Here is a 112,572-nt window from a genome sequence, read left to right as displayed (position 1 = left end):
TTGTGGCCGGCTGGTGGGGCTGGCGCGGGCTGCAGCGCGATGCCGATGCAGCCCTCGCTGCCTCGGCGCCTGCCGCTGCTGCATCGCAGGGACTGGCCGCCGCATGGCTGACGCCTGCGACTGACGACCGCGCAGCGCTCTCGGTTGGCGCGTCGTCCGCTGTGCGCGCAGCAAACGGCGAGCCGCGTGCCGAGGAGGATGAGCCGATGGAGGTCTGCGGTCTGGGGCGCGTGACCCAGCGGGAGATGAAACGCTGGAACCCCATCGAGATGCTGAAGGCCAAGGCGCAGATGGATGCGCTGGAACGACGCAAGGACGCCGTATTGAGCCAGTTGTCGGCGCGGATGGCGGTCGGTTCGGATGGCGAGCGCGTGGCGGCGCGCTTGTTGATGGCCGATGTCGAGGGCGCGGCGCTGATTGCCGCGCGCACCCAAGATGCCACGGCCTACCGGCTGGCGCTGCTGAGCTGCCGAGGGCGCGAGACTTCGGCGTCGGAACCCAGCTGCCGCGGGCTCACGGCGCAGGCCTGGTCGCGATTGGACCCGCAGGATGCTGCACCGTGGCTGTGGCTGATGGGTGATGCCGTGAACCGAGGTGACGACGTGGCCGCCCACGAAGCGATGGAACAGGTGCTGCAGCGCCAGCGACGCAGCTCATCCCGCCCGTTGTTGACGGCCGTCAGGCGGGCATCTGCCAGCGCTGCAGACGCAGATGCGGTCGGCCTGGGCATGGCGATGGTCGAGGTGGTCGGCCGCGACTACGCGTTGTTCGACGTCAGTTCCTTGGGCGTGAGCCGCTATTGCAAGGCCCAGGCGGTCAGGAACGATTCCCGACGCGCACACTGCGAGCGTCTCGTTCGCTGGCAGTTCAAGCAGGCCCAAGACCTGATGGACGCCGGCGTTGCGCTCGCCATCGCCGACCGCGTCGGTTTGCCGGCCGATCAACGACCTTACACGCGCGAGCAATTGAATCAGGCGCAGCAGAAGATGACCGATGAATCGGTGCACTTGCTAGGCCTTGACTGCGGCAGCCTGGCGCGCGCCGCCGACTTGCCGGCTCGACTGCTGGATGTGTCGGAGTTGGAGCGGGCGCTGCAGCTCTTGCCCGGCCGCTGAAGAGCGCGACCGGTGGTGGCTCAGGCACCTGCCGAGCTCAATTCGTAGTCAAGCCGCATTCAAGCCGCGCCGCATGCCGTCCAGCAGCAGCGGATTCACCCGGGCCGGGTCGCCGATGGGGGCCAGGTGGGCCGCGCCTTCAACCACCGCCAGCTGCACCCGTGGCAGTTTGACGCTCAACGCTTGCGAAACCGCCCGCGCACTGGCGCGCGTGGCGCCGCCGCACACCAGCTGCACCGGCATCTGCAGCGTGGCCAGTTGCGCATCGGTCCAGCGTGCCGCATTCAAGGCCTCGAAGTGGCGGCGCACGGTGGGCATGGGCTCGGCCAGGCGCTGGCGCTGCGCATCGTCAAGCTCGGGCCAGATGTCGCGGTCCTGCCAGTAGCCGACGAAGCCGCGCGCCGCGTCCTGCAGATCGCCGCGGTCCAGTGCTTCCACGACGGCCTGCGCGACCTGGCGTGCCTCCCGGGCTCCCGGCACGTCGTCGCCCAGCACGCCGAACGCCACCGGCTCGTAAAGCGTCAACGACTGCACGCGTTGCGGCTGTAGCAGCGCGACCTGCAGTGCGGTGGCCGCGCCGTAGCTGTGCGCCACCAGGTGGAACGGTTCATCGGTGAGCAGCGGCAGCCCGGCCAGCACGCCGTCGGCTTCCACGTCCAGCCGGTTGGGGCGGCCAGCCGGCCAGGCGGCGGCGCTGCCGTGACCGTAGAGGTCGGGCGCATGCCATTGCCAGGTCTCGCCGGCCTCGGTCGCGTCGGCGATCAGGCGGCGCCACTGCTTGCCGCTGGCGGCGCTGGAGTGCAGGCAGACGAAGGTGGTGGAGGGCGAGGTTTCGGCCATGCGGGCACTGTAGCCGTGCGCGTAGGCGGCCACCTACCGCCGCGCAGGCGGTGGGCCGATATCGGCGGGGGTGCGCGAACCCCTAGTCTGAGGCCTGTCAAATCCAGGAGTTGCCCATGAAGCACCCGATGAAATTCTCGGCCGCGGCGCTGGCCTGCGCGCTGGCGGTGGGCTCGCCGTTCGTGGCCGAGCCCGCGCAGGCGCAGACCCGCGCCACTGCGACTTCTACACTGCGCGTGACCGGCTTCGACGTGGAGCAGGTGGACCGGGTGGAGCCAGGCGCGGAGCTGAACTTCACGCTGTGGGGCACGCCGGGCGCGGCCGTGGTGCTGCAGATCGACGGCGGCCGTCGCACCGTGCGGCTGGACGAGACGACGGCCGGCCGCTACCAGGGCAGCTACGTGGTGAGCCGCGGCGACCGCATCGTGCCGGAGTCGCGGGTGCACGCCAACCTGCGCCGCGACAACCGCGTGGCCACGGCCACGCTGGGTGAGGCGCTGCAGTCAGGCTGGCCCTCTCCGGTCGCCGCCTCGTCGGGCATCCCCGAGATCCAGTCCGTCAAGGTCACCCGCGAAGCCGGCCGCCCGCGCGTGGATGCGCTGCGTTACACGGTCTACGGCACGCCAGGCGGCCAGGCGTCGGTGAGGTTGCAGGGCAGTCAGCCGCGCAACATCGTGCTCGACGAGGTGCGCCCGGGCGAATATCAAGGCACGTATGTGCTGCCGCAGGGCGCCTGGGTCGACACGAACCAGCCGCTGGTGGCCCAGCTGCGCCTGGGCAACCGCACGGCCAGCAACACCGTGGCGGACGCGTACGCGGGTCTGCGCCTGATGGCGCGCGCTGACCGCGACAGCTGCCGCGATTGCGCGACCGTGCAGGCCGTCAACGAAGTCGTCGTGGACGGCGACGGCAGGGTGCTGGGCACCGTGGCTGGCGGCGTGCTGGGCGCGGTAGTGGGCAGCCAGTTCGGCAAGGGCGATGGCCGTACCGCGGCCGGTGTGGCCGGTGCCGTGGGTGGTGCGCTGCTGGGCCGCGAGATCCAGAAGCGTCACAACCAGCGCACGCAGTATGAAGTCGTCGTCCGCATGGACGACGGGACCCAGCGCACGGTGGTCTACGCCGAGCCGCCGAACCTGCGCGTGGGCGACCCCGTACGCCTGTCCGGCGAGACGCTGGAGCGCCGCTGATGAGGGCCGGCGCGCGTCGGACAATGCGCGCATGAGCAAGGCGTTCACGAAGGAATCCGACGGGCCGGACGACGATGACGACGGTCCGTCGCTGCCTGCGCTGCCGGCAGGGGCACGCAACTACATGACGCCGGCCGGCCATGCGCGGTTGCGTGCCGAGTTCATGCAGCTCATCGACGTGGAACGGCCCAAGATGGTGGAGACCGTGTCATGGGCGGCAAAGAACGGCGACCGCTCGGAGAACGGCGACTACCTGTACGGCAAGAAGCGGCTGCGCGAAATCGATCGGCGGCTGCGCTTTTTGACCAAGCGGCTGGACATCGCCGAGGTGGTGGACGCCAGCGTGCATTTCGGCTCGGACCAGGTCTTCTTCGGCGCGACGGTCACGTATGCCAACGCGCGTGGGGATGAGAAGACGGTGACCATCATTGGCATCGACGAGGCCGACAGCCTGGCCGGCGAGGTCAGCTGGGTGTCGCCCGTGGCCCGCACGCTGCTGAAGGCGCGGGTGGGCGACGAACTCAACTTGGTCACGCCGGTGGGCGTGGAGAAAATTGAGGTAGTAGAGGTGCGTTACCCGGCGCGTGCCGCCGGGTAACGGTCGTGAATCCCGGCGACTGCCGCCGGGCGCAATCAGGACTTCTTCGGTGCAGGCTTGAGCATCGCGTCGGCGCGGGCCTTGTCGTCAGGGCTGAGCTTGACCGCAATGGCGGGGAGGGCGACGGCAGCCTGCTCGTGGCCCTGGCTCTTGGCCAGCGCGCACCACGCGTACGCCGCCGCCATGTCCTTCTCACCACCTTGGCCCTGGGCCAGCATGACGGCGAGGTTGAACATCGCATCCGGCTGCCTGCCGCGGGCGGCAGCCTGGAAAAGCTGACGCGCGGTCGTGTAGTTCTGCGGCACCACATCGCCCTGGTAGAAGAACGTGGCCAACGCGTTTTGCGCTTCGGCATGGCCCTTGACTGCAGCTTCCTTGTAGAGCGCCAGTGCCTGTTCCGGCGCCCTCGCGGTGCCTTCGCCAAGGTCTAGCATGCGTGCGGCCGCATAGGTGGCCTCGACGTTGCCCGCTCGCGCGGCGGCGCCGTAGTAGGCGCCGGCTTTCTCCAGATCCAGCGGAATGCCAGGCGGCTGCTTGGGGACGCGCTGCTGATAGAGCTGACCCAGCAGAAGCATCGCTGGCACGTGGCCGGCGGCAGCGGATGCAGTGAGCGCCTCGATGGCCTTGCGGCCGTCTGCGGCCGTCCCCACACCGCTCACGTAGGCCTGGCCAATGAGCGTGTTGGCGGGCTCGAAGCCGAAGTCGAGCGCCTTGCGCCACAGGCGCAGCGCTTCCTGGGGGTTGCGCTGGGTGCCTTCACCGCTCAGGTAGACGCGGGCCAGCAGCAATGTGGCCTCGATGCGGGTGTTGATCTGGTCGGGCGTCTTGGGGTCGTAGCGCAGCCGGTCATTGACCGGGTTGTAGCGTGCCTCGATGACCTCGTTGAGCCACTCGACAGCCTTGGGCGTGCTGGCCGGCGTGCCCAGCCCGAGCAGGTGCAGGCGGCCCAGCATCATGGCGGCCTCTTCATAGCCAAGCTTCTTCCACCCTTCCTCGAAACGGGTGCGAGCCTCGACGTAGTTGCCGGCCGCATAGGCATCAAAGGCCTGTTGCAGTGACTTGTCCTTTCGGGCAATCCAGTTGCGGCCCGCCGCAAAACGAATGTCCGAGCCCGCGCAGGCCACCGAGGGCGACGTCGGTATCCCGGGCGCAATGTCTGTCGACTCAGCGCTTGACGGGGTTTTGGCACTGCCGTCGGGCGACAGGTCGTCGAGATCCGTGTCCAAAGAACCGAAGTGGCGCAGGTAGGCCAGCGTGGCTTCGTCTTCTTCCGGCACATAGCCGCTCATGAACCCGCATGAGGAGGCGTAGTTGCGGGACAGCACCTTGCTCTTGGCCGCGATGATGGCGCTGGGATCGGCGGTGCGGTCGCGCTTGCCAGTGACTTTGACGGCTTCCAGCAGATTGGCCTGGGCTGCGGGTGTGGGGGCGGGGGCGCCGGCGGCAGTCTGCTGCGCATGCGAAGGCAGCGCCAGCAGCGTTGTACACACAGCCAGGACGGAAAAAGCCGTCCGGCTCAGCTTGAAGTTGGGACGGACGGCTTGTGACATGGCGTCTGGCTGATCAGCGTGGGCTGCGATAGGTCGCGGTGACCTGGTAGATGCGACCGTAGTAGCCGTCGTCGTTGATGCTCGGCCCACTTGTGTAGTTCTGGTAGCCGCCCGTGTAGGACTGGTTGCGCTCGCCGGTGAGGTTGCGCGCTTCAGCAGCCAGCTCCAGCCCGTTCTTGAAGCGGTAGGACACCTTGGCATCGATGAACGCCGTGCGCCTGGAAAAGACTGGCGCACCGGGGTTGTAGGGCAGGCGCCAGTTCGCAATCCCCACACCCGGGAAGTTATTGACGCCGATGGAGTTGCTGTTGGCCCCTGGCGTGAAATTGAACAAGCGCTTGGCCACCACCTGTTGAGCGATGCGGAACTGCAGGGCTCCGTCGTCGTACCACAGCGAGGTGTTGAACGAGTACTTGGGCTGGTTGATCAAGGGCAGGGTCTCGCCGCTGATCTGGTCGATCATCGGCGTGCCGCCTGCGTTGCGCAGCTGGGTGTAGTTGGCATCCATGCCGGTGTAGCGCAGCACGGAGGGCAGGAAGGTGAAGGCCGTCTTGCCGCTGAACTCCAGGCCACGTCGTTTACCGGTCAGCGGATTGTTGGTCCACATGCCGATGTTGAACTCCTTGTTGGCCAGCGACTCACCCGTCAGCGGATCCACAAGATTGCTGTTGGCGAAAACGCGAACATCGCCGAGTGCAGCGCGGAAGTTGGGAGCGCCCACGACGTCGCGTTGCTGGAAGACCCCAATCGACACCAGGGTTTCGCGGTTGACGTACCACTCCAGCGACAGATTCTTGTTGATCGTGGTCTGCGGCTTCAAAGCCGGGTTGCCGAAAGTCCGGTTGCAGCCCTGGTCGGCTGGCGTGCCGTCCTCCTCTGCGTCAAGATCATCAACGATCTCGCTGTTGGTGCAGGTGACGGCGACGCCACCGTCGCCCGTCGTCGAGACCCGGCTCAGCGGCAACGTGCCAATATTCTTGGACCAGGAGAAACGGGTTACCAGCTTGTCGGCCACGGGCCACAGCGCCAGGTTCACGCTCGGGCTGATATCAGTCCGGGTGCCCTTGAAGTCGACGTTCTGGGAAACCTGGGCAACTTGGACGTTCTGGGTGTCGCCATTGCCCGGCACCCAGTTGGCAGTCTTCTGGATGGACCGGAAAACGAGGAAGCCGGTAGAGCTCATGGTGGTGCGCACGACGCGCGCACCGACGTTGCCCGCAAGCTCCATGCCGAACGGCAGTGGTCTGTCAGTGAACGGCAACCTGTCGACCTCGAAGTTGGTCATCAGGTAAGCATGCACCTTCTTGTCCTGGAAGGAGCTCTTGGGCGCGTCGTAGTAGTTGCCGTCACTGGCGATGCAGCCCTTGTAGCAGTCCGGCACATTGAAGCCTGCGATGTCAAACAGGTTGTAGACATCGATGGTGTTGAAGCCATTGAACAGGTTGGCCGGGCGATCCTTGGAGCCGCCGTAGTACTGGCCTGACGGCGGGACGACCATGGTCTGCGTCACGATCTGCTTGAGCTGGTCTGGCGTCACCGTGGTCGTGCCGGCCACCCCGTTGCCGGGATAGGCGTTGATCATCGTGCCCTGTTTGACGCCGTAGTCGCACTTCTGGCCGCCTGCTGCCAGCGATCCGGCCGTGTCTTGGCAACCCACCAGGTTCCACCGAGTATTCACCGCCGGCAGGTACACGCCAGGCACAAACCCTGCCTGCCCGAAGGTGCCGACGGGCGCCTTGATCTCCGGGCCATTGCCGCTGTAGCGGATCGCATCGTTCTGGATGCCCTGCAAGCCTGTGCTCAGTTTCGTCAAGAACGGAACTTTGTCCGTCAGGTCGTAGTTCACGTCGACCTTGAGGTTGGTCTCGCGGTTCTCATTCAAGAACGCGCGGGCTACCTGGAGCACCGAGGCGCTGGTGTATTGGGCGCGCTGGGCTGCTGTGTATGCCGGCGTGGCCACGGGGTTCAAGGCGTTGGCGGCCACGGCGGTGCTGGCGGTCGGTGCGCCCAGCACTGCGTAACCGTCCATGTTGCTGAACTGATCCAGCGCGCCGCCGTCAGGGCGGCTCACGCTCCACAGGCCATTGCCTCCCAGTTCGGCGTAGGCGAGTCCGTAGTAAGAAGCAAACCCGGCTCGGCGATCCTGGCGCTGTCCGGTGGAGTCGTTGCGCGCCGCCATGAACTTCACTTGCAGTCGGCCATCACGGTACTCGCCACCAAACTGCAGGGTTTTGCTCGTGGTGTCGATCTTCGAGGCGATGGTGTCGGTGCCCAGGGAGTTGCCATCCGTCGTGTAGCTCGTCACGTGGTGGCTGCTGTCCACCGTGTAGCCCGGCAGGATGGTGGTGGTCGTGCCCTGGATCAGCGGCGCGTTGTTGGCGCGCCACGTGTAAGTACCGGGCAGCGTGGAGCCCGAGGCGCCGGGCGTCAACGTGCGGGTGTTGGTGGTCAGGTTGTCCGTGAAGGTGCCGTTGAACGTCGGGGATGCGCCTGGTGCGATGAAGGCGACCAGATCCTCCACGTGGCGTGAGCTCTTGGCCCACTTGCCGTAGACGGACAGCTTGTCGTTCACCTTCCAGTCCAGGCGGAGGTCGCCGCCGTTACGCTTGTCGTCATTGCGCCGCAGGTTGTAGCGCAGCCCGTTCGCGTTGACCGGCGTGTAGTCGTTCCACTGGTTCAGACAGCTCAGCTGCTCATTGAGCCGGGCTCCCTGGGCGGCCGTGCGATTGGCATTGGTCGTGATGCTGGCGACGTCGGCACTGGAGAGCGTTGGGAACGCGGTGAAGCAATCGGCCTTGGATTGCGCCGCACCCGACTTGTCAAGGATCTGGCGTGGTGTGGCCGACATCCACGTGCCGGTGGTGGTGGCCCACTGGCCGACCGGGACGTCCGCCACGCTGGGATCCAGCGCGCGCGCGCTGTTGACGAAACTGAAGGTCTTCTCGGGCGAATTGTCGAAGTCCGCGTACCGGGCCAGGCCTTGCGTGGCGTTGCTGCCGCCCTGGTTGATGGAATGGTTCTCGCGGAAATTGCGCGTGTAGTTGAGATTGGCCAGCACGCCCAGGTTGCCACCGAGGAACTTGTCCGCGAAGGTCAGGTGGGCGTTGGGCTTGGTCTTCTTGGCCAGATCGCTCTGGCTGGCGCTCAGCTTGAGCAGGTAGAAGGGCTTCTTGAAGTCCAGGCCGGTGCGGGTCTCGATGAGGACGCTGGCGCCCAGGGAGCCCGTGGTCATGGCTGCCGTGGCGCCTTTGACGATATCCACGCTCTTGATCAGCTCGGCGGGCAACTCGCGGAACTCCGTGCCGCGGCCATCGCCGCCGCCCAGCAGGTCGGTCCCGGCGCCCGAGGACACACCCAGGCCGTCCATTTCGACGCGTGTGCTTTCCGGGCCGTTGCCGCGGATGGTGACGCTGGTGCCTTCGCCGTACAGACCGCGTTCGATGGCCACGCCGGCGATGCGCGAGATGGCCTCGCCGATGTTGTTGTCCGGGAAAGCGCCCACGTCTTCAGCGACGATGGAGTCCTGGTGCGTGTCGGCGTGCTTCTTGCGGTTGATGGCCGAGCGCTGCGACTGGCGCGTACCGACGACCAGCACGGTTTCCAGTTCGTTTACGGGCGTCTTGGCCTTGGCGGCGGGCGTGGAGGCGGCGGCGGCCGGCGCGGAGGCAGCAGCAGCAGGCGCGGCGGCCGTCTGGGCCAGGGCGGCCTCATGGGCCATCAGGGCCAGGGCCAGGGAAACGGCGGCGCCGACACGGTCGCGGCGCGGTGCGAAGGGGCTGGATTGGGTCACGGGGGTCTCCGCTGCCGGTCGGATGCCGGCAATGTTGTAGTCAAGGGTGGCCTTGTCAGGCAGCCTGACCCCGCTGTGGCGGGACGGCTTGCCTGTGCGGCGGAGAGCGTTTTGAGTCACTTCACCGCTGGCGTGGAGCGCACGTTACGCAGCCGGTTACAACGCGAGAAATACGTTTTTTCCGTTTCTCTATGCCACGCCGGAATACCGGGCTCAGAAACAATGGTTAACCCGCGAAGGCAAACAGAAACACTCACGGCCGTGATTGAGCCTTTGCGTGAGAGCAACAGTTACGCGCAGGTTCAGTGCGTTTCTGGGGCTTGACTCAGCGCGCCGCGCCTAAGGGCAATCCCCGAGCCGGCGGGTCTTCAGGGCTTGGCGCGGGCCACTCGCTGCACGGCCGGCGTGCGGCGCAGCACGCGCAGCACGTCGGCCAGGTGCAGCCGGTCGCGCACGGCGATGAGCAGGTTCATCTCGGCCGTCTCGGTCGTGTCCGATAACGGCGCGTCGTCGCCCATCGCAATGTGGGTGATGTCCGCGCCGCCCTGGGCCACGGCCTGGGCCACCTGGGCCAGCACGCCCTTGCCGTTGGCGAGCAGCAGCGTGATGCCCGCCTCGAAGCTGCGGGTCGGTTCCTCGGACCATTCGACGCGGATCCAGTGCTCGCTGTCGCGCTGGAACAGTCGCTTGCCGACCTGGCAGTCGCAGGTGTGCACGACGAGGCCTTCGCCGCGGCCGAGATAGCCGCGCACCTCGTCGCCCGGGATCGGCCGACAGCAGGTGGCCAGTTGCACCGAGGCACCCTCGCTGCCGTCGATGGTGATGCTGGACTCGTTGATGGGCGCCTCGGTGAAGCGGCCCAGCGTCAGCGCCAACGCGTCGGGTTTCTGGCCCTGCTCGGCCATCAACCGCGCCAGCCTCTTGGCGATGATGGCCGCGATCTTGCGGCCCGCGCCGATGTCCATCAGCAGCTGTTCTGTGCCGGCGCTGCCGGCCCAGGTGGCCAGTTCGTGCCAGATCGGCGCCGCCGGGTCGTCCAGCTCCAGGCTGGGCAGGCCGAGACCTTCCACTCGCATGGCCTGGGCCAGCATCTTCTCGCCCAGCTCGCGCGACTCCTCCTGCTCCAGGTCCTTCAGGAAATGGCGGATCTTGGAGCGCGCGCGGCCGGTGCGCACGAAGCTCAGCCACGCCGGATTGGGGCTGGCGCCTGGGGCGGTGATGATCTCGACGATATCGCCGCTTTTCAGCTCGGCGCGCAGCGGCACGGCCTCGCCGTTGACCTGCGCGGCCACGCAGTGGTCGCCGACGTCGGAGTGGATCGCATACGCGAAGTCCACCGGCGTCGCGCCCTTGGGCAGCGCCATGATGCGTGACTTGGGCGTGAAGACGTAGATCGAGTCCGGGAACAGGTCGATCTTGACGTGCTCCAGGAACTCGTTGGCATCGCGCGTCTCGTCCTGGATGTCGATCAGGCTCTGCAGCCAGCGCGCGTTGGCCTGCTGCGCGATCAGCGATGACGCCTGCTTGCTGCGGCTCTTGTAGATCCAGTGCGCCGCCACACCTTGCTCGGCGATCTGGTGCATGCCCTCGGTGCGCAGCTGGAACTCCAGCGGCGTGCTCAGCGGCCCCATCAGCGTGGTGTGCAGCGACTGGTAGCCGTTGTCCTTGGGATTGGCGATGTAGTCCTTGAAGCGCCCGGCCTGGGGCTTGTAGAGCTGGTGCAGCACGCCCAGGGCGGTGTAGCACTGCAGCGGTTCCTCGGTGAGGATACGAAAGCCGAAGATGTCGCTGACCTGCGCGAAGCTCATCAGGTCCTTCTCGCGCATCTTGCGGTAGATGGAGTAGACCGTCTTCTCGCGCCCCTGCACCTCCACGCGCAGGCCCGCCTTTGCGAAGGCGGCGCGGATCTCCCCCTCGATGCGCGACACCAGGTCGCGCCGGTTGCCGCGCGCCTTGGCCACCGCCTTGGTCAGTGCCGCGTAGCGCCAGGGGTGGAAGTACTGGAACGACAGGTCCTGCAGCTCGCGGAAGGTCTGGTTCAGGCCCAGGCGGTGCGCGATGGGGGCGTAGATGTCGAACGTCTCGCGCGCGATGCGGCGTGCCTTGTGCGGCGCCATCGCGCCCATCGTGCGCATGTTGTGCAGGCGGTCGGCCAGCTTGATGAGGATGACGCGCAGGTCGCGTGCCATCGCCAGCAGCATCTTGCGGAAGGACTCGGCCTGCGACTCCTCCTTGGTGGAGAACTGCAGCTTGTCCAGCTTGGTCAGGCCGTCCACCAGATCGGCGGTCGTCGCGTCGAACTTCTCGATCAGCTCGGCCTTGGACACGCCGCAGTCTTCCACCACGTCGTGCATCAGCGCCGCCATCAGCGCCTGCGCGTCCAGCCGCCATTCGGCGCAGATGCCGGCCACGGCGATGGGGTGGGTGATGTAGGGCTCGCCCGTGGCGCGCTTCTGGCCCAGGTGGGCCTCGTCGGCGAACTTGTAGGCCTCGCGCACGCGCTTGACTTCGGCCTTGCTGAGATAACCGAGCTTGGGGGCGAGGGCGTCGAAGGAAGCAGCCTCCGCCGGCGTCGGCGGAGCCTTCTCGCGCAGCCCGGGCAGCGTGAACCAGGCAGTGAGGGAGCGTTGGGCCATAGGGAGCCGAATTTAGCCCAAGCCGCAAAGGCAACGGGCGCCCGAGGGCGCCCGTTTCGGGTTCAGCGGGTGGCGGCTTAGACCGGCACCTTGCGCAGCATCTCGATACCGACTTCGCCGGCGGCGATCTCGCGCAGCGCGGTCACGCCGGGCTTGTTCTTGCTCTCGATGCGCGGGCTGTGGCCCTGGCTCAGCATGCGGGCGCGGTAGGTGGCCGCCAGCACCAGCTGGAAGCGGTTGGGGATCTTGGACAGGCAGTCTTCGACGGTGATGCGGGCCATGGTGTTCCTTGAGAAAAGCGTGTCGGGAGCGCGATCAGGGCAGATCGAGCGCCTGAAAGACCGCTGAGCGGTTGCGACGCTGAGCCGCGTATTTTAGCCGCTGCGCGTGGACGATGGATTTCAGGTCGAACACGGCCGTGTCGAACACCGCATTGACGACGACGAAATCGAACTGCCGCGCCTGCGCCACTTCGACCCGCGCGTTGTTCATGCGCTTGGCAATGACCTCGGGCGCCGTGTCGCCGCGGCGGCTCAGGCGCAGCCGCAATTCGTCCCAGCTGGGCGGCAGGATGAAGATCAGCACCGCGAACGGGAACAGCTGCTTGATCTGCAGGGCACCCTGGAAGTCGATCTCCAGCACCACGTCCTCGCCGCCCTGCAGCCGGCTCTCGATGCCGGCGCGCGACGTGCCGTACAGGTTGCCGTGCACCTCGGCCCACTCGAAGAACTCGCCGCGGTCGACCATGGCGCGGAACTCGCCGGGGTCGACGAACCAGTACTCGCGGCCGTGCTGTTCCTGCCCGCGCGGCGCGCGCGACGTGTGCGAGATCGAGACCGCCAGCTTGGCGTCAAGCTCCAGCAAGGCCTTGACCAGGCTGGATTTGCCGGCGCCGCTGGGCGCGGCGACGACGAAGAGATTGCCGGGATATTCCATGGCCCGGATTCTAGGGACGGGGTTGCAGACGCTCCCGGGCTGCGGGTCGTGGCTTCAGCCGCTGCGCGTGAAAAACAGCGGCTTCAGCAGCGCCACGACGCGACACGGAAGCGACACGCACGAGCCCCAACGCATTGCCCGTGGGCGCCATGGCCAGGTCATCGGTGCGGCGCAGGGCAGGCCGCTGCGGCGGTCGTCTGGGGGCCCGGAGTTCATTGCCGCGCCGGGGGCTCCCACAGTTCGACCTTGTTGCCTTCGGGGTCCACCACCCAGCCGAACTTGCCCTGTTCGGAATCGTCCACCTTGTCCTGCACGTCGCAGCCTTCGGCGCGCAACGCGGCTAGCAGTGCGCGCAGGTCAGCCACGCGGAAATTGATCATGAAGGGTGCTGTGCTGGGCGCGAAGTACGTCGTGCTCTCCTTGAACGGGCTCCACAGCGTCGTGCCGGTGGCGCTGTCGTCCGCCCACTGGAAGACGACGCCGCCCCATTCGCTGACATCCATCCCCAGGTGCTTGCGATACCACTCGCCCAGGGCTTGAGGGTCTTTGGCTTTGAAGAAGATGCCGCCGAGGCCGGTCACACGTTTCATGGGAGGTGCTCCAGAGTTCGTGGCTGCAGCGTAGGGCCTGTCGGAGCAGGGCGGCGGTTATTTCGGTGCGTCGGCGTAGGCGATGCCGCAGACGGCGGCGGCCCCGGTCGGGGCGCTCGCGGCGCTCGGGGGCACGGCATCGCAGCGGCAGGGGATCATGTTTTGCAGCCGAGCGCCCGCCTGCTGCAACGCAGTGATGAGCATCTCCTGCGGTTGAACGCCGGCACACCAGGCCTGGCCTTCGGCGGCGCTGCCGAAGAAGGCATGCACGGTCTTGGTCACCGGTGTGCTTTGCAGCGCCGCCAGCATGCGCAGCAGCTCCGGGTCGTCGGGGCGGCGTGCCAGTTCGTCCTGGTAGCTGGCGGCGACGGACTTGGACGCGGTCACCAGCAGTTCGCCGCCGGTCCGCGCATTCAGTGAGCCACCTGCCGAGCCGGCCTGCTTCACGACCTGATAGGCGATGGACCCCAGCATGCGCAGGTTCTCCATCGCCTGGCGGCGCCGTTCGGCGTCGCGGTAGGCGGCGAGCGCGCGCTCGTTGGCCGCCATGTCGCGCCAGGCGGCGCTGACCTGGGCGCCGGCGGTCTTCAGCGTGGTGGTGACCTCGGTCTCCCGGCCTTGCAGCGACGGCAACTGATAGGCCAGTTGCAGCGGATTGGTCACCCAGCCGAAATGGATGCAGGGTGCGTTCACGTCCGCGCCGAGCTGGATCAGCGCCTTGACGGCCTTCGCGCGCCCGCCATGGGCAGCGGCGCACAGCGCAGTGAAGCGCTGGTCGATGCGGCGAGGGAGGTGCAGCTGGTCTTCCTCGGTGAACATGACGAAGCGCGTCTCGATGGGCACGCGGCCCGCGCGGATGCCGTCGATCAGCTCGTCCGACACCCCGGCGTTCAGGTTCAGGATGGGCGAGGGCTTGATGTCGTTGACGCCGGCGCGGGCAGCGGGCAGGGCGAACGACAGGGCGGCCAGCAGAGCGGCCGTTGCAGGCGTGAGGCGCATGGCTTCTCCGGGACAGGTCCCGAGATCATCCGCGACGGCCCGGACGCGCCGCCCGCGCGCTGGCGGCGGCCGTGACGTTTCACACGGCTGCCGGGCGCGGCGTCAGCGCGGGGCCCCGAAGTTCTGCGTCCAGTACGTCCGGTAGGTCGTGTTGGCGTTGCCGGCCACGCAGGCGACGCCGATGTGGCGGTAGTTCGCGTTCATCAGGTTGGCGCAGTGGCCGTCGCTCTTCATCCAGCCGTCCACCACGATGGCGATGGTGGACTGGCCGGCGGCGATGTTCTCGCCCACGCTGCGCCACGTGTAGCCGGCGGCGGTGACGCGGTCGCCCACGCTGCTGCCGTTGCTGCCGGTGTGACTGAAGAAGTTGCGCGCCACCATGTCGTCGCTGTGCCCGGCCGCGGACTGGGTCAGCGTGTCATTCCAGGTCAGTTCGGTCACGGCAGGGAAGCTGCCTTGCGCGCCGCAGGTGGCGCCAGCGCGCCGCCGCGCGTTGACGGCCTCCAGCATCTCGGCCTGGAAGTTGGGCAGGTTGCAGGTGAGGCGCGTGCCTACGGTCGTTGATGCCGGCGGCGGCGGGCTGGGCGACGGAGGCGTGGGCGTCGGGGCGGGGGTGCCCGCCACCGGGGGCGGCGCGGGCTCGGCGCCGCTACCGCCGCCGCCCCCACCGCAGCCCGTCAAGGCGAGTGTGCCAGCGAGCAGGGCGATCGACAGCGGCGCGGGGCAGGGGGCAAGGGCGGGGAGACTCATGGCCGCCAGGGTGGCACGCGGCGACCTGCGACCAGTTACAGGTTGCTGCGGCGGCAGCGGGTCAGCAACGTCCCGATACACCTGCCGGAAACGAACGGCGGGCGGCGCGACATTTGTCTCACGGCGCTCAGACCTGCCACCATACCGGCAGCAGCGCGCGGACCTCGGGGCGGCGGTAGCGTTGGTCCAGCAGCCAGACCCAGCCCTTGTCATCCACAGAGCGAAGGACCCGGCCGGCCGCCTGCACGACCTTCTGCAGGCCCGGCACGAGGTCGGCATAGCCGTGATCGACGCCGAACATCGCGTCCAGCCGCTCCCGCACCTGGTCCTGCACCGGCGACACGGGCGGCAGGCCTAGCGAGGCGATGAAGGCGCCGATGAGTCGCGTGCCGGGCAGGTCCACGCCTTCCGCGAACGCGCCGCCCAGCACCGCGAAGCCGATGCCGCGGCCGCCTTCGACGAAGCGTTCCAGGAAGGCGCGGCGCGCAGCGTCGCCCATGCTTCGCGACTGGCTCCATTGCGGCAGCTCCGGGTGGCGCAGCGCCAGCCGCGCGGCGGCCTTGTCGAGGTAGTCGAAGCTGCTGAAGAACGCGAGGTAGTTGCCGGGGTGCTGGGCGTATTGCGTGGCAAGCACGGCTACCAGCGCGTCCAGCGACGCATCGCGGTGCTCGTAGCGCGTGGACAGGTTGGCCACCCGTACGGTCAGATGCTCGGGCGGGAAGGGGGCGGGCACGTCGATCCAGGCGGTGTCGTCGGGCAGCCCCAGCAGGTCGCGTGGGTAGTCGGGCGGGCCCAGGGTGGCCGAGAACAGCGTGACGCTGCTGAACCCCTCGAAGCGCTCCTTCAGGAAGTGGCCCGGCACGATGTTGCGCACCGACAGCAGCACGTCGCGCACGTCGCCGGTGTCGATGGGTTCGCTGTCCTCATCCGGTTCCAGCAGCGACAGGTTCAGCGGCGCGTCCTGCACGGCGACGCGACCGGCGGTGCGCTGCAGGTCGCACAGCGAATGCAAGTCCAGGCGGTGCAGCAGCTTCTGCAGCCCCAGCACCTCGAAGTAGAACTCCAGCATTGCGCCCACTTCCAGCGGGTGGTTCTGCACATGCTCGCCGAGCACGACGTTGACGCGCTGCAGCGCCTCGGCCAGCGGCTCGGGCACCTCGGTCAGCGGCTGGTAGTCCTCCACCTGCTCGCGGCCGAGGCGAGCCAGCTCGCCGGCCAGGCGGCGCAGCGGTGGCTGCAGCACCTTGGGCGCGGCGGCGACCGCCTCGCGCACGCGGGCCAGGCTCAGCGCGGCGCTATACATGTCGCGCGCCCGGTCGATGAGGTTGTGCGCCTCGTCCACCAGTAGCGCGAGCTTCCATCCCTGCGACTGCGCCAAGCCGTACAGCTGGCCGTAGGGATCGAAGGCATGGTGCACGTCGCCCACGACGACATCGGCCCAGCGCAGCAGCTCCTGGCCCAGGTAGTACGGGCAGATGCCGTGCGTCAGCGCGATGCGGCGCTGCGACGGTGCGTCCAGCCACTGCGCCTGCACGGCTTCGGCGCGGGCTTGGGCCAGGCGGTCGTAGAAGCCGTGTGCCAGCGGGCAGGCTTCGCCGTGGCAGGCCTTGTCCGGGTGCTCGCAGGCCTGCTCCTTCGCCACCAGCGTCAGCACGCGCAGGTGCTTCCCCGGCACGGCCTCGCGCAGCGCTTGCAAGGCCTCCATCGCCATGAAGCGGCCGGTGCCCTTGCAGGTCATGTAGCCGATCTTGTCCAGTTGCTGCAGCGGCATCGCGCGCAGCAGCGGGTACAGCGTGCCCAGCGTCTTGCCGATGCCAGTGGGCGCCTGCGCCAGCAGGTGGCGGCCGTGGGCGGCCACTTTGTAGACGGCCTCGGCGAGCAGGCGCTGGCCGGGGCGCAGCTCGCCCTTAGGGAACGGCAGGGCGGCCAAGCTCGTATTGCGCGCCTGGCGGTGTGCAGCCTCCTGCGCGGCCCAGGCCTCGAAGGCACGGCAGCGCGCCTCGAAAGCCGCCCGCAGCGCGGCGGCGGTGAGCTTGTCGCGCAGCACGGTCTCATGCTGGGTGTCGGCGTCCACGTAGACGAGCGCCAGCTCCAGCTCGTCCAGGCCGCGGTCGGCGGCGATCAGTGCGCCATAAGTTTCCAGCTGCGCCCAGTGCAGCGCGCGGCGGTTCTCGGGGATCAGGTCCACCGGGCCGCGGATGGTCTTGATCTCCTCCAGCCGGTTGACATCGGCCTCGTAGCCATCGGCGCGTCCGCGCACGCGCAGGTTGCCGTGCTGGCCCTCCAGCGGCAGCTCGATCTCGTAGCCCGGCGAGCGGCGCGCCAGCACGGCCAGCTGCATGGCCTGGCCTTCCAGCGCGGTGGCGGACGGCGTGAAGCGGCGGTCCAGGCTGCCCTGCTTGGCCGTGAACTCGCACAGGCTGCGGACGGAGACGGTGTAAGTCCAGTCGGCCATCAGAACAACGACAGGTTCTCGCGTGCGGGCTCGCTGGTGCGCTCCCGGGCGGGCGCCGCCGGCTGCACCTCGCTGGCATGGACCAGGTTGCCGATGCGCACGCCCATCAGCCGCAGCCGCTTGTCGAACTTGACGCGCTTCAGGCACAGGCCCACCGCGTGGCGGATGTCGGCGGCGCTGCTGATGGCAGCCTTGACGGTCTGGTCGCGCGTGACGGTCACGAAACCTTCGAAGCGCAGCTTGATGCCCACGGTCTTGCCCGCGTAGCGTTTGCGCGCCAGATCGTCGGCCAGCCGCTGGCAGAGGTCGTCCATGATCTGGCCCAGCAGCGCGCGGTCGTGCCGGGCGCTCAGGTCGCGCTCGAAGGTGGTCTCGCGGCTGATGGACACCGGCTCGCTGAAGGTGACGACGGGGCGGTTGTCGCGGCCGTGCGAGGCGTTGTACAGCCAGTGGCCATAGCTGTCTCCGAACTGCTCGATGAGCCAGCGCGGGTCGGCCGCGGCGATGTCGCCCACGGTTTCAAGCCCCAGCTTCACGAGCTTGTCGCCGGCCTTGGGCCCGATGCCGTTGATCTTGCGCACGGCCAGTGGCCACACGCGGGTGGGAATATCGTCCAGCGTCAGCACACTGATGCCATCGGGCTTGTCCAGCTCGCTGGCGATCTTGCTGAGCAGCTTGTTGGGCGTGACGCCGATGGAGCAGGTCAGCCCCGTCGCGCGGCCCACCGAGTTCTTGATCTCGCGCGCCACGGCCTTCACGCCACCGAGCGGGTCGTGGCCCACCGCGTCGCGCACGCCGGGCACGTCGGTGAGGTCGATGTAGATCTCGTCAATGCCGCGGTCCTCGATGACGGGCGCCACCTCGGCCACCGCGGCCTTGAACAGCCGGGAGTATTTGCGGTAGCTGTCGAAGTCGGCCGGCAACAGGATGGCGTCGGGCGCACGCAGCGCGGCCTTCATCAACCCCATGGCCGAGAACACGCCGAGATCGCGGGCAGCGTAGGTGCTGGTCGTGACGACGCCCCGGCCGGTGTAGTCGCGCAGCCGGGCGTACGTCCAGCTGCCGTCCGCGAGCTGCTGTGGCGCGTCGGCCCGTCGCCCGCCGATGACGACCGCCTGGCCCTTGAGCTGCGGATAGCGCAACAGCTCGACGGACGCGTAGAAGGCGTCCATGTCGAGGTGGGCGATCCAGCGGGGAGGCTGCAGCATGGTGAGCGGCATTGTCTGGCGGCGGTGCTGACAGGGGCAGGCAGCAGAAGCGCGCAGCTCAGGTGTCACTTCTGACGATGGAGATGGGCCGGCTGGGAGGCGGATGCTGCACGCGCCATGGGTAGGCAGGGTTTCCGTGGTGTCGTGGTTTCTTGCACCTGCGAACGTGGGGTGCGTGTCGCGGGTATCAGGGATGGTTGTCCTGCTGGGGCTGACCACGGCCTGGCCTGGCTCGTGCTCACAAGGCTGGCACTGTTCAAAGCGCCCACGCCGAAAGCCGCGCAGTCAGACAACACTGGAGACACAAGTGATCAGGAAGTTGCTGGCCTTGGTGGCCATTGCGGGTGCGTTGATGACGCCGATGGCCTCTCAGGCAGGCTTGACGGTGCTGACCACGGCCGACGGCTGGCCGCCGCTGGGCAGCAAGGGGCTGGAAGGCGTGCAGTTCACGACGGACTCCGCAGGCGGGGTGAAGGTGGCGATGGGCGCTCACCCTTATATCTCCGGTGTGACCATGCCCAACGACGGCGTGCGGACGTACTACGGCGAGTCGGGCCTGTCGAATCCCACGCGGGCGAACTGGAGCTTCGACCTCGTCTACGACATCAGCGTCTGCAATGGCTGCAAGGTCTTCCTGGGCGTCGACATCGATCCCACGGCCAGCGTGCAGTACGTCGATCTCGACCTGCTGGCCGGCGGCGCACCTGCCACGCGCTACGCCGAGTCGTTGAACATGGAGATGGCGTTCCTGAACACGATGCTGGGCTACGACGTCAATCCCTTCGTGACCACGGCCACGGACTTCCGTCTGCACGTGCGGGACGCGACCGGCGCGCGCCTGGCGTCCACCGACATCATCGTCGCCGTCAACGTGCCGGAGCCGGCCTCGCTGGCGCTGGTGGGCGTGGCCATCGCGGGCCTGGCTGCCGCCGGTCGCCGCCGCAAAGCCTGATCGCCCCGAGGCATCGCCGACAAGCGGACTTCGGGCCGCTTTTTCGTGGGCGCTCTGCGGCGTTTGCGTGCGGCGTGCTGGACGAGACGGGGCGGCGAAAGGCGGCGTCGTGACGCGGTTTTCACCGCCGCACAGCGCGGCGATTGACGCTCACCAGAGCGCGTGAACCTGCGGCGCGATGCGGCGCTGATACACGTCGGCCAGCGCGTTCATCAGCGGTGAGGGCAGGGCGGCCAGGTCGGCGGCGCTGACGTTCTCGTCCACCTGCGCGGGCGCGCGGCCGCCCGGGATGGCCGTCGTGACAGCCTCGTTCATCAAGATCCAGCGCAGCGCCAGCTTGGCCATGCTCACGCCCTCCGGCAGCAGCGCCCGCAGTTCTTCCACGGCGGCCAGGCCCTGCTCGTAGTCGACGCCCGAGAAGGTCTCGCCCTTGTCGAACGCGGCGCCCTGGCGGTTGAAGCCGCGGTGGTCGTCGGCAGCGAATTTGCTGTCACGCGTGAACTTGCCGCTGAGCATGCCGCTGGACAGCGGCAACCGGGCCAGCACGCCTACCTGCGCCGCCTGCGCGGCGGGCAGGAACACCTCGGACGGCCGCTGCCGGAACAGGTTGAAGATGATCTGCACGGACTGAACGCCAGGGAACTTGATCGCGGCCAGGGCCTCGTCGATGCGCTCGACGCTGACGCCGTAATGGCGCAGCTTGCCGGCCTTCACCAGGTCGTCCAGCGCGCCGAACACCTCGGGCATCGTGTAAACGGCGCTGGGCGGGCAGTGCAGCTGCAGCAGCTCGATGGCGTCGGTGTCGAGGTTCTGCAGGCTGCGCTCGATGAAGGGGCGCAGGTCGCGGTAGCCGTCGGCGACGTGCGGGTTCAGGCGGCGGCCGGCCTTGGTGGCGACGTGGAACTTGTCGCCCGGTCGCTCCTTGCGCAGCCGCGCCAGCAGGCGTTCGCTGTGGCCGTCGCCGTAGACGTCGGCCGTGTCGAAGAAGTTCACGCCGCGGTCCAGCGCGCGGTGCAGCGCGGCCATGGCGGCCGCGTCGTCGGTGTCACCCCAGGTGCCGCCAATGGCCCAGGCGCCGAAGCCGATTGCAGAGACGTTCCAGCCGGTGCGGCCGAGGGGGCGGTAGATCATGTGCGGTCCCAAAAGAAAACCACGCGCCGGCAGGGCGCGCGGTCATCAAATGGTAGCGAGAACAAGAAGCCCCTTCGGGCGGTGCGTCAGAGCACCTCGGACGCGAAATCGGCCAGCCGCGAGCGCTCGCCGCGCGCCAGTGTCACGTGGCCGCTGTGGGCCCAGCCTTTGAAGCGATCCACCGCGAACGTGAGGCCCGAGCTGCCTTCGGTCAGGTAGGGCGTGTCGATCTGCGCGAGGTTGCCCAGGCAGACAATCTTGGTGCCGGGACCGGCGCGCGTGATCAGCGTCTTCATCTGCTTGGGCGTCAGGTTCTGAGCCTCGTCGATGATGACGAACTTGTTCAGGAAGGTGCGCCCGCGCATGAAGTTCAGGCTCTTGATCTTGATCTTGCTGCGCACCAGGTCATTGGTGGCCGCGCGGCCCCATTCGCCGGCGGTGGAGCCGCCCTTGGCCAGCACTTCGAGGTTGTCGTCCAGCGCGCCCATCCACGGGCCCATCTTTTCTTCCTCGGTGCCGGGCAGGAAGCCGATGTCCTCGCCCACGGGTACGGTGACGCGGGTCACGATGATCTCGCTGTAGCGGCGATCGTCGAACACCTGCGCCAGTGCGGCGGCCAGCGTCATCAGCGTCTTGCCGGTGCCGGCTGTGCCGGTCAGCGTGATGAAGTCGCACTCCGGATCCATCAGCAGGTTCAGCGCGAAGTTCTGTTCGCGGTTGCGCGACGTGACGCCCCACACGGAATGCTTTTGGTTGCCGTAGTCCTTCAGCGTGCGCAGCACGGCGGTCTTGCCGGTGATCTCGGTGACCTTGGCATACAGCGGCGTCGCGCCCGGCGCTTCCAGGTAGACCAACTCGTTGATCAGCAGCGTGGGCACCAACGGGCCGCTGATGCGATAGAAGGTGGTGTTGCCCTGCTGCCAGCTCTCCATGGTCTTGCCGTGGCGCTCCCAGAAGTCCGCAGGCAGGGCCTGGACGCCGGTGTAAAGCAGGTCCGAGTCCTCCAGCGTCTTGTCGTTGCGGTAGTCCTCGGCAGGCAGGCCCAAGGCGCGGGCCTTGATGCGCATGTTGATGTCCTTGGACACCAGCACCACGTCACGGCCCGGGTGGCGGTTCTTCAGCGCCTGCACGACGCCCAGGATCTGGTTGTCGGCCTTGCCTTGCGGCAGGCCCTGCGGCAGCGGGGCGTCGATCAGTTCGGTCTGGAAGAACAGCTTGCCCTCAGCCTCGCGGTGCCCGGTGCCGGCGAGCGGCAGACCCTTGCCCATCTCTTCGAGGCTGCTGGTCTTCAAGCCGGCTGCGAGCTGGTCCAGCTCGCGGCTGACCTGGCGCACGTTGCGGGCGACTTCCGTCATGCCCTTCTTGTGCCCGTCCAGCTCTTCCAGCGTGATCATCGGCAGGTAGACGTCGTGCTCCTCGAAGCGGAACAACGACATCGGGTCGTGCATCAGCACGTTGGTGTCGAGCACGAAGAGCTTGGGCTCGCTGGCAGGCTTGCGTGTGCGCTTGGGCGCGGTGGCGGTCTTTGCCCGCGCCTTGCTGGCGGCCTTGACGGGCAGGCCCGGCTTGGTGGCCGCGGCGGGGGCGGTAGGCGTGGGGAGCCGCAACACTTCCGCCGTGGGCGGCGCGGCCGGGGTTGCCGCGGCGGCTGCGGGAAGGAGGGCGGGCGCGACCGTCGGCGGTGTCGCGCGTGGCTTGCTGGGGGTCAGGTTGGCCGAGTAGGCGGTGGCTTCGAGGCGGCTGGCGCGTTGTGCAGGAGGCTTGGGCAGTGGCATGTACGGCTAGAGCGGCGGAAGTGAACCCCACGCAATCCAGGTGCCAGAAAGCAAAAAGCCGCACAGGATGAGTGCGGCTTCTTCAGTCTGAGACAAGGTTTGGACCCGGGGCATGCGTCGATTATGCACATGCTGCGGGTGCCCCCGATGTCAGAGAACAACGCGTGCGGACGCTTTCAGGCGGCTTCCTTCTTCAGCTCTTTGACGGCCTTCAACACCTCGTCGACATGGCCGGCGACCTTGATGCCGCGCCATTCGCCGACCAGGATGCCATTCGGGGCGATCAGGAAGGTGGAGCGCTCGATGCCCTTGACCTTCTTGCCATACATGATCTTGTTCTTGACCACGCCAAACATGTGGCAAAGCTTCTCTTCCGTGTCGGCGATCAGCTCGAACGGCAGCTCCAGCGCCTGCTTGAACTTGTCATGCGAGGCCATGTTGTCGCGGGAAACACCGAACACGACCGCGCCAGCTTTCACGAAGTCCTTGTGGCGGTCGCGGAATTGCATCGCCTCAGTGGTACAACCGGGCGTGTTGTCCTTCGGGTAGAAGTACAGCACGACCGACTTGCCCAGAAAGGCATTGCCGGTGAACTTCACGCCGCCGGTGGCTTGAGCCTCAATTTCCGGCAGGGGTTTGTTGAGCGCAGGCGTCATTGGGGGGTGCGGCAAGTTGTGCTCGCGGGGTCTCCGGTTCGTGATCGCTGTTTGTGCAGCAATTCACGCGGGCGCCCGCAGGCAATAGCCAGTGATTATAAAGCCTCGCAACGCCGGGACCGATCTCCCGGCACGGGAAGACTCACCGTTCGATGAGCAAGGCCGCCAGAACGTTGCGGCCTTCGCTGGCCAGCACGTTGTAGGTGCGGCACGCAGCGGCGATGTCCATCACCTCGAAGCCAATGCGCGCTTCTACCAGCCCGCGCCACAGCGCCGGATTCGGAAAACGCAGTTTTGCCCCGCTGCCGAAGACGACCAACTCCGGCTTCAGCAGCTTAATTGCTTCGAAATGCGCGGGCTCAAGTTCCTCGAAGCGCGAAGGACGCCAGGCGACCACTTCGCCCTTCCACGGCACCAGCAGGCTGGCCGTGTGAGGCTCTCCATTGACCCAGACGCCCTGGGTGTCATGGCGGGAGATGCTGTTGCCGCCTTGCGGCTCGTCGAGCTGGAACTTCATCGGAAAACAGGGGCGGAAAGGCCGGGCGCGAGTGTCGCCCAGAACGGCAGGCCGCGTGCCCGCCCCTTTAAACTTCGAACCCCTTCTTTTGCACTGCAGCAGACGCTGCGCCGGAGCCCCATTTGAAGCCCATTGCCAAGTCCAGCAAGCTCGCCAGCGTCAGCTACGACATCCGTGGCCCGGTGCTGGACAAGGCCCGGCAGATGGAGGAGGAGGGCCAGAAGATCATCAAGCTGAACATCGGCAACACGGCGGTGTTCGGCCTGACGCCGCCTGACGAGATCGTGCAGGACATGATCCGCAACCTCGGCGACGCCGGCGGCTACACCGACAGCAAGGGCCTGTTCGCGCCGCGCAAGGCGGTCGTGCACTACATGCAGCAAAAGGGCGTCAAGGGCGTCACGGTGGACGATGTTTACCTGGGCAACGGCGCCTCCGAGCTGATCCAGATGTCGATCAACGCGCTGGTCAACGATGGCGACGAGATCCTGATCCCGGCGCCGGACTTTCCGCTGTACACAGCGGTCGTGGGCCTGTCCGGGGGGCGCCCGGTGCATTACCGCTGCGACGAGGGCGCCGGCTGGCTGCCCGACCTGGCCGACATCGAGAGCAAGATCACCGATCGCACCCGCGGCATCATGGTCTGCAACCCGAACAACCCGACCGGCGCGCTGTACCCGAACGACCTGCTGCTGGGCATCATCGAGCTGGCCCGGCGCCACCAGCTCGTCATCTTTGCCGACGAGATCTACGACAAGACGCTGTACGACGGCAACGTGCACACGGCGATGGCGTCGCTGGCCGACGATGTGCTGTTCATCACTTTCAACGGCCTGTCCAAGAACTACCGCAGCTGTGGTTACCGCGCCGGCTGGATGGTCGTCAGTGGCGAGAAGCGCCACGCCCGCGACTACATCGAGGGCCTGAACATGCTGGCCTCGCTGCGGCTGTGTTCCAACACGCCCGGTCAGCTGGCCATCCAGACGGCGCTGGGCGGCTACCAGAGCATCGACGACCTTGTCGCGCCCACTGGCCGCCTGTGCCGCCAGCGTGATCTGGCCTACGAGCTGCTGACGCAGATCCCGGGCGTCAGTGTCGTCAAGCCGAAGGCCGCGCTCTACATGTTCCCGCGGCTGGACCCGCAGATGTATCCCATCGCCGACGATCAGCAGTTCGCCTACGAGCTGCTGGCCGACGAGAAGGTGCTGATCGTCCAGGGCACCGGCTTCAACTGGCCCGAGCATGACCACTTCCGCTTGGTCTTCCTGCCCAACGTGGACGACCTGCGCGAGGCCATCGGCCGCATCGAACGTTTCTTGGGTGGCTATCGCCGCCGTCACTCTTCCTGATTTCCGAAGTTGTTTGATTTGTGGGACAGACCGATCGAGCTAAGCGAGTAGCCCTGTCCCAAACTGATTAAGGTTCCTGCGATGAAAGCGATCCAAGTTGGCCTGATCGGCCTCGGCACCGTCGGTGCCGGCACCTTCAACGTTCTGCAGCGCAACCAGACCGAGATTCGCGGCCGCGCCGGCCGGGGCATCGAGATCGCGATGGTCGCAGCCCGCAATGCCGAGCGCGCCAAGGCCTACCAGGCCGTCGTCGGCGACGGTGTGCCCTGCACGGGCGACGCTCAGCAGCTCGTCAACGATCCGGCCATCGACATCGTCGTCGAGCTGATCGGCGGCATCGAGCCGGCACGCACGCTGGTGCTGCAGGCGATTGCCAATGGCAAGCATGTCGTCACGGCCAACAAGGCGCTGCTGGCGCTGCATGGCACGGAAATCTTCGAGGCCGCGCGCGAAAAGGGTGTCGTTGTCGCGTTCGAGGCCGCGGTGGCAGGTGGCATTCCCATCATCAAGGCGCTGCGCGAAGGCCTGACGGCCAACCGCATCGAGTGGATCGCCGGCATCATCAACGGCACGACGAACTTCATCCTGTCGGAGATGCGCGGCAAGGGCCTGGACTTCGCCACCGTGCTGAAGGAAGCCCAGCGTCTGGGCTACGCCGAGAGCGACCCCACCTTCGACATCGAAGGCGTGGACGCGGCCCACAAGCTGACCATCATGAGCGCCATCGCCTTCGGCGTGCCGGTGCAGTTCGACAAGGCGCACGTGGAAGGCATCTCCGCGCTGCAAGCCACCGACATCAAGTACGCCGAGCAGCTGGGCTACCGCATCAAGCTGCTGGGCATCACTCGCCGTCGTGATAACGGCTTCGAGCTGCGGGTGCACCCGACGCTGATCCCGTCGACCCGTCTGATCGCCAACGTCGAAGGCGCGATGAACGCGGTCGTGGTGCAGGCCGACGCCGTCGGCACGACGCTGTACTACGGCAAGGGCGCCGGCGCTGAGCCCACCGCGTCGGCCGTCGTGGCCGACCTGGTGGACGTGACGCGCCTGGCCACGGCCGACCCCGACCACCGCGTGCCCCACCTGGCCTTCCAGCCCGATGCGATGAGCGACACGCCGGTGCTGCCTATGGCCGACGTGAACACCGCGTTCTACCTGCGTCTGGTCGTCGCCGACCAGGCCGGGGTGCTGTCGCGCATCACCACCATCCTGGCCGAGCATGACATCTCCATCGACGCCGTGCTGCAGCGCGAGTCGGCCGACGGCGAGCGCCAGACCGACCTCATCATCCTGACGCACGACACCGTCGAAGGCCGCATGAACGAGGCGCTGGCCAAGATGCAGGGGCTGCCCACGGTCCTTGCCCCCATTGTGAAGCTGCGCAAGGAAGAACTGGCCTGAGCCAGGAACCGACATGAAGTACATCAGCACCCGCGGTGACCAGACCGAACGCGGCTTCTCCGACATTCTGCTCGAAGGCCTGGCGCCCGATGGCGGCCTGTATCTGCCCAAGACCTATCCGCAGGTCGATGCCGCCACGTTGACGCGTTGGCGCGGCCTGGCCTATGCGGACCTGGCGTTCGAGATCCTGTCGCTGTACATCGACGACATTCCCGCCGACGACCTGCACGGGATCACGCGTCGCGTCTACACGGCTGAAGTCTTCGGCACGCAAGCCATCACGCCGCTGACATGGCTGGGCGAGAGCATCGCGCTGCAAGGCCTGTCCAACGGACCGACGCTGGCCTTCAAGGACATGGCCATGCAGCTGCTGGGCGCCTTGTTCGAGTACGAACTCGGCCGCCGGGGCGAGACGCTGAACATCCTGGGCGCGACGTCCGGCGACACGGGCAGCGCGGCCGAATACGCGATGCGCGGCAAGAAAGGTGTCAACGTCTTCATGCTGAGCCCCAATGGCCGCATGAGCCCGTTCCAGCAGGCGCAGATGTTCAGCCTGCAGGATGCCAACATCCACAACATCGCGATTGACGGTGTGTTCGACGACGCGCAGGACATCGTCAAGGCCGTGTCCAACGACCTCGCCTTCAAGCGCGAGCACCGCATTGGCACGGTGAACAGCATCAACTGGGCGCGCCTGCTGGCGCAGGTCGTCTATTATTTCGCCGGCTACTTCCAGGCGACGAAGACCAACGACCAGAAGGTCAGCTTCACCGTGCCGTCGGGCAACTTCGGCAACGTCTGCGCCGGCCATGTGGCGCGCCAGATGGGCCTGCCCATTGCGAAGCTCGTCGTCGCGACCAACGAGAACGACGTGCTCGACGAGTTCTTTCGCACCGGCAACTACCGCCCGCGCGGCACGGCCGACACGCACGAAACGTCGAGCCCGTCCATGGACATCTCCAAGGCCAGCAACTTCGAGCGTTTCGTGTTCGACCTGCTGGGCCGCGACGGCGCACGTGTGAAGGCGCATTTCACGGCGCCGCAGTTCGAGTTGGCCGCCAGCGAGCATGCGGACATCGCGGGCTTCGGCTTCACGTCGGGCCGCAGCACGCATGCCGACCGCGTTGCCACCATCCGCCGCTGCCACGCCGAGCATGGCATCGTCATCGATCCGCACACGGCCGATGGCCTCAAGGTGGCGCTGGAGAAGCACGAGCCGGGCACGACCATGCTGGTGCTTGAGACAGCACTGCCGGCCAAGTTCGCCGGCACCATCGTGGAGGCGCTGGGCACCGAGCCGCCGCGACCGGCCGCGCTGGAAGGCATCGAGAACCTGCCCAAGCGGGTCCAGGTCATGTCCGTCGACGTGGCCCAGGTGAAGGCTTACATCCGCGCCCATGTCTGACGCGCCCCGCAAGCCGCTGATTCCGCTGGACGACGCGCTGGCGGCGCTGCTTGCGCAGATCACGCCGTTGGCGGGCACCGAGACGCTGGCGACTGCCGACGCGCGTGGCCGCGTGCTTGCGGCGGACCTGGTCTCGCCCGTCGACGTGCCGCCCGCCGACAACTCGGCGATGGACGGCTACGCGCTGCACTTTGCCGATGCCGCGTTGACGCTGCCCGTGACGCAGCGCATCCCGGCCGGCAGCGTGCCCACGCCGCTCCGCGCCGGCGAGGCCGCACGCATCTTCACCGGCGCGCAAGTGCCGCCCGGCGCGGACACCGTCGTCATGCAGGAACACACCGAACTGGTGGACGGCCAGTTGCGCGTGACGCAGCCCCTCAGCGCCGGCGCCAACGTGCGGCTGCGCGGCGAGGATGTTCGCGCCGGCGCCGTCGTGCTGCCCGCCGGTGCGCGGCTGGACGCGGTCGCGCTGGGCCTCGCGGCGACCGCCGGTGCCGCGCAGCTGACCGTCTCGCGCCGCCCGCGTGTCGCTCTATTCTCGACCGGCGATGAGCTGGTCATGCCTGGTGAGCCGCTGCCGCCCGGCGCTATCTACAACTCCAACCGCTTCACGCTGCGCGCCTTGCTCGAAGGCCTGGGCTGCGAGGTGGTGGACCTCGGCATCGTGCCCGACAGGCTCGACTCGACCCGTGCCGCGCTGCGCGAGGCGGCCGCGAAGGCCGACGTCATCCTGACCTCGGGCGGCGTGTCCGTCGGCGAGGAAGACCACCTGCGCCCGGCCGTGCAGGCCGAAGGCAGGCTGGACTTGTGGGCCATCGCCATCAAGCCGGGCAAGCCATTCGCGTATGGCAGGGTCGGCGATGCCCACTTTATCGGCCTGCCCGGCAACCCGGTGTCCAGCCTCGTCACCTTCCAGGTGCTGGTGCGGCCTGCGCTGTTGAAGCTGCAGGGCGCAGGGAGGCTGGCGCCGCGCGCCTGCCGCATCGCGGCAGGCTTCGACTGGCCCAAACCCGACAAGCGCCGCGAGTTCCTGCGCGTGCGGCTGGACGACGACGGCGGCCTGGCCTTGTTCGGCAACCAGAGCAGTGGCGTGCTGACTTCGGCCTTCTGGGCCGACGGCCTTCTGGACAACCCGCCAGGCCAGTCTTTCAGGGCGGGCGATATCGTGCGCTTCATCCCGTTCGCGGAGCTGCTGTCATGACGATCACGGTCCGCCTGAAGTTCTTCGCTTCTTTGCGCGAGAAGCTCGGTGAAGGCGAGTCGCTGGACTTGTCCGCAGGCAGCACCGTGGCGGCGGCGCGAGAGGCGCTGCGCTCGCGCGGCGGCGTGCATGCCGAGTCGCTCGCGCCGGGCCGTGCGGTGCGCTCGGCGTTGAACCAGAAGATGTGCGCCGAGTCTGCCGTGTTGGCAGACGGTGACGAACTGGCTTTCTTCCCGCCCGTCACCGGCGGATGAACGGCCTGCACTTCACGGCCGACCTGAGCGGCGTCGAGCCGACGTTGGCGCTGATGCGCGATTCCGATGCGCTTGCGACGTTGTGTCGCGACGCCGTCGTCGCCTCGGGCCTCAGCGGTGTCGCCGAACTCTTCCACCGCTTCGGCCCCGCCGACGAGCAGAACGGCATTACCGGCGTCGTGTTGCTGGCCGAGTCGCATCTGGCCATCCACACCTGGCCCGAACTGGGCGGCGTGACGCTGGACGTCTATGTCTGCAACTACGGCGCCGACAACAGTGCCAAGGCCGAATCGCTGATGGCCACGCTGATCGCCGCGTTTGCCCCGACCTCGGTCAACCGTCAGAGCCTGAGCCGAGCCGCCGCCTCGACGCCGGCCGTGTAGGCTTCCTCGAACACCGAGTAGCCCGCCAGGTCGCTGTGCGCGAAGACGACACGGCCGCGCGCTTCATTCAGCGCGGTCAGCGCCGCCGAGCCGCGCAGGCCCTGCACCGGGATGCTCATCGCATGACCGAAGCGGCACAGGTCGGCGCGTTCGACCTTGCCCGGCAGGTCCGGGTGCGTTTGCGCCAGCTCGTCGGTGACGACGCGGGCCCAGTGTTGCCAGGGCTGCGTCAGCAGCTCGCTGCGCTGCGACGTTGGCAAGGCCAGATAGGCCGTCAGCAGCGGCGGCCTGGGCGTCGGGTCGATGGACTGGTGGCGTGCATCCACATAGCCCAGCGCCGCCGTGCCGTAGCGCACGCTGTCCCAGGCGGCGGGCAGCCCGGGGCGGATCAGCAGCGGCTCGCGCAGCAGGACGTTGGCGGTCAGCCAGGGCGCGTAGCGGATCTGGCCCGCGGCCTGCCGCAGCGCATCGGGCGGCGCGGCCAGCACGCGGGCGGCGATGAACAGCGGTGTGGCCATCACGACGGACTGTGCCTGCCATCGCTCGGCGGCACTGGCGGCCTCGTTCCAGGCCAGCAGCTCGACGCCGTGCTTGTGCTCGGTCACGCGCAGCACGCTGCGGCCCAGGTGCGTGCGGTCGCGCAGCGGCGCGGCCAGGCGTTCGCTGAGCCAGGCGTTGCCCTCGGGCCAAGTCAACACCGGCTCGCGCTCGGCCGTCTCGTCACCCGGTGCGTGGAAGCCGTGGCGGCTGGCGAAGTAGTGCAGGCCGGCCCAGGCGGACACGCCCGCGGCGTCCGCGCCGAAATCGTCGCGACAGCAGTAGTCGAGATACCAGCGCAGCCGGTTGTTGGTGAGTCCCGATCGGTCCAGCCATACGGCGAAGGTCTGCGCGTCGAGTGCGGCATGCACGGCGCTCCAGCGCGCGCGCCGCGTCGGCATCGCAAAGCCGGCCTCTCGCTGGGCCCGGGCCACCAGCGCGGCGAAGCGGCGGTACTGCTCGCGCGTGGCGTCGTCCTCGGCGGGGGGTAGCAGGCCTTCATGCCATTCGCCGTCAATGAACAGCCGCTCCTGCGGGCTGTGGCACAGGTGCCGCTCGTCCCACTCGGTGCGGCCCAGGTGCGAGCGGGCCAGGCCCAGCCCGTGCAGCAGCTCATTGACCTCGCGCGCTGCAGTGCCGGGAATGGGCAGGTAGTGCGCGCCCAGCGGACAGCGCGAGCCGGCGACGACATGGCTGCGGCTGTTGCCGCCGGCCTGGTCTTCCAGGTCCAGCAGCGCGACGTCAGTCACGCCGCGCTTGGCAAGTTCACGAGCGCAGGCCAGCCCGGCGATGCCGGCGCCCACGATGAGCACATCGGCCTTGCGCAGCGGGCCGTCGGCCTGCGGCAGTTCGCCCCGCAGCCGGTGGCCGCGCTCGGGATGCGCGCCGGCCCAGCCGCCCTGCAGCGGTGGCGCATCGGCCGTGCAGCCAGCGGTGGCCAGGCCGGCAAGCAGCACCTCGCGCCGCCTCGGCATCAATGCACCTTGCCCCACTCCGCCTCAAACTCCTGCACCAGCACCTGGTTGCTTAGCCGGTTCACCTCGGTGGGCACGCGTGCCATGTCCGGCGGAAAGTTCAGCAGCGTCGGCAGCGTCTGCGCCGTCATGAAGCGCAGCCCGGGCGGGAACTGCGTCGGCAGGCGCAACGGCCGGCGTGAGGCCAGCACGAAGCCCCATTCGCCGAAGCTCGGCACATGGGCGTGGTAGGGCGTGGCCGTCAGCCCGACCGACTCGATGGTGGTCACCACGGTCCAGAAGCTGCGCCGCGCGATCAGCGGCGAGGTGGTCTGCACGACCGCGTAGCCGCCTGCGCTCAAGTGCTTGTCCACGAACTCGTAGAAGCTGGCCGTGTAGAGCTTGCCGATGGCGAAGTTGGAGGGGTCGGGAAAGTCGATGACGATGACGTCGAAGGTCTCTGATTGCTGCTCCAGCCAGCCGAACGCGTCGGCGTTGATGGTGCGCAGCTTCGGTGACGAGAGTGCGTGACCGTTCAGCGCGGCGAGCTTCTCGTTGTTGCGGAACAGCGTGGTCATCAGCGGGTCCAATTCCACCAGCGTGACCTGCTCGACGCCCGGGTACTTCAGGATCTCACGCACGGCCATGCCGTCGCCGCCGCCCAGCACCAGCACGCGCTTCGGCGCCCCGTGCGCCGCCATCGCGGGCTGTACCAGCGCCTCGTGATAGCGGTATTCGTCCTTGGAGTGGAACTGCAGGTTGCCGTTCAGGAACAACCGGGTGCCGGCGCGGCCGTCGGTGACGACGATGCGCTGGTAGGCGCTGCTTTGCTTGAAGACGATGCTCTCGCCGTAGAAGCGGTCCTCGGCCCACGTGGTCAGCCGATCGGCGCCCAGCAGTGCGGCCAGCAGCAGGCCGGCGGACAGCGCGCAGGCACTCACCATCGCGGCCCGGGCGCGCACCTCGGCGCGGAACAGCCACAGCGCCCAGATGGCCACGGCCACGTTCAGCAGCCCGAATACCACACCCGTGCGCACCAGGCCGAGGTGCGGCACCAGCACCAGCGGGAAGGCCAGCGCCACCAACAGCGCGCCGAGGTAGTCGAAGGTCAGCACCTGCGACACCAGGTCCTTCAGCCCGTAGCGTGCGCTGAAGTGGCGTTTCAGGATACGCATGACCAGCGGGATCTCCAGCCCCACCAGCGTGCCCACCAGCAGTACCAGCCCGTACAGCAGCACGCGAAATGGCGTGGCAGCGCCTGGTGGCAGCAGGCTGTGCACGGTGAACAGCGCGGCCGGCATCAGCCCGCCGATGACGCCCACCAGCAGCTCCACCTGCAGGAACACGCCCACCAGCTGGCGCTCGACGAAGCGCGACAGCCACGAGCCCAGCCCCATCGCGAACAGGTAGACGCCGATGACGGTGGAGAACTGCAGCACCGAGTCGCCCAGCAGGTAGCTGGCGAGTGCGCCGGCCGCCAGCTCGTAGACCAGGCCGCAGGCGGCGATGAAGAAGACGCTGGCGAGCAGCAGCGCTTCGGCAGCAGAGACGCGGGAGATGGGGGCGGCCTGGGGCTCGGTGGTCATCAGGGCCGGGGCGGGTTCAGCGTGACTGAGAACGCCAGCCGCTTGCCGTCGGCGCTGGCCGCGATGTTGCGCACGGCGCCATTCAGTTCGGGCAGATCGGCGAAGGATTGGAAGTCGCTGCCGACCTTGCCGTTCCAGCGCAAGAACAGGTGGCCGCGTGCCATCAGCACGGAGCCGTCGGGCAGCGCGACGAAGTACTGCGGGCGGTTGGCAGGCCCGTCGCCCTTGAGCAGCGGCGGAGTCTCGACCAGCGCCTGCGGCTTGGCGTCGCTGGGGCCCTGGGCCGCGATGACCCAGCGGTTGGCGTCAGACTGCTCCACGAACATCGCGCGCCTGGCGTCCGCCGTGCGGGCCAGCGAGCGGCCCGGCTTGTCGGTCAGCAGCGTCTGCTGGCCCGTCTTGCGGTCGATGAGCACGGCGCGGTGCGCGTTGCGCTGCGGCACATCGTCGACGATGAAGGCGGCGATCAGGTCCGGATCGACCCACGCGTGATAGCCGATGCGCTTGGTGGTCACTACCGGCGCGACGGGCTTGCCGTCCCAGCCGAAGCGCCACAGCGAGGGCTCGTTCATTTCGATGCCGTAGGCCGGGTCGGCGGTGATGACGCGGATGGCCGAGAAGCCGCTGCCGTCGGCAAGCGGCGTGGGCGAGTAGAGGTTCTCGGTGGTTGCCGTGACGGCCGTGGTGGCGCCGGTGGCGAGGTCGTGGCGGTAGATGTTGTTCGAGCCCGTGCGACCCGAGGTGTAGACCACCGCCGCGCCGTCCGGCGTGAATGCCGGCTGGAAGTTGCTGCCCTTGCCGGGCGTGATGTTGGTGGCGGCCGTGATCTTGCCGGCCATGAGGTCCAGCGAGGCAACGAACACGGCGACGTCGGGCGGCGCGTCGGCGGCCGAGGCCGGCAGGGCGGCGGCGAGGAGCAGGGCCGGGATGAGGCCGCGGAGGGAAAAGCTCATGGCTTGCCTTGGCAGTCGTTCAGCGGACCGCGAGTGTCGGGCAGAACGACGCCGGGCCCGAGCCACTGCTTGTCAATAGGCGTCACCCGCGCCGGGCCGGCGTTCAGCCATGGATGGCTGCGGCCACGATGTTGCCGATGGAGATGCACATCGCCCCGACGACGATGGCCAGCGCCAGATTTTTGTGCTCGACCAGTTCCTCCCACAGCTTGTAGGGGGTGATCTTGTCCACGATGATGAAACAGACCCAGAAGATGACGACGCCGATGACGGCGTACATCGTCGTGCCGAGGATGACTTCGGGCTTGAGCCAGTCGAGGGTCATGGTGCGAACTCCTTGGGAATCGTCTTATTTGTGGCTGCCGCCACCGCTGCTGTAGCCGCCGTAGCTGCCGCCACTGGGGATGTAGACGCCGCTGCCGCTGGAACGCGTGCGGCATTGGCGGTATTCGTTGCTGTTCTCGCCGAAGCTGTTCTTGTACTGCTGGCAGTCGTCGCTGGCGCAGGCGCGCATCAGCGTGCCCAGGATCACCATCAGGAACAGGCCCACGACGATGTAGACCAGCAGCTTGCCGCCGGTGTTCTTGAAGGCCGAGGCGTCGCGCGTGAAGGTCGCCGCTGGCGCGCTCAGGCCGAAAGCCTTCTGCACGTCCGCCGCAGTCAGCGTGCGCCCGGCGCTCCAGGTGACTTCCTGGCCTTGCTGTTCGCGGCTCAGCAGGAACTGTCCGTCGCGGCTGGCGTAGTCGGTCACGCGAACGCGGTCGTCCAGACGCACGGGCCAGTAGAACTCGCCCAGCACGTAGGTGGTCTTGGCCTGGTAGGTCCAGCGTTCGCCGTGGGCGCGGCCCTGCCAGGTCGCGCTGCCGCGCTGGGTGGTGGGCGCCCCGGTCAGCGTGCGCACCAAGCTCCAGCCTTCCTGCGTGTCGACGAGGAAGGCGAAGCCGGCCAGGCGGTTGAACAGCAGGTATTCGCGCCAGAAGCTCTGCTCGTCCTCGGCGTCCTCCGGGATGTCGCAGCGTTCCTGGTAGCCGACGACCTGCCAGGGCTGCGGCTTGTCACCATCGACCGCCAGCGTGCCGGTGCGGCCCAGCGGGATCAGCGGCGGGTTCCCTGGCGACTGGGCGGTGAAGCCCAGCGCAGTGGCGTCGCCTTCGGGCAGATCGACCACCGCATGGCATTGCCCGCAGACCATGCTCTGGGTCTGCGCCAATTTGGGTGCCAGCGGCGAGCCGCAGCTGGGGCAGGCGATGGACCGGCCCTTGAACCTAGCTTCGGCGACCGAATCGCCCTCGGCCGTGCTGCGCAGGCCTTGCAGCGCCAGCTCGGCCAGCTGCACGCCGCGGCCAATGGACCAGACCGGCGGGCCGTCCTCGCGGACCTCCAGCGAACCGACCTCGTCGCGCTCGTTTCGCAGTTCCACGACGCGACCCGTGCGCGGCACGCGCGGCAGCTCGCCCTCGGCGGCGCGCACGGTGGCTTCGACAATGGCAGCGACCTGCCAGCGCTGGCCCGCCAGCGTCAGCGGCAGGCCGACCTGCGGGTCGCTGGGGGGTGTGTCGGTGAGTGGCGCTTCCAGGCTGAGGACGAACTGGCCGTTGTCCTCGCTGAGCCAGGCGACGCGGGGCGTGTCACCGCTTGCGTCGAACAGCAGATGCCACTCGTTCCAGTTGCCCAGCTCCGAGCCGCGCTGAACCCGCCCCACGACGGCAAAGCCCTGGCCCATCCAGCGGCCGGTGCTGCCCAGCTGCAGGGGCGAGTAGTCGTCGAAGATCTCGGCGCTCTGGCCGATGCGGGCGAGCGTGTCACCGTCGCGCAGCAGCGTGCTGCGGCAGAAGGCGCAGACCGCCGTGGACGATGCCGCACTGGCGAACTCGACCGGCGCGCCGCAGTTGGGGCAGGCCGCACGCCAGCGCCGCTGAGCGGCGGGCGTCTGGTCAGCCAAGCTTCTTCAGGAGGTCCGCTTTTTTGGCGGCGAATTCCTCGTCGGTCAGGATGCCCTTGGCCTTGAGGTCACCGAGCTTTTCCAGCAGCGAGACAATGTCCTCGGGCTTGCTGGCCGCCGGCGCCGGGGCGGCTGCGCCTACGCCGGCCAGGCCCTGGCCCAGCGTCTGCGCCAGCGTCTGGCCCAGTGCCACGCCGGCACCCAGGCCGATGGCCTCGCCAGCAATGCCGCTGCCGCCGTTGGCCGCGCCCTTGGCCATCTCCGGCAGCGCCTGAGCCGCCTGGTACTGCATGAACTGGCCCATGTTCTGACCAATGATGCCCATGCCGATGCGCTGGTCCAGGATCTTCTGCAGCTCCTCGGGCAGCGACACGTTCTGCATCGTCACCGAGATCAGCTCCAGCCCCAGTGCGGCGAACGAGGGTGCCGTGGCTTCCTTCAGCGCGCCGGCGAACTCGACCTGGTTGGCGGCCAGATCCAGGAAGGGCGTGCCGCTGCCGGCCACCGCGTCGCTGATGTGCTGCAGCATCAGGCCGCGCAGCTGGCCTTCCAGATCGGCCACCGTGTAGCGCTCGCGCGTGCCGGAGATCTGGCTGTGGAAGACCTTGGGATCGGCCACGCGGTAGGCGTAGTTGCCGAACGCGCGCAGGCGCACCGCGCCGAAGTCCTTGTCGCGGATGGCCACCGGCTGGCTGGTGCCCCAGCGCTGGTCGATCTGCTGGCGCGTGCTGAAGAAATAGACATCGCTCTTGAAGGGCGACTCGAACAGCTTGTCCCAGTTCTTCAGGTAGGTCAGCACCGGCAGCGTCTGCGTGGTGAGGCGGTGCGTGCCGGGGCCGAACACGTCGGCCACCTGGCCTTCATTGACGAAGACGGCGAGCTGGGATTCGCGCACGACGAGCTGGCCGCCGTTCTGGATTTCCATGCCGGCCATGGGAAAACGCCACGACAGCGTGCCATCGCCGTCTTCCGTCCACTGGATGACGTCGATGAACTGTTTCTTGATGAAATCCATCAGAGCCATGTCTGGGTCTCGCTTTGGTTCTTGAACAGAAATGGCGGCCAGTATGCGGCCCGCACGCCGCGGTCCGCCCCCCAAACAGGTGAATCTCACCGCCGGTCGGGGCGAGAATCCGTGCCATGGCAAGAGTTTGCATCCAGACGCAGGACTTCGACCTGGGTGTCGAAGCCGCCGCCCTGAGGTCAGGGGATGGGGGCGTGGGCGCCGTGGTGGCGTTCGTGGGGACTGTGCGCGAGCTGGGCAGTAGCGCTGCCGTGTCATGCATGGAGCTGGAGCACTACCCGGGCATGACTGAGGCCGCCATCGAGGCGATGATGGACGCGGCGTTGGCACGTTTTGACATTCGGGCTGCCAAGGTCATCCACCGCGTGGGTGTGCTGCAGGCGCAGGAGCAGATCGTCGCCGTGCTCGTCAGCAGCGCCCACCGCGGCGCCGCCTTTCAGGCCTGCGAGTTCCTGATGGATTACCTGAAGACGCAGGCACCGTTCTGGAAGAAAGAACACACGGCCGGCGGCGCGCAGTGGGTGGACGCTCGGGTGTCGGACGACGCGGCGCTGGCCCGCTGGGGCATTGCCGGGAGCAACGCGTCTTGAATGCCTTGGCGGTCTCGATAGGCGCGGCGCTGGGTGCGCTGACACGCTGGCAGGCGGGCGTGCTGTTCAACACGCGCTGGGCCGGGTTTCCTCTGGGCACGCTCTTGGTCAACCTGGTGGGCGGATTTCTGATCGGTATGGCGTTGGAGTGGTTCGGCCGACAACCCAACGACTTGCTGAAGCTGCTGCTGGTGACCGGCTTTCTCGGCGGGCTGACAACGTTCTCGGCCTTTTCCGGCGAGTCGCTGGCGCTGCTGAAGCACGGCGAGCTGGGCATGGCGCTGGCCCACACGCTGGCGCATGTGCTGGGTTCGCTGCTGGCCGCCTGGCTGGGCATGAAGTTGGTGCAAGCCTTGATTTAGCGCAACTTGAAAAGCGCCGCCTGGCGCCCACTTGGCTTCGCAACCGGAGGATTTATCTCATGCGTGCCGACAAGTTCACCACTCGTTTCCAGGAAGCCCTCGGCGAGGCCCAGAGCCTGGCCATTGCCCGCGACAACCCTTACATCGAGCCCGTCCATGTTCTCGCCGCCATGCTGGCGCAGGACGACGGCCCGCGTGCGCTGCTGGAGCGCGCCGGCGTCAAGGTGGCCGGGCTGAAGACGGCGCTGGACGGCCTCGTCGCCGGCCTGCCGCAGGTCAGCGGCTCGGGCCAGACCGTGCAGGCGGGGCGCGACCTGGTGTCGCTGCTGCAGGCTGCCGAGAAGGAGGCCGGTAAACGCGGCGACCAGTTCATCGCCAGCGAGATGTTCCTGCTGGCGCTCAGCGATGCCAAGACCGACCTGGCGGGTGTCGTGCGCGGCCACGGGCTTACGCGCAAGTCGCTGGAAGCTGCCATCGAGGCCGTGCGCGGCGGCCAGAAGGTCGACTCGGCCGAGGCGGAAGGCCAGCGCGAGGCGCTCAAGAAATACACGCTGGACCTGACCGAGCGTGCCAGACTCGGCAAGTTGGATCCGGTCATCGGCCGCGATGAGGAGATCCGCCGGACCATCCAGGTGCTGCAGCGCCGCAGCAAGAACAACCCGGTGCTGATCGGCGAGCCGGGCGTGGGCAAGACGGCCATCGTCGAAGGCCTGGCGCAGCGCATCGTCAATGGCGAGGTGCCCGACTCGCTGAAGAACAAGCGCGTGCTGGTGCTGGACATGGCCTTGCTGCTGGCCGGTGCCAAGTACCGCGGCGACTTCGAGGAACGGCTGAAGGGCGTGCTGAAGGAAGTGGCCCAGGACGAAGGCCAGACGATCCTGTTCATCGACGAGATCCACACGATGGTGGGCGCCGGCAAGTCCGAGGGCTCCATCGACGCCGGCAACATGCTCAAGCCGGCGCTGGCGCGCGGCGAGCTGCACTGCATCGGCGCGACGACGCTGGACGAGTACCGCAAGTACGTCGAGAAGGACGCCGCGCTGGAGCGCCGCTTCCAGAAGGTACTGGTCGACGAGCCCAGCGTTGAGGCCACCATCGCCATTCTGCGCGGGCTGCAGGAGAAGTACGAGGTGCACCACGGCGTGGAGATCACCGACCCGGCCATCATCGCCGCGGCTGAACTGAGCCACCGCTACATCACCGACCGCTTCCTGCCCGACAAGGCCATCGACCTTATCGACGAGGCGGCAGCCAAGATCAAGATCGAGATCGACTCCAAGCCCGAGGCCATGGACCGGCTGGACCGCCGCATGATCCAGCTGAAGATCGAGCGCGAGGCCGTGCGCAAGGAAAAGGACGAAGGCTCGCAGAAGCGCTTTGCGCTCATCGAGGAGGAGCTGCTGAAGCTGCAGCGCGAGTACGAGGATCTGGAAGAGATCTGGACTGCCGAGAAGGCGCAGGCCCAGGGTTCGGCCCACGTCAAGGAAGAGATCGACCGCATCAAGCAGCAGATCGAGGAACTTAAGCGCAAGGGCGACTTCAACAAGCTCGCCGAGCTGCAGTACGACCGCCTGCCCAAGCTGGAGAAGCAGCTGAAGGAGGCACAGGACAAGGAGGCCAGTGCCGGCGCCTCCAGCAAGCCGCGCCTGCTGCGCACGCTGGTGGGCGCCGAGGAGATCGCCGAGGTCGTGGCGCGTGCCACGGGCATTCCGGTGTCCAAGCTGATGCAGGGCGAGCGCGAGAAGTTGCTGCAGATGGAAGGCAAGCTGCACGAGCGCGTGGTGGGCCAGGAGGAGGCCATCCAGGCCGTCTCCGACGCCATCCGCCGCTCGCGCGCCGGCCTGTCCGACCCGAACCGGCCGCTGGGTAGCTTCCTGTTCCTCGGCCCCACGGGCGTGGGCAAGACCGAGCTGTGCAAGGCGCTCGCCGGCTTCCTGTTCGACAGCGAAGACCACATGGTGCGCATCGATATGAGCGAGTTCATGGAGAAGCACTCGGTGAGCCGCCTGATCGGCGCGCCTCCGGGCTACGTCGGCTACGAGGAAGGCGGTACGCTGACCGAGGCCGTGCGGCGCAAGCCGTACTCCGTGCTGTTGCTCGACGAGGTGGAGAAAGCCCACCCGGACGTGTTCAACGTGCTGCTGCAGGTGCTGGATGATGGCCGGCTGACCGACGGCCAGGGCCGCACGGTGGACTTCAAGAACACCGTCATCGTGATGACGTCCAACCTCGGCTCGCAGCACATCATGGCGCTGGCGGGGCAGGGCGACGACGTCATCCGCGAGGCGGTGTGGGGCGAGGTCAAGGGCCACTTCCGGCCCGAGTTCCTGAACCGCATCGATGAGACTGTCATCTTCCATGCGCTGGGCGCCGAGCACATCAAGTCCATCGCGAAGATTCAGCTGCGCCAACTGGAGGCGCGCCTGGACAAGCTGGAGATGAAGCTGGACGTGTCCGAGGCCGCGCTGGACGAGCTGGCCAAGGTCGGCTTCGACCCGGTGTTTGGTGCGCGGCCGCTGAAGCGGGCCATCCAGCAGCGTGTGGAGAATCCGCTGTCCCGGCTGATACTTGAAGGCAAGTTCGGCCCCAAGGATGTCATCCCGCTCGACGTCGAGGGTAGCGAGTTCAGCTTCGGGCGCGTCGTGCACTGAGCCCTGGGGCGGGCGTTGGCTTCAGCGGGTCGTCGCCGCGTCCTGCCCCGCAATGCTCAGTTCCACGCGGTCCCTCCCACCGGCCTTGGCGCGGTAGAGCGCTGCGTCGGCGCGCCGGAATGCGCGCCGTGTCGGCGTGCCGGGCGGCACCAGCGTCACTCCGAAGCTGGCAGTGACGCCGAAGCGGCCCTTGGCATCCACGTCGGCGGCCACGATGGCAACGCGCAGCTTCTCGGCCAGCGCCGCCGCCTCGTCGATGTGGCGGCAGCGGCAGACGATGACGAACTCCTCGCCGCCCCAGCGACCGATGACGTCGGCGCTGCGCAGGCTGGCCGCGACGATGGCCGCCACGCGGCGCAGCACCTCGTCGCCAGCCGCATGGCCCCAGTGGTCGTTGACGGCCTTGAAGTGGTCGATGTCCAGCAGCACTAGGCCCAGCGGTTCGGCCTGGGCCTCAAGGTCGTCGATTGCGGCTTCGAGGCCGCGGCGGTTCAGCACGCCGGTCAGCTCGTCGATGGTGGCTAGGCGGCGCAGCCCCTCCTGCTCCAGGCGCAGTTGGCGGGTGCGGGTGGTCAGCGCGTCTATCTCCCGCTGCTGCTGCCGTGCGCGCTGGCGGAGCTCGCGCCAGCGCCGCGTTGCCAGTGCGCTGGCCCCCAGCAGCCACGCGCTCAGGATGGCCAGGTAGAGCTGATCGCGGCTGATCCATTCGCCCTGCAGCACCAGGCTGCGCAACTCCAGGTCTTGCGGCTGGCCGCTGATGTCGCCGGGGATGTCGACCGTGAACGCCGTGACGTTCTCGCGACTGGGCTGGTTGTACTCGCGCGGCAGGTCGAATTGCTGCACCCACCATTCGGGCACGGTCAGCTCGCTCAGGTTCAGTTGCACCGGCCGAGCGACGTCGCGCGGGCGCAGCTGCACCGACTGCATGCGCGCGCTGTTGCCATCCTCCAGCTTCGAGAACCGCGGGTCGAAGTTGCGCATGGCCACGCGCACCAGCGGCGCACCGCCGTTCAGCACGAGGTCCATGCGCAGCGTCGAGTAGCTGCGCAGGTCGATGCCGCGGCCCTGCTCGGTGTCGCCCAGCATGAAGGTCAGGCCGCAGCCTTGGCGGCCTTCAATGCTGCGGTAGTCGCAGTGCCAGTGGTGGCGTTCGGCATTCACCCAGCGCACCGGAGGGGTCGCGCCGTCGGCGGCCTGCTGCTCGCCGATCAGGAACGCATTGCTGGCCACGCCCGGGTGCGTCAGGTCCAGTTCCTGCAGTGGCAGCCAGGTATGGCCGGCCACCGCCAGCAGCGTCAGGGCGATGCCGGCGGCGAGGAGTCCGGGGTTGCTGGGAGCGTGTTGCATCGGGCGGGGGGCGCGCTGCGAAGCACTGTAAAGCCGTTCACCAGCGTGAGCGATGGTCCTCCGTGACGCCCGCCAGCGCCACCACGGCCCGGGGCGGCGCATCGGCCGCCGCCCTTACCTGGCCCGTGAAGCTGCCAATGGGCTGCACGTAGTGGCTGGCGGCGAAGCCCAGGTCGCGGTCCTGCGTGCGGGCGCCCTCGGGTGTGAACACCAGGTCCAGCAGCCCATCGTCGGTGCTGACGCGCCAGGGCTGCAGCGGCTGCGCAGCGTCGAACACGAAGCGCGCGGCGCCCAAGGCCACGGGCCGGCCATCCAGCCACAACACGTTTTCCTGCTCGCCGAAGTAGCCCTGCTGCAGGTTGAAGCCCACGCCGGGTCCGTGGGCGCTGGCCCAGAGCCAGGCGGTGTCGCGGGCCAGCAGGCCATTGGACGCGTCAACCGCTGCCCACCCGCCGTCCAGCGCGAAGCGGCGCCCCTGCGCCTCAGCCCAGCCGTGCACGGGCAGCGCGCTGGTCTTCTGCGTGGCGTGTGCCAGGCCGCCGTCCACGCGGCCGATGGCCAGCAGCGGCGGCGCCATCGCCCCCAGCGCCAGATTGGCCTCCAGGCGCAGTGCGCGGGAGTGCACCGTCAGCGCCAGCGTGTCGCCGGCCTGGTGCTGCAGCCTCAGCCGCGCACCCGGGCCGTGGAACCAGGTATGCGCGCCGGCCAGCGGCTCATCCGACACGCCCGCCTGCAGGCTCGGCAGGCCGTCCTGGCTCCAGTCCGCCAGCAGCCGGCGCTCGCGGCGATCGAACAGGTAGGCGAAGGCGGTGGCGGTCCAACCGACGTCCACGATGGCCACCCCGATGAACACCTGCTCATGCGCCAGGCCCACGTAATGCCAGCGCTTGTGATGCAGCCGCCGCCACAGCCAGCCGGCGCGCGGGCGCAGCGGTGCCCAATCGATGCGGGCGATGCGCCCGGCATGGCGACCCTCCGCCGGGCGACCGTCGGCGACGACGTGCGGCGGTGCGGGCGTCATCGCGGGTGCTGCCGGCGCCACTGCAGCGGCGCTTGGCCCGTCCACTGCCGGAAGGCGCGCGTGAAAGCGCTTTGCTCGGAGTAGCCCAGCAGCAGCGCCACCTCGGCCAGCTCGACGTGCGGATCGCGCAGGTAGGCCTCGGCGAGCTGGCGGCGCGTGTCGGACAGCAGGGCCTGGAAGCCGTGCCCCTGTGCGGCCAGGCGGCGCTGCAGGCTGCGTGGGCTCATCTGCAGGCTTGCGGCCAGCTCGGGTAGCGACGTGCGACCGCTGCGGATCAGCCCCACCAGCGCCTGCCGCCAGGCGGCCAGCGGGCCATCCACCCCGGCCACCTGCTGCAGCAACTGCTCGGCCTGCGCGTCCAGCAGCGCCAGCAGGTCGGCGTCGGCACCGCGCAGCGGCAGGGCCAGATCTTGCAACGCCAGAAGCAGCCGCGTGCCGGGCTGCCCGAAGCGCACCGGCGCGCCGAAGAAGTCTTCGTAGGGCCGTGTGTCCGCCGGACATGCGTTGACGAAGTCCACCGCCAGCGGTCGCAGCGGCCGGCCGGTCATGTCGCGCGTCAGCTGCACGAGGCTGGCGATGGCGGTCTCGTCGACCAGCGCGCCGGGCCGGCCGCGCTCCACGCCCCATTCGATGCTCAGGCCCTGCTCGTACATCCGCATGTGCGCGGGGTTCACGTCGTAGACCGCGCGGTGGTGGCGCTCCAGCCGCTGCAAGGCCTCGCCCAGCGTGCCGCAGGCCAGCGCTGCAAAGCCCACGACGCCGAAGTGGCGCGGCGCGATGCCGCGCGCCAGGCGCAGCGGGAAGGTCGCGGGGGGGCCGGAGTCCAAATCGCGGGCCTGTGCCAGCAGCGCCTGCCAGCGCTTCAGCGCGACGAAGTCCTCGCCCGCGGCCGGCGACGTGCCCAACGCGCCGGCGCGGCCCACGGCGGCCATGTGCTCAAAGAGCAGGCGCACATAGCTGGCGGCAACACGGGTGTCGTCCATGGTCGCGGGATCATCCCGCAGCTCCTGGGGCGCTCCCGTGCGGGATCACCCCAGCCGTGGCACGATCCGTCAAAAACGCGGGGTTTGCCGTCAAGAAATCCGTGGCGTTCCGTATCAACATCGCGACCATGGACGCGCTGCTCGACCTTTACCAACGCCATTTTGACTGGCGCGATCTGACGCTGGTGATGCTGTCGCCGCTGTTCGGCGTGTTCATCGCGATGGAGGCCTGGCGGTTCCGCCGCGCCGGCGTGTTCGACTTCCGCGATACCTTCGACAGCATGAACAGCGGCGGCAGCTATCTGGTCGCCGACCTGCTCGCGCTCGCGCTGTTCGTGCTGCCGGCGATGGGGTGGGTCCACGACCACCGCCTGTTCACGCTCGACATGACGGTGTGGCGCTTCGTCGGCCTGTTCCTGTTCGTGGAATTGCTCTACTACGGGTTCCACCGCGCGAGCCACCGCATCCGCTGGTTCTGGTGTGCGCACGTGGTGCACCACGGCTCCGAGAAGATGAACTTCGGTACCGCGCTGCGGCAGAGTTGGTTCTATCCGCTGGCCGGCAACTGGCTGTTCTACCTGCCGGCCGTGTGGCTGGGCTTCGAGCCGCGCTGGGTGTTGTTCGCGCTGTCGCTGAACCTGGGCTACCAGTTCTTCGTGCACACCACGTGGGTGGGGCGCTTGCCGGCGTGGTTCGAGTTCGTCTTCAACACGCCTTCGCACCACCGAGCGCACCATGGCCGCAACCCGCAGTACATCGACAAGAACTTCGGTGGCACGCTGATCGTGTTCGACCGGCTGTTCGGCAGCTTCGAGCCCGAGCGCGAGCCCGTGGACTACGGGCTGGAGCACCCGTTTCCGACGCACAACCTATTCTGGCTGAACGCGCACGAGTGGCGTGCGATGTTCCGCGACATGGCCGCCGAGAAGACGTGGGGCCTGCGCCTGGCCCATTTGTGGAAGCCACCGGCGTGGCGGCGGCATTGCAACGGATTCCGGGAGTAGGCGTTATTTCAGATGCTGAGCCAGGAAGGCTTCCAGTCGCTGCGCGAAGTCCACCCGGTTCCTCAACGCCGCGAAGCCGTGGCCTTCGCTCCGGTAGGTCACCCAGGTGGGTTCCTGGCCGGCTTCGCGCATAGCCTTCTGCAGGCGTTCGCCGTGCACCAGCGGCACGCGGCGATCGGCCTCGCCGTAAGCCAGCAGCAGCGGCGCCTGGATGCGGGCGGCCTGCTTTACCGGTGAGTTGGCGACGATCATGGCCGCGTCCTTGTCCAGGTCGCCGATCATCTCGGGCATGCGGAACTTGCGCATCTTGCGGCCGGTGTCGTCGTTCACCCAGCGCGGCCCCTTCAGCAGCAGTTCCAGATCTGTCACTGCCAGCCAGGCCGCTCCGCAGCGGTAGAGGCCGGGGTCGTTCACCAGGCCCATCAGCGCGCTGTAGCCGCCGTAGCTGGCGCCGGCGATGCAGGCCTTGTCGCTGGCGATGCCCTCCGCCTGCGCCCACTTCAGCGCGTCGGCCACGTCGTTCTGCATGGCCTGGCCCCATTGCTTGAAGCCGGCGCGGTAGTGGGCTTCTCCAAAGCCCAGGCTGCCACGAAACTCCGGCTCGATGACGACGTAGCCGCGCGATGCCAGGAACTGTGCTTCGGCCCGCCAGCTCCACACGCCGCCGCGCACCCAGGGCCCCCCGTGCACCAGCACCACAGCAGGCAGCGGGCCGTCGGCGTCGGCGCGCCGGGTCACCCAGACCGGAAGGTCGGCGCCGTCTCGGGCGGTGATGCGCTCGAAGTACATCGCGGCCATGTCCGCCGGCCGCACGTCGTTGCGCACGCGGCCGGCCTGACTCCAGCGGCTGCCGCCCTGCGGCTGCGCACGGTAGAGCCAGAGCTGGCCGGGGTCGTGATCGCTGTAAGACAGCACCAGGGCGACCATGTCGGGCTGGCCGCACCGACGGCACTGGATGCGGTTGACGCGCTCGGGCAGGGGGGTATCCGCTTCCTTCTGCAGCGCCTTCAGCGCGGGGTGGAACCAGTGGGTGCTTTCGGCGTCGGTGACGAACTGCACGCCCAGCGCCGCGCCGTGGCTGTCGACGACTACATCGCCCTCGAAGTCGAATCCGGGCGTGACCAGCAGCGGCTTGGGCTCGGGCGCGCGGCGCTCGAAGTCGTAGCGGCTCAGCACCGCGGCGGCGCCATCGCCTGGGTGGTGGCTGACGAACAGCTGGCCCTGGTCGTCGAATCCCTCGATCTGGAAGGGCGGCCGATCGAACTCGCCGATCTCGTACAGGCGCTGCCAGTCGCCGCGCCCGGGTGCTCGCCACAGTGCGGCGAGGCGGCCGCCACGCAGTGTGAGGGCCGCGCGCAACTCGCCCCTCGAGTCAGGCATCAGGCGCACGGCGTTCTCCGGCACGTCACCGGGAACCGGCCGGGTGTCGCCGGTGCGTGTGTTCAGCCACAGCGGCGTCAACGCGCCATCGTTGCGCACCATCAGCACCTCGTCGGCAGCCTCGCCGTCTCGTTGCGCCGGCACGCGCAGCAGGCCGTGGTTGGGGTGCAGGGCTTTCAGCTTGCGCCAACCCAGTTCGCCACCCCGAGAGCCGTCGCGCTGCACCAGCGGCAGCATGTCGGTGCCGTCGGCATCGATGGCGAAAAGGCCAGGATAGCCGTCGGCGCTGGCGCTGCCTGCCGACACGTCGAGCACGCTGTAGACCAGGCGCTGCTCGTTGACCCACTGCACCTGGATCACATCGGCCGCCGAGTACTGGGCCGCCCGCGTCGCCTTGCCGCTGTCCAGGTCCAGCACGACCAGGCCGACCCGCCCGGCGTCGCGCGCCGTCGTGAAGGCCAGCTGGCGGCCGGACGGCGACAACACGGCCTCAGCAATGTCGGGGGCGCGGAAGAACAGTGCGGCCGGCGGGGGCGCCGCCTGGGCGCTGGCGCCGAGCAGGCTCAACGCCAGCGTGGCGTAACACATCAGTCTTGTCATGTCGTGATTTCAGGGTTGCAGGTGCTTGGCCAGGAAGGCCGCCATGCGGTCTGCGAAATCCACGCGATTCTTCAGGCTGCCGAAGCCGTGGCCCTCGTCGGGGTAGGTCACCCACTGCGGTTCGTTGCCGGCCTCGCGCAGCGCGTCGCGCATGCGCTTGCCGTGGGCCAGCGGCACGCGGCGGTCGTCCTCGCCGAAGGCCAGCAGCACCGGGGCCTTGATGTGCGCGGCCTGCTTCACGGGTGAGTTGGCGGCGATCATCGCAAAGTCCTTCACCGTGTCGCCGATGGTCTCGGGCAGGCGGTGCCGGCGCGATTCGCCGCTGGTGTCGTCGTCCACCAACCAAGAACCGCTCAACAGCAGTTCCAGGTCGGTCACGGCGACCCAGGCCACGCCGCAGCGGTACAGCTCGGGGTGCTTCACCAGACCCATCAGCGTGCTGTAGCCGCCGTAGCTGGCGCCGGCGATGCAGGCCTTGCCGCTGGCAATGCCTTGCGCCTGCGCCCACTTCAGCGCGTCGGCCACGTCGTCCTGCATGGCCTGGCCCCACTGCTTGAAGCCGGCGCGGTAGTGTGCGCTGCCGTAACCTGTGCTGCCGCGGAACTCGGGCTCGATGACCACGTAGCCGCGCGATGCGAGGAACTGGGCCTGGCCGTTCCAGCGCCATTGCGTGCCGCGCACCCACGGGCCGCCGTGCACCAGCACCACGGCCGGCAGCGGGCCGGTCGTGCCGGTGGGGCGTGTGACCCAGACCGGCAGGTCACGGCCATCGCGAGCGGTAATGCGATGGAAGTCCAGCCCCGCCATCTCGGAGGGTTTCACGTCGTCGCGCACGCGGCCGACCGGGCGCCACGTCTTCTCTCCCGCAACGGGTTGCGCCTGATAGAGCCACAGCTGGCCCGGGTCGCGGTCGCTGTAGCTGCGCACCAGCGCCACCATGTCCGGTGCGCCGCAGCGGCGGCAGTGGATGCGGTTGATGCGGCTTGGGAACCGCGCGTCCACGTCGTCTTGCAGGACCTTCATGACCGGGTCCTGCCAGACGGTGGTCTCGCCGTCGGTGATCACGCGCACGCCCAGCGCGCGGCCGATGCCGTCGTTGAGCACTTCGCCGCTGAAGTCGAAGCCCGGTGTGACGACCAGCGGCTTGGGCTCGGGCGCCCGCCGGTCGAAGTCGTAGCGGGTCAGCACCTGCTGGCCGTCCTTGCCGCTGCTGCGCGTGACATAGAGCTGGCCGGCGTTGTCCACGGCCCGGGGCGCGAAGGGCGCATTGAAAGGGCCGGTTTCGAACAGCGACTGCCAGTCGTTCTGCTCGGGGCCGCGCCACAGCGCCCCCACGCGGCCGTCCCGCCGGGTCAGCGCCACGCGCAGCTCGCCGCGGCCGTCGGTCAGCCACCCCACGGTGCCCGGCGGCACCTCGATCTCCACCGCGCGTGTACGGCCGGTGCGCGTGTTCAGCCACAGCGGCGTCTGCAGGCGCCGCTCGTCCAGCGTGATGTGGGCAATCAGGACCTCTTCGTTGGTCGAGCCGGCGGCCGGCATCGGCACGCGCAACAGCGTATGGTTCCAGTCCAGCAGGCGAGCGTCGCGCCTGCTGCCGTCGGAGACGACTGGCCTGTTCATGCGGCGCACCAGCTGGCGCATCTCGCCGCCATCGGCGTTGACCGCAAACAGCCCCGGCGCGCCGCTGGGGCGGCCGCTACCTTCGGAGAAGTCGACAACGCTGAACACCAGGCGCTTGTCGTTGACCCATTGCACCTTGGACACGTCCCCGTCCGTGAACTGCACCGTGCGCGCGATCTTGCCGGTGTCCAGGTCGAACATGGCCAGCGCGATGCGATCGGCGCCGCGCGCAGTGACGAGGGCCAACTGGCGGCCCGTGGGCGACAGCACGGCATCGACCAGATCGGGGTCGCGGAAAAACACGCTGGCGGGCGGCGGCGTGGCCATGGCGTGCGGTGCGATCAACAACAGGCCGGCCAGTGCGGCGGCCCAGCGACGGAATCGGGTCATGTGTCTCTCCCTGACCGCTGCTTTGGCGGCGCGCGCAGCATAGGGCCGCTTCGGCGCGGTCAGGCTGCGCGTGTCGGCAATCCTCACCTGCGGCGCGGAGCGTTGGGGCTGCGGGAGAATCGCTGCCATGACTGTTGCCCCCAACGACGACGCGCCTGTCGTCATCATCGGTGCCGGCCTCGCCGGACTGACCGTGGCCCTGCACCTGGCCGACACCATCCCCGTCGTCGTGCTCGCCAAGCGCGAACTCACCGAAGCCGCCACCGCATGGGCGCAGGGCGGCATCGTCGGCGTGCTGGGCAGAGACGACTCCATCGACAGCCACGTGCGCGACACGCAGGATGCCGGCGCGGGCCTGGTGGACGAGGAGGCGGCCCGCTTCATCGCCGAACGCAGCGCCGCCGCGGTGGGCTGGCTGGTGCAGCAGGGCGTGCCGTTCACGCCCGACGACGACGGCCCGATGGGCCTGCATCTGACGCGCGAGGGCGGCCATGCGGTGCGCCGCATCGCGCACGCGGCCGACGCGACCGGCAAGGCCATCCATGACCAGTTGCTGGGCGCCGCGCGCCGCCATCCCAACATCCGGCTGCTGGAGCGCTGGATGGCGCTGGACTTGATCACGTCGCGCCACGTGCAGCGCGACGAACCGCCGCGCGTGTACGGCGTCTACGCGCTGGACATCGATACGCAGCGCGTGGAGACGCTGGCCGCCCGCGCCGTGGTGCTGGCCACCGGCGGTGCCGGCAAGGTCTATCGCTACACGACCAACCCCGACACCTCGACCGGCGACGGCATCGCGATGGCGTGGCGTGCGGGCTGCCGCGTGGCGAACATGGAGTTCATCCAGTTCCACCCGACCTGCCTTTACATGCCGAACGCGCATCCGCAGGACCGCGGCTTCCTCATCACCGAGGCGTTGCGCGGCGAAGGCGGCCACCTCAAGTTGCCGGACGGAACCCGCTTCATGGCCGCGCATGACCCGCGCATGGAGCTGGCCCCACGCGACATCGTCGCCCGCGCCATCGACTTTGAGATGAAGAAGCATGGCCTGGACCATGTGTGGCTGGATGCCACGCACCTGGGCGAAGCCTTCCTCGTCGAGCACTTCCCGACCATCCATGCGCGCTGCCTGAAACTGGGCATCGACATTGCGCGCCAGCCCATTCCTGTTGTGCCGGCCGTGCACTTCACCTGCGGCGGCGCGGTGACGGACTTGTCCGGCCGCTGCGACCTGCCCGGCCTGTACGCGGTGGGCGAGACCGGCTACACCGGCCTGCACGGCGCCAACCGGCTGGCCAGCAACTCGCTGCTGGAATGCGTGGTGCTGGGCCAGACCTGCGCGGACGACATCCTGTCGCACCCGGCCGAGGCACCCGCGCCGCTGCCGGCCTGGGACGAGAGCCAGGTCGAGAACGCCGACGAGCAGGTCGTTATCGCCCACAACTGGGACGAGCTGCGCCTGCTGATGTGGAACTACGTCGGCATCGTGCGCACCACCAAGCGGCTGGAGCGCGCGCTGCACCGCATCAAGCTGCTGCGCGGGGAGATCGACGACTACTACGGGTCCTTCCGGGTCACGCGCGACCTGCTGGAACTGCGCAACCTCGTCGAGTGCGCCGAACTGATCGTGCGCTCGGCGCTCAGCCGCCACGAGAGCCGCGGCCTGCACTACAGCCGCGACTACCCGCGCACGCTGCCGGCCAGCTTCCCGACCGTGATGATCAGCAAACGAAGGAGACGTTGACCCCTCGCCCAGTCCGCCCTGCTGAACGCAGGCGGCGCTGGTCGGTCCCCGAGGGGACGGCGATGCTCGCGGCATTGAGCCGCTCGCACATCGCCAGCCGGTACGGCTTGGGAGCGGGCCGGCGCTCGGCCCGATCAATGCACGACGGCCGCATTGAGTTTGAGTGATTGGCGCGCGCTGGTCTACTCAGTACCGTCAGCAGATTCGCTGGCCGGCCGCCCGCGCTTGGGCGCGGGGCTGCTGGCCGGCTTGATGCCGCGCCGCGCCAGCGCGTCGCGCAGCAGGTATTCGATTTGCGCGTTGGCCGAGCGCAGCTCCTGTGCGGCCAGGCGCTCGATCTGTGCCCACAGCGCCGGGTCCAGCCGCAGCGCGAAGCTTTTCTTGTCGGGGCTCGCCATCCGTGTCTGCCTCAGTCGCCTGCGATGCGGCTCTTCAGCAGCTGCAGCAGCTCGCGCGGCTCCCCGGTGCCCAGGCGCAGGCGCCGGCCATCGCGCAGCGTCAGCCGCACGGCCTGTGTGCCGCTGGCGTTGTAGAGCCTGCCGTCGCTGGTGACGTGGATGCCCCAGCCTTCGATCCAGCGCGACCGAGCGGGCTCGGCCGTGACGATTTCGTCCAGGTCCACCTGCCAGCGCGGCCAGGGCAGCCAGCCGAAGCGCCACGTCAGGCGGTCGCCATGCACCTCGGTCACCATGCGACCCAGGGCCGCGGTCAGCAGCAAGGGCAATGCGGTCAGCAGCCAGGCTTCATGGTCGTCTGCCTTGCGAAAGAAGAGCCCCAGGCCTACACCCACGCCTATCGGGAGCAGCACGACCAGCAGAGGCCACACCGGCTGCACCTCGCGCCAGACCAGGTCGCGGCTGCGCGAACTGCGCCGCACCGGCCGCGGCGTCGTGACGGGTGCCAACCGGCCGAAGCGGCGCATCAGCGCCAGCAGCCACAGGGCAAAGATCAGCCCCAGCGCGACGCCGCCGGCCGTCCAGGCGATGTCTGGCACCTGCGGCCAGCTCGGCTGTGCAGCCTGCAACGCCCGGTAGTGCAGGCCAGCGAACAGCAGCACCAGCCCCAGTCCCAGCACAGCCAGGCGGTCGCCCAGGTCGGCCAGGGTCTGCTCACGGCGCTCGGGGGCCAGCCAGTGGTCGCGGCACGGCAGGTTGACGAGGCCAGGCGCAAGCCGCGCGACCAACAGCGCGCCGCGCGTGGTCAGCCACACGCCGAACACCGCCACGGCCAGCATCACGGCCATGTGCTGGTCGCGCGGCATCGCCTGTTGCGGCGCGCCGACGAGGTCGGGCATGAACTGCCAGGTGGCCGCCATGAAGACCAGCAGCGCCAGCCAGGCGAGATCGAGCACTCGGCGCATGCCCACCTCAGCTGTACAGCGTGCCGGCGTTGACGATGGGCTGCGTGTCCTTGTCGGAGCACAGCACCACCAGCAAGTTGGACACCATGGCCGCCTTGCGCTCGTCGTCCAGCTCGACAATGCGGCGCTCAGACAGCCCGTGCAGCGCCTCCTCCACCATGCTAACCGCCCCCTGCACGATCTTCTTGCGCGCACTGATGATGGCCTCGGCCTGCTGGCGGCGCAGCATCACCTGCGCGATCTCGGGAGCGTAGGCCAGGTGGGTGATCTTGGCGTCCAGCACATGCACGCCGGCCTGGCCGAAACGGGCCTGAAGTTCCTGCACCAGCGCCGCGCCGACTTCGTCCTGCCCCGCGCGCAGCGTGGTCTCCTTGACGTCCAAGTCCTCGCCGTCGTCATAGGCGTACTGCGAGGCCAGGTGGCGCATCGCGGCCTCGGCCTGAATGCCGACGTAGGCTTCGAAGTCGTCCACCTCGAACACGGCGCGGGCGCTGTCCTGCACACGCCAGACGACGGCCGCGCTGATCTCGATGGGATTGCCGCGCTTGTCGTTGACCTTGATGGTGGGCGCGTTCAGGTTGCGCGCGCGCAGCGAGAGGCGGCGCTTGACGGCGAACGGGTTGGCCCAGCGCAGGCCCTCGGTGCGGTCGGTGCCGGTGTACTTGCCGAACAGCGTCAGGATGCGCGCCTCGTTGGGCTGCAGCATGTACAGGCCCGAGAAGGTCAGGATGGCGGCGCCGACGAGCAGCAGCGCCAGCGCCATCAGCAACGGCTGGCTACGACCCGCCCACAGCATCAGCGGGCCTGCCACCAGCAGCGCGATGGCGCCGACGATGGCCAGGTAGCCGTTGGCCGTGCTGGCCCGGATCTCGCGGTGTTGTCCGTCTTGGTTGTGCATCGTCACCTCCTGTAAAAGTGATATCACTTTAATTGCATTTGGTGCGGCTGCCAAGCGAATCGGGATGAAAAAAAGCCCGCAGGCGCGGGCGTTTCGGAGGAGGGCGGACAGGCCGTCGGGCTACTTGCGCGAGCGCAACGCCGTGCGGGCCTGCACGAAGTTGAAGGCGTAGCCCACCGCCTCGCTGATGGCGTTGTCGATCTCCAGCCGCTCGTGCTCGGTCAGGTAGAAGCTGAAGTCCACCTCGTGGCGGATGTAGCGCGGCGGCAGGCGATTCAGGGCCACGCAAGCCACGTCGCACAGCAGGTCGTTGCTGGCGGCGATGTCGGGGTAGTCCTTGGACGCATCCATCACGGCGCCGAAGACTTCGCGCTCGTGGTGGTTGTAGAGGGAGCTGAAGTCGGCGTTCATGGCGGGCCTCGTGTTGGCGGGTCGGTGGTGGCCGGATTTATAGCGCCATCAGGCGGCGCCGATGCCGGGTGTCATGCCGGCGGCGGCCTTCTTGCGCGCGGCCGTGAAATCGAGCATGCGGTTGATGCAGCGCTGCGCCAGCACGCGCGTCGTTTCTTCCACATGGATCTGCGGCTGGCCGCTCTCCAGGCAGTCGACCAGGTTGGCCAGGCCGTTCATGGCCATCCATGGGCAGTGCGCGCAGCTCTTGCACGTGGCGCTGTTGCCGGCGGTGGGCGCCTCGATGAGCGTCTTGCCCGGCGCCAGCTGGCGCATGCGGTGCAGGATGCCGTTGTCGGTGGCGACGATGTACTCCTGCGCCGTGCCCTCCACGACTGCCTTGATCAGCGCCGACGTGGAGCCCACCACGTGCGCCATGTCGACGACGCTCTTGGGCGACTCGGGGTGCACGAGGATCTGCGCGTGCGGGTGCTGCTCGCGTAGCAGCTCCAGCTCCAGCCCTTTGAACTCGTCGTGCACGATGCAGGCGCCGTTCCACATCAGCATGTCGGCGCCGGTCTGCTCCTGGATGTAGCGGCCCAGGTGGCGGTCGGGCGCCCACAGGATCTTCTGGCCCTTGGCGTGCAGGTCGGCCACGATGTCCAGCGCGCAGGAGCTGGTCACCATCCAGTCAGCGCGCGCCTTCACGGCGGCGCTGGTGTTGGCGTAGACGACGACCTGGCGATCCGGGTGGGCGTCGCAGAAGGCGGCGAAGTCGTCGGCCGGGCAGCCCAGGTCCAGCGAGCAGGTGGCGTCGAGGTCCGGCATCAGCACACGCTTCTCGGGGCTGAGGATCTTGGCCGTCTCGCCCATGAAGCGCACGCCGGCGACGACGAGCGTCTGCGCGGCGTGGTCGCGGCCGAAGCGGGCCATCTCCAGCGAGTCCGACACGATGCCGCCGGTCTCCAGCGCCAGGTCTTGCAACAGGCCGTCCACGTAATAGTGCGCCACCAGCACGGCATTGTGCTGCTTCAGCAGCGCGCGGGCGCGGTCGGCCAGCGCGTTGCGCTGCGAAGGCGTGAGCAGCGCGGGGGTCTTGGCCCAGGCCAGCGCGGTGGAGCAGGTGCCGCTAGCGTCCTGCTTGGTGTAGTCGAACAGCTGGGTGTCCATGAGAAATCAGTCTCTTGATTGATGCCGGATCGCCCGGCCGCGAGGCGCCGCGGCCGCTGGCGCTCCCTACACTGAGGGGATGGCGAGATGTGCGGATTGTCCGCCCGCGAGGGCACCGGTGCGCGGCGTGGCCGCAAAGCCCGGGTTGCGCGGGGTGGCCGGACTTCTGGGCCTGGCTTGCTGGCTGGCTCCGGCCTGGGCCGCGCCGGCTGCCGCGCCGGCAACGTCGAAGCCCGCGCTGCGCTTCATCGTCGGCGAGGATTGGGCCTGGCCCTACCTGGCGCTGCGCAACGGCCGCCCCGTCGGCGGGCTGGCATTCGACTTGATGGAGCAGGTCGCCCGCGCGGCCGATGCCCGCCCGGTGTACGTGATGTTGCCGCCCAAGCGCACGCAGCCGGCGCTGCACGCCGGCGAGGCCGAGCTGATGTGCATGATGGCGCCGAAGTGGGTGGCCGGGCCGCTGCCTGCCGCACGCATCGGTCCGCCCATGGTGGTGCTGGAAGACGTGCTGGCGGTGACACCTGGTTCGGTGCACGGCGCGCCGCTCGACCTGGCCGCGCAGCGCGGCCTGCGCGTGGGCACGGTGCTGGGCTACCACTACCAGGAGCTGGGCCCGCTGTTCGAGGCCGGACAACTGGTGCGCGACGACGCCGCCACGCAGCAGGGCGTGCTGGAGAAGCTGGCGCGTGGACGCATGCCCACCGCCGTCGTGGACCGGCTGGTGCTGGCCCAGTACAACCGGGGCCGCACCCAGGAGCAGCGGCTGCACGCGCTGCAGGTCGTCAGCCAGACGGTGACGCACTGCCTGCTGGGCGGCGCCACGCAGTGGCCCGCCGAGCGGCTGCAGCAGGCACTGCGCGCCGTGGCGGATCGCGCCGCGATGGCGCGGCTTCTGCAGCGCTACCGCTAACGGTGTGTCGCGCCGTGACGGCAGACGGAGTGCGCCGTCAGGCTTCCGCGAAGAAGCGGCTGGGCGGCATGCCGACCGTGCGCTTGACCATGGCGGTGAACGCGCTGGCGCTGGCGTAGCCCAGCTCGGCAGCGATGTGGCTCATGGGCCGCCCGCGCGCGGCCAGCGTCAGCGCATGGGCCAGCAGCAGCTGCGAGCGCCACTGCGCGAAGCTGGTGCCCAACTGCTCGCGGAACAGTCGGTTCAGCGTGCGCGGGCTGGCGCCGGCCTCGGTCGCCCATTCGTCCAGCCCGGCATGACGGCCCGGCTCCCGCAGCATGGCCTCGCACAGCCGGCGCAGCCGCGCGTCCTGCGGCAGCGCGACGCCCAGCGCCAGCGGCCGTGCGCGCTTCAGCTCCGCCAGCACGAGGTGCTCGATGCCGGCGCGACGCTCCGCGTCGTCGGCGGACTCGGGCGGCAGCGGGTCCGGCAGGCCGGGCAGGGCGGCGACCAGCTCGCGCAGCAGCGGCGACACCTCCAGCACGCGCCCGGCGGCCCAGGCGTCGCCGGGCAGCAGCCTGGGGGCAAGGTACAGCGTGCGCAGGTCGCACCGCTCGATGGCCGTGACGGCATGTTCCAGCCCCGCCGGAATCCAAACGGCGCGCGACGGCGGCACGATGTAGGTCGCGGAGGCGGCCGGCCAGGCTGCCGCTGAAATGCCTTCCGTGTTGACCCGCACGGCGCCTGTCATCGAGAACACCAGCTGCGCCCAGTCGTGGCGGTGGGGCTGGATATCGGCCAGGTGTTCCAGCACGCGCGCCTTGGCCCGTACCGGACGTGCGGGCGTGGGTGCAAAGCGCTCGGGCAGGTAGGCGGGGAAGCTCCGGCGAGTGGGGCGCGTGGCCATGGCTGGAATTCGATAGAAGTTGACGAACCATCGTAACTGCGCCTGTTGGCGCCTGCCTAGAGTGGCGCCATGCACACCCTCGCCTCCGACCTGGACGCCCGCCAGCAGCGCCAGCGCGACATCAGGACGATTTCCACCATCGGCGTCGTCCACGGCACCTCGCATTTCTTCCACATGCTGCTGCCGCCGCTGTTCCCGGCCTTCATCAACGAGTTTGGCCTGAGCTATTCGGAACTCGGGCTGCTGGTGACGGTCTTCTTCGTCATCTCCGGCACCGGACAGGCGTTGTCGGGTTTCCTGGTCGACCGCATCGGTGCGCGACCCGTGCTGTTCGCGGCGATGGTCTGCTTCTTCCTCGCCTCGGTGGCCGGCGCGGTGGCCAGCGGCTTTGGCGGCTTGTTGCTGGCGGCGGCGCTGGCGGGCGTCGGCAACGCCCCGTTCCATCCCGCGGACTTCACCATCCTCAACAAGCGCGTGTCGCAGCCGCGCCTGGGCCATGCGTTCTCGGTGCATGGCATCAGCGGCAACCTGGGCTGGGCGCTGGCGCCGGTGTTCAGCATCGGCATCGCGCAGGCTACCGGGCACTGGCGCTCTGCCTACATCGGCACGGCGCTTGTGGCGCTGGCGGTCATGGCGCTGCTGTGCTGGCAGCGCGACGCCATCGACGACCGCCAGGGCGCCTGGAACCATGCCAAGCCGGTGGCGGGCGCCCCTGTCGAGCATCCGATGGCCTTCCTGAAGCTGCCGTCCGTGTGGCTGTGCTTCTCCTTCTTCTTCTGGACGACGGCTGCGCTGTCGGCCATCCAGAGCTTCTCTAGCCCCGCGCTGCAGAAGATGTACGGCCTGCCGTCCACGCTGACAGCCTACGTCGTCACTGGCTACATGCTGGCGGGTGCCGCCGGCATGATCTGTGGCGGCTTCCTGGTGGCACGCGCCGAACGGCTGGAGCGCACCATCGCGCTGGCGATGACGTTCGCCGCGGCGCTGCTGCTGCTGACGGCCAGCGGCTGGCTGCCCGGCCTCATGGCCGCGGCATGCGCGGCGCTGGCCGGTTTCGGCACCGGCCTGGCCGGCCCGTCGCGCGACATGCTGATCAAGCGCGCCGCGCCGCCGGGTGCGACCGGCCGCGTGTATGGCACCGTGTACTCGGGGCTGGACATCGGCTTCGCGGTGGCAGCACCGGTGTTCGGCTGGGTGCTGGACCACGGGCACCCGAACGGCGTGTTCGCCGGCTCGGCGCTGGCGCTGCTGATGGGCATCGGGTCGGCCGGCCTGGTCGGTCTGGGACTCTCGCGCCGCGCGGCATTGCCAGCGGCCGCCTGACAGCGCCTGGCGCCGCCGCGCTTACCATGCGGGCCGATGCCGGCCCGTGGGGCGGGCCAATCTGTCCCGCCGCATGAATTTCAAGAGTTTCGTGACTTCGCCGCGCTTCGAGAACAACGCCTTCCTGGCGCTGCTGATCGTCGTCAGCCTGGCCTTCGTCTGGATCCTGCTGCCGTTCAGCGGCGCGGTGTTCTGGGGCGCGGTCATTGCTATCGTGTTCATGCCGGTCTACACCGCGCTGCTGCGCCGCTGGAAGCAGCGGCGCACGCTGGCTGCACTGGCGACGCTGAGCATCATCGTGCTGATGGTGGTGTTGCCGCTGACGCTGCTGACCGGCACGCTCGTGAAGGAGACCGCTGCGCTCGTCCAGCGCATCCAATCGGGCGAGACGGACTTCCCGCGCTTTTTCGAGAAGGTGGTGGCGGTGCTGCCCGGCTGGGCCCACGACCTGATGCAGCATTTCGGGTTGACCGATTTCAATGAATTGCAGGCCCGCGTCACCGATGCCGTCACGCGCGGCAGCCAGGCCATCGCCACCTACGTCTACAGCCTGGGCCAGAACGCGCTGGACTTCATCGTCGGCTTCTTCGTGATGCTGTATCTGGCGTTCTTCCTGCTGCGTGACGGCCTGAGCCTGAGCAAGCGCATCCGCGCCGCCGTGCCGCTGGCGCCGTCGCATCGCAAGCACCTGGCGCAGAAGTTCATCACCGTCATCCGCGCGACCGTGAAGGGCAACATCCTGGTCGCTGCCACGCAGGGCGCTTTGGGCGGGCTGGCGTTCTGGTTCTTCGGCATCAAGGGCGCGCTGCTGTGGGCGGTGTTGATGGGCTTCCTGTCGCTGCTGCCCGCCATCGGCGCGGGGCTGGTCTGGGGACCGGTGGCCATCTACTTCCTGGTGACCGGCGCGATCTGGCAGGGTGTGGCGCTGATCGCCTACGGCGTGCTGGTCATCGGCCTGGTGGACAACGTGCTGCGCCCCATCCTGGTCGGCAAGGACACGCAAATGCCCGACTACCTGGTGCTGATCTCCACCATCGGCGGTATGGCCGTGTTCGGCATCAACGGCTTCGTCATCGGCCCGGTCATCGCGGCGATGTTCATGGTCGTGTGGGACCTGTTCGCCACGGCGCGCGAAGAGGCTGCCGCAGAGGCGGCGGCGGAAGCGCCGCCGCAGAGTTGACGCGCGGCAGACCCCACGGTGGGTTATGGCCGACACGCTTGTCTCAATGCCCTGGGCGGCAGCGGCGGGCTACAGTGCCCACATGACTAGACAAGCAGACACTCCCCGCCTGGCCGGCCACAAGCTGGTCGAGGCGCTGATTGCGCAGGGCGTCGATACCGCCTTCGGCGTGCCCGGCGAAAGCTACCTCGCGGTGCTGGACGGCTTTCACGAACACGCCGACAAGATCCGCTTCATCGCCTGCCGCCAGGAGGGCGGCGCGGCCTTCATGGCCGAGGCGCAAGGCAAGCTGACCGGCCGTCCGGGCATCTGCTTCGTCACGCGCGGGCCAGGCGCTACCAACGCCAGCATCGGCCTGCACACCGCCTTCCAGGACAGCACGCCAATGATCCTGTTCATTGGGCAGGTCGCCAGCGACCAGCGCGACCGCGAGGCCTTCCAGGAGGTCGACTACCGCCAGATGTTCGGCCCCGGCACACTGGGCATGGCCAAGTGGGTGGGCGAGGTGCACGACGCCGAGCGCCTACCGGAATACGTCGCCCGCGCCTTCCACACCGCCCTGCAGGGCCGCCCCGGCCCGGTGGTGCTGGTGCTGCCGGAGGACATGCTGACCCAGCCCATCACCGCGCCGGTGGTGGCACCGGCTCGCCCGGCCGAGGCGGCACCGACCCCCGCCGCGCTGGCCGAATTGCGCGAGCGGCTGGTGGCGGCCAAGCGACCGCTGGTCATCGCCGGCGGCGGCGGCTGGACGCCCGCGGCGACCATCGCGCTGCAGGCCTTCGCCGAAGCCTGGCAGCTGCCGGTCGGCTGCGCCTTCCGTTTCCAGGACTTGTTCGACAACGCGCACCCCAACTACGCGGGCGACGTGGGCATCGGCATCAACCCGAAGCTGGCCGCACGCGTGAAGGACGCCGACCTCATCCTCGCCATCGGTCCGCGCCTGGGCGAGATGACGACCGGCGGCTACACGCTGCTGCAGGCGCCACGCCCGGCGCAAGCGCTCATCCACATCCACGCGGGTGCCGAGGAACTGGGCCGCGTCTACACGGGCGAGTTGCTCATCAACGCCAGCATGAGCCAGGCAGCGCCGGCACTGGCGCTGCTGCCGCCGCCGGCCGACGTCGCCTGGCGCGACTGGACCGTGGCGGCGAACGCCGACTACCGTGCCAACCTGCAGCCCACACCGGTCGCGCCGCTGGACATGGCCGAGGTCATCCGCCTCATCGACGCCAAGCTGCCCGAGGGCACGATCTTCACCAACGGCGCCGGCAATTACAGCGGCTGGCTGCACCGCTTCCACCGCTACACGGGGCTGCACCGCTTCGGCAAGACGCAGCTCGCGCCGACGTCGGGCGCGATGGGCTACGGCGTTCCCGCCGCGGTCGCTGCTGCGCTGCTTCAACACGACCGCTGGGCTGTCAACATCGCCGGTGACGGTGATTTCCTGATGACCGGCCACGAGCTGGCCACCGCCACCGGTTACGGTGCAAGGAAGCTTCTCGTCGTCGTCGTCGACAACGGCACCTACGGCACCATCCGCATGCACCAGGAGCGCGAGTACCCGGGCCGCGTGTCGGGCAGCGACCTGTTCAACCCCGACTTCGCGAAGCTCGCCGAGGCCTTCGGGTTTGCAGCTTTCAGTGCCGAGACAACGGACGAAGCCGGCGCCGCGCTGGACGCCGCCATCACGGTGGGCAAACCGGCGCTGCTGCACCTGCGGCTGTCCAGCGACGTGTCCACGTCGCGCTCGACGCTGACCGCGATCCGCGAGGCGGCCAGCCAGCGCCTAAGGCAGGGCGGCTGAAGCGCATGGGGCACAATGTGGCCCGTGATGAAGAACCTCGCCCGCCAGCAACGCAGCGCGCCGACCGCCGACACGGTGGCAGGCCTGCGTGCGGCCGTGGCCTTCCAGCGCCCGGCCGCAGATTCCTGAGCCCGGCGATCCCCTTCCTCTCCCCCAAGTAGCGCAACCTTGATCGCCGGGCCCACAGCCCGCGCGATGCCGTGCCGCCGTTGCCGAGCTATGTCCGGCGGCCTGGCCCTGATCGAGGTGCAGCCATGTCTTTCCCCTCCCCGCAACCGGGCGCCGAGCGCCTGCTGAGCGAACTGGACCACCGCCGCCTGAGCCTGCTGGTGGGTGCCGCGTCGACGGCGTACAAGCCCTTGCAGGACTTGCTCGACACCGCCGAGCTTCTGCCGTCGCCGCAGCTTCCGGCCGACGTGGTGTCCATGAACTCCGAGGTCGACGTCCTGGGCCCGCAGCCCGGCCAGCGGCAACGCCTGACCCTGTGCTATCCGGCCGAGGCCCGCCCCGAGCAGGGGCGCATCTCGGTGCTGTCGCCGGTGGGCCTGAGCCTGCTGGGCCGCACCGTCGGCGAAGCGGTCAGCTGGCAGGCCGGCCACGGCGCGCTCGGCAGCCTGTGCATCCAGGCGCTCCCTTACCAGCCCGAGGCCAACGGCGACTTCAGCCGCTGAGCCTGCCCCGCCACGCCCTTCCGTCCGGCCTGCCGCAGCAGGCCGCGAGCCGCCCCTGCGCGGCGCAGCCCTAGATCCGTCCCATGCCAAGCTCCATCCTGATCGTCACCGACTTCTCCCAAGCCGCGGAATTCGCCGCGCAGCGCGCCGTGTTGCTGGCCCGTCAGCATGGCCGCGAACTGCTCGTGGCCCACCTGGCCGGCAGCGGCCCGCCCGATGTGGCCGAGCGCCTGCCGCGCTATGCAGCGATGCTCGCGCGCCGCCACCGCCTGTCCGTCCGCGTGCTGGGTTCGCTGGCCCCCCCATACCTGCGCCAGGCCGCCGCGGCCCAGGCCGGCCTGCTGGTGATGGGCTGGCCCCCGCCGGCGGCCGGGCGCTTTCCGTGGTCTGCCAGCCTGCTGGCACTGCGCCTGCTGTGGCGGCAGCCCTGTCCGCTGCTGGTGGTGCGCCACCCGGCCAGCCGGCCCTACGCTAGGTTGCTGGTGGCGCTGGGTACCTCACCAGCGCCGGCCACGGCGCTGCTGCGCGCAGCGACCGCGCTGGCGCCTCGCGCCGCGCTGGAGCTTTTTCATGTCATCGATTCCCGCCACGAAGGCCAGCTGCGTGCCGCGCAGGCGACGACGCAGGCGCTGCGGGCGTACCGCAGGATGCTGGACGAACAGGGTCGCCGCCACCTGCAGCGGCTCAGCGACGTGCTGGATGCGCGCCGCAACCGGCTGATGTACACGCTGGGGCGCGGCGACCCGGCGCGGCAGATCCTGGTGCAGCAGGAGCATGGCGACGCCGAACTGGTGATCGCCGGCCGCAGCCGGCGCCCGGCCTGGCTGGAGCTGCTGCTGGGCAGCACGGCGGGACGGCTGCTGCGGCACATGCGCTGCGACCTGCTGATCTGGCCCTGGCCGGAGCGTGCCGCGCCGCTGCCCTGCCAGAATCCGGTGCATGCAAGAAATCGCCTTGGAACTTCGCGGTGAGTACATCGAACTGGACAAGCTGCTGAAGGCCACCGGTCTGGCCGACAGCGGCGGCCGGGCGCGGACGCTGATCGCCGCCGGCGAGGTGCGTGTGGACGGCCAGGTCGAGCTGCGCAAGACCGCCAAGATGCGCGCCGGCCAGGTTGTCGATTTCGCCGGCCAGCGCGTGCGCGTGGCGGCTGCCGGCTGAAAGCCCGCGTCGACGAAGCTCAGGGCTGACCCGCTCCCGCGTTCGCGGGAGTCCAGGGAAAGCCCGGCGTTGACCTAGGGATTCAAAAACGAAACACTGTTCCATCTGCTCGACGAGCCGAGATCAGTGACCGCCACCGCCGGGTGGCTGTCGGTCTCGACGGCCGATGCAGTGCGGTGCACCTGCCGTGCCCGCTCACGCGCTGACGTCCGGCGAGCCGGTGCCGCCCGGACGTCACAACCCTCGCGGCCTGCTGCCGATCTCGCCGTTTTCGACCGCTGATGCGCTCTGCGCCTGGCACATGACGGGCCGGGTGCGGGGCGGGCTCGTGCCTGCGCACGGGCGGCGCGGGAGCGGCATGCACAACAAACAAACGCGCGCCGACGTTGCGCGCCCAGGAGACAAGCCATGACCTCACGCAAGCCCACGCGCGGCCTGCTGGCCTCATCCATCTCGCTCGGCCTGCTGGCCGCGTGCGGTGGCGGTCAGGACGCCACCGCCCCGCTCGCCACCACGCAACAGGCCAGCACCGCGGCTACCGCGGGCCGGCTGGATACTGCCGCCGGCGACAGCGCCACGGCGAAGGCGCAGGCCGCCCGCACGCCGCGTCCGGTGACGCCGCCACCGGTACCGGTCATCGACGCCGTCAGCCTGACCGACCCGACCGCGCCGCTGCTGTTCGACGTCGGCACGCGCAGCTACGCCGCGCCCACCACCATCAGCGGGCTGCACAACCCGAACAACTACCGCGCCGCACCGCGCCTGCCGGCCTGGCAGTTCGCCACAGTCGACCCCACCAACGGCGTGCTGACCTTCGAGCGCGAGACGGCGCCCGACATCGGCTGGCATGGCCAGTCGCGCAAGGGCAAGGTGCTGGTCACCGGCGGCTCGTCAGCCGCCGCCAACCGCGTCTACACAGTGTTCAACAAGGAGCAGCTGCTGGCGGCGCTGCGCGAGGCGAAGAACGAGCCCAAGATCATTCGCATCGTGGGCCACATCGACTTCCGCTGGCGCGACAACAACACGGTGTTCGAGGAGTACACGGGCTTTCTGGACCAGAAGAACGGCGGCAGCTTCTCCATCCCGTCCAACACGACGCTGGTGGGCATCAACGATAGCAACGGACGCCCGGCGCGCATCACCGGCACTCAGATCCTGATCGGCATCGAGGCCGCCACGACGTCGGCCGGCGCCGAGGCCGACTTCAAGAGGTGGGTGGCAGATGGCAAGGACCCGGAACTCTTTCCGACCTGGACTCGCAACATCATCCTGCGCAACCTACAGCTGGACACGCCCTGGGACGTGAACCCCGAGGACAGCGACAACGCCTACATGGACGGCATTGCCATCACGCGCGGCCAGCAGATCTGGATCGACCACGTGACGATCAGCGACGGCGACACGCCCGAATCGCTGTCCAGCGACACGCGGCATGACGGCGCGCTGGACATCATCCGCGGCAGCGACTACGTGACGGTGTCCAACAGCGTGTTCAGCAAGCACCACAAGACCACGCTGGTGGGCAACGGCGACTCCGGCCGCGCCTGGAGCGACGCCGGCCGCCTGCACGTGACCATGACCGGCAACTGGTGGGACCACCCCTACAGCCGCCTGCCGCTGGTGCGCTTCGGCCAGCTGCACATGTACAACAACCTCGTCACTGGCAGCACGACGACCGAGGATGCCGACAAGAAGTTCGGCTCCGGGCTGGACGTGCGCTACCAGTCCGACGTCATCGCCGAGAACAACTTCTACGAGTTCACCGGGCTCAAGCCCAAGGAGGTCTGTGGCAAGTTGGCCGGTGGCAAGCAGGCCATCAGCTTCCGCAGCGCGGGCCACCGCTTCATCAGCGACAAGGGCGACGATGGCAAGCCCATGGCCGGCGTCATCGACGTGCAGCTGCAGGGTTGCGAAGGCCTGCCGGTGGCGCAGAACTGGGTGCCGCCGTATGCCTACACGCTGCGCAGCGCGGACGCCGCACGCGGCGCCATCCAGGCCTCGTCGGGGGCGGGGCGCCTGGGCCTGTATGCGGTGAGCGGCCCGGTGCCGGCGCCGCTGCCCAGTTCGCCCGCGCCTTCGCCGGCGCCCACCCCGACCCCGCCCCCTGCACCCGCGCCGACACCAACACCGCCGGCGCCACCGCCCGCTCCGGCACCCGGGGTCCCCGGCGCGGCCTGCACCACCACGCTGCCTTGCACGGCCGGCAGTGGCGAGAGCTTGATGAGCAGCGTGGTCACGGCCCCGGTGCCGGCCGCCAGCTACGACGCGGCCACGGGCCGCTACACGCTGGCCGGTGCCGGCGTCGTCAACACCGGCAGCCCCTACGCCTTCAACTTCAAGTACACGGTGCTGACGGGCGACTTCACGTTCACCGCGCGCATCGTCAGCCAGGGCGGCAGCGCTGACTCGGCCCGTGCCGGCATCGTGGCATCGGAAGGCGTGAGCGGCACGCCGGCCTATGCGTGGACTGCGCGCTATGCCTCCAGCGGCGACATCCGTGCCGCCATCAACGCCAACAACAAGGCCAGCATCAGCGGCTTCTCGACGTCCACCGTGCCGGTCTGGGTGCGCGTGCGCCGTGCAGGCAACGCGGTGTTCCAGGCCGCGTCCATCGACGGCGTCACCTGGACCGAGCGAACACCGGCCAACCTGAGCAGCAGCGCCGCGGCGCTGTACGTCGGCCTGGCGCTCTCGTCGGGCAACAACGGCACGGTCGTCACGGCCGACTTCGACAACGTCACCATCGTCGGCGGCGGCCGCTGAGCGGCGCAGCCAAGGAACAACGCCCATGAAATCACGCATCACACATCTCGTCGCCGCACTGGCGCTGGCCTGTGCCGGCGCCCACGCCGCGCCCACCGCCGAGGTCGGCTACGGCGCGCTCTGGGGCACGACGGTGAACTTCAACTCGCTGGCCCCCGGTGCCTTCGACAGCGTCGTCATCGACGGCCTGCTGAGCAGCGGTGGTGTGCAGTTCGGCGAGCGCTTTGCCGGCCAGGAGCTGGCCATTGCCAAGGTGCCGCGGGCCGGTTTCGCCGCGCAGGACTGGTTCGACGACCTCAGCTTCGGCGGCCCCACCGCAGGCCTGACGCTGCTGGCTGGCGAGGCGGGTGCCAACTTGGGTGCCTACCACTACGGCGACGCCGACGGGGCCGCGCTGTTCGGCATCGGCCCGCAGAACAGCGACGGCAGCGACCCCACCGGTTCGGGTGCGATATCGGCCCGCTTTGCCACGCCGGTCTATGCGCTCGGCCTGCAACTGCGCGACGCCGATGCCGGCGCCATGCTGCTCAACCTGTACCGGCTGGACGGCAGCCTCATCGAGGCGGTGGACCTTGGCGGGCGCAACGACGGCTTCTATGCCTTTGCCCGCACCGGTGGCGTGGCCGACATCGCCGGCTTCACGCTGACCAACCGCGACGCCTACTACGGCGTGTCCATCGACAACCTGCTGTTGGCACCGTCCGCTGCGGTGGCCGCTGTGCCGGAGCCCGCCAGCCTCGCGCTGCTGCTGACTGGCCTGGGCGCGATGTGGGCCGCGGCACGCCGCCGCCCTGCACGCCGCTGAGCGGCTGCCGGAGACGCTGCAGAGACGCCCGCCCCGCATGCTGCGGGCGTCTCAACGGTATCCCGGAGCCTCGCCATGACATCGCTGCTGCTTTCGATGGTTCGCGCTTGACCGCCCAGGCCGCCACGGCACACTGCGCGCCATGCTGAAGCTGCTGGGCGTTCCCGCCTGGCAGGCCGAAGGGCAGGGTGACGTCCACCTGCCCGTCAGCCTGCCGGCCTGTCTGCTGATCCACCTGGCCTGCCTGGGCCGCTGGGTGGACCGCGAGCAGCTGGCCGCGCTGTTCTGGCCCGACGCCGAACCCGCGCAGGCCCGCCACCACCTGCGCATCAACCTGCACCGCGCGCGCCAGTTGCTGGACAAGCTAGGCGCGCCGGACGCGCTGGAGGCCGAGCGCAGCCGCGTGCGGCTGCTGGTGGCCACCGACGTGGCGCTGTTGAAGTCCGGCCAGGCTGATGGTCTGCAGCCGCACGACTGGCTGCAGGGCTTCCGCATGGCCGGCTTCGCGGCTTTCTGGGACTGGGCCGACGCCTTCATCGAACCGCTGCGCGACAGCCGCGACACGTCGACTGTGCCTGCTGCGTTGCCCGGCCGCGGCGACCTGTTGGCCCGCCTGCGCATCGATGCGTCGCCCGCCGTCGTGCTGCTAGGCGAGGCAGGCATGGGCAAGAGCAGCGTGCTGAACGCCGCGTTTGCCGGCGCGCCTCTGCTGCAGGGCCGCGAGGGCCTGGCGCAGATGCCGTACCGCCCGGTCGTCGAGCTGCTGCTGGCGCGGCTGGACCTGTTGCGCGCCTTGCTGCGCCAGCCCGAGCGCGGCCTGGCCGCCTACCGGCTGGACCTGGCCCGGCTGCTGCCCGACCTGGCCCCCGACGAGCCCCTGCCGCCGCTGGATGCGCTCAGCGCTCGTTCGCGGCTGCAGGAGGGCCTGGCCCGCGTGTTGGAGGCGCTGGGGCCGGTGCTGCTGGTGGACGACCTGCAATGGGTGGACACCGCGACGCTGGAACTGCTGGCGCTGGTGGGACACCGCGGCCGCCTGCGCTGGCGCGGCGCGGCGCGCGGCGAGGAGCTGCCGCCCGACCACCAGCGCTGGCTGACCCGGGAGCAGGAGGGCCAGCGCCTGCGCTGCCTGCCACTGCCGGGTCTGGCGCTGGACACCATCGCCCAGCTGCTGCGCGCGGCCGGCCAGGCGGCGGCAGATGCGCCCGCGCTGCTGCAGGCCAGCCACGGCAATGCGTTCATGCTGGGTGAGCTGCTTCGCGCGCGGGCCGACGGCGTGGCGCTTTCGCCGCGCGTGCGCGAGCTGCTGCTGCGCCGCTGGCGCAGCCTGGGCGCGGCGGCGGCCGGCCTGGTGGGCGCCGCCGCCGTGCTGGCCCGGCCCGTGCCGCTGGTCGTGCTGGGCCATGTGGCCGCCGTGGGCGATGCCGAGCTGCTGCCGGCTGCCCGCGAGGCGCTGGACGCCGCGCTGCTGCGCGATGACGCGCAGGGCGGCCTGCAATGCCGGCATGACCTGGTGCGCGATGCCGTGCTGGCCCAGCTGCCCGCCTTCGAGGCCCAGGCGCTGCGCCGCCGTGCCGCACTGGCCCTCGGCGCGCGCCCCGAAGGCGCGGCCGAGCCGCTGGCCGTGGCTGCGTTGTGGGAGGCCGCTGGCGAAGCGCAGACTGCGCTGGCGTGGTTGCACCGCGGCGCGGCCCAGCAAAAGCTGCGTGGCCGCTATGGTGACGCCGAGGCGCTGTGGCAGCGCATCGCCGCTGAGTCGCGCGAGCCGGCGCTGGCGCTGCAGGCGCGTCTCAGCCTGGCCGAGTGCGCGCTGCTGCACGACCTGCCGGCCGGCCGTCAGGCGCTGCAGCAGGTGCTGGACCTGGCCGGCGCCGTGGCCGACCCGACGCAGCGCGAGCACATCGAGGGCCAGGCGCTGGCCGGCCTCATCGACAACGCGGTGTTCTCGGGCGACCTGGCCCACGCCGCCGCGCTGGCCGAGCGCCTGCGCCCGCTGCTGCCGCGCCTGCCGCTGGCCGAGCGCTGCGGTGCCTGCGAGGTGCTCATCGAGCTGGCGATGCGCGAGCCCGACATCCCGGCCGCGTGGGCGCTGCTGGCGCAGATTCGTCAACTGGCGCCGCAGCGGCCCTCGCTGCTGAGCTTTGAAGGCCAGATTCACTGGTTCGGCGGCCAAGTCGGCGCGGCGCGCGATGCCTTCGAGCTGTTGTTGCAACGCCACCCCGACTACTGCCGCGGCCTGACCATCGAGAACGACCTGGGCGTCATGCTGCAGGCGCTGGGCGACCTGCCGCGCGCCGAGCTGATGGCGCGGCGCAGCCTGGATAGCTGGCGTGGCGTGGCGCACACCGAGACGCTGTCGCTGCTGGTGCTGGGGCTCACGCTGACCAGCGCCGGCCGCTACGGTGAGGCGCGCGGCGTGCTGGACCGCGCGCTGGAACTGGGGCGCGCGCAGGGTTCGGCGCTGTTCGAGGCCGAGGCGTTGACGCGCCGTGCTCGGCTGTACTGGCAGAGCGGCTGTCTGGATCTGGCCGAGGCCGACCTCGCAGTGGCCGAGCCGCTGCTGGCCGACAGCTGCGATCCGCTGCGCGTGTCGCAGCTGTGCTGGGTGCGCGGTGTGGTGCGCGAGGCGCGGGGCCTGGCCGCCGATCGGGCGCTGCTGGCGCGTGTGGCGGCGCTGGCGCTGCGCAGCCAGCATCCGCTGCTGCGGGTGCGCTTGGCGAGGCTGGAACTGCTGGCGGGGGATGCCGGCGCGGCCGCGCGTCAGGTGGGCATCGCGCGCGACGCTGGCCTGCTGGAGCCGCTGTGCGAGGGCCTGCTCCTGCAGGCGCGCGGGCTGCCCACGCGCGAGGCGGGGCAGCTGCTGCTGGAAGCGGCGGAGCTGGCGCAGCGGCAGGGCTTTGCCGAGCTGCTGGACCAGGCCGATCGCGCGCTCGGTGACATCAGCGCAGCAGCGTCAGCAACTGCTCCAGCCCGCCCGCGTTGATCGCCACGCGCGCCTGCTCGCGCACCTTGGGTTTGGCGTGATAAGCCACCGACAGGCCGGCCGCGCCCATCATGGGCAGGTCGTTGGCGCCGTCGCCCACGGCGATCGCTTGGTCAAGGCGGCAGCCGATGGCTTCACAGCAGGCCAGCAGCATCAGCCGCTTCTGCTCGCCGTCGCAGATGTCGCCCCAGTCCTGCGTGACGACGTGGCCGGTGAGGACGCCATCGGCAATCTCCAGCTCGTTGCTGCGCACGAAGTCCATGCCCAGCTCGGCCGCCACGTAGCGCGTGAAGAACGTGAAGCCGCCGGACACCAGCACCAGCTTCAGCCCGGCCGCCTTCAGCGCTGCGCACAGCTCGCGCGCGCCGGGGTTGAAGGTCAGGCGCTCGGCCAGCACGCGGTCGAGCACCGTGGCGGGCACGCCGGCCAGGATGGCCAGGCGCCGCTGCAGGCTGTCGCGAAAGTCCGTGATCTCGCCGCGCATCGCAGCTTCGGTGATGGCGGCCACCTCTTGCCCCAAGCCAGCGAGCGCGGCAATTTCGTCGATGCACTCGATGCTGATCAGCGTCGAGTCCATGTCGAAGGCGGCGAGCTTGAAATGGCTCAGCGGGGGCAGGGCAGGGCCGTCGCGCAGGACGAGTGAAGTGGGTTGGGACATCACGGCTGGGGTTGGTGGTCTCGCGCCCGTTGGAACAGGCAGTGGTTCATTCTGCGGCGTGCCAGTTCACCAGTTGCAGGCCGGCGACGCGGCCGAATTTGCGCACGTTGCGGGTGACCAGCGTGGCTTGGTGGCGCAGCGCGGTTGCGGCGATGAGGGTGTCGTGGGGGCCGATGGGGGTGCCCTGTACTTCGAGCTGGGCACACAACTGGGCGGCGCGTGCCGCGCACTCGCTGTCGAAGGGCAGGATCTGCAGCGGGCCGAGAAACTGCGCCAGGGCGGCCAGGCGCGGCGTCGCCGATTGTTCTGGCAGACGATGCAGGCCGTAGCGCAACTCGTATTCCACGACGGCCGGCACGCCCAGATCGGCCGGGCGCAGCGCCTGCAGCCGCGCCACGACCTGCGGATCGCCCCGAAAGTAGTAGCTGATGGTGTTGCTGTCGAGCACCAACATGGTGGCGTCAGAACCCCAGCCGCGGGGTGTCGGCGGGTTGTTCGGTGCGGGTCTCGGTCAGCGGAAAGTCCGAAAACTGCCCAGCCAGCGCCAGGCAGGTCGCCGGCCACTCATGGGCGGCGTGCTTGCGGATGAGGTCGGCCACCCAGCGGCTCTTGGACACGCCATTGGCCTGGGCGGCCTGATCGACCAGCGCCTGCGTGGCGTCATCCAGATAGAGCGTGATTTGCGACATTGGGGCCTCCTGCTCAAGCAGTGGCAAGTATATGTCCACGTATATTCATCGTGCGTTGGTGGGTTGCCCCAGCAACCTCAACACCTCACGCACCGCCTGCGCCCGGTCCTGCGGGCTGCTCAGCGCCTTTTCTACGCGCAGCTTTTCGTTGCCCACCAGCTTGATGTTGCGGTTCTTCTGCACCAGCTCGATGACGCGCATCGGGTCGATGGGCGGGTTGGGACGGAAGTTGATGTTGATGATGCTGGGTGCCGCGTCCACCTTGATGACGCCGAAGGGTCGGGCCAGCACGCGCAGGCGGTGCAGGTCGAACAGGTTCTGGCCTTGGCTTGGCAGCTTGCCGAAGCGGTCGGTGATCTCTTCCAGCATCGCGTCGATCTGCTCGGGCTTGTCGGCCGTGGCCAGGCGCTTGTAGAGGCTCAGGCGCACTTGCACGTCGCCGCAATAGGCGTCGGGCAGCAGCGCGGGCGCGTGCAGGTTGATCTCGGTGTTGGTGGAGAAGGCGCCTGTGGGCGACAGCAGGTCGGGCTCGCGGCCCGACTTCAGCGCGCTGACCGCCTCGCTGAGCATGTCGTTGTAGAGCTGGAAACCGATCTCCATCATGTTGCCGCTCTGGTTGTCGCCCAGCACCTCGCCAGCGCCGCGGATCTCCAGGTCGTGCATGGCGAGGTAGAAGCCCGAGCCCAGTTCCTCCATCGCCTGGATGGCGTCCAGCCGCTGCGTGGCCTGCTTGGTCAGACCTTGCAGGTCCGGCACCATCAGGTAGGCATAGGCCTGGTGGTGGCTGCGGCCGACGCGGCCGCGCAGCTGGTGCAGCTGCGCCAGGCCGAACTTGTCGGCTCGCGCAATGATGATGGTGTTGGCACTCGGCACGTCGATGCCGGTCTCGATGATGGTGGAGCACAGCAGCAGGTTGTGCTTGCCGGCGACGAACTCGCGCATGACGCGTTCCAGCTCGCGCTCGGGCATCTGGCCGTGGGCGATGACGATGCGCGCCTCAGGCACCAGTTCTTCGAGCTTCTGGCGCCGGTTTTCGATGGTCTCGACCTCGTTGTGCAGGAAGTAGACCTGGCCGCCGCGCTTGAGCTCGCGCAGTACCGCCTCGCGGATGGTGCCGCTGCTCTCGGCGCGGACGAACGTCTTGATGGCGAGACGCCGCTGCGGCGCGGTGGCGATGACGCTCAAGTCGCGCAGGCCTTCCAGCGCCATGCCCAGCGTGCGCGGGATGGGCGTTGCCGTCAGCGTCAGCACGTCCACCTCGGCGCGCATGGCCTTCATTGCCTCCTTGTGGCGCACGCCGAAGCGGTGTTCCTCGTCGATAACGAGCAGGCCCAGGCGGTTGAACTTGACCTCGGGCGACAGCAGCTTGTGTGTGCCGACGACGATGTCGATGGTGCCGTCGGCGATGCCTTCCATCGCCGCCTTGATCTCCTTGGCCGAGCGGAAGCGGCTCATCTCCGCGACCTTCACCGGCCAGGCGCCGAAGCGGTCGGCGATGTTCTGGTAGTGCTGCTCGGCAAGCAGGGTGGTAGGCGCCAGGATGGCGACCTGCTTGCCGCCCATCACCGCGACGAATGCCGCGCGCAGCGCCACCTCCGTCTTGCCGAAGCCCACGTCGCCGCAGACCAGGCGGTCCATGGGCTTGGGCGAAATCATGTCCTGGATGACCGCGTGGATGGCGGCGCGCTGGTCGGGCGTTTCCTCGAAGCCGAAGCTCGCGGCGAAGGCCTCGTAGTCGTGGCCCGAGTAGCGGAAGGCGTGGCCCTCGCGCGCGGCGCGGCGGGCATAGAGGTTCAGCAGCTCGGCGGCCGTGTCGCGCACCTGCTCGGCCGCCTTGCGCTTGGCCTTTTCCCACTGGCCAGAGCCCAGCTTGTGCAGCGGGGCTTCCTCGGGTGACACGCCGGTGTAGCGGCCGATCAGGTGCAGCTGCGCCACCGGCACGTACAGTGTGGCCTTGTCGGCGTACTCCAGGTGCAGGAACTCGCTCTTCTGCCCGTCGCCGACGTCGATGTTGACCAGGCCCTGGTAGCGCCCGATGCCGTGGTTGATGTGCACGACCGGGTCGCCCACCTTCAGCTCCGACAGGTCCTTGATCAGCGCGTTAACGTCGCTGACCTGCTCCTGCTTGCGCCGGCGGCGTGTCGTGGGTGTGGTGACGAACAGCTCGGTCTCGGTGATGAGCTGGACCGGGTGTTCGGCATCGACCCAGAAGAAGCCGCTGGCCAGCGGCGCGGCCGTGATGGCGTACTTCTCGTCGCTAGCCTGGAATTCGGCCAGATCCTTCACCGACGGCGGGTCGATCTTGCTGTCGCGCAGCTGCTCCAGCAGGCTCTCGCGCCGGCCTTCGCTCTCGGCCAGCAGCAGCACGCGGTGCGGCGTCGATTTGAGGTGCGCTTCCAGCCGGGCCAGCGGTTCCTGCGCGCCGCGTTCGACGCTGATGTCGGGCAGCGGGCGGGCGAAGTCCACCGGATCTGTGCCGCGCACGGACAGCACGGCATGCGGTTTGGTCAGGCCGAAGAAATCCTCGGCGGTCAGGAAGATCTCTGCCGGCGGCAGCAGCGGCCGTTCGGGGTCGTGCTGCAGGAAGCGGTGGCGCTCCTTGGTATCGCTCCAGAAGCGCTGGATGGCTTCGTCCACCTCGCCGTGCAGGGCCAGGCCGGCCTCGGCGCCGAGGTAGTCGAAGACCGACGCCGTCTGCTCAAAAAAGATCGGCAGGTAGTATTCGATGCCGCCCGACGCGATGCCCTCGCCGATGTCGCGGTACAAGCGCGACTTCGTCGGGTCGCCGTCCATCTTCTCGCGCCAGCGGTTGCGGAAGGCCTTGCGCGCGGCGTCGTCCATCGGGAACTCGCGGCCCGGCAGCAGGCGCACGTTGGGCACCGGGTAGAGGCTGCGCTGGCTGTCGGGGTCGAACACGCGGATGGAGTCCACCTCGTCGCCGAACAGGTCCACCCGGTAGGGCACGTTGGAGCCCATCGGGAACAGGTCGATCAAACCGCCGCGCACGGCATATTCGCCGGGCTGTACGACCTGGCTGACGTTGGTGTAGCCGGCCAGCGTCAGCTGCGAGCGCAGCGAGGCTTCATCGAGCCGCTGCTTCTGCTTGAAGTTGAAGGTCGTGCCGGCCAGGAAGCTGGGCGGCGCCAGGCGCGTGAGTGCGGTGGAGGCGGGCATCAACACCACGTCGATGCTCCGGGTCTTCTGGCTCTGCAGCAGCTCCCACAGCGTGGCCAGCCGCTCGGAGATCAGGTCCTGGTGGGGGCTGAAGCTGTCGTAGGGCAGCGTTTCCCAGTCCGGGAACACGGCCACCTTCAGCTCGGGCGCGAAGAACTTCAGCTCGTCCTCCAGCCGCTGCGTGTCGCCGGGCTCGGCCGTGAACACGGCGGCCATGCGTCCGGCATCGCGCTGCTGCTGCACGAAGCGCGCGATCAACAGGGCATCGGCCGAACCGAGAGGGCGGGAATGGGTGAACTTCTTGCCCGGTGCAATGACCGGCAACGAGGAGAGCGTCATGAGATCCACAAACGACAACAGCCCCGACGCGGGGCTTGGCGGGATTTTAGATAGGCCATGTCCTTTGGCTTGTCAGCAGGAGCCTCGCTAGCATGCCGGCACTTCCTACGGAGATTCCATGCGCCGTCGTCACGCCCTGAGCCTGCTGGCCACCAGCCTCGCCCTCAGCCTGCCCGCCTTTGCAGCCCCCACCGAGAGCCAACGCTTCCACCAATGGCTGGACGCCGAATGGGAGCTGGTGCTGCAGCGCCAGCCCATCCTGGCCACGTCGCTGGGCGACCCGCGCTACAACGACCGGCTCATCGACACGACCACGGCCGCTTACCGCGCCCAGGCGAAGCGCGAGCTGCAAGGCCAGCTGAACGCGCTGGCCGGCTTCGACAAGGCGAAGCTGGAGCCCAAGGACCGCGTTTCCTACGCGATGCTGAAGCTGGACCTGGAACAGAACCTGGCAGGTGAACGCTTCCCCGAGTGGATGCAGCCCATCAGTCAGATCGGCGGCATGCCCAGCTTCCTGGCGCAGATGGGGTCGGGCCAGTCCATCCAGCCGTTCAAGACCACCAAGGACTACGACGACTGGCTGAAGCGCCTGGCGCTGGCCGTGCCCGTCTTCGACGGCAGCATCGCCAACATGCGCGACGGCCTGAAGGCCCGCGTGACCCAGCCGCGCGCGGTCATGGACAAGGTGCTGCCGCAGCTGACCGCACTGGCCGTCACCGACCCGGAGCAGAGCCTGTTCTGGGGGCCGATCAAGAACTTTCCCGACGCCGTGCTGGCCGCCGACCGCGAGCGCATCACCGCCGCGATGCGTGAGTTGCTGTCGAGCAAGGTGCTGCCCGCCTACGCGCGCCTGCTGGCCTTCGTGCGCGACGAGTACACGCCCAAGGCGCGCACCAGCACGGCCTGGTCGGCGCTGCCCGACGGTAAGGCCTGGTACGCCCACCGCGTGCGCCAGTCCACCACCGTGGCGTTGTCAGCCGACGAGATTCATGCCATCGGCCTGAAGGAGGTGGCGCGCATCCTGGGCGAGATGAAGGGCGTACGCAAGCAGGTGGGCTTCCGTGGCGACCTGAAGGCCTTCTTCAAGCATCTGCAGGACGACCCCAAGTACTACTACGCCAAGCCGGAAGACCTGCTAGCCGGCTACCGCGACCTGCAGAAGAAGATCAACGGCCTGACGCCCAAGCTCTTTGACATCCAACCGAAGGCCGACTACGAGGTGCGCGAGGTCGAGGCCTTCCGCGCCGAGAGCGCGGCGGGCGCGTCGTACCAGAGCCCGTCCACAGACGGCTCGCGTCCCGGCGTGTTCTACGTGAACACCTTCAACCTGAGGGCCCAGCCCATCTTCGGCATGGAGACGCTGTCGCTGCACGAGGCGTCGCCCGGCCACCACTTCCAGGTGTCCATCGCGCAGGAAGACCAGAACCTGCCCAAGTTCCGCCGCTTCGGCAGCTTCTACGTCGCCTATGTGGAGGGCTGGGCGCTGTACGCCGAGAGCCTCGGCAAGGAGCTGGGCCTGTTCACCGACCCCTACCAGTGGTACGGCCGCCTGGCCGACGAGCAGCTGCGCGCGATGCGGCTGGTGGTGGACACCGGCCTGCACCACAAGGGCTGGACGCGCGAGCAAGCCATCCAGTACATGCTGGACAACTCGTCCATGGCCGAGAGCGACGTGGTGTCCGAGGTCGAGCGCTACATCGTCTGGCCGGGCCAGGCGCTGGGCTACAAGATCGGCCAGCTGGAGATCACGAAGCTGCGCGCCGAGGCCGAGAAGGCCTTGGGCGCGAAGTTCGACATCAAGGGCTTCCACCGCGTCGTGCTGACGGCGGGGCAGGTGCCGTTGCCGGTGCTGAGGGAACTGGTGATGGCGTGGGTGAAGAGTCGCGTGTGAATGGATGTGATTGACCTTGTCAATTTTTGCCAAGGTCTGTGGCCTTCGCGCCATGAGCACCATGAACATCTCATTGCCCGAGGCGATGCGAGCCTTCGTGGAGGAGCGGGTCAGCGAGAAAGGTTACGGCAGCAGCAGCGAGTATGTTCGCGACTTGATCCGTCGCGACCAAGAGCGCGAGACACCGCGCGCGCTGCTGTTGGATGGCGCGCAGTCGCCGCCTGCGGCGGAAATGACGCCCAGCGTTCTTCGCGAGCCTGCGCCAGCGCGTCCAGGCGCCCAAGCGCAAGTGACGTTGCCAGTCATCCTCCGCGCCCGGGCGCTGGAGGATGTCGAGCAGGCGCTGGACCACCTGTTCAGCGAAGGTGCTGCCGATGCCGCGCTGAGCTTTGTCGACGCGCTGGAAACCGCGCAGCAGCAGATCGCCCGCCAGCCCGGTATCGGCTCCACGCGCTATGCGCACGAGCTGAGTATTCCGGGGCTGCGCAGCTGGGCGCTGTCCGTGCACCCTCTCTGCCTTTCTACACGCAGCGCGACACCCACCTGGACGTGTGGCGGGTGCTGCACCAGCGGCGCGACATGGCTGCCTGACTCACGGAGCCGGAGTAACTGGGCGCCGGTGCGCCCACCGGTACAGCAGCGGCAGCACCAGCAGCGTCAGCGCCGTCGACGACAGGATGCCGCCGATGACCACGGTCGCCAGCGGGCGCTGCACCTCCGCGCCGGTGCCGGTGGCCAGCGCCATCGGCACGAAGCCCAGCGAGGCCACCAGCGCCGTCATCAGCACCGGCCGCAGCCGCGAGATGGCGCCGTCGCGCACGGCCTCGTGCAACGGCCGGCCTTCTTCGCGCAGCGCGCGGATGAAGGCCAGCATCACCAGCCCGTTCAGCACCGCCACGCCTGACAGCGCGATGAAGCCCACGCCCGCCGAGATGGACAGCGGGATGCCGCGCAGCCACAGCGCGACGATGCCGCCGGTGAGCGCGAACGGCACGCCGGTGAACACCAGCAACCCGTCGCGCACGTTGCCGAACATTGCGAACAGCAGCGCGAACACCAGGCCCAGCGCCACCGGCACGACGACCTTCAGCCGCTCGGTGGCCGACTGCAGTTGCTCGAAGCTGCCGCCCCACTGCGTCCAGTAGCCGGCCGGCACTTTCACGCGTGCGGCCAGCTGGCCTTGCGCTTCGGTGACAAACGAGCCGACGTCGCGCCCGCGCACGTTGGCCGTCACGACGACGCGCCGCTTGCCGTTCTCGCGGCTGACCTGGTTGGCGCCGGGCTGCAGGTCGAAGCTGGCAACTTCGCCCAGCTGCACGTGCCCACCCGACGGCAGCTTCAGCGGCAGCCGCTTCAGCGCGTCCAGGTCACCGCGCAGGCGTTCCGGCAGGCGCACGAGCAGGTCGAAGCGGCGGTCGCCCTGAAAAACCGCACCCGCCTCCTGGCCAGCGATGGCCGTGGACACCGTCTGCTGCACGTCGGCCAGGCTCAAGCCCAGCCGCGCGATGCGGCTGCGGTCGATGGCCAGCGTCAGCACCGGCAGGCCGGTCGTCTGCTCCACCTTCACGTCGGACGCGCCGGCCACACCCTGCAGTACCCGGGCGATCTGCGCGGCCGTGGCCTCCATGGTCGCCATGTCGTCACCGAACACCTTCACCGCCACGTCGGCCCGTACGCCCGAGATCAGCTCGTTGAAGCGCATCTGGATGGGCTGCGTGAACTCGTAGTTGTTGCCCGGCAGCGTGGCGGCCAGCGCCTGCAGGCTTTCCATCACCTCGGCGCCGCTGCGCTTCGGGTCGGGCCACTCGCTGCGCGGCTTGAACATCACGTAGGTGTCGGCCACGTTGGGCGGCATCGGGTCGGTCGCGACCTCGGCCGTGCCGATCTTGGAGAAAACGCGCGCCACCTCGGGCGCCTGCAGCAGCGTGCGCTCCAGCTCGCGCTGCATCTCCACCGCCTGGCCCAGCGCGGTGCCGGGGATGCGCATCGCATGCAACGCCACGTCGCCCTCGTCCAGGCTCGGAATGAACTCGCTGCCCATGCGCGTGGCCATCAGCGCGCTCAAGCCCACGGCTACAGCAGCGACCGTCATTACCACCGCCGGGTTGGCCAGCGTCCAGTCCAGCAGCGGCCTGTAGCCGTGGCGCGCCCAAGCCATCAGCCGGTTGTCCTTCTCCTCGACTTTGCCCGAAACCAGCAGCGCGACCGCGGCCGGCACGAACGTGACGGACAGCAGCATCGCGCCCAGCAGCGCGATGACCACCGTGAACGCCATCGGATGGAACATCTTCCCCTCCACGCCGCTGAGCGCAAAGATCGGCAGGTAGACCACCATGATGATGAGCTGGCCGAACAGCAGCGGCCGGCGCGCCTCGCGGGCGGCGGCGAACACCTCGGCGAAGCGCTCCTCGCGTGTCAGCAATCGGCCCGCGCTGGCCTGCGCATGGCCCAGCCGGCGCAGGCAATTCTCGACGATGACGACGGCACCGTCCACGATGATCCCAAAGTCCAGGGCGCCCAGGCTCATCAGGTTGGCGCTGACCTTGTTGGCCACCATGCCGCTGAACGTGAACAGCATGGACAGCGGGATCACCGCTGCCGTGATCACCGCCGCGCGCAGGTTGCCCAGGAACGCGAACAGCACCGCTATGACCAGCAGCGCGCCTTCCAGCAGGTTGGTGCGCACGGTCTTGATGGCCTTGTCGATCAGCGTCGTGCGGTCGTAGACCGTCTGCGCGATGACGCCCGCGGGCAGGCTGCGGTTGATCTCCTCCAGGCGCTTGTCCACTGCCAGCGACACCTGCCGGCTGTTTTCGCCCATCAGCATGAACACCGTGCCCAGCACCACCTCGCGGCCGTTCTCGGTGGCGGCCCCGGTGCGCAGCTCCTGGCCGAAGCCCACGTCGGCCACGTCGCGCACGCGCACCGGCGCCCCCTGCACGGTGGTGACGACGATGTCGGCGATGTCGCCCAGGCTGGCCACCTGGCCCGGCGCGCGGATCAGCACCTGCTCGCCGCGCCGCTCGATGTAGCCGGCGCCCACGTTGGCGTTGTTGCGCTCCAGCGCCCGCACCACGTCGGCCAGCGTCAGTCCGCGCGCGGCCAGGCGGTCGGGCCAGGGCGCGACCTGGTACTCGCGCGCAAAGCCGCCGATGGTGTTGATCTCGGTCACGCCAGGCACCGTGCGCAGCTGCGGCTTGACGATCCAGTCCTGGATCTCGCGCAGGTCGGTCGGTGTGTACGGCGTGCCGTCGGCCTTCAGCGCGCCTTCCTTGGCCTCCACGGTCCACATGTAGATCTCGCCGAGACCCGTGGAGATGGGGCCCAGAGTGGGCGTCAGGCCCGCAGGCAGGCTCTCGCGCGCCTGCTGCATGCGCTCGCCCACCAGCTGGCGGGCGAAGTAGATGTCGGTGCCCTCCTTGAACACGACGGTGACCTGCGACAGGCCGTAGCGCGACAGCGAACGCGTCTGATCCAGCCGGGGCAGGCCGGCCATGGCCGTCTCGATGGCGTAGGTGACGCGCTGCTCGGCCTCCAGCGGCGAGTAGCCCGGCGCTTCGGTGTTGATCTGCACCTGCACATTGGTGATGTCGGGCACGGCGTCGATGGGCAGGCGCTGGTAGGCGAACACGCCCAACACCGCCATGCCCGCCACGACGAGCAGCACCAGCCAGCGCTGTGCGATGGCGAAGCGAATGAGTTTTTCAAACATGCGCGTGCCTCCTTAGTGCGCGTGTTCCGCCTCGGCCTTGCCGAGTTCGGCTTTCACGAGGAAGCTGTTCTTTGCCGCATAGCGTTCGCCCGCGGGCAAGCCCTGGACGATCTCGATGTGGGTGTCGTCGGCGCGGCCGGTCTGCACTGCCAACGTCTCGAACTGCTGCGCGCGCCGCACGAACACGACCGAGCGCCCCTCCAGCATCTGCACCGCGTCCCGCGTCACCGCCACCGGCACGTCCACTTCCCCGTGCGTCAGCGTCACGCTGACAGGCAGGCCGGGCCGCCACACGCCCTTCGGGTTGGCCAGCACGACGCGCGCCGTCGCGCTGCGGCTCTGCTCGCCCACCAGCGCGCCGATGTAGCCGAGCCGGCCCTCGCCCTCCGCGTCGAAGGCCGTGGCCTTCACGCGGGCCTGCGCGCCGGCCTGCAGCCGGGCCAGGTCTTGCGCGGGCACCAGCAGCTCCACCCAGACGCTGGACAAGTCGGCCAATTGGAAGAGGGCGGCGTCTTCCTTCAGCGCCGCACCCACGCTGACCTGCTTGTCAACGACGACACCGGCGATTGGCGCACGGATCTCCAGCTGCGCCAGACCTTGCGTGCCCGCCGAACCGGCAGCGCCCAGCGCCGCGAGTTTCTGGCGCAGGTTCTCGACGCTGATCTCGGCCTCCTGCAGCGCCTGACGTGCGGCCAGGTAGTCCTGCTCGGCGGAGATCTTGTCCTCCCACAACTTTTTTTCGCGGTCGTGCGTCTGGCGTGCCAGCGCCAGGCGCTTCTGCGCGGCCAGCAGTTCGGCGCGCTGGTCGGCCAGCGCCGGGCTGGTGACAACGGCCAGCACCTGGCCCTGCTGCACGCGGTCACCCGCGTTCACGCGCACGGCCTGCACCACGCCGGCCAGCCGCGGCGTGACGACGACGCTGCGGTCCTGGTTCAGCTTCACCTCACCCATCAACACCAGCGTGCCGGCGATGCGCGCCGGACCGGTGGTGGCGAGCTTGACGCCGTTGTGGCGCAGCTGCTCGTCGGTCATGTGAACGCGCGGTGCCTCGTCCGCGTGGGCCACCGAAGCAGCTGGCTGCGGTGGCGGTTTGGCATGCTCGTCGTCGTGACCACCGTCCTGATGGTCGTGCGCGTCCTTCTTGGCCTTGGCCGGCGCCTTGTCTTGTTCGTGGCCATGGTCGTCATGGCCTGGCTCCGCGCCATGGCCGTGGCCACCCGCGGCGGGCTGGCCGCTGCGCAGGATCAGCGCGCCCAGCACGACAGCCACCACCAGCACGGCGGCGATGACCAGCTTGTTCCTCGAATTCATGGATCAGTCCTCTTGAGCGTTCTGGGTCGAGCGGCCGAGCAGGCGGTCCAGCTCGGCGGCGGCACGGTGGGCGTCGGCATTCGCCTGCAGCTGCTGGCGGCGCAGCTGGAATAGGCTGCGCTGCGCGTCCAGCACGTCCAGGAAGGCGAACTTGCCCAGCTCATAACCCTTCAGCGCGGTGTCGTAGGCGGTCTGCGAGACGGGCAGCGCTTCCTCGCCCAACAGGCGCGCCTGCTCGCGGCTGGCGCGCAGGCGCTCGGCGGCGGCGGCCACGTCGGCCTGTAGCTTCAGCGTCGCGCTCGTCAGCGACTCGCGGGCCTGGTCTTCGCGGCGCAGCGCCTCCAGCAGGCCGCCGTGGTTGCGGTCCAGCAGCGGCAGTGGCAGCGTGAAGCCGATGACGGCCTGCGTGCGGCCCAGCTCGGCATCGCGCTTGGCACCGACGGTGAAGGTCACGTCGGGCACGCGCCTGGCCCGCTCGCCCGCGGTCAGGGCCTGGCGGCGGACGATGTCCAGCTGCGCAAGGCGCAGGGCGGGGGCGTCGGCGGTCCAGGCGTTCAGCTGGGCGTCGGAGGGTTGCGAGGGCAGGGCGGTGTCGTCGCCGTCGACCTGCGCGGCGGCCTGCGGCCCCTGGCCCCACAGCGCGGCCAACCGCGCGCGCGCCTGCAGTGCCTCGCTCTGAGCCTGCGCCAGCTCGGCGCGCGCCTGCGCCTCGGCGACGCGGGCCTTGGCCACTTCCAACGGTGGCACCTTGCCCGCCTGAAGCCGCTTGGCGGCGGCGCCGGTGGCGTCCTGCGCGAGCCTGACGCTGGCGGCTGCGAGTTGCTGCTGCGCGTCGGCGCCCAGCAGCTCGAAGAAAGCTGCCGCCACGACGGCGCGCACTTCGGCCTGTTTGCTGGCCAGGGCCACGGCAGCCTGCTCACGGGCTTGCTGCGCGGCGGTCTGGCGCGCGGCACGCTTGCCCCCCAGCTCGATGGCCTGGCTCAGCTGGACGGTCGTCGTGCGCGTGGCGGAGCGGGTGTCTTCCAGCAGCACGCCCAGCTCGGGGTTGGGGCGCGCGCCGGCCTGCATTTCAGCGCCTTGCTGGGCCTGCAGCTCCAGCCGCGCATGGGCCAAGTCGGGGTTGTGGGTGAGGGCCAGGCGTTGCGCCTCGGCCAGGGTCAGGGCGTAAGGAACGCCAGGGGCGAACGCTAGCAGCAACGCCAGCGGCATCGCCCAAAAGGGGAATCGCATCGAACTCTCCGGTGGTTGAACAACGGCAGACAGTTCGGCGCGCGGCCGGCACCCGGCGGGTGTCTAGCTTCAGCGGTGAGGCGGAAAGGGGAAGGAAGCGGCGCGCCGAATCAGGCGCGCTGCCAGTTGGGCCGTTCCAACCCGGAGGGAATGTGCGACTTGGGTTGCGCGGGCGCGCCGCGCTCTGGCGGCCCGGCCTGGCTCAGCGGCAGGCCCTGGGCCTCGTCCACCGGCGTCGCACAGCCAGCGTGGTGACAGTGGCAGTGGCCCGTGTCGCAGACCGCGTGGGCCTCCCCGGCGGGCTCGGCATGCAGTGATGCCAGCGATGCGTCGGCCAGCTGCGCAGCGCTCTGCGCCGCCAGTTCCTGCACGCAGCACAGCTGCGCGCCCGCCCAGCTCATCTGGGCGGTGACCAGCAGGGCCATCAGGGCGAGGAACACGCGGCGCATCGGTGCGGATTCTAGGCAGGGTCGCAAGCCCCTACGCGGGAATGCGGTTGCGCAAGGGCCGGCCGGCCTCGAAATCGCTGAGGCTTTCCACGGTCGTCGCCATGATCTGGCTGATGGCCTCGACGGTGAAGAAGGCCTGATGGCCGGTCACGATGACGTTGGGGAAGGACACCAGCCGCTGGATGACGTCGTCCGTGATGATGGTGGATGACAAGTCCTGGAAGAACAGGCTGGCCTCCTGCTCGTAGACGTCAATGGCCAGGCCGCCGAGCTGGCCGCTCTTCAGCGCCTGCACCGCGGCGTCGGTGTCCACGAGGCCGCCGCGGCTGGTGTTGACGAGCACGGCGCCGCGCTTCACGCCCGCCAGCGACTGCGCGTTGACGATGTGGTGCGTGCTGTCGAACAGCGGGCAGTGCAGCGAGACGACGTCGGACGTCGCCATCAGCTCGGGCATGCCGACGTACTGGCCTCCCAGTGCCTCGAAGTGTGCGTTGGCATCCACGTCGTGGCCCAGCAGCGAGCAGCCGAAGCCGTGCAGGATACGCGCGAAGATCACGCCGATCTTGCCGGTGCCGACGACGCCCACGGTCTTGCCGTGCAGGTCAAAGCCCATCAGGCCTTCCAGCTCGAAGTTGCCTTCGCGGGTGCGCATGCTGGCACGGGCGATCTTGCGGTTGACGGCCAGCAGCAGTCCCACGGCGAACTCGGCCACGGAGTGCGGCGAGTAGTCGGTGACGCGCACGACGGCGATGCCCAGCTTCGCGGCGGCGGCCGCGTCGATGTGGTTGTAGCCGGTGGAGCGCGTCGCGACGATTCGCGTGCCCTGCGCGGACAGCCGTGCCAGCACGTCGGCGTCCACGCTGTCGTTGACGAACACGCAAACCGCCGCGCAGCCTGCCGCCATTCGCGCAGTCTCGGCGGTCAGGCGGTCCTGTATGAACACCAGCTCATGGCCGGCCGGCGCATTGGCCTGCGTCAGCAGGGATTGGTCGTAGCGGCGGGCGCTGAAGACGGCGGTTCTCATGGCGCCCGACTCTAGCGGGCCGAGACCCGACGAGGGGGCTCAGTCCTTGCCGCCGTCCAGCAGCGCGTCACGCAGCCGCGCGTCTGCCGGCGAGTCGCCGAACCAGATCTTGAGCACCAGCGTGAAGAACTCGTCGTCGCCGACCGGTTCGCCCTGCGCCTGGCCCGAGATGTAGAACTGCGTGCCCTTGCCGGGCACGAAGTCCATCGCGAAGGTATCGCCCGGCATCAGCTTGGGCTTGCCGGAAAAGATCTCGATGAGGCGGGTCGTCGACAGCGTGTGGCGGGTCATCTGCGCGCTGGGCGTGTTGTCGCCCATGCCGCGCAGGAACAGGCGACCCAGCTCCGTGCCCTGCAGCTCCCGCAACGCGGTGAACTGCAGGCGTTTGGGGCCTGGCAGCGCCAGCAACTCGGCGGGGGTGGTGGCGCGTTTGGCGGTGTACAGCGCCATGTCGTAGGCCTTGAAGACCAGGCGCACGCGCGTGCCCTTGCCGTTGAGCTGCAATGTGCTGCCGCCCAGCTGAGCCGTGGGCTCGAACTTGTTGACGGTCTGCGCGGCGCCGGCGTGCAGGCACAGGGCCAGGCCCATCGCCATCACCGCCATGCGACCGCGCGGGCCCCAAGCCTGAAGCTGAGTCATGTGTTCTCCGATGAGATGTTCTTGTCACCGCCTCGTCGAGGCGTGTGGCATTCTGCGGGCGGGCACCGCCGCCGCGGCACCTTTTGTGGTGGCTGTTGCCTCCGTCAGGTGTGAATCCTCACGACGCCCGGACGACACGAATGGGCCGACCCTTCGCCTCACGGGCGCGCAGCTGTCCGCAGCCGCCTTCCACGTCCTGGCCGGCCGAGTCGCGCAGCTTGGTCAGGACGCCGCGCGCCGACAGCTCGGCCGCGATGGAGCGGGCGCGCTCCCAGTCGGGGCGCCTGAACGGCAGGCCCTCGGCGGTGTTGAACGGGATCATGTTCAGCAATCCATAGCGGCCTTTCAGCAGCCGCACGATGCCGTCCATTTCCTCGGGGCCGTCGTTGACGCCGTCCAGCAGCGTCCACTGGTACTGGATGGGGTAACCGCTGGCGCGCGCATAGGCGTCGGCAGCGTCGACCAGGTCTTCGGGCGAGAGCCGCGGCGCGCGCGGCAACAGTTCCGCACGCTTGGCGGCGTCGGTCGTGTGCAGCGACAGCGCCAGCGCTGGCTTCACGTCAGCCTCCTTCAGCGCCGCGAACGCGCGCTCGTCGCCCACGGTCGAGAACACCAGCTGCTTGTGCGCAAACCCGCCCTCACGCCCCAGCAGCGTGATGGCCTCCAGCACGCTGGCGAGGTTGTGGGAGGGCTCGCCCATGCCCATGAACACGACCTTCTTCAGCTGGGCGTTCTTGCGCCTCGCCAGCACCACCTGCGCGACGATCTCGGCGCTGCCGACTTGGCGGATCAGCCCGTCCACGCCCGTCATGCAAAAAGCGCAGCCCACCGCGCAGCCGACTTGGCTGGACACGCAGACACCGTCGCGCGGCAGTAGCACGGTCTCGACGGTCTGGCCGTCATTCAGGCCCAGCAGCAGGCGCGCGGACTGGCCATCGCCGCCGGGGTGCTCGCTGCGCAGGCTCAGCAGTCCATCCAGTTCGGCGATGAGGCCGGGCAATTCGGCCATCACCGCCTTGGGCAGCCAACTCTGCAGCGGCTGCTTGCCGGCGTCCAGGGGCAGGTTCTGCACCCAGTGGCGCAGCACGCGGGATTCATGGGCGGGGTTGGCACCCAGCGCGCGCAGGCGCTGGCGGACATCGGAAATCAGCATGGCCGGCCATTGTCCCCGCAGCCGCCGAGGCGACAGCGGCGCTCGAAGGCCCGGCACTATGCTGGCTTCACAACTTCAGGAGACCTCGATGGCCCAGCCCAGTCACGTTAGCCCCGAGGAGTGGGCCGTCCGCTGTGACCTCGCCGCGCTGTACCGCCTGGCCGCGCTGCATGGCTGGGACGACCTGATCTTCACGCACATCTCGGCGCGCGTGCCCGGCCCGGCGCACCATTTCCTGATCAACCCCTACGGGATGATGTTCGAGGAGATCACGGCCAGCAGCCTGGTGAAGGTTGATCAGGCAGGCGCCAAGGTCGAGCCTAGCGACTATGACGTGAACCCGGCTGGCTTCATCATCCACAGCGCGGTGCACGAGGCGCGCGAGTCGGCGCAGTTCGTCATGCACCTGCACACGGTGGCCGGCGTGGCCGTCAGCGCGCAACGCGAAGGCCTGCTGCCGATCTCGCAGCACAGCCTGTTCCCGCTGGCCTCCCTCAGCTATCACGACTACGAAGGCGTGGCGCTGAACCCCGACGAGAAGGTGCGGCTGGTGACCGACCTGGGCAACGCCTCGCTGCTGATGCTGCGCAACCATGGCCTGCTGACGCTGGGCCACAGCGCGGCGGACACGTTCCTGAAGATGTTCATGCTGCAGCGCGCCTGCGAGATCCAGATCGCTGCGCAGGCAGGCGGGGCAGAGCTGATTCGCATCTCGCCTGCCATCCTGGCGGGCATCCGCGCGCAGAGCGACAAGGTCATGCGCGGCTCCGGTGCCGGGCTGGCATGGCCGGGCCTGCTCAGGCGGCTGGCACGGCAGAACCCGGGTCATGACACCTAGCCGGGGCCCGGCAGCCGGTCCCGGCCGTGGGGCTGTCACGGTGGGGCTGTCACGGTGGGGCACCGTGCGGGGCTGACAATGACGCGAATGAGAGCTTCCCGCTTTTTTGCCCTTGTTCCCGCCGCCGGCATCGGCGAACGCTCCGGTGCCGGCATGCCCAAGCAATACGTGGCCATCGCGGGCCGGCCCATGATCGCCCACACCTTGGCCACCCTGGCCGCGGTGCCGCGCATTGCGCAGACGCTGGTGGTGCTGTCGCCGCACGACGATCGTTTCGAGGCCGTGCTGCCGGCTTGCGACGCGTGGGTTGCCCGCGTGGGCGGCGCCAGCCGTGCGGACAGCGTGCTGGGCGGACTGGCGGAACTGCGTCGCCGTGGCGCCGCTGATGAAGATTGGGTGCTGGTGCACGATGCGGCGCGTTGTCTGCTGCGGCCCGAGTGGGTGGACGCATTGATCGACGCGTGCGAGCACGACGCGGTCGGCGGCCTGCTGGCCCAGCCCATCGCCGACACGCTGAAGGCTGGCGACGCGCAAGGCCGCGTGACCGTCACCGTCGACCGCCGCGACAAATGGGCCGCGCAGACGCCGCAGATGTTCCGGCTGGGTCTCGTCGAGCGCGCGCTGGAGGCGCTGGGCGCCGCAGCTACCGACGAGGCCAGCGCCGTCGAGGCCCTGGGCCTGGCGCCGCGGCTGGTGCGTGCGTCGATGGCCAACTTCAAAGTGACGTGGCCGGATGACTTCGCCCTGGCGGCGCAACTGCTTGCCAGCTGTCGAACAGTGGCGTAACCAAGCCGACCTAACATCCTGGAATTGGTAGTTACCAGGAAATGCTTTGAAGAATTTGCTTGCGACCCTGATGGTTGTCTTTGCCCCTGCCGTGTTCGCCGAAGATATCGTGATCGGGCAGTCCGTCGCACTCAGCGGGGCGAACGCAGACATCGGGCGCGACATGCGCGGCGGCGCGCTGGCGGTCTTCGCCCGCGTGAACGCGAGTGGCGCGCTGGGACGGAGCATCCAACTGGTGACGCTTGATAACGCGAATGACCGCAACCGTGCCGCCCAGAACACCCAGCAGTTGCTCGACCAGCACAAGGCGCTCGCCTTGTTCGGCTACAACTCGGCCACGGCCAGCCTGGATGCGCTGCCGCTGGTGGCCAGGAATCGGACCTTGTTCTTTGCGCCGTTCAGTGGGTCCTTGAGCCTGCGCGGCCATCCCAACGTGTTCACCATCCGGGCGTCTTACCAGGAAGAATCGGCCAAGATCCTGGAGGCCAAGCGCGAGATGGGGGCGTTCAAGACGGCGGTGCTTTCCTATGACGACGAGGTGGGGCGCAGCAACTATGAGGCCGTGGCGGCTGCGCACGTGGCCGCTGGCATGGCCAAGCCGCCGAGCGTTGTGGTCAAGCGTGGGGCGCCGCTGGACAAGGCTGCAGTCACCGCCCTGCTCAGCAGTGCGCCGCACTATGTGTTTGTGACCACGCAGCACTCGCCGGTGGGCGACTACCTGAAGCTCACGGCCGACGACAGCTCGCATGTGCCCGTGGCGGCACTCTCGTTCGTCAACCCCGACGAACTGGCTGACGGCATCGGCAGCGCAGCGCGCGGGACCATCGTTGCCCAGGTGATGCCAGCGCCGCGAGCTGCCAGCCATGTGTCGAGGCCGGTAGTGAAGGAGTGCGCCGATGCGCTGGAGGCCTTCAACGGTGCGAAGTTGAACTACACGTCGCTGGAGTCTTGTCTCGCTGCCAAGACGCTCGTGATCGCGATGAAGAAGGCGGGGCCGGCCAAGCTCACGCGGGAGGGCCTGCTAGCGGCGATGGGCTCGCTGGGGCGGGTCGACCTGAATGGCTTTGTCCTCAACTACGCCAATGGCAACCGCCATGGCGGCAGCTTTGTGGACCTGACCATCTTGTCGCGCGGTAACCGTTTCGTCCGATAGCGGACCGGTGGGGGCCGGGCGGGGTCTGCCACGCCAACGCGCGGCAGCCCAGCCTGATGCGGCCCAGCGCTCAGGCCATTGAGCGATTCGAGTTCAGCATCGCGGGGGCTCGCTCGACAAGTCGAGTCCAAGTTGGCTCAAGCGGCTCGCGGTGACAATGCGTGCATGAGTACCGCTGCGCTGCCTGCACTGAGGATCGGCGAGGGCTGGGACACCCACCAGCTCGTCACCGGCCGCCCGCTGATCCTGGGCGGCGTCACCATCCCGCACACCCACGGCCTGCTGGGTCACTCCGACGCCGACGCGCTCGCCCATGCCATCACCGACGCGCTGCTGGGCGCTGCGGCGCTGGGCGACATCGGCAAGCTGTTCCCGGACACCTCCGCGCAATTCAAGGACGCGGACTCGATGCTGCTGCTGGCTGAGGCCTGCCGGCGCGTGCGTGAAGCGGGCTGGCAGCTCGTCAACCTCGACGCCACCATCATTGCGCAGGCGCCCAAGATGGCGCCTCACATTCCGGCCATGCGTATGCGCCTGGCCGAGGTGCTGGGCGTGGACGCGGGCCGCATCAACGTGAAGGCCAAGACCGCCGAGAAGATGGGCCCGGTGGGCGAGGGGCGGGCGATGGAAGCGCGGGCCGTGTGCCTGCTCGCGGCGGCCTGATTCAGCGCATGCCGAACTCGGCCAGTTCGCCGTTGCGGCGCATCTGGGCAAGGGCCGCATCGAGCGCGCCGACGGCTTCGGGGTCGCTGCCCGGATGGCAGGCCATGTAGAGGTCGATCCGGCCGAAGTGGTACAGCGGCCGCGGTGCCGGGCCGCCCTCGGCGCGGATGACGAAACGCGCCGCCAGGTCGTTGGCCAGCCAGTAGTCCACCCGCCGCGCCTGCAGCATGCGCAGCCCGGTGCTGTTGTCCTTGACCTCGATGGCAGGCAGGCTCTGGGCCTTGAGCCAGTCCGCCGGCGACGAGTCGCGCAGCACGACGACGCGGGTCCCGCGCAACTGCCGCGGATCGTGGATGCGACGGGTATCGTCGGCACGGGAATAGATGGTCGTCGCGCCTCGTGCCCAGGGGCCGGCCCACAGCAGGGTGCCGTTGCGCTCGGGTGAGCGCGACACCGCGACCATGCAGTTGCCGGGCTTGTGCTTGACGGTCAGCAGTGCGCGCGGAATGGGCATCAATTGCTGATGCAACTGCACGCCGCTGAGGGCCTGCACCCGCTGCAGCATGGCGCCGCCGGGGCCACCGGGGCCTGTGCCCGGCGCAGCTTCGAACACACCGGCGTTTGGATAGACCAGCATCTCGAGCATCAGCGCGGCCTGCGCGCGCGAGCCGGCCAACAGCAGCAGGAGAAGGAGCAGGGCGGCCCGTGGCATCGGCGCTGGCGCAGGCAAGGCCTGTCGGTGTCGAGGGCGGCAGGTTAGCTCAGGCGGCCTGCAGTTTCAGGATGGTCAGCAGGCCGCCATCGGGCGCGTTGCTGATCGAGAGCTGGCCACCGAGGCGTTGCACCGACTTCTCGACAATCGCCAGCCCAAGGCCCGCGCCGCTGGCGGCGGTGCGGGCCGCGTCGCCGCGGTAGAACGGCGTGGTCAGCCTCGCCATGCGGTCCGGCGGCACGCCGGGGCCGTGATCGCGCACGCGCAGCTCCACCCAGGCGCCCTGGCGCGCGGCGCTGACGTCAACGCGCGCGGGCTCGTCCGGCTGGTGGCCGTAGCGGCGCGCGTTCTCGAACAGGTTCAGCAGCACGCGCCCGAGCTCCGTGTCGTCGACGAAGACCTTCAAGGTCGGGTTGACCTGCACGCGAAAGCGGATCTGGTCGGGGTCGCGGAATCCCTGCACCTCCCGCTCGACAAGCTCGCCGAGACGCGTTTCGCGCAACTGCGTTTCGTTGGGTCGCGCGTAGTCCATGAACTTGCTGATGATGGCGTCGAGCTGGTCGATGTCCTGCGCCATGAACTGGCGCGCCTGCTCGTCATTGACGCTCATCTCGGTCTCCAGACGCAGGCGGGCCAGCGGCGTGCGCAGGTCGTGAGAGATGCCAGCCAGCATGACGGCACGGTCCTCCTCCAGCTTGGCCAGCTCGCGCGCCATGCGGTTGAAGCCCATGTTGACCTCGCGAATCTCGCTGGTCATGGTGGTCTCGTCCAGCCGCGAGTCGTACTCGCCATCGCGGATGCGGCCGGCCGCGTCGGCCAGCTCGCGCAGCGGCTGGTTGATGAGGCGGGCGATCAACGCCGAACCCACGGCCGTGGCCAGCAGCGCAATCATCACCCACCACCAGTTGGCGGCCAGCGAGATGGACAGCGGTGTGGGGCTGGTGCGCAGCCAGAACGCGTCCTCGCCGACGACATAGCGCACCCACAGCCCCGCCTGCTCGTTGACGCTGCGCGCGACCACCGTGTCCGGGCCGATGGCCTGGCGCAGCTCGGCCGCCAGCTCCTTGGAGAAGGTGCTGGTGTCGTAGGGCAGCCAGCGGTCGGTCTGCTCAGCCACGCGCACCTGTACCGTGTCGCCCCGCGACATGGACGTGATGACCGCCACGCGGTTGATGGGGTCGGTGTGCTCCAGCGCCACGCGGCTGAGCTTGACCAGCCCCGCTAACTGCTCGGCGGCCTCCAGCGCGCGCGGCTCGGCCTCCAGCAACTTGAAGGTGTATTGCCAGGCCAGCACCGCGCCTGCCAGCAACAGGGCCAGCCAAGCGAAGGTGCGCCAGAAGAGATTGAGGGCGAGATGGGGTCGGGCCATGCCTTGGATTCAGTCGGGGATCGATCCACTCGCCCTGCATGGGCGAGTCTTCCCGACATCATCGGGGCTCAGGCGTTCTCGTCTGGTACGAAAACGTAGCCCACGCCCCACACGGTCTGGATGTAGCGCGGCTGGGCCGGGTCGGCTTCGAGCATCTTGCGCAGGCGCGAGATCTGCACGTCCAGGCTGCGGTCGAAGGGCTCGAACTCGCGACCGCGGGCCAGCTGGGCCAGCTTGTCGCGCGACAGCGGCTGGCGCGGGTGGCGCACCAGCGTCTTCAGCATGGAGAACTCGCCGGTGGTCAGCGGCAGTTGCTCGCCGTTCTTGGTCAGTCGGCGCAGTGCCAGGTCGAACTCGAAGGGGCCAAAGGTGACGGTCATCGGCTCCTTGCTCGGCGCGCCCGGGGCTTCTGGCGGCGGACGGCGGCGCAGCACGGCGTTGATGCGGGCCAGCAGCTCGCGCGGGTTGAACGGCTTGGCCAGGTAGTCGTCCGCACCCACCTCCAGGCCGACGATGCGATCCACGTCCTCCACCTTGGCAGTCAGCATGATGATGGGCGTCTGGTCGTTGGCAGCGCGCAGGCGGCGGCAGATGGTCAGTCCGTCTTCGCCGGGCAGCATCAGGTCGAGCACGATCAGGTCGACGGTCTCGCGCGTCAGCTGCTTGTTCAGCGCGCGGCTGTCTTCTGCGAGCAAGACATCGAAACCTTCCTGCGTCAGGTAGCGGCGCAGCAAGTCGCGGATGCGGGCGTCGTCATCGACGACAAGGATTCGGTTCTGGCGGGTCGACGCGCTGTTGTTCATCGCGGTTCCTGAATTTGTAACAGCGCCATTGTGGTCAGGTTTGAAACCCGACCTTGTAGGACAGGGTGCAGCCGTTACAGCTCGTTGCCATCTGGCCGGGCTAAGCTCAATCACACCCTTGAAAGGAGAACTCATGCGTGCAGTCATTGCTCTGTCCACCCTGGTCCTGACGTTCGGAGCGCAAGCCGCGACCGAGGCGCCCCGCGAGCGGCTGAGCCTGTCTGCCAGCGCCAGCGCCGAAGTCACGCGCGACGTGCTGGGCATTTCGTTTTCGACGACACGCGATGGCGCGGACGCCAATGCCGTGCAGACGGCGCTGAAGCAGGCGCTGGACGCCGCGCTGGCGGAGGCCCGCAAGGTGGCCAAGCCCGGCCAGGTCGACGTGCAGACGGGCGGCTTCTCTCTGTACCCGCGCCACGATCCCAAGACCGGCAAGATCAATGGCTGGCAGGGCAGTGCGGATCTGCACGTGGAGGGCCGCGACACGGCCGCGGTGGCGCAGCTGGCGGGCCGCATTTCCACGTTGTCCATCTCGCGGGTGGGCTACAGCCTGTCGCGTGAGGCGCGCGAGAAGGCCGAGGCCGACATCACCGCCCAGGCCATCACCCGCTATCGCGCCAGGGCGTCGGACTACGCGAAGCAGTTCGGCTACGGCAGCTACGTCATTGGCGAGGTGAACATCGCCAGCGACGAGGCGTCGGCGCCGCGCCCGATGATGGCCATGCGCATGGTGAAGGCCGAGGCCGATGCGGCGCTGCCGACCGAGGCCGGAAAGGCGACGGTGACGGTCAACGTCAACGGCTCGGTGCAGCTTACGAAATGAGGGCCTCGGCTCGGCAGTTACGCCGAGCTACCCTCCGAGCGGGTGCGAGTCGGCTAGGGGGGGGGCCGGCGCTCGGCCCGCCGGGGCTGCTAAACGGCGGTCCAGCCGCCGTCCATCGCCCACGCCTGGCCGCGCACGTTGATGGCGGCGTCGGTGCACAGGAACACGGCGAGTGCGCCCAGTTCTGCGGGTGTCGTGAACTGCAGCGACGGCTGCTTTTCGGCCAGCAGGCGGCGCTTGGCTTCAGCGTTGTCGACGCTGTCCTTGACGGCCAGCGCGTCGACCTGCTTCTGGACCAATGGCGTCAGCACCCAGCCTGGGCAGATCGCGTTGACGGTGATGCCCGTCGTGGCCGTTTCCAGCGCAATGCTTTTCGTGAAGCCGACCAGGCCGTGCTTGGCCGCGACATATGCCGACTTCTGCGCCGACGCGACCAGACCGTGCGCCGACGCGATGTTGATGATGCGGCCCCAGTCCTTTTTTAGCATGCCGGGCAGCGCCAGCCGCGTGGTGTGGAAGGCCGAGGTGAGGTTGATCGCGAGGATGGCGTCCCACTTCTCGACCGGGAAGTCCTGCACCGGCGCCACATGCTGGATGCCGGCGTTGTTGACCAGCACGTCGATGCCGCCGAACTCCGCGTCCGCGTAGGCCACCAGCGCCGCGATGTCATCGGGCTTGCTCATGTCGGCGCCGTGGTAGCCCACCTTGACACCCAGCGCCGCCAGCTCGGCCTTCGGTCCCTCGGCATCGCCGAAGCCGTTCAGGATGACATTGGCACCGTCGCGCGCGAGCGCCAGCGCGATGCCCAGCCCGATGCCGCTGGTGGAGCCGGTGACCACGGCGGTCTTGCCTTTCAACATGGGAGGCCTTTCTTGGTTGCTAGGATGACTTCAAAGGATTGAACCATGACCCAGCCCACCCTGCGCTTCGTCAACTGCCTGGACGCCACCGGCCTGCATCGCATGGCCTATTGGGAGTGGGCCGGCCCCAGCGCCGACGCTCCGGTGCTGGTCTGCGTGCACGGCCTGTCGCGCCAAGGGCGGGACTTCGATAATCTGGCCCGCGCGCTGAGCGCCTACTACCGCGTCGTCTGCCCCGACATCGTGGGCCGCGGCCGGTCCGACTGGCTGCGCCAGCCGTCGAGCTATCAAATCCCCAGCTACGTCTCCGACATGGTGGCGCTTCTGGCGCGGCTGAATGTGGCGCAGGTAGACTGGGTGGGCACGTCCATGGGCGGGCTGATCGGCCTGGGCCTGGCGTCGCTGCCACGCCCCGACGGCATGCCCAGCCCCATCCGCCGCCTGGTGCTGAACGATGTCGGCCCGGCCATCCGCTTCGAGGCGCTGCAGCGCATAGGCGGCTACCTGGGCAAGGTGCTGCGCTTTGGCTCGCTGGCCGAGGGTGCGGCCTACCTGCGGACCATCTCCGAAGGTTTTGGCCCGCATAGCGACGAGGAGTGGCTCGCGTTGTCCGCGCCGCTGTTCCGCGAGGACGACGGCCAGTGGACGCTGCATTACGACCCGGCCATCGCGCTGCCGTTCTCGGCCGTGACGCCCGAGATCGCCGCAGGCGGCGAGGCCCTGTTGTGGGCCGCCTATGACACGCTGCGCTGCCCCACGCTGCTGATCCGCGGCGCTGAGTCCGATCTGCTGAGCCGCGAGACCGCCCAGGCCATGACGCAGCGCGGGCCGCGCGCGCGACTGGTCGAACTGCCTGGCATCGGCCACGCGCCTACGCTGGTCCATGCCGACCAGATCGCCATGGTGAGGGACTTCCTCAGTCCATGAAGACCGGCCTGATGACCGAGGGCGCGGCCACCGCGCCCATCGTGGCGCTGCTGGATGCTGGCGCCGCGCACTCCAACGCCGAGATCGCGCGCGCCCGTGCCTTCGCCGAGCCGCTGCTGACCGGACAGAGCCTGGACAGCGGCGAGGGTGCGCTGGCCCATGCCGACGGCGTGGCTGGCATCCTGGCCGGCATCGGTGCCGCGCCGGAGCTGCAGGCGGCCGCGTATTTGGTCTACGCGGCCGATTTCCTGAGCAAGCCGGAGGAGTTGGTTGCCAAGGCCTTCGGCGACAGCTATGCCAGCTTGGTCATGCACACGCGCAAGCTGGTGCAGTTGCAGCGTGCCGCGCGCGGTGCACGCATCGGGGGCGACCGCAAGTCCGATGCGAAGGCCGAGCAGACCGAGCGCGTGCGCAAGATGCTGCTGGCTTTCTCCAAAGACCTGCGCGTGGTGCTGTTGCGCCTCGCTTCGCGGCTGCAGACGCTGCGATGGCATGCGGCCAGCAAGACGCCTTGCCCGGTGGAGCTGGCCGCCGAGTCGCAGGCGGTGTTCGCGCCGCTGGCCAACCGGCTGGGCATCTGGCAGATCAAGTGGGAACTGGAAGACCTGGCCTTCCGCTTTCGCGAGCCCGAGGCCTACAAGTCTTTGGCGAAGGCGCTGCACGAGACGCGCGTGGAGCGCGAGCAGCGCATCGAGGCCGCCCGCGTGGCGCTGCAGGACGATCTGCACGCGCAGGGCATCGCGGCCGAGGTGCAGGGCCGGCCCAAGCACCTGTACAGCATCCACAAGAAGATGCAGGGCAAGGACCTGGCGCTGGAGCGCGTGTTCGACTTGCGAGCGTTGCGCGTCATCGTCGCCAGCCTGCCGGACTGCTACGCGGCGCTGGCACGGCTGCACGAGATCTTCACGCCGGTGCCGGGCGAGTTCGACGACTACATCGCCAAGCCCAAGCCCAACGGCTACCAGTCGCTGCACACGGTGGTGCTGGGGACGGATGGTCGCGCGATGGAAGTGCAGATCCGTACGCGCGAGATGCACGACCATGCCGAGCACGGCGTGGCCGCGCACTGGGCCTACAAGGAGGCCGGCGCACGTGGCTATGCGGGCGTGACGGCCGCCGGTGAATTCGAGGAACAGGTGGCGCGCGCGCGCAAGGCCGTGCTGAACCAGCTGCTGGCCTGGGAGCGCGACACGCTGGAAGCTCAGGCCGACGGGGCACCGGCGTTTGACGACCGCATTTACGTGTTCACGCCGCAGGCCACCATCGTGGAACTGACTGCGGGCGCGACGCCGGTGGATTTCGCCTACGCGGTGCACACTGACCTGGGCCACCGTTGCCGCGGCGCGCGCATCGATGGCCAGTTGCTGCCGCTGAACACACCACTGCAGAGCGGCCAGACGGTGGAGATCACCGCGGTGCGCGAGGGCGGGCCGTCGCTGGACTGGCTGAATGCGGACCTCGGCTACCTGCAAAGCCAGCGTTCACGCGCCAAGGTGCGCGCGTGGTTCAACGCGCTGCAACAGACGCAGACCATCGCGAAGGGTCGCGAGCTGGTCGAGAAGCTGCTGCAGCGCGAGGGCCGGACGGCGTTGAAGCTGGATGAACTGGCGGCGCGTCTGGGCTTCAAGGGCGCGGATGCGCTGTTCGAGGTGGTCGGCAAGGACGAGTACTCGCTGCGCAACATCGAGCTGCTGCTGCGCCCGCCCGAACCCGTCGCCGACGAGGACGAACTGCTGGCGCAAAGGCATACGCGCAGCGCCAGCACCGGCACGCGCGGCGGCGTGCTGGTGGTGGGCATCGACTCGTTGCTGACGACGCTGTCGCGCTGCTGCCGACCCGCGCCGCCGGATGCCATCTCGGGCTTCGTCACGCGCGGCAAGGGCGTGGCGATCCACCGCAGCGATTGCAGCAACCTCGCCGAGATGCGCCGCCGCTCGCCCGAGCGCGTCATCGCCGTCGAGTGGGGGGGCGGTGAGACAGGTGGCAAGGGCGCGCCGGTCTATCCGGTCGACGTGCTCGTGGAAGCGAGTGATCGCCAGGGCCTGCTGCGCGATGTGCTGGAAGTGTTCGCCAAGGAGAAGATGAACGTCGTGGCGGTCAATACGCAGTCGCTGCAGGGCGGCGCCGCCAAGCCGCGTACCGGCGGCGGCGAGACAGCGTGGATGAGCTTCACGCTGGAGCTGTCAGATGCCTCGCGGCTGACCAAGGTGCTGCGCGATCTCTGCGTCATGCCAGGCGTCAGGTCGGCGCGGCGAAAGTGAATGTGGACGAGCGCTGAAAATCCATGCTATAGTGCGCAGCTCTTCAGGCGCGTAGCTCAGTTGGTTAGAGCACCACCTTGACATGGTGGGGGTCGTTGGTTCGAATCCAATCGCGCCTACCAAATTCGGTAGGTAGATCAAGCACTTAGCGGAAACGCTAGGTGCTTTTTCTTTGCGCGTACGAAAAGAATACGAAAAAGCGACGGCCCTCGTATCGGGCCCCTCGCTTGCGAAGTCACTCATGCAGGTTCGTCGATCGTCGGTGGAGGTCTAGCGGGCCACGAGGGTCTCGTGGCCATAGCGTTTCCGAACCACAGGCCAAGATTTAGCTAATCCGGGCCTGCTGAGAGTCGCCCCAGGGTCATGGCAGCGCAGACGGCAGCGTCCGGCATCCATCCAGCGACCGCGAGGGCGACACTGTGCCTGACCTCTACGTGGACCACCTCGCCAGAGGCAAGGCGCTCGCTGTACAGGTGCTGCACTCGGCCCGCATCAACGGGCACGACCCGTACGCCTACTTCAAACCCGTCCTGGCTCGCTTGCCGACATGTCCGGCCAGCAAGATTGACGAGCTTCTGCCGCATCGGTGGCCGCCAACCGCCTGGGCTCAGTTATTCGGCTGATCACGCCGAATTCCCATCCCCCGTTCCGATTCCCATCCTCTTTTATAGAAGGGATGGGAAACACGGGTCGAGAGGCTGGGAAACGCCGTCAAGGTGTGTTCGGCGGATGCCTACGGCGCGAAGGCGTGAGAGACGGCCCGCAGGCGGTCTGATCGGAGTGGGGACGGGGGCATCAGGCCAGCGAATGGAACGATGAGTCCGTGCTCTCTCCGTGCCCGCTCGGTCAAAGGCGGTTCTTCGGAACCTGGGCGATTGCGCCCGCCTTGGCGTACACGGTCGTGCAGCGCTCCTGCAGCCGCAGCTCCATGCTTGCAAGCAGTTCGGGCGGGACGCCTTGCTGCTCCAACGCGACACGCGCGTCGCGAAGCAGTCGAGGCAGCATCCAGCTCAGGGCCTTGAGGCGTGTCGCGAGGTGTCGAGGCGCGACATTGCACTGCACGGCCATGCTGGCCCACTCGAAGGGCGTGAGCTCATCAGGCGTGAAGGCATCGCCGATCCCCATGGCGAAGGTCGTGCTCATGTGGTCGTGCGCCACTGACTTGACGTCGACGAGGTCGTAGGCGGGGGCAAGCGTGAGCAGGCCGGCCTGCGGGCCGACAAAGAATGACCAGTTCTTTCCGTGAGCGTCGGTGTTGCCGACGAGGACGTTGAAGAGTGTGCGATCCAGCAGTTGGTTGCGCATTGCCAGCGGAGTCGGACTGAGGTCGGCCAGGCCAAAAAGACGCGGCAATGAAGCACCGTCGCGGAGGTGCCTCACGGCGTCCTGGTCGCCGTAGGCGCGCTCGTACTTCAGCTCGGGCGAGAGGCCGAGAGCCTGACAGGCATCGATGATGTGCAGGCGCTCAACGCGGCCATCGCCGCTGCGCCTCCTGTCGAAGCGCTCGACGAGGAGTACCGGCTCCGGCACGTGAAGTAGCCGCGTCCTGGCCGTTGCGATGCCCGCGGCTGCGGCCAGGTGCATGCAAGTGTGCTCAATGGCCGGCAGACTGGCAAAGCGGGCGTCCGGGGGGGCTGGCTTGAGGATGACGGTGGAGGCATAGCCATCGCCGTTGGCAAGGAACAGTTGGCCTTGGTCCTCGAGCACAGCGATCTTGTCCTGCAGCCCGGCAATGGACAGGCGTACCTTGCCGTCCCAGATCGCGAAAGGCAGATCAGGGCGGTTGCGAATGCGTTCGCTCAGTTCGGACTGTGGCAACGGGCGGAGGGCAGCCTCCGCGGGCTGAGCCTGCAGCGTGTCGTCAGCGAGCGTGACGCGCAGTGCGCCGGCGGTCTCTGCGCCGAGTGCGACGAGCAGTCCGGCAAGGTTGCCCCGGGCGACGCCATTGGCCTGTGCGGCAACTTCGAGGGCCTGACCCTCCGGCAGCAAATTCTGGAAGAAGGCGCGGACGATCGCCGAACGAGTTTCCGCGGGCAGTTCAGCAAAGGCCTTGGCATCCGCCGCATGCGCTGCGGCGAACATGGGGATCTGCGGGCTGAGAGGGAAGTTGCGGGGTGACTCGCGCCAGGCTTGTGCGTAGCTGAAGTCGAAGAGGTTGCTCTGCGCATCATGAGACAGCGTGCCAACGCGATCGTGACCGGCCCAGACGGCGAGCTGAATCATGTCGAACGCTCACGTTCCAGCGGCTGCCTTGAAGGAGAGGGCCGTTCCGAATCGACGCCGCCCCAGGGCTTCGGTCGTGCTTTGCGCAGACCCTGCAGCGCTGTCGCCGCTTCGAAGTGCACAGCCAGCGGAGCGGCGAACACAACCGCGCCGAGGTCGCGCGCCACGCGAAGCGCAGTGCCGAGCGCGACCGTACCCTTGCCACCTTCCAGGTCGCTGAGCGTCGCCTTGCTGATGCTGAGTGCCTGCGCGGCGGCTTCCAGACTGATGCCCGCGCCAGTGCGTGCGGCACGCACTGCTTGGCCGAAGGCTCCGGCGTCGCGGATCAGAGGGTCGGGAAAGGGCTCCGGCTTCACCTTGCGCATCTTCTCTCCTGGTTTGGCAGGATTATATAAAAAGACGCAGGCTCAGGGCGTATTTCGGATGGTTTGGCAGGAATTTATAAGTCGAGCGCCTCCCGCGGTCTAAGCGGCTACTTTGGCAGCCGATATCACGCGGCAGGCATCAAAGCCTGCGAACGGCGTCGTTGGATTGCATGAGCCTATCCAGGCTGGCATCGGTGTGGCGAACCTGTACGACCGGGCTCTTCGCGAAATGCGGCGACTGTTGGGACAATCCTTCGAGAAACTCGAGCTGAGCTCATCTACGAACATCCATCGTTCCCGCGCGACGTTCTGAGCGTCGCGGAGATGATTGGCGGGCGCTCTTCCCGATTGAGTGGTTGCTGACACATCCACCGTGACGGTTCGATGCCGTCATCCGATGGTGACCTTGCCCGCGTTTCCCGGATCCCATAGCTGAGACCGTTACGCGGGTTGCCTTTGCAGGGCGGCAAGCCATGCCCTCTCGAACTGCATCGGACTGACGTAGCCCAGCGACGAGTGAAGTCGTCGGTGGTTGTAGAACGTCAGCCAGTCGACGATCTCGTCCATCGCATCGCGCCGGGTGGCGAAGCGCCGCCCGTGCAGCCTGCCGACCTTCAACGATCTTTGCGGCTCATCGAGCTTCGCATGCCGTACTTGGTCAGCGCGGCCTGGAAGTCCCCGCTGCAGTACTGACTTCCGCGGTCGCTATGGAAGATCAGCCCGGCCTCGGACCTGCGTCGGAACCACGCCATGCGCAGTGCGTCGATGACCATCTCGCGCCGCATGTGCGGCTGCATTGACCAGCCCACCACCTGGCGGCGAACAGATCAATGACGGCCACCAGGTACAGCCAGCCTTCGTCGGTGGCCACGTAGGTGATGTCGCTTGTCCAGACGCGATCCGGCGCGGCCGGGGTGAACTCTCGGTTGAGCAGGTTCTCCGCCACAGGCAAGCCGTGGTTGCTGTCGGTGGTCGCCTTGAACTTGCGCTTGCCCCGGGCCTTGATGCCATGCAGCTTCATGAGCTTGCGCACGTGCTCCTTGCCCACGCGGATGCCGCGCGCGAGCAATTCCTTCCACACCCGCGGCCAGCCGTACTCGCTACGCACCTCGGCGTGGATCGCCTGGATGTGCACCCGCAGCGCGTCGTCGCTGACGCGGCGCCGCGGCCTGGCCAAGCGCAGTCGGTGCTCCTGGTAACCGCTGGGGCTCACGCCCAGCGCTTCGGAGGCCAGCGACACCGGGAAGTGCTCGCGGTTGCGCTCAATCCAGGCGTACTTCACTCTCGCTGCTTCGCGAAGTACGCCGTCGCTTTTCCCAAGATATCGCGCTCCATCTTGACCCGCGCCAGCTCGGCGCGCAGCCGCGCAATCTCCATCTGCTCCGGGCTCACCGGCTCCGCTCCCGCGCCCGTCAGCCGACCGTCCTTTTCAGCCTTGACCCAGTTGTGCAGCGTCTGCTCCGAGATCTCCAGCATCTTGGCCGTCGCCGCCGCACTCTGCCCGCCCTTGACCAGCCGCACCGCCTCGAGCTTGAACTCCAGCGTGTACCGCGCCCTCTTCACCTTCGTCACTTCCATTCTCCTTGCCTGAATTCAGCCACTCAGCAAGGGATCCGATTCTCGGGGGCAAGATCAAGCTTCCGCTTTTGGTTGAGCCGTTTCGTTGGCGCGCGCAGGATGGGCGCACGCCTTCAGTTGCCAAGTGCCTTGCTTGTTCAGCGCGCCGAGTCGTCTTGGGCCATCGGGGCAACGAGGTGATCGCACAGCGCCGCGGCATATGCCGCCAAGGTGTCGCCGCTGGGCTCTTCGCCCTCAGGCAGGCTGTGGGTGGGGGAGAAGGAGCGCCACAGCGCCCGCATCTGCGCATGGTCCTCCTGTGCTGAAAGTCCTGCCGAGATGGCATCCAGCGCCCGCCGATCGATGGCCGTTTGCGGGTCGCCAGCCAGCCGGGTGCAAAGCGCCGAGGCCCAGTCCCTGGCGATCAGCCATTGCCCGCTGACAGGGTCGAACAGGCGGGCTTGCAGTCCATCACGACAAGCCAGGAATCGGCTCACCTTGCCTTCGGTGACGTGGCGGCGGGGCTGGGACAGCTCAAGTTTTCCGTTCAAGGCGAGGCCTGCGATGGCACGCGTCCACGCGGCCAGATTGACCGCCTTGTCGACCGTCAGCGGTGTGTCGAACACGCGGACCTCGACGGTGCCAAGCTCCGGCTTGGGCCGGACATCCCAGTAGATGTCCTTCAAGGTCTCCGCGATGCCGGTGTTGAAGAACTCCTGGGCGAGCGACTCGAAGTGCGCCCAGTCCAGCAGGTAGGGCATGGGGCCGCCGTGAGGGTAGACCAGCGGCTCCAGCGGCCGAGAGGCGGCGAAGCCTGAATCCACGTGCTGCAGGAAGGGCGAAGCGGCGGACATCGCGATGAACAGCGGGGTGTGGGCCTGCAGCACGTTGGCGACGCGCACTGCGCTTTGGGCGTCGGGCATGCCCACATGGACATGCATGCCGTAGGTCGAGAAGCGCTTGGGCAGAAATCCGAAGCGCCGGTCCAGCTCTCGAGCGCGCTTGGACGGCGTGAGCCGACGCTCGTTCCAGAACTGGGCGATATGAGTGCCGCCGCCGCATACCGCGACACCGTGGGCCTTTGCCACCTGCTGCAACTGAGCCACCCGCGCTTGAACCTCCTGACGCATCGACTCGGCGTCTTCGTGCACTGAGGAATTCAGTTCAATCGTCGACTGCGTCGCCTCCAGCGCATACAGCTGGCCGTGCGGCGTTTGCTGCAGCTCCCGCCAGATCGGTAGGCTCGTTGGAGACAACTGGCCGGTGCCGAGATCAACGATCTCCAGCTCCAGTTCCAGGCCGAAGGTCAAGGGTCGAGAAGGAATGAAGTCCATTGCAGCAGGTGTCGGGCGCCGGATCGGCGCGTGAAGAGGTGAGGCCCACGAAGTCGTGGGCGGCTCGTGCGCACACGCAGTGGCAAACGGCGTGCCAAGCGGGTCGGGCCCGGCGGCATGACGCTTGCCGTACTGGCATCCAGTCACTAACTTCTTAGCTGCCTCCCAACATCTGCATGCCACATCCCGCTTCCTCTGCCGGGGCGCCGTCGCCCGCCACTGCGCAGGCGCGTGTGCTATTCGTGGCACCGATCCTCCTGGCCGCCATGAACGGCCGTGCCGCAGGCAAGACGGCACGCAGCGTCGGCAAGAGTTACCCGCATGGCTGACCGCGACCTGTCCGGCTTTGTGCGCGTGCGCGGCGCGCGTGAGCACAACCTGAAGAACGTCGATGTGGACGTGCCGCGGGACGCGCTGGTCGTGTTCAGCGGCGTGTCAGGCTCGGGCAAGTCGTCCCTGGCTTTCGCGACGATCTACGCGGAGGCGCAGCGGCGCTACTTCGAGTCGGTCGCGCCGTATGCGCGGCGCCTCATCGACCAGGTCGGCGTGCCCGCCGTGGACGCTATCGACGGCCTGCCGCCCGCCGTGGCGCTGCAGCAGTCGCGTGGCACGCCCAGCGCACGTTCGTCGGTTGGCAGCGCGACCTCGCTGTCCAGCCTGCTGCGCATGCTCTATTCGCGCGCCGGCCACTACCCCGCCCACCAGCCCATGCTGTACGCGGAGGACTTCTCGCCCAACACGCCGCAGGGTGCCTGCCCGACCTGCCACGGCCTGGGGCGCATGTACGACGCCACCGAGGCCTCCATGGTGCCGGACGACTCGCTGACGATCCGCGAACGCGCCGTCGCTGCGTGGCCGCCCGCGTGGCATGGTCAGAACCTGCGCGACATCCTCGTCACACTGGGTCACGACGTGGACACGCCGTGGCGCCAGCTGCCGAAGAAGCTGCGTCACTGGATCCTGTTCACCGAAGAGCAGCCTACCGTGCCGGTCTATGCTGGCTTCACGCCCGCCGAGACGCGCGACGCGCTGCGCCACCGGACCGAGCCCAGCTACCAGGGCACCTTCATGGGCGCCCGCAAGTACGTGTTGCACACCTTCGCGACGACACAGAGTGCGCTGATGAAGCGCCGCGTGTCGCGCTACATGATCGCGAGCGACTGTCCCACCTGCCACGGCAAGCGACTCAAGCGCGAGGCTTTGTCGGTGACGTTCGCCGGGCTGGACATTGGCGAAATGTCCGGCATGACCTTGCGCGACCTGGCCGACGTGCTGCGGCCGGTTGCTCAGGGCCAGGCGCAAGCCGGCCGTGCCGGCGGCGTCATCAGCCGCGCGGCGTCGAGACAGCAGACCGCCCGCCGCGTGGCGGCAGGCCTCAGTGCGCATGCCGCCGCACCCGACGTGCGGCGCACGCCGGTGCTGTCGGAGGAGAAACGTACCGCCGCGCAGCGCATCGCGCACGATGTGCTCGACCGCCTCACGACGCTCAACGAACTGGGCCTAGGCTACCTGTCGCTGGATCGCGCGACGCCCACGCTGTCGGCGGGCGAACTGCAGCGGCTGCGTCTGGCGACGCAGATCCGCTCCAACCTGTTCGGTGTCATCTACGTGCTGGATGAGCCCTCTGCCGGCCTGCACCCTGCCGACGGCGAGGCCTTGCTGCAGGCGCTGAAGGGCCTCCGCGCGGCCGGAAACTCGCTGTTCGTCGTCGAGCACGATCTGACCCTGATGCGCGAGGCCGACTGGCTGGTCGACGTCGGCCCCGATGCCGGCGAGCGCGGCGGCGAGGTGCTGTATAGCGGGCCTCCCGCCGGACTGCAGGCTGTGCCGCAGTCCCGCACGGCGGCCTACCTTTTCCCCGGCGCGGGCGTGACGCCAGCGCGGCGGCGCGAGACGCGCGGATGGCTGCGGCTGGAAGGCGTGACGCGCAACAACCTGCGCGGCATCGATGTCGAGATCCCGCTGGGCTGCTTCGTGGCCGTCACCGGTATCTCGGGCTCGGGCAAGTCCAGCCTGGTGAGCCAGGCGATGGTCGATCTGGTGAGCCAGGCGCTCGGCCACGAGCCGCCCGTTGCGGATGCCGATGAGGACGACGCCGACGGCCCTGCGCGCGAGGCCACCCGCGGCCGCATTACCGCCGGCCTCGAACACATCCGCCGTCTGGTGCAGGTCGATCAGAAGCCCATCGGCCGCACGCCGCGCTCCAATCTCGCCACCTACACCGGTCTGTTCGACCACATGCGCAAGCTGTTCGCCGCCACGACAGCCGCGCGCCGACGGCGGTTCGACGCCGGCCGTTTCTCGTTCAACGTGGCGAAGGGGCGCTGCGAGACCTGCGAGGGCGAAGGGTTTGTCAGCGTCGAGCTGCTGTTCATGCCCAGCGTCTATGCGCCGTGCCCCACCTGCCACGGCGCGCGCTATAACGAGGCCACGCTGAAGGTGACCCTGCGCGGCAAGACCATCGCCGACGTGCTGCAGTTGACCGTCGACGACGCGCTGGCGTTCTTTGCCGACGACGCCTCGCTTGCCCGGCCGCTGACGCTGCTGCAGCAGATCGGCCTGGGCTATCTCCGCCTGGGCCAGCCGGCCACGGAGTTGTCCGGCGGCGAGGCGCAGCGCATCAAGCTGGCCACGGAACTGCAGCGGGCGCAGCGCGGCACCACGCTGTATGTGCTGGACGAGCCCACGACGGGGCTGCATCCTGCCGACGTCGACAAGCTGCTCACACAACTCGGGGGTCTCGTCCAGGCCGGCAACACGGTCGTCGTCGTGGAACACGAGATGCGTGTCGTCGCGGCCAGCGACTGGGTCATCGACATCGGTCCCGGCGCGGGCGCCGAGGGCGGCACCGTCGTCGCATGCGGGACGCCGGAGCACGTGGCGAGCCTGGCGGGCGTGACGACCAGCCGGACCGCCTCATTTCTGCAGCGACAGCTGAACCCGGAACGTTGATGGCGGGCACCGCCCATCCGGTGGGATGGCGCGGCCCGCCATGGCGGAGAAGGGGCAACGCCCCCGACGCGAGGTTCAGTGCGGGTCCGCGTCCTGTCCCATCAGCTCGGCCTTGCGCGCGGCGATGGCTTCACCGAGGGCATCAAGGTCCAGATCGGACTTGCGCACCTTGGGGAACATTTCGTCTTCCTCTTCCTTGACGTGATGGTCGATGTACTCGCCAAGCACCTTGACCTTGGCGTCGTAGTGATCATCGTCCGCAGAGGCGGCCTCGATCTGCGCGATCAGTTCCTTGGCGCTCGCGTGCTCGACATCGGCCTCGTCGACCAGGTCCTCGTCGTCGCCCAGCACCTCGCGCGCGGCCGGGTAGAAGATCTCTTCTTCTGCCGTGGCGTGCGCAGTCAGCATGACGCAGATCTGCGCGGCGATGACCTGCTTCTCGCCGGCGTCGCCGTTGGCCTTGACAAGCTTGTCGTAGGCCTTGAACAGCGACTTGACCTTGCGGTGGTCATGGGTGAGCAGCTCAATCGCGTCAGGCGTCTCGTCGCGTTTTGCGGCGGCGGGTTTCTTGGCGGCACTTTTGGAGGTCTTGGCTGAGGTTTTGGATGCGGTGGTGGGCATGGCAGTTCCTGCTGGCTGGGGGAGGGATCCGCCGGCCAACAGGCCGACGGGGGGAGGGAAACGTCAGAGGTCGTCGGCCGGGTAGTTCGCGCCGGCAGCCGACGCCAGGCCGTCATGGCGGCGCGGCTGCTGCTGTTGCTGCGCGAGCTGTCGTGGCCGGCCGGCGCAGCGGTAGCCGCCGAGCTGGGAGCTGTGCGTGGAGTCGGCCTGTTGCTGCTGACGATGCGCCCCCTCGGGGCGAGGCGTCTGGCTAACCTGAGACAGAAGGTGGTTCATCTCGTTGACTTTTCATTCGGCCCGGTTAAGTCCGGACGGTGTTCAAGTGCAAACGACATGCCTGCCATCGCGCGGGCAAATTCGCCTCGGGCGCTCCGTGGAGGCAGCGCGTTACCGGGATCGGTAACTCCGTCAGCAAGCGCTACCGCTGTGCGTCGGTCGGCCTCGCACCGCCGCTGCGTACCTTCCGCAACCTGGGCCTCGTCGGCGCGAGCTGGGTTCAGGACCAGGCCAGCGGCGAATGCCGGACGCCCTGAGCGCGTGATGCCAGGGCCAAAACCAGGCTTTGTGAGAGTCAGGTCCAATTTCCGGGGTAAAACCCGGGCGTGGTGGCCGAGGGCGGTTGCCTAGAATTGCTGCACCGCACCAGGAGATCCACGCATGGCGACTGCCCGCAAGAAAGCGGCATCCACGACCGAGCAAGGCGAGGCCGGCGACGTCAAGTCCGGATTGCGCATTCTCAAGAAGTACCCCAACCGCCGGCTCTACGACACGCAGACCAGCAGCTACATCACACTGGCCGACGTGAAGCGCATGGTGCTGGAGGGGGTGGACTTCGAGGTGCACGACGCCAAGACGCAGGAGGACCTGACGCGTGCCATCCTGCTGCAGATCATCCTGGAGGAGGAGACGGCGGGCGTGCCGATGTTCTCCACCTCGTCGCTGGCGCAGATCATCCGTTTCTATGGCCATGCGATGCAGGGTGCCATGGGCGGCCTGCTGGAGCGTCAGATGCAGGCGTTCACCGACATGCAGCAGCGCTTCACCGAGCAGACGCCGGGCATACCGTTCACGCCCGAGGCCTGGACGGGCTTGATGGGCGGCTACGCGGAGCAGTCCAAGACTCTGATGAACCAGTGGCAGGAACAGCTGAAAAATGCCGGCGCGATGTTCCCGTTTTCGACGCCGCCGGGCAACAAGAAGCCGTGAACCGCGTTCATCGCCGAAAATACGGCGATGAACGAATCCGCCACCCTCGCCGCCCCCTTGGTCACCGCGCCCAAGATCGGCTTCGTCAGCCTTGGCTGACCTTAGGACGCTGGATCTATACCTAATGCGTTAGCCGTGGAGGCCGCGCTGCGGCGGGAGCACATGGTGAGACTGGCTGATCGTCGAAGTGCAAAGACTGGAGAGCGGCAATGCCGTATCGGCTTGAGCCACTGACCGAGGCCACCTGGCATGCAATAAGTCCGACCATTCCTGATCACCTGCTACGTACGGCCCAGCGCCAAGGACTCGCTGACTGCGATTGTGGTGACGGGATTGCGTTCAGCGAGCACCGGGACAGCTGGCTGTGTAGGGCGCCAGTCATGATTCGCGACAGGTCCTACGCTTGGTACATGTTTCACTTCGAGCAGCAAACCTTTTGCTTGCGAGTCATGAGCCCCAGTGATGCCCTCGTCGAGTGGATCGAGCCGCAAGAGGCGCCAGGTGATGAGGTTCAAGTAGCACTTGTCGCCGCATTCGAGGCGTATGGCTTCTACGGTTTGCCGGACAGCCCAATCCTCCGATTCACTCCACGTTTCCCACCTGCCTCGCAACGCGGACCACGTCGTTGGCCCGGTTGATAGGCTTGCGCGCTCTGTTCCAGCAGTTGCTACCTACCGCGCTTTAGAAGCTGGCCATCGTAGAATGCGGCCCCGCTCTCCAGCCAGGTCTCTCGGCGAAATCGAAATGAAATCAGACACTTACGACGCAGCCGTGACGCCCAAGACCGCCAAGATTCCCAAGGTGGCGTTTGCTAGTCTTGGCTGCCCCAAGGCCCTGACCGACAGCGAACTGATCCTCACGCAACTGCGCGCCGAGGGCTATGAAACCTCCAAGACCTTCGCCGGTGCCGACCTGGTGATCGTCAACACCTGCGGCTTCATAGACGACGCCGTCAAGGAAAGCCTGGACACCATTGGCGAGGCGCTGGCCGAAAACGGCAAGGTCATCGTGACTGGTTGCCTGGGCGCCAAGGCCGGTGCCTCCAGCACCGACGCCGGCAGCCTGGTGCGCGAGATCCACCCCAGCGTGCTCGCTGTCACCGGCCCTCATGCGACGCAGGAGGTCATGGACGCGGTGCACACCCATGTGCCCAAGCCGCACGACCCCTTCGTGGACCTGGTGCCCAGCTACGGCATCAAGCTGACGCCCAAGCACTACGCTTACCTCAAGATCAGCGAGGGCTGCAACCACCGCTGCTCGTTTTGCATCATCCCGAGCATGCGCGGCGACCTGGTGTCGCGCCCCATCGGCGACGTGCTGAACGAGGCCCGCGCGCTGTTCGAGAGCGGCGTGAAGGAGCTGCTGGTCATCAGCCAGGACACGTCGGCCTACGGCGTGGACGTCAAGTACCGCACCGGCTTCTGGGACGGCAAGCCGGTCAAGACCAAGATGCTGGACCTGGTCGCCCAACTGGGCGAACTGGCCAAGCCTTTCGGCGCCTGGGTGCGCCTGCACTACGTCTACCCGTACCCGCATGTGGACGAAGTGCTGCCGATGATGGCGCAGGGCCTGGTGCTGCCGTATCTCGACGTGCCGTTCCAGCACGCACACCCCGACGTGCTGAAGCGCATGAAGCGCCCGGCCAACGGCGAGAAGAACATGGAGCGCATCCTGCGCTGGCGCGAGAGCTGCCCGGAGTTGGTCATCCGCTCGACCTTCATCGCCGGCTTCCCCGGCGAGACGGAGGCCGAGTTCCAGTACCTGCTGGACTTCATGCAGGAAGCCCAGATCGACCGCGCCGGCTGCTTCGCCTACTCGCCGGTCGAGGGTGCGAGTGCGAACGACATCCCCGGTGCGCTGCCCGCCGAAGTTCGTGAAGAGCGCCGTGCGCGCTTCATGGCGGTTGCCGAACAGGTGTCAGCCGCGAAGCTTCAGGCCCGCGTGGGCCAGACCATGCAGGTGCTGGTCGATTCGGCGCCGGCGCTGGGCCGCAAGGGCGGCGTGGGTCGCTCGTACGCCGACGCGCCCGAGATCGACGGCACCGTGAAGATCCTGCCGCCCGAGAAGGCCAGCAAGACGATGAAGGTGGGCGATTTCGTGCGTGCGCGCATCGTCGCGGCTGACGGCCATGATCTGGTGGCCGCGCTGGTATGACGCGCAAGCCGTCGACGACACTGATCCATCACCCTTATCGCGCGCCCGAAGGCTGGGACGCGGTGCCAGTGCCGGTGGCCAAGGCATCCACCGTGTTGTTCAAGGACACGGCTGACCTGCACAAGCCCCGGCCGCGCGACGGGCTGTCCTACCGCTACGGCCTCCACGGCACGCCCACCAGCTACACGCTGGCAGCGCGGTTGGCGACTCTCGAGCATGCAGAGCACTGCCTGCTGGTGCCCAGCGGCCTGGCCGCGGTCACGCTGCCGTCGCTTGCCATCCTGCGCCCCGGTGACGAGGTGCTGGTGCCGGACAACGTCTACGGCCAGAACCGGTATCTCACTGAGTCCTGGCTGCCGCAGTGGGGCGTCACGCACCGCTTCTACGACCCGCTGACCGTGCCGGACCTGCGCGACAAGACGAAGCTGGTCTGGCTGGAGGCAGCGGGCTCCATCACGCTGGAGTTCCCCGACCTGCTGGGCACACTGGCCGCCTGCCGCGCGCGGGGCATCACGACGGCCCTGGACAACACATGGGGTGCGGGCCTGGCCTTCAACGGCTTCGAGCCGGCGCCGACCACCCACCCGGGCCTGGGCGCCGACATCGTCATGCAGGCACTGACCAAGTACCCCAGCGGCGGCGCCGACGTGCTGATGGGTTCGGTCTGCACCCGGGACCGCAAGCTGCATGACCGGCTCAACCATGCGCACGAACACCTCGGCTACGGTGTGGGCCAGAACGACGTGGAGCTGGTGCTGCGCGGCCTGTCGACGCTGCAGCTGCGCTACGAGGCGCAGGACCGCGTCACACGGCAACTGGCGAGTTGGATGGCCGGCCGCGCCGAGGTGGCGCAGGTCTTCCACCCCGCGCTGCCGGGATCGCCCGGGAATGCGAACTGGCTGGCGGTCGGTGGCGCCGGTGCGGCCTGCCTGTTCTCGGTGGCGTTTAAGCCCGCATACAGCGCGGCACGAGTGGATGCCTTCGTCGACGCGCTGCAGCTGTTTGGCATCGGCTACTCGTGGGCCGGCCCCATGAGCCTGGCCGTGCCCTACGACATGAGCCGCAGCCGTGGCCTGCCGCTGCCGTTCGACGGCGGCACTCTGGTGCGTTTCGCGATTGGCCTGGAAGACGTTGCCGACCTGCAGGCCGACATCGCGCAGGCCCTGTCAGCCCTTGCTTGAGACCTTGTGCCGCATCAACTGGCCCTTCTCGCGCTCCCAGTCCCGCTTCTTCTCGGTCTCGCGCTTGTCGTGCTGGTCCTTGCCCTTGGCCAGCGCGATGTCCGCCTTCACGCGGCCGCCCTTGTAGTGCAGGTTCAGCGGCACCAGCGTGAAGCCGCGCTGCTCCACCTTGCCCACCAGCCGCTTGATCTCGGCCTTGTGCATCAGCAGCTTTTTCGTGCGATCAGCCTCGGGCGTCACGTGCGTGGAGGCGCTGCGCAGTGCATTGATGCGGCAGCCGATCAGGAACAGCTCGCCGTTCTTGATCATCACGTAGCCGTCGGTCAGCTGCACCTGGCCCGCACGGATGGCTTTGATCTCCCAGCCGGACAGCACCACGCCGGCCTCGAACTGTTCTTCGATGTGGTAGTCGTAGCGGGCGCGGCGGTTCTCGGCGATGGACATGTGGACAGAGATGGGGCACGAGGGCCTTCTTACAATCCCGTCATTCTATGAAGCAGGTCAAAAAGTCAGTTCTGCTCTGGTACACGCCTCAGGAGATGTACGAGCTGGTCACCGCAGTGGAGCGTTATCCCGAGTTCCTGCCCTGGTGCAACACGGTCGAGGTGCTGGCGCGCGAGGGCGGCGCGGTGACGGCCAAGCTACATCTGTCTTACGCCGGCGTGCGCCATGCGTTCACGACGCGCAACATCAACGAGCAAGGCCGCAGCGTGCGCATGGAGCTGGTGGACGGCCCGTTCTCGCAGTTGCATGGCCTGTGGCAGTTCCAGCCCCTCAACAAGCCTGGCACCAGTGGTGAGCCCACGGCGTGCAAGATCGCCTTCGAGCTGAACTACGCGTTCAGCAGCGGAGCGCTGGAGGCGGTCGTCAGCCCGGTGTTCGATCGCATCGCCAACACCTTCGTCGACAGCTTCGTGCAGCGCGCGGAAAGCCTCTACGGTGCGCGTTGAGCTGGTGTGGAGCCCCGCAGGCGGTGACGTGCAGCACCGCTGGCTGGAGGTGGGGGAGGGCGCCACGCTGGAGGCAGTGCTGCGCGGCTGTGCCGACTTCATGGCCGCTCAGGTTCAGCCGCTGGATCAGTTGCGGCTGGGCATCTGGGGGCGCGTGCGTCCGCTTGATGCGCCGCTGCGTGATCGCGACCGCATCGAGGTCTATCGCGAGCTGACCGTGGATCCCAAGGAAGCGCGGCGGCTGCGCTATGCCCACCGCGGCGAGCGCATCGTGTCGCGCCACCGGCCGAAGGGCGGCGGCTGAGGTCGGCCGACCGGCGCCTCAGCGGCAGTCGGTCGTGATCAGCGTGCGGGTGCGCTCGACTTCCGCCAGGCGCTGCGCGTCGTCCATGTAGACGCGCTCGCCCTGGTCGTTGATGCGCGTGATGCGCTGGCCGTTTTGCAGGCCGCGCAGGTGGGCCTGGGCGCGCGCGCAGTTGTCGCGCCGCTGCTCGTTGGCCCGGCGCTCTTCTTCCTTCTGCTTGCTGGACTCGCGGTCCTGCTCCTGCTTCTGGCGCGCGGCGGCATCGAGTTCGGCCCGGGTAGGCGCGCTGGCCGCCGGCTTCGCACTGACTGCCGCTTCGGCAGCGCTGGCCGCCGGACCCACAGGCACGACGGTGATGCTGCGTGTGGCGGAAAGCGGCTTCTGCAGGATGTCCTTTTCCGGCGTCCCGGAGGGCGGCGGTCTGTCGCTGTACTGCACCTTGCCCTGGGCATCGCGCCACTTCCACTGGGCGTGAGCGGAGGCGGTCAACATCAGGCCGATGAAGGCGACGAAGAGGGGCTTGTGACGCATGGCGGCAGTGTAGCCGTGGGCCCCTCCGTATAATGCCGCTTTGCGTCTGGAGCTTTCCTCATGCGCCTTCTTGGCAAAGCGCTCACCTTCGACGATGTGTTGTTGGTGCCGGCGTTCTCTCAGGTGTTGCCCCGCGACACCAGCCTTGCGACCCGTCTGTCGCGCAACATCCCCCTGAACCTGCCGCTGGTGTCTGCCGCGATGGACACCGTGACCGAGGCGCGCCTCGCGATCGCGATCGCGCAGGAGGGTGGTATCGGCATCGTGCACAAGAACCTGTCAGCCGAGGCGCAGGCGCGCGAGGTGGCGCGGGTCAAGCGTTACGAGAGCGGCGTCGTCCGCGAGCCGTTGACGGTCAGCCCGGACGCCACCGTCCGCGACGTCGTCGAGCTGCAGCAGCAGAACGGCTTCTCGGGTTTCCCGGTCGTCGAGGGCAAGCGGGTGGTGGGCATCGTCACCGGCCGTGACGTGCGCTTCGAGACGCGCATGGACGCCAAGGTGCGCGAGATCATGACGCCGGCTGAGAAGCTCATCACCGTCAAGGAAGGCGCCTCGCTGAACGAGGCCAAGGCGCTGATGCACACCCACAAGCTGGAGCGTGTGGTCGTCCTCAACGACGCCTTCGAGTTGCGCGGCCTGATGACGGTGAAGGACATCACCAAGCAGACCAGCTTCCCCAATGCCGCGCGTGACAGCCACGGCAAGCTGCGCGTCGGTGCGGCGGTGGGCTTCGGCGAGGACACCGAGGAGCGCGTCGAGCTGCTGGTGCGCGCCGGCGTCGACGCCCTCATCGTCGACACGGCCCACGGTCATAGCGCGGGCGTGCTGGAGCGCGTGCGCTGGGTCAAGCGCGCCTTCCCTCAGGTGGACGTCATCGGCGGCAACATCGCCACCGGTGCCGCGGCGCTGGCGCTGGTCGAGGCGGGCGCCGACGGCGTCAAGGTGGGCATCGGCCCCGGCTCCATCTGCACCACCCGCATCGTCGCGGGCGTGGGCGTGCCTCAGATCACGGCTGTCGACAACGTCGCCACCGCGCTGCGCGGCACCGGCGTGCCGGTCATCGC

The 112,572-nt window shown here is 68.5% G+C and carries 95 protein-coding genes, 1 tRNA gene and 2 pseudogenes (2 of these 98 running past the window's edge); 42 read left to right on the top strand and 56 right to left on the bottom strand.

Annotated elements, in window-relative coordinates; genetic code table 11:
- Positions 1–1,115, top strand: partial view of a hypothetical protein gene (locus tag ACG02S_RS15285; protein WP_394471329.1) — the 3' portion only. 52 nt of this gene lie to the left of the window's left edge; 1,115 of the gene's 1,167 nt are visible here — the last part of the coding sequence; its start codon lies beyond the left edge, outside the window; the stop codon is at positions 1,113–1,115.
- A gap of 48 nt (positions 1,116–1,163) precedes the next feature.
- On the opposite strand, the gene ACG02S_RS15280 is transcribed toward ACG02S_RS15285, so the two are convergent.
- On the bottom strand, positions 1,164–1,955 hold the full coding sequence (locus ACG02S_RS15280) for an alpha/beta fold hydrolase (protein ID WP_394471328.1): 792 nt from the start codon (positions 1,953–1,955) through the stop codon (positions 1,164–1,166).
- A gap of 116 nt (positions 1,956–2,071) precedes the next feature.
- Between ACG02S_RS15280 and ACG02S_RS15275 the strand changes: the two genes are divergently transcribed.
- Positions 2,072–3,142, top strand: a complete 1,071-nt coding sequence (locus ACG02S_RS15275) for an outer membrane lipoprotein (protein ID WP_394471327.1) — start codon at positions 2,072–2,074, stop codon at positions 3,140–3,142.
- Positions 3,143–3,173: 31 nt separating this feature from the next.
- Positions 3,174–3,740: a transcription elongation factor GreB gene (greB, locus tag ACG02S_RS15270; RefSeq protein ID WP_394471326.1), complete on the top strand. Its 567-nt coding sequence runs from the start codon at positions 3,174–3,176 to the stop codon at positions 3,738–3,740.
- 35 nt (positions 3,741–3,775) lie between these two features.
- Here the strand turns inward: greB and ACG02S_RS15265 are convergent, their stop codons facing one another.
- The 10 genes from ACG02S_RS15265 to ACG02S_RS15220 form a co-directional block, all read right to left on the bottom strand.
- Positions 3,776–5,290 (bottom strand): tetratricopeptide repeat protein, encoded by a 1,515-nt coding sequence (locus ACG02S_RS15265; protein WP_394471325.1) that lies wholly within the window; start codon positions 5,288–5,290, stop codon positions 3,776–3,778.
- A 13-nt stretch (positions 5,291–5,303) separates the two neighbouring features.
- Positions 5,304–9,080: a TonB-dependent receptor gene (locus tag ACG02S_RS15260; protein WP_394471324.1), complete on the bottom strand. Its 3,777-nt coding sequence runs from the start codon at positions 9,078–9,080 to the stop codon at positions 5,304–5,306.
- Between the two features lie 368 nt (positions 9,081–9,448).
- Positions 9,449–11,716, bottom strand: coding sequence for a RelA/SpoT family protein (locus tag ACG02S_RS15255; protein ID WP_394471323.1), 2,268 nt, complete (start codon positions 11,714–11,716; stop codon positions 9,449–9,451).
- Positions 11,717–11,793: 77 nt separating this feature from the next.
- A complete protein-coding gene (gene rpoZ, locus ACG02S_RS15250; protein ID WP_394471322.1) occupies positions 11,794–11,997 on the bottom strand; it encodes a DNA-directed RNA polymerase subunit omega in 204 nt (67 codons plus the stop codon).
- 34 nt (positions 11,998–12,031) lie between these two features.
- Positions 12,032–12,652 (bottom strand): guanylate kinase, encoded by a 621-nt coding sequence (gene gmk / locus ACG02S_RS15245; protein WP_394471321.1) that lies wholly within the window; start codon positions 12,650–12,652, stop codon positions 12,032–12,034.
- Between the two features lie 212 nt (positions 12,653–12,864).
- The gene (locus ACG02S_RS15240) at positions 12,865–13,242 is read right to left on the bottom strand and encodes a VOC family protein (protein WP_394471320.1); all 378 of its coding nucleotides are present in this window, start codon (positions 13,240–13,242) and stop codon (positions 12,865–12,867) included.
- 57 nt (positions 13,243–13,299) lie between these two features.
- On the bottom strand, positions 13,300–14,241 hold the full coding sequence (locus ACG02S_RS15235; RefSeq protein ID WP_394471319.1) for a hypothetical protein: 942 nt from the start codon (positions 14,239–14,241) through the stop codon (positions 13,300–13,302).
- A 102-nt stretch (positions 14,242–14,343) separates the two neighbouring features.
- Complete coding sequence (locus tag ACG02S_RS15230; RefSeq protein ID WP_394471318.1) at positions 14,344–14,991, bottom strand: CAP domain-containing protein; 648 nt, start codon at positions 14,989–14,991, stop codon at positions 14,344–14,346.
- Between the two features lie 127 nt (positions 14,992–15,118).
- On the bottom strand, positions 15,119–17,446 hold the full coding sequence (locus ACG02S_RS15225; RefSeq protein ID WP_394471317.1) for an ATP-dependent DNA helicase: 2,328 nt from the start codon (positions 17,444–17,446) through the stop codon (positions 15,119–15,121).
- Positions 17,446–18,654, bottom strand: a complete 1,209-nt coding sequence (locus tag ACG02S_RS15220) for a DNA polymerase Y family protein (RefSeq protein WP_394471316.1) — start codon at positions 18,652–18,654, stop codon at positions 17,446–17,448. Before ACG02S_RS15220 ends, ACG02S_RS15225 begins: the two co-directional genes overlap by 1 nt.
- Positions 18,655–18,961: 307 nt before the next feature.
- On the opposite strand from ACG02S_RS15220, the gene ACG02S_RS15215 reads away from it, so the two are divergent.
- Positions 18,962–19,606 (top strand): PEP-CTERM sorting domain-containing protein, encoded by a 645-nt coding sequence (locus tag ACG02S_RS15215; RefSeq protein WP_394471315.1) that lies wholly within the window; start codon positions 18,962–18,964, stop codon positions 19,604–19,606.
- A gap of 150 nt (positions 19,607–19,756) precedes the next feature.
- On the opposite strand, the gene ACG02S_RS15210 is transcribed toward ACG02S_RS15215, so the two are convergent.
- The 4 genes from ACG02S_RS15210 to ACG02S_RS15195 all read right to left on the bottom strand — a co-directional run bounded on the left by ACG02S_RS15210 (position 19,757) and on the right by ACG02S_RS15195 (position 23,685).
- Positions 19,757–20,737, bottom strand: coding sequence for an aldo/keto reductase (locus tag ACG02S_RS15210; protein WP_394471314.1), 981 nt, complete (start codon positions 20,735–20,737; stop codon positions 19,757–19,759).
- An 86-nt stretch (positions 20,738–20,823) separates the two neighbouring features.
- Positions 20,824–22,512, bottom strand: a complete 1,689-nt coding sequence (locus tag ACG02S_RS15205) for a PhoH family protein (RefSeq protein WP_394471313.1) — start codon at positions 22,510–22,512, stop codon at positions 20,824–20,826.
- Positions 22,513–22,688: 176 nt separating this feature from the next.
- The gene (locus tag ACG02S_RS15200) at positions 22,689–23,168 is read right to left on the bottom strand and encodes a peroxiredoxin (RefSeq protein WP_394471312.1); all 480 of its coding nucleotides are present in this window, start codon (positions 23,166–23,168) and stop codon (positions 22,689–22,691) included.
- 142 nt (positions 23,169–23,310) lie between these two features.
- A complete protein-coding gene (locus tag ACG02S_RS15195) occupies positions 23,311–23,685 on the bottom strand; it encodes an Mth938-like domain-containing protein (RefSeq protein WP_394471311.1) in 375 nt (124 codons plus the stop codon).
- A gap of 122 nt (positions 23,686–23,807) precedes the next feature.
- Between ACG02S_RS15195 and ACG02S_RS15190 the strand changes: the two genes are divergently transcribed.
- The 6 genes from ACG02S_RS15190 to speD all read left to right on the top strand — a co-directional run bounded on the left by ACG02S_RS15190 (position 23,808) and on the right by speD (position 29,678).
- Entirely contained in the window at positions 23,808–25,034 is a 1,227-nt protein-coding gene (locus ACG02S_RS15190; protein ID WP_394471310.1) for a pyridoxal phosphate-dependent aminotransferase, read from the top strand.
- An 81-nt stretch (positions 25,035–25,115) separates the two neighbouring features.
- The gene (locus ACG02S_RS15185) at positions 25,116–26,435 is read left to right on the top strand and encodes a homoserine dehydrogenase (RefSeq protein ID WP_394471309.1); all 1,320 of its coding nucleotides are present in this window, start codon (positions 25,116–25,118) and stop codon (positions 26,433–26,435) included.
- Positions 26,436–26,448: 13 nt separating this feature from the next.
- A complete protein-coding gene (gene thrC / locus ACG02S_RS15180) occupies positions 26,449–27,840 on the top strand; it encodes a threonine synthase (RefSeq protein ID WP_394471308.1) in 1,392 nt (463 codons plus the stop codon).
- Positions 27,833–29,041, top strand: a complete 1,209-nt coding sequence (locus tag ACG02S_RS15175) for a molybdopterin molybdotransferase MoeA (protein ID WP_394471307.1) — start codon at positions 27,833–27,835, stop codon at positions 29,039–29,041. Before thrC ends, ACG02S_RS15175 begins: the two co-directional genes overlap by 8 nt.
- A complete protein-coding gene (locus tag ACG02S_RS15170; protein WP_394471306.1) occupies positions 29,038–29,295 on the top strand; it encodes a MoaD/ThiS family protein in 258 nt (85 codons plus the stop codon). The genes ACG02S_RS15175 and ACG02S_RS15170 overlap by 4 nt, the downstream gene beginning before the upstream one ends.
- Positions 29,292–29,678, top strand: coding sequence for an adenosylmethionine decarboxylase (gene speD, locus ACG02S_RS15165; protein ID WP_394471305.1), 387 nt, complete (start codon positions 29,292–29,294; stop codon positions 29,676–29,678). The genes ACG02S_RS15170 and speD overlap by 4 nt, the downstream gene beginning before the upstream one ends.
- On the opposite strand, the gene ACG02S_RS15160 is transcribed toward speD, so the two are convergent.
- From ACG02S_RS15160 to ACG02S_RS15135, 6 genes are all read right to left on the bottom strand, one after another.
- Positions 29,636–31,189 carry a flavin monoamine oxidase family protein gene (locus ACG02S_RS15160; protein WP_394471304.1) on the bottom strand — a complete coding sequence of 518 codons (1,554 nt, stop codon included), beginning with the start codon at positions 31,187–31,189 and terminating at the stop codon, positions 29,636–29,638. The two genes, speD and ACG02S_RS15160, sit on opposite strands and share 43 nt — an antisense overlap.
- Entirely contained in the window at positions 31,189–32,754 is a 1,566-nt protein-coding gene (locus ACG02S_RS15155) for a polyamine aminopropyltransferase (RefSeq protein WP_394471303.1), read from the bottom strand. The genes ACG02S_RS15160 and ACG02S_RS15155 overlap by 1 nt, the downstream gene beginning before the upstream one ends.
- Entirely contained in the window at positions 32,754–33,707 is a 954-nt protein-coding gene (locus ACG02S_RS15150; protein WP_394471302.1) for a TolB family protein, read from the bottom strand. The genes ACG02S_RS15155 and ACG02S_RS15150 overlap by 1 nt, the downstream gene beginning before the upstream one ends.
- Positions 33,708–33,810: 103 nt before the next feature.
- Positions 33,811–34,032: a DUF350 domain-containing protein gene (locus ACG02S_RS15145; RefSeq protein ID WP_310324983.1), complete on the bottom strand. Its 222-nt coding sequence runs from the start codon at positions 34,030–34,032 to the stop codon at positions 33,811–33,813.
- 24 nt (positions 34,033–34,056) lie between these two features.
- Entirely contained in the window at positions 34,057–35,649 is a 1,593-nt protein-coding gene (locus ACG02S_RS15140; protein ID WP_394471301.1) for a DUF4178 domain-containing protein, read from the bottom strand.
- Positions 35,642–36,673: an SPFH domain-containing protein gene (locus ACG02S_RS15135; protein WP_394471300.1), complete on the bottom strand. Its 1,032-nt coding sequence runs from the start codon at positions 36,671–36,673 to the stop codon at positions 35,642–35,644. Before ACG02S_RS15135 ends, ACG02S_RS15140 begins: the two co-directional genes overlap by 8 nt.
- 116 nt (positions 36,674–36,789) lie before the next feature.
- Between ACG02S_RS15135 and ACG02S_RS15130 the strand changes: the two genes are divergently transcribed.
- The 3 genes from ACG02S_RS15130 to clpB are packed head-to-tail and all read left to right on the top strand — an operon-like array spanning position 36,790 to position 40,276.
- The gene (locus ACG02S_RS15130; protein ID WP_394471299.1) at positions 36,790–37,263 is read left to right on the top strand and encodes a molybdenum cofactor biosynthesis protein MoaE; all 474 of its coding nucleotides are present in this window, start codon (positions 36,790–36,792) and stop codon (positions 37,261–37,263) included.
- Positions 37,260–37,625, top strand: a complete 366-nt coding sequence (crcB, locus tag ACG02S_RS15125; protein ID WP_394471298.1) for a fluoride efflux transporter CrcB — start codon at positions 37,260–37,262, stop codon at positions 37,623–37,625. Before ACG02S_RS15130 ends, crcB begins: the two co-directional genes overlap by 4 nt.
- 59 nt (positions 37,626–37,684) lie before the next feature.
- Positions 37,685–40,276, top strand: coding sequence for an ATP-dependent chaperone ClpB (gene clpB, locus ACG02S_RS15120; protein WP_394471297.1), 2,592 nt, complete (start codon positions 37,685–37,687; stop codon positions 40,274–40,276).
- Positions 40,277–40,297: 21 nt separating this feature from the next.
- On the opposite strand, the gene ACG02S_RS15115 is transcribed toward clpB, so the two are convergent.
- The 3 genes from ACG02S_RS15115 to ACG02S_RS15105 are packed head-to-tail and all read right to left on the bottom strand — an operon-like array spanning position 40,298 to position 43,627.
- Positions 40,298–41,623, bottom strand: coding sequence for a GGDEF domain-containing protein (locus tag ACG02S_RS15115; RefSeq protein ID WP_394471296.1), 1,326 nt, complete (start codon positions 41,621–41,623; stop codon positions 40,298–40,300).
- A gap of 37 nt (positions 41,624–41,660) precedes the next feature.
- Positions 41,661–42,644: a DUF2804 domain-containing protein gene (locus ACG02S_RS15110; protein WP_394471295.1), complete on the bottom strand. Its 984-nt coding sequence runs from the start codon at positions 42,642–42,644 to the stop codon at positions 41,661–41,663.
- Complete coding sequence (locus ACG02S_RS15105) at positions 42,641–43,627, bottom strand: AraC family transcriptional regulator (protein ID WP_394471294.1); 987 nt, start codon at positions 43,625–43,627, stop codon at positions 42,641–42,643. Before ACG02S_RS15105 ends, ACG02S_RS15110 begins: the two co-directional genes overlap by 4 nt.
- Positions 43,628–43,728: 101 nt before the next feature.
- On the opposite strand from ACG02S_RS15105, the gene ACG02S_RS15100 reads away from it, so the two are divergent.
- Complete coding sequence (locus tag ACG02S_RS15100; protein WP_394471293.1) at positions 43,729–44,631, top strand: sterol desaturase family protein; 903 nt, start codon at positions 43,729–43,731, stop codon at positions 44,629–44,631.
- Between the two features lie 3 nt (positions 44,632–44,634).
- Here ACG02S_RS15100 and ACG02S_RS15095 read toward each other — a convergent pair whose 3' ends face one another.
- Positions 44,635–46,611, bottom strand: coding sequence for a S9 family peptidase (locus ACG02S_RS15095; RefSeq protein WP_394471292.1), 1,977 nt, complete (start codon positions 46,609–46,611; stop codon positions 44,635–44,637).
- A gap of 9 nt (positions 46,612–46,620) precedes the next feature.
- Complete coding sequence (locus ACG02S_RS15090) at positions 46,621–48,621, bottom strand: S9 family peptidase (protein ID WP_394471291.1); 2,001 nt, start codon at positions 48,619–48,621, stop codon at positions 46,621–46,623.
- A gap of 127 nt (positions 48,622–48,748) precedes the next feature.
- Between ACG02S_RS15090 and nadB the strand changes: the two genes are divergently transcribed.
- Positions 48,749–50,365, top strand: a complete 1,617-nt coding sequence (nadB, locus tag ACG02S_RS15085; RefSeq protein ID WP_394471290.1) for an L-aspartate oxidase — start codon at positions 48,749–48,751, stop codon at positions 50,363–50,365.
- A 182-nt stretch (positions 50,366–50,547) separates the two neighbouring features.
- Here nadB and ACG02S_RS15080 read toward each other — a convergent pair whose 3' ends face one another.
- The 5 genes from ACG02S_RS15080 to nadA all read right to left on the bottom strand — a co-directional run bounded on the left by ACG02S_RS15080 (position 50,548) and on the right by nadA (position 54,183).
- A complete protein-coding gene (locus tag ACG02S_RS15080) occupies positions 50,548–50,763 on the bottom strand; it encodes a type II toxin-antitoxin system antitoxin (protein ID WP_394471289.1) in 216 nt (71 codons plus the stop codon).
- 11 nt (positions 50,764–50,774) lie between these two features.
- Entirely contained in the window at positions 50,775–51,725 is a 951-nt protein-coding gene (locus tag ACG02S_RS15075) for a hypothetical protein (RefSeq protein ID WP_394471288.1), read from the bottom strand.
- Positions 51,726–51,732: 7 nt separating this feature from the next.
- Positions 51,733–52,623 (bottom strand): SPFH domain-containing protein, encoded by an 891-nt coding sequence (locus ACG02S_RS15070; RefSeq protein WP_394471287.1) that lies wholly within the window; start codon positions 52,621–52,623, stop codon positions 51,733–51,735.
- A 120-nt stretch (positions 52,624–52,743) separates the two neighbouring features.
- Complete coding sequence (locus ACG02S_RS15065; RefSeq protein WP_394471286.1) at positions 52,744–53,034, bottom strand: late competence development ComFB family protein; 291 nt, start codon at positions 53,032–53,034, stop codon at positions 52,744–52,746.
- Positions 53,035–53,082: 48 nt separating this feature from the next.
- Positions 53,083–54,183 carry a quinolinate synthase NadA gene (gene nadA / locus ACG02S_RS15060; protein ID WP_394471285.1) on the bottom strand — a complete coding sequence of 367 codons (1,101 nt, stop codon included), beginning with the start codon at positions 54,181–54,183 and terminating at the stop codon, positions 53,083–53,085.
- A gap of 127 nt (positions 54,184–54,310) precedes the next feature.
- Here nadA and ACG02S_RS15055 point away from each other — a divergent pair, with 127 nt between their 5' ends.
- On the top strand, positions 54,311–55,093 hold the full coding sequence (locus ACG02S_RS15055; RefSeq protein WP_394471284.1) for a substrate-binding periplasmic protein: 783 nt from the start codon (positions 54,311–54,313) through the stop codon (positions 55,091–55,093).
- Positions 55,094–55,130: 37 nt separating this feature from the next.
- Here the strand turns inward: ACG02S_RS15055 and ACG02S_RS15050 are convergent, their stop codons facing one another.
- On the bottom strand, positions 55,131–55,979 hold the full coding sequence (locus ACG02S_RS15050; protein ID WP_394471283.1) for an AraC family transcriptional regulator: 849 nt from the start codon (positions 55,977–55,979) through the stop codon (positions 55,131–55,133).
- A 69-nt stretch (positions 55,980–56,048) separates the two neighbouring features.
- Between ACG02S_RS15050 and ACG02S_RS15045 the strand changes: the two genes are divergently transcribed.
- The 9 genes from ACG02S_RS15045 (at position 56,049) to ACG02S_RS15005 (ending at position 68,666) form a co-directional block, all read left to right on the top strand.
- Positions 56,049–57,302, top strand: coding sequence for an MFS transporter (locus ACG02S_RS15045; RefSeq protein WP_394471282.1), 1,254 nt, complete (start codon positions 56,049–56,051; stop codon positions 57,300–57,302).
- 73 nt (positions 57,303–57,375) lie between these two features.
- Positions 57,376–58,482 (top strand): AI-2E family transporter, encoded by a 1,107-nt coding sequence (locus ACG02S_RS15040; RefSeq protein ID WP_394471281.1) that lies wholly within the window; start codon positions 57,376–57,378, stop codon positions 58,480–58,482.
- A gap of 82 nt (positions 58,483–58,564) precedes the next feature.
- Complete coding sequence (locus tag ACG02S_RS15035) at positions 58,565–60,286, top strand: thiamine pyrophosphate-binding protein (RefSeq protein WP_394471280.1); 1,722 nt, start codon at positions 58,565–58,567, stop codon at positions 60,284–60,286.
- Between the two features lie 254 nt (positions 60,287–60,540).
- On the top strand, positions 60,541–60,957 hold the full coding sequence (locus ACG02S_RS15030) for a GreA/GreB family elongation factor (protein WP_394471279.1): 417 nt from the start codon (positions 60,541–60,543) through the stop codon (positions 60,955–60,957).
- A gap of 83 nt (positions 60,958–61,040) precedes the next feature.
- The gene (locus ACG02S_RS15025; protein WP_394471278.1) at positions 61,041–61,928 is read left to right on the top strand and encodes a universal stress protein; all 888 of its coding nucleotides are present in this window, start codon (positions 61,041–61,043) and stop codon (positions 61,926–61,928) included.
- Positions 61,897–62,118, top strand: coding sequence for an RNA-binding S4 domain-containing protein (locus tag ACG02S_RS15020; protein ID WP_394471277.1), 222 nt, complete (start codon positions 61,897–61,899; stop codon positions 62,116–62,118). Before ACG02S_RS15025 ends, ACG02S_RS15020 begins: the two co-directional genes overlap by 32 nt.
- 408 nt (positions 62,119–62,526) lie before the next feature.
- Positions 62,527–64,881: a pectate lyase family protein gene (locus tag ACG02S_RS15015; protein ID WP_394471276.1), complete on the top strand. Its 2,355-nt coding sequence runs from the start codon at positions 62,527–62,529 to the stop codon at positions 64,879–64,881.
- 25 nt (positions 64,882–64,906) lie between these two features.
- Positions 64,907–65,686, top strand: a complete 780-nt coding sequence (locus tag ACG02S_RS15010) for a PEP-CTERM sorting domain-containing protein (RefSeq protein WP_394471275.1) — start codon at positions 64,907–64,909, stop codon at positions 65,684–65,686.
- 142 nt (positions 65,687–65,828) lie between these two features.
- Positions 65,829–68,666: an AAA family ATPase gene (locus tag ACG02S_RS15005; protein WP_394471274.1), complete on the top strand. Its 2,838-nt coding sequence runs from the start codon at positions 65,829–65,831 to the stop codon at positions 68,664–68,666.
- Here the strand turns inward: ACG02S_RS15005 and serB are convergent.
- Genes serB through mfd form a run of 4 tightly spaced genes read right to left on the bottom strand, consistent with a single transcriptional unit; the run spans position 68,623 to position 73,526 of the window.
- Positions 68,623–69,324 (bottom strand): phosphoserine phosphatase SerB, encoded by a 702-nt coding sequence (serB, locus tag ACG02S_RS15000; RefSeq protein WP_394471273.1) that lies wholly within the window; start codon positions 69,322–69,324, stop codon positions 68,623–68,625. The genes ACG02S_RS15005 and serB overlap by 44 nt on opposite strands.
- Positions 69,325–69,370: 46 nt before the next feature.
- Positions 69,371–69,778 carry a type II toxin-antitoxin system VapC family toxin gene (locus tag ACG02S_RS14995; protein WP_394471272.1) on the bottom strand — a complete coding sequence of 136 codons (408 nt, stop codon included), beginning with the start codon at positions 69,776–69,778 and terminating at the stop codon, positions 69,371–69,373.
- Positions 69,779–69,785: 7 nt separating this feature from the next.
- Entirely contained in the window at positions 69,786–70,013 is a 228-nt protein-coding gene (locus ACG02S_RS14990) for a ribbon-helix-helix domain-containing protein (protein ID WP_394471271.1), read from the bottom strand.
- A 45-nt stretch (positions 70,014–70,058) separates the two neighbouring features.
- Positions 70,059–73,526: a transcription-repair coupling factor gene (gene mfd, locus ACG02S_RS14985; protein ID WP_394471270.1), complete on the bottom strand. Its 3,468-nt coding sequence runs from the start codon at positions 73,524–73,526 to the stop codon at positions 70,059–70,061.
- Positions 73,527–73,644: 118 nt separating this feature from the next.
- Here mfd and ACG02S_RS14980 point away from each other — a divergent pair, with 118 nt between their 5' ends.
- Entirely contained in the window at positions 73,645–75,417 is a 1,773-nt protein-coding gene (locus ACG02S_RS14980; protein ID WP_394471269.1) for a DUF885 domain-containing protein, read from the top strand.
- Between the two features lie 70 nt (positions 75,418–75,487).
- Here ACG02S_RS14980 and ACG02S_RS14975 read toward each other — a convergent pair whose 3' ends face one another.
- The 8 genes from ACG02S_RS14975 to ACG02S_RS14940 form a co-directional block, all read right to left on the bottom strand.
- Positions 75,488–75,880 carry a hypothetical protein gene (locus tag ACG02S_RS14975; protein WP_394471268.1) on the bottom strand — a complete coding sequence of 131 codons (393 nt, stop codon included), beginning with the start codon at positions 75,878–75,880 and terminating at the stop codon, positions 75,488–75,490.
- 129 nt (positions 75,881–76,009) lie between these two features.
- Entirely contained in the window at positions 76,010–79,129 is a 3,120-nt protein-coding gene (locus tag ACG02S_RS14970; RefSeq protein ID WP_394471267.1) for an efflux RND transporter permease subunit, read from the bottom strand.
- A 12-nt stretch (positions 79,130–79,141) separates the two neighbouring features.
- Positions 79,142–80,440: an efflux RND transporter periplasmic adaptor subunit gene (locus tag ACG02S_RS14965; RefSeq protein ID WP_394471266.1), complete on the bottom strand. Its 1,299-nt coding sequence runs from the start codon at positions 80,438–80,440 to the stop codon at positions 79,142–79,144.
- 3 nt (positions 80,441–80,443) lie between these two features.
- Positions 80,444–81,670, bottom strand: coding sequence for a TolC family protein (locus tag ACG02S_RS14960; RefSeq protein ID WP_394471265.1), 1,227 nt, complete (start codon positions 81,668–81,670; stop codon positions 80,444–80,446).
- A gap of 110 nt (positions 81,671–81,780) precedes the next feature.
- On the bottom strand, positions 81,781–82,119 hold the full coding sequence (locus tag ACG02S_RS14955) for a hypothetical protein (protein WP_394471264.1): 339 nt from the start codon (positions 82,117–82,119) through the stop codon (positions 81,781–81,783).
- A 31-nt stretch (positions 82,120–82,150) separates the two neighbouring features.
- Positions 82,151–83,143: a 2-hydroxyacid dehydrogenase gene (locus ACG02S_RS14950; RefSeq protein WP_394471263.1), complete on the bottom strand. Its 993-nt coding sequence runs from the start codon at positions 83,141–83,143 to the stop codon at positions 82,151–82,153.
- Between the two features lie 39 nt (positions 83,144–83,182).
- A complete protein-coding gene (locus ACG02S_RS14945; protein WP_394471262.1) occupies positions 83,183–83,782 on the bottom strand; it encodes a chalcone isomerase family protein in 600 nt (199 codons plus the stop codon).
- Positions 83,783–83,900: 118 nt separating this feature from the next.
- Positions 83,901–84,935, bottom strand: a complete 1,035-nt coding sequence (locus tag ACG02S_RS14940; RefSeq protein ID WP_394471261.1) for an RNA methyltransferase — start codon at positions 84,933–84,935, stop codon at positions 83,901–83,903.
- Between the two features lie 88 nt (positions 84,936–85,023).
- Between ACG02S_RS14940 and ACG02S_RS14935 the strand changes: the two genes are divergently transcribed.
- The 4 genes from ACG02S_RS14935 to ispF all read left to right on the top strand — a co-directional run bounded on the left by ACG02S_RS14935 (position 85,024) and on the right by ispF (position 88,375).
- A complete protein-coding gene (locus ACG02S_RS14935) occupies positions 85,024–85,773 on the top strand; it encodes a class II aldolase/adducin family protein (protein WP_394471260.1) in 750 nt (249 codons plus the stop codon).
- Positions 85,774–85,860: 87 nt separating this feature from the next.
- Complete coding sequence (gene ispD, locus ACG02S_RS14930; RefSeq protein ID WP_394471259.1) at positions 85,861–86,559, top strand: 2-C-methyl-D-erythritol 4-phosphate cytidylyltransferase; 699 nt, start codon at positions 85,861–85,863, stop codon at positions 86,557–86,559.
- Positions 86,560–86,650: 91 nt separating this feature from the next.
- A complete protein-coding gene (locus ACG02S_RS14925) occupies positions 86,651–87,712 on the top strand; it encodes an ABC transporter substrate-binding protein (protein ID WP_394471258.1) in 1,062 nt (353 codons plus the stop codon).
- 165 nt (positions 87,713–87,877) lie between these two features.
- A complete protein-coding gene (gene ispF / locus ACG02S_RS14920) occupies positions 87,878–88,375 on the top strand; it encodes a 2-C-methyl-D-erythritol 2,4-cyclodiphosphate synthase (protein ID WP_394471257.1) in 498 nt (165 codons plus the stop codon).
- 1 nt (position 88,376) lies between these two features.
- Here ispF and ACG02S_RS14915 read toward each other — a convergent pair whose 3' ends face one another.
- The 3 genes from ACG02S_RS14915 to ompR all read right to left on the bottom strand — a co-directional run bounded on the left by ACG02S_RS14915 (position 88,377) and on the right by ompR (position 91,259).
- Entirely contained in the window at positions 88,377–89,087 is a 711-nt protein-coding gene (locus ACG02S_RS14915; RefSeq protein ID WP_394471256.1) for a substrate-binding periplasmic protein, read from the bottom strand.
- A gap of 49 nt (positions 89,088–89,136) precedes the next feature.
- Positions 89,137–90,456 carry an ATP-binding protein gene (locus ACG02S_RS14910; protein ID WP_394471255.1) on the bottom strand — a complete coding sequence of 440 codons (1,320 nt, stop codon included), beginning with the start codon at positions 90,454–90,456 and terminating at the stop codon, positions 89,137–89,139.
- A 68-nt stretch (positions 90,457–90,524) separates the two neighbouring features.
- Entirely contained in the window at positions 90,525–91,259 is a 735-nt protein-coding gene (ompR, locus tag ACG02S_RS14905; protein ID WP_394471254.1) for an osmolarity response regulator transcription factor OmpR, read from the bottom strand.
- Between the two features lie 133 nt (positions 91,260–91,392).
- Here ompR and ACG02S_RS14900 point away from each other — a divergent pair, with 133 nt between their 5' ends.
- Positions 91,393–92,082: an SIMPL domain-containing protein gene (locus ACG02S_RS14900; RefSeq protein WP_394471253.1), complete on the top strand. Its 690-nt coding sequence runs from the start codon at positions 91,393–91,395 to the stop codon at positions 92,080–92,082.
- A gap of 89 nt (positions 92,083–92,171) precedes the next feature.
- Here the strand turns inward: ACG02S_RS14900 and ACG02S_RS14895 are convergent, their stop codons facing one another.
- Positions 92,172–92,942: a 3-hydroxybutyrate dehydrogenase gene (locus ACG02S_RS14895; protein WP_394471252.1), complete on the bottom strand. Its 771-nt coding sequence runs from the start codon at positions 92,940–92,942 to the stop codon at positions 92,172–92,174.
- Positions 92,943–92,987: 45 nt separating this feature from the next.
- Here ACG02S_RS14895 and ACG02S_RS14890 point away from each other — a divergent pair, with 45 nt between their 5' ends.
- The 4 genes and pseudogenes from ACG02S_RS14890 to ACG02S_RS14875 form a co-directional block, all read left to right on the top strand.
- Positions 92,988–93,869 (top strand): alpha/beta fold hydrolase, encoded by an 882-nt coding sequence (locus ACG02S_RS14890; protein WP_394471251.1) that lies wholly within the window; start codon positions 92,988–92,990, stop codon positions 93,867–93,869.
- Positions 93,866–96,130, top strand: a complete 2,265-nt coding sequence (locus tag ACG02S_RS14885; RefSeq protein WP_394471250.1) for a RelA/SpoT family protein — start codon at positions 93,866–93,868, stop codon at positions 96,128–96,130. Before ACG02S_RS14890 ends, ACG02S_RS14885 begins: the two co-directional genes overlap by 4 nt.
- A 45-nt stretch (positions 96,131–96,175) precedes the next feature.
- Positions 96,176–96,252 (top strand) — tRNA-Val (locus ACG02S_RS14880).
- A gap of 357 nt (positions 96,253–96,609) precedes the next feature.
- A pseudogene (locus ACG02S_RS14875) lies at positions 96,610–96,753 on the top strand (transposase domain-containing protein); the annotation flags it as partial.
- Positions 96,754–96,976: 223 nt separating this feature from the next.
- Here the strand turns inward: ACG02S_RS14875 and ACG02S_RS14870 are convergent.
- From ACG02S_RS14870 to ACG02S_RS14855, 4 genes and pseudogenes are all read right to left on the bottom strand, one after another.
- On the bottom strand, positions 96,977–98,353 hold the full coding sequence (locus tag ACG02S_RS14870) for a HipA domain-containing protein (protein WP_394471248.1): 1,377 nt from the start codon (positions 98,351–98,353) through the stop codon (positions 96,977–96,979).
- Entirely contained in the window at positions 98,350–98,718 is a 369-nt protein-coding gene (locus ACG02S_RS14865) for a helix-turn-helix domain-containing protein (RefSeq protein WP_394471247.1), read from the bottom strand. The genes ACG02S_RS14870 and ACG02S_RS14865 overlap by 4 nt, the downstream gene beginning before the upstream one ends.
- A 441-nt stretch (positions 98,719–99,159) precedes the next feature.
- Positions 99,160–100,296 (bottom strand): annotated as a pseudogene (locus ACG02S_RS14860) (IS3 family transposase).
- Positions 100,297–100,433: 137 nt separating this feature from the next.
- On the bottom strand, positions 100,434–101,609 hold the full coding sequence (locus ACG02S_RS14855) for a YbdK family carboxylate-amine ligase (protein ID WP_394471246.1): 1,176 nt from the start codon (positions 101,607–101,609) through the stop codon (positions 100,434–100,436).
- A gap of 321 nt (positions 101,610–101,930) precedes the next feature.
- On the opposite strand from ACG02S_RS14855, the gene ACG02S_RS14850 reads away from it, so the two are divergent.
- Entirely contained in the window at positions 101,931–104,561 is a 2,631-nt protein-coding gene (locus tag ACG02S_RS14850; RefSeq protein WP_394471245.1) for an ATP-binding cassette domain-containing protein, read from the top strand.
- Between the two features lie 75 nt (positions 104,562–104,636).
- Here ACG02S_RS14850 and ACG02S_RS14845 read toward each other — a convergent pair whose 3' ends face one another.
- Complete coding sequence (locus ACG02S_RS14845; RefSeq protein WP_394471244.1) at positions 104,637–105,182, bottom strand: hemerythrin domain-containing protein; 546 nt, start codon at positions 105,180–105,182, stop codon at positions 104,637–104,639.
- 63 nt (positions 105,183–105,245) lie between these two features.
- Positions 105,246–105,458, bottom strand: a complete 213-nt coding sequence (locus ACG02S_RS14840; RefSeq protein WP_394471243.1) for a hypothetical protein — start codon at positions 105,456–105,458, stop codon at positions 105,246–105,248.
- Positions 105,459–105,839: 381 nt separating this feature from the next.
- Here ACG02S_RS14840 and phaR point away from each other — a divergent pair, with 381 nt between their 5' ends.
- The 3 genes from phaR (at position 105,840) to ACG02S_RS14825 (ending at position 109,723) form a co-directional block, all read left to right on the top strand.
- Positions 105,840–106,388, top strand: a complete 549-nt coding sequence (gene phaR / locus ACG02S_RS14835; RefSeq protein WP_394471242.1) for a polyhydroxyalkanoate synthesis repressor PhaR — start codon at positions 105,840–105,842, stop codon at positions 106,386–106,388.
- Positions 106,389–107,132: 744 nt separating this feature from the next.
- Positions 107,133–108,542 (top strand): 30S ribosomal protein S12 methylthiotransferase RimO, encoded by a 1,410-nt coding sequence (gene rimO, locus ACG02S_RS14830; protein ID WP_394471241.1) that lies wholly within the window; start codon positions 107,133–107,135, stop codon positions 108,540–108,542.
- The gene (locus tag ACG02S_RS14825; RefSeq protein WP_394471240.1) at positions 108,539–109,723 is read left to right on the top strand and encodes a PLP-dependent transferase; all 1,185 of its coding nucleotides are present in this window, start codon (positions 108,539–108,541) and stop codon (positions 109,721–109,723) included. The genes rimO and ACG02S_RS14825 overlap by 4 nt, the downstream gene beginning before the upstream one ends.
- Here the strand turns inward: ACG02S_RS14825 and smpB are convergent.
- Positions 109,709–110,167, bottom strand: coding sequence for an SsrA-binding protein SmpB (gene smpB, locus ACG02S_RS14820; RefSeq protein WP_394471239.1), 459 nt, complete (start codon positions 110,165–110,167; stop codon positions 109,709–109,711). The genes ACG02S_RS14825 and smpB overlap by 15 nt on opposite strands.
- A gap of 47 nt (positions 110,168–110,214) precedes the next feature.
- On the opposite strand from smpB, the gene ACG02S_RS14815 reads away from it, so the two are divergent.
- Positions 110,215–110,673, top strand: a complete 459-nt coding sequence (locus tag ACG02S_RS14815; protein WP_394471238.1) for a type II toxin-antitoxin system RatA family toxin — start codon at positions 110,215–110,217, stop codon at positions 110,671–110,673.
- Entirely contained in the window at positions 110,663–110,977 is a 315-nt protein-coding gene (locus tag ACG02S_RS14810; protein WP_394471237.1) for an RnfH family protein, read from the top strand. Before ACG02S_RS14815 ends, ACG02S_RS14810 begins: the two co-directional genes overlap by 11 nt.
- A gap of 18 nt (positions 110,978–110,995) precedes the next feature.
- On the opposite strand, the gene ACG02S_RS14805 is transcribed toward ACG02S_RS14810, so the two are convergent.
- On the bottom strand, positions 110,996–111,508 hold the full coding sequence (locus tag ACG02S_RS14805) for a DUF4124 domain-containing protein (protein ID WP_394471236.1): 513 nt from the start codon (positions 111,506–111,508) through the stop codon (positions 110,996–110,998).
- A 60-nt stretch (positions 111,509–111,568) separates the two neighbouring features.
- On the opposite strand from ACG02S_RS14805, the gene guaB reads away from it, so the two are divergent.
- Positions 111,569–112,572, top strand: partial view of an IMP dehydrogenase gene (gene guaB, locus ACG02S_RS14800; protein ID WP_394471235.1) — the 5' portion only. Its footprint extends 466 nt past the window's final position; only the first 1,004 of its 1,470 coding nucleotides appear in the window; the start codon lies at positions 111,569–111,571; its stop codon lies off the right edge, out of view.

This window comes from Pelomonas dachongensis, assembly GCF_043555865.1.
GTDB classification, from domain to species: domain Bacteria; phylum Pseudomonadota; class Gammaproteobacteria; order Burkholderiales; family Burkholderiaceae_C; genus Pelomonas; species Pelomonas dachongensis.
The sequence above is the reverse complement of the archived record's forward strand: the minus strand, read 5'-3'. Positions and strand labels throughout refer to the sequence as shown.

Excerpts from the sequence above, each read along its gene's own strand:
- ACG02S_RS15280 (WP_394471328.1), bottom strand. The coding sequence starts at position 1,955 with ATGGCCGAAACCTCGCCCTCCACCACCTTCGTCTGCCTGCACTCCAGC.
- ACG02S_RS15275 (WP_394471327.1), top strand. The coding sequence starts at position 2,072 with ATGAAGCACCCGATGAAATTCTCGGCCGCGGCGCTGGCCTGCGCGCTG.
- greB (WP_394471326.1), top strand. The coding sequence starts at position 3,174 with ATGAGCAAGGCGTTCACGAAGGAATCCGACGGGCCGGACGACGATGAC.
- ACG02S_RS15265 (WP_394471325.1), bottom strand. The coding sequence starts at position 5,290 with ATGTCACAAGCCGTCCGTCCCAACTTCAAGCTGAGCCGGACGGCTTTT.
- ACG02S_RS15255 (WP_394471323.1), bottom strand. The coding sequence starts at position 11,716 with ATGGCCCAACGCTCCCTCACTGCCTGGTTCACGCTGCCCGGGCTGCGC.
- rpoZ (WP_394471322.1), bottom strand. The coding sequence starts at position 11,997 with ATGGCCCGCATCACCGTCGAAGACTGCCTGTCCAAGATCCCCAACCGC.
- gmk (WP_394471321.1), bottom strand. The coding sequence starts at position 12,652 with ATGGAATATCCCGGCAATCTCTTCGTCGTCGCCGCGCCCAGCGGCGCC.
- ACG02S_RS15240 (WP_394471320.1), bottom strand. The coding sequence starts at position 13,242 with ATGAAACGTGTGACCGGCCTCGGCGGCATCTTCTTCAAAGCCAAAGAC.
- ACG02S_RS15235 (WP_394471319.1), bottom strand. The coding sequence starts at position 14,241 with ATGCGCCTCACGCCTGCAACGGCCGCTCTGCTGGCCGCCCTGTCGTTC.
- ACG02S_RS15230 (WP_394471318.1), bottom strand. The coding sequence starts at position 14,991 with ATGAGTCTCCCCGCCCTTGCCCCCTGCCCCGCGCCGCTGTCGATCGCC.
- ACG02S_RS15225 (WP_394471317.1), bottom strand. The coding sequence starts at position 17,446 with ATGGCCGACTGGACTTACACCGTCTCCGTCCGCAGCCTGTGCGAGTTC.
- ACG02S_RS15220 (WP_394471316.1), bottom strand. The coding sequence starts at position 18,654 with ATGCTGCAGCCTCCCCGCTGGATCGCCCACCTCGACATGGACGCCTTC.
- ACG02S_RS15210 (WP_394471314.1), bottom strand. The coding sequence starts at position 20,737 with ATGATCTACCGCCCCCTCGGCCGCACCGGCTGGAACGTCTCTGCAATC.
- ACG02S_RS15205 (WP_394471313.1), bottom strand. The coding sequence starts at position 22,512 with ATGCCACTGCCCAAGCCTCCTGCACAACGCGCCAGCCGCCTCGAAGCC.
- ACG02S_RS15200 (WP_394471312.1), bottom strand. The coding sequence starts at position 23,168 with ATGACGCCTGCGCTCAACAAACCCCTGCCGGAAATTGAGGCTCAAGCC.
- ACG02S_RS15195 (WP_394471311.1), bottom strand. The coding sequence starts at position 23,685 with ATGAAGTTCCAGCTCGACGAGCCGCAAGGCGGCAACAGCATCTCCCGC.
- ACG02S_RS15185 (WP_394471309.1), top strand. The coding sequence starts at position 25,116 with ATGAAAGCGATCCAAGTTGGCCTGATCGGCCTCGGCACCGTCGGTGCC.
- thrC (WP_394471308.1), top strand. The coding sequence starts at position 26,449 with ATGAAGTACATCAGCACCCGCGGTGACCAGACCGAACGCGGCTTCTCC.
- ACG02S_RS15175 (WP_394471307.1), top strand. The coding sequence starts at position 27,833 with ATGTCTGACGCGCCCCGCAAGCCGCTGATTCCGCTGGACGACGCGCTG.
- ACG02S_RS15170 (WP_394471306.1), top strand. The coding sequence starts at position 29,038 with ATGACGATCACGGTCCGCCTGAAGTTCTTCGCTTCTTTGCGCGAGAAG.
- speD (WP_394471305.1), top strand. The coding sequence starts at position 29,292 with ATGAACGGCCTGCACTTCACGGCCGACCTGAGCGGCGTCGAGCCGACG.
- ACG02S_RS15160 (WP_394471304.1), bottom strand. The coding sequence starts at position 31,189 with ATGCCGAGGCGGCGCGAGGTGCTGCTTGCCGGCCTGGCCACCGCTGGC.
- ACG02S_RS15155 (WP_394471303.1), bottom strand. The coding sequence starts at position 32,754 with ATGACCACCGAGCCCCAGGCCGCCCCCATCTCCCGCGTCTCTGCTGCC.
- ACG02S_RS15150 (WP_394471302.1), bottom strand. The coding sequence starts at position 33,707 with ATGAGCTTTTCCCTCCGCGGCCTCATCCCGGCCCTGCTCCTCGCCGCC.
- ACG02S_RS15145 (WP_310324983.1), bottom strand. The coding sequence starts at position 34,032 with ATGACCCTCGACTGGCTCAAGCCCGAAGTCATCCTCGGCACGACGATG.
- ACG02S_RS15135 (WP_394471300.1), bottom strand. The coding sequence starts at position 36,673 with ATGGCTCTGATGGATTTCATCAAGAAACAGTTCATCGACGTCATCCAG.
- ACG02S_RS15130 (WP_394471299.1), top strand. The coding sequence starts at position 36,790 with ATGGCAAGAGTTTGCATCCAGACGCAGGACTTCGACCTGGGTGTCGAA.
- clpB (WP_394471297.1), top strand. The coding sequence starts at position 37,685 with ATGCGTGCCGACAAGTTCACCACTCGTTTCCAGGAAGCCCTCGGCGAG.
- ACG02S_RS15115 (WP_394471296.1), bottom strand. The coding sequence starts at position 41,623 with ATGCAACACGCTCCCAGCAACCCCGGACTCCTCGCCGCCGGCATCGCC.
- ACG02S_RS15110 (WP_394471295.1), bottom strand. The coding sequence starts at position 42,644 with ATGACGCCCGCACCGCCGCACGTCGTCGCCGACGGTCGCCCGGCGGAG.
- ACG02S_RS15105 (WP_394471294.1), bottom strand. The coding sequence starts at position 43,627 with ATGGACGACACCCGTGTTGCCGCCAGCTATGTGCGCCTGCTCTTTGAG.
- ACG02S_RS15095 (WP_394471292.1), bottom strand. The coding sequence starts at position 46,611 with ATGACAAGACTGATGTGTTACGCCACGCTGGCGTTGAGCCTGCTCGGC.
- ACG02S_RS15090 (WP_394471291.1), bottom strand. The coding sequence starts at position 48,621 with ATGACCCGATTCCGTCGCTGGGCCGCCGCACTGGCCGGCCTGTTGTTG.
- nadB (WP_394471290.1), top strand. The coding sequence starts at position 48,749 with ATGACTGTTGCCCCCAACGACGACGCGCCTGTCGTCATCATCGGTGCC.
- ACG02S_RS15080 (WP_394471289.1), bottom strand. The coding sequence starts at position 50,763 with ATGGCGAGCCCCGACAAGAAAAGCTTCGCGCTGCGGCTGGACCCGGCG.
- ACG02S_RS15075 (WP_394471288.1), bottom strand. The coding sequence starts at position 51,725 with ATGCGCCGAGTGCTCGATCTCGCCTGGCTGGCGCTGCTGGTCTTCATG.
- ACG02S_RS15070 (WP_394471287.1), bottom strand. The coding sequence starts at position 52,623 with ATGCACAACCAAGACGGACAACACCGCGAGATCCGGGCCAGCACGGCC.
- ACG02S_RS15065 (WP_394471286.1), bottom strand. The coding sequence starts at position 53,034 with ATGAACGCCGACTTCAGCTCCCTCTACAACCACCACGAGCGCGAAGTC.
- nadA (WP_394471285.1), bottom strand. The coding sequence starts at position 54,183 with ATGGACACCCAGCTGTTCGACTACACCAAGCAGGACGCTAGCGGCACC.
- ACG02S_RS15050 (WP_394471283.1), bottom strand. The coding sequence starts at position 55,979 with ATGGCCACGCGCCCCACTCGCCGGAGCTTCCCCGCCTACCTGCCCGAG.
- ACG02S_RS15045 (WP_394471282.1), top strand. The coding sequence starts at position 56,049 with ATGCACACCCTCGCCTCCGACCTGGACGCCCGCCAGCAGCGCCAGCGC.
- ACG02S_RS15040 (WP_394471281.1), top strand. The coding sequence starts at position 57,376 with ATGAATTTCAAGAGTTTCGTGACTTCGCCGCGCTTCGAGAACAACGCC.
- ACG02S_RS15035 (WP_394471280.1), top strand. The coding sequence starts at position 58,565 with ATGACTAGACAAGCAGACACTCCCCGCCTGGCCGGCCACAAGCTGGTC.
- ACG02S_RS15030 (WP_394471279.1), top strand. The coding sequence starts at position 60,541 with ATGTCTTTCCCCTCCCCGCAACCGGGCGCCGAGCGCCTGCTGAGCGAA.
- ACG02S_RS15025 (WP_394471278.1), top strand. The coding sequence starts at position 61,041 with ATGCCAAGCTCCATCCTGATCGTCACCGACTTCTCCCAAGCCGCGGAA.
- ACG02S_RS15020 (WP_394471277.1), top strand. The coding sequence starts at position 61,897 with ATGCAAGAAATCGCCTTGGAACTTCGCGGTGAGTACATCGAACTGGAC.
- ACG02S_RS15015 (WP_394471276.1), top strand. The coding sequence starts at position 62,527 with ATGACCTCACGCAAGCCCACGCGCGGCCTGCTGGCCTCATCCATCTCG.
- ACG02S_RS15010 (WP_394471275.1), top strand. The coding sequence starts at position 64,907 with ATGAAATCACGCATCACACATCTCGTCGCCGCACTGGCGCTGGCCTGT.
- ACG02S_RS15005 (WP_394471274.1), top strand. The coding sequence starts at position 65,829 with ATGCTGAAGCTGCTGGGCGTTCCCGCCTGGCAGGCCGAAGGGCAGGGT.
- serB (WP_394471273.1), bottom strand. The coding sequence starts at position 69,324 with ATGTCCCAACCCACTTCACTCGTCCTGCGCGACGGCCCTGCCCTGCCC.
- ACG02S_RS14995 (WP_394471272.1), bottom strand. The coding sequence starts at position 69,778 with ATGTTGGTGCTCGACAGCAACACCATCAGCTACTACTTTCGGGGCGAT.
- ACG02S_RS14990 (WP_394471271.1), bottom strand. The coding sequence starts at position 70,013 with ATGTCGCAAATCACGCTCTATCTGGATGACGCCACGCAGGCGCTGGTC.
- mfd (WP_394471270.1), bottom strand. The coding sequence starts at position 73,526 with ATGACGCTCTCCTCGTTGCCGGTCATTGCACCGGGCAAGAAGTTCACC.
- ACG02S_RS14980 (WP_394471269.1), top strand. The coding sequence starts at position 73,645 with ATGCGCCGTCGTCACGCCCTGAGCCTGCTGGCCACCAGCCTCGCCCTC.
- ACG02S_RS14970 (WP_394471267.1), bottom strand. The coding sequence starts at position 79,129 with ATGTTTGAAAAACTCATTCGCTTCGCCATCGCACAGCGCTGGCTGGTG.
- ACG02S_RS14965 (WP_394471266.1), bottom strand. The coding sequence starts at position 80,440 with ATGAATTCGAGGAACAAGCTGGTCATCGCCGCCGTGCTGGTGGTGGCT.
- ACG02S_RS14960 (WP_394471265.1), bottom strand. The coding sequence starts at position 81,670 with ATGCGATTCCCCTTTTGGGCGATGCCGCTGGCGTTGCTGCTAGCGTTC.
- ACG02S_RS14955 (WP_394471264.1), bottom strand. The coding sequence starts at position 82,119 with ATGCGCCGCGTGTTCCTCGCCCTGATGGCCCTGCTGGTCACCGCCCAG.
- ACG02S_RS14950 (WP_394471263.1), bottom strand. The coding sequence starts at position 83,143 with ATGAGAACCGCCGTCTTCAGCGCCCGCCGCTACGACCAATCCCTGCTG.
- ACG02S_RS14945 (WP_394471262.1), bottom strand. The coding sequence starts at position 83,782 with ATGACTCAGCTTCAGGCTTGGGGCCCGCGCGGTCGCATGGCGGTGATG.
- ACG02S_RS14940 (WP_394471261.1), bottom strand. The coding sequence starts at position 84,935 with ATGCTGATTTCCGATGTCCGCCAGCGCCTGCGCGCGCTGGGTGCCAAC.
- ACG02S_RS14935 (WP_394471260.1), top strand. The coding sequence starts at position 85,024 with ATGGCCCAGCCCAGTCACGTTAGCCCCGAGGAGTGGGCCGTCCGCTGT.
- ispD (WP_394471259.1), top strand. The coding sequence starts at position 85,861 with ATGAGAGCTTCCCGCTTTTTTGCCCTTGTTCCCGCCGCCGGCATCGGC.
- ispF (WP_394471257.1), top strand. The coding sequence starts at position 87,878 with ATGAGTACCGCTGCGCTGCCTGCACTGAGGATCGGCGAGGGCTGGGAC.
- ACG02S_RS14915 (WP_394471256.1), bottom strand. The coding sequence starts at position 89,087 with ATGCCACGGGCCGCCCTGCTCCTTCTCCTGCTGCTGTTGGCCGGCTCG.
- ACG02S_RS14910 (WP_394471255.1), bottom strand. The coding sequence starts at position 90,456 with ATGGCCCGACCCCATCTCGCCCTCAATCTCTTCTGGCGCACCTTCGCT.
- ompR (WP_394471254.1), bottom strand. The coding sequence starts at position 91,259 with ATGAACAACAGCGCGTCGACCCGCCAGAACCGAATCCTTGTCGTCGAT.
- ACG02S_RS14900 (WP_394471253.1), top strand. The coding sequence starts at position 91,393 with ATGCGTGCAGTCATTGCTCTGTCCACCCTGGTCCTGACGTTCGGAGCG.
- ACG02S_RS14895 (WP_394471252.1), bottom strand. The coding sequence starts at position 92,942 with ATGTTGAAAGGCAAGACCGCCGTGGTCACCGGCTCCACCAGCGGCATC.
- ACG02S_RS14890 (WP_394471251.1), top strand. The coding sequence starts at position 92,988 with ATGACCCAGCCCACCCTGCGCTTCGTCAACTGCCTGGACGCCACCGGC.
- ACG02S_RS14885 (WP_394471250.1), top strand. The coding sequence starts at position 93,866 with ATGAAGACCGGCCTGATGACCGAGGGCGCGGCCACCGCGCCCATCGTG.
- ACG02S_RS14870 (WP_394471248.1), bottom strand. The coding sequence starts at position 98,353 with ATGATTCAGCTCGCCGTCTGGGCCGGTCACGATCGCGTTGGCACGCTG.
- ACG02S_RS14865 (WP_394471247.1), bottom strand. The coding sequence starts at position 98,718 with ATGCGCAAGGTGAAGCCGGAGCCCTTTCCCGACCCTCTGATCCGCGAC.
- ACG02S_RS14855 (WP_394471246.1), bottom strand. The coding sequence starts at position 101,609 with ATGGACTTCATTCCTTCTCGACCCTTGACCTTCGGCCTGGAACTGGAG.
- ACG02S_RS14850 (WP_394471245.1), top strand. The coding sequence starts at position 101,931 with ATGGCTGACCGCGACCTGTCCGGCTTTGTGCGCGTGCGCGGCGCGCGT.
- ACG02S_RS14845 (WP_394471244.1), bottom strand. The coding sequence starts at position 105,182 with ATGCCCACCACCGCATCCAAAACCTCAGCCAAGACCTCCAAAAGTGCC.
- ACG02S_RS14840 (WP_394471243.1), bottom strand. The coding sequence starts at position 105,458 with ATGAACCACCTTCTGTCTCAGGTTAGCCAGACGCCTCGCCCCGAGGGG.
- phaR (WP_394471242.1), top strand. The coding sequence starts at position 105,840 with ATGGCGACTGCCCGCAAGAAAGCGGCATCCACGACCGAGCAAGGCGAG.
- rimO (WP_394471241.1), top strand. The coding sequence starts at position 107,133 with ATGAAATCAGACACTTACGACGCAGCCGTGACGCCCAAGACCGCCAAG.
- ACG02S_RS14825 (WP_394471240.1), top strand. The coding sequence starts at position 108,539 with ATGACGCGCAAGCCGTCGACGACACTGATCCATCACCCTTATCGCGCG.
- smpB (WP_394471239.1), bottom strand. The coding sequence starts at position 110,167 with ATGTCCATCGCCGAGAACCGCCGCGCCCGCTACGACTACCACATCGAA.
- ACG02S_RS14815 (WP_394471238.1), top strand. The coding sequence starts at position 110,215 with ATGAAGCAGGTCAAAAAGTCAGTTCTGCTCTGGTACACGCCTCAGGAG.
- ACG02S_RS14805 (WP_394471236.1), bottom strand. The coding sequence starts at position 111,508 with ATGCGTCACAAGCCCCTCTTCGTCGCCTTCATCGGCCTGATGTTGACC.